Origin of the sequence: Chryseobacterium metallicongregator (assembly GCF_031324065.1) — a bacterium.
GTDB classification, from domain to species: domain Bacteria; phylum Bacteroidota; class Bacteroidia; order Flavobacteriales; family Weeksellaceae; genus Chryseobacterium; species Chryseobacterium metallicongregator.
The window spans coordinates 1-115,343 of sequence record NZ_JAVIXS010000004.1 but is presented as its reverse complement, the minus strand read 5'-3'; the positions used below and the strand labels follow the sequence as shown (position 1 = coordinate 115,343).

General features: G+C 35.9%; 100 protein-coding genes, 3 tRNA genes and 1 pseudogene (1 of these 104 running past the window's edge). 73 read left to right on the top strand and 31 right to left on the bottom strand.

Features of this window, described 5'->3' with window-relative positions; genetic code table 11:
* The 8 genes from REB14_RS07015 to REB14_RS06980 all read left to right on the top strand — a co-directional run.
* Positions 1-180: the final stretch of a cyclic-phosphate processing receiver domain-containing protein gene (locus REB14_RS07015; RefSeq protein WP_079240490.1), read on the top strand. It extends 192 nt beyond the left edge of the window; 180 of the gene's 372 nt are visible here — the last part of the coding sequence; its start codon lies off the left edge, out of view; its stop codon occupies positions 178-180.
* Complete coding sequence (locus tag REB14_RS07010) at positions 180-743, top strand: DinB family protein (RefSeq protein ID WP_079240491.1); 564 nt, start codon at positions 180-182, stop codon at positions 741-743. The genes REB14_RS07015 and REB14_RS07010 overlap by 1 nt, the downstream gene beginning before the upstream one ends.
* A 6-nt stretch (positions 744-749) precedes the next feature.
* Entirely contained in the window at positions 750-1,766 is a 1,017-nt protein-coding gene (locus REB14_RS07005; RefSeq protein ID WP_309521851.1) for an RNA ligase, Rnl2 family, read from the top strand.
* A gap of 199 nt (positions 1,767-1,965) precedes the next feature.
* Complete coding sequence (locus tag REB14_RS07000) at positions 1,966-2,910, top strand: MBL fold metallo-hydrolase (protein ID WP_079243843.1); 945 nt, start codon at positions 1,966-1,968, stop codon at positions 2,908-2,910.
* A 22-nt stretch (positions 2,911-2,932) separates the two neighbouring features.
* Complete coding sequence (locus REB14_RS06995) at positions 2,933-3,496, top strand: metallophosphoesterase family protein (protein WP_309521850.1); 564 nt, start codon at positions 2,933-2,935, stop codon at positions 3,494-3,496.
* Between the two features lie 87 nt (positions 3,497-3,583).
* Positions 3,584-4,126, top strand: a complete 543-nt coding sequence (locus REB14_RS06990) for a 3'-5' exonuclease (RefSeq protein ID WP_079240494.1) — start codon at positions 3,584-3,586, stop codon at positions 4,124-4,126.
* 106 nt (positions 4,127-4,232) lie between these two features.
* Positions 4,233-4,787, top strand: a complete 555-nt coding sequence (locus REB14_RS06985; RefSeq protein WP_309521849.1) for a 3'-5' exonuclease — start codon at positions 4,233-4,235, stop codon at positions 4,785-4,787.
* 43 nt (positions 4,788-4,830) lie between these two features.
* Entirely contained in the window at positions 4,831-5,865 is a 1,035-nt protein-coding gene (locus tag REB14_RS06980) for a hypothetical protein (RefSeq protein WP_309521848.1), read from the top strand.
* Between the two features lie 13 nt (positions 5,866-5,878).
* On the opposite strand, the gene REB14_RS06975 is transcribed toward REB14_RS06980, so the two are convergent.
* Genes REB14_RS06975 through REB14_RS06965 form a run of 3 tightly spaced genes read right to left on the bottom strand, consistent with a single transcriptional unit; the run spans position 5,879 to position 7,555 of the window.
* A complete protein-coding gene (locus REB14_RS06975; protein ID WP_309521847.1) occupies positions 5,879-6,778 on the bottom strand; it encodes an alpha/beta fold hydrolase in 900 nt (299 codons plus the stop codon).
* A gap of 5 nt (positions 6,779-6,783) precedes the next feature.
* Positions 6,784-7,122: a GIY-YIG nuclease family protein gene (locus REB14_RS06970; protein WP_079240496.1), complete on the bottom strand. Its 339-nt coding sequence runs from the start codon at positions 7,120-7,122 to the stop codon at positions 6,784-6,786.
* Between the two features lie 7 nt (positions 7,123-7,129).
* Positions 7,130-7,555 carry a MarR family winged helix-turn-helix transcriptional regulator gene (locus REB14_RS06965; protein ID WP_079240497.1) on the bottom strand — a complete coding sequence of 142 codons (426 nt, stop codon included), beginning with the start codon at positions 7,553-7,555 and terminating at the stop codon, positions 7,130-7,132.
* Positions 7,556-8,358: 803 nt separating this feature from the next.
* Between REB14_RS06965 and REB14_RS06960 the strand changes: the two genes are divergently transcribed.
* Genes REB14_RS06960 through REB14_RS06950 form a run of 3 tightly spaced genes read left to right on the top strand, consistent with a single transcriptional unit; the run spans position 8,359 to position 12,726 of the window.
* Positions 8,359-8,676 (top strand): hypothetical protein, encoded by a 318-nt coding sequence (locus REB14_RS06960; RefSeq protein WP_145953203.1) that lies wholly within the window; start codon positions 8,359-8,361, stop codon positions 8,674-8,676.
* Between the two features lie 6 nt (positions 8,677-8,682).
* A complete protein-coding gene (locus REB14_RS06955; RefSeq protein WP_309521846.1) occupies positions 8,683-11,379 on the top strand; it encodes a DUF6493 family protein in 2,697 nt (898 codons plus the stop codon).
* Positions 11,380-11,382: 3 nt separating this feature from the next.
* On the top strand, positions 11,383-12,726 hold the full coding sequence (locus tag REB14_RS06950) for an SWIM zinc finger family protein (protein ID WP_309521845.1): 1,344 nt from the start codon (positions 11,383-11,385) through the stop codon (positions 12,724-12,726).
* 82 nt (positions 12,727-12,808) lie between these two features.
* On the opposite strand, the gene REB14_RS06945 is transcribed toward REB14_RS06950, so the two are convergent.
* Positions 12,809-13,261, bottom strand: a complete 453-nt coding sequence (locus tag REB14_RS06945; RefSeq protein ID WP_309521844.1) for a VOC family protein — start codon at positions 13,259-13,261, stop codon at positions 12,809-12,811.
* Positions 13,262-13,690: 429 nt separating this feature from the next.
* On the opposite strand from REB14_RS06945, the gene REB14_RS06940 reads away from it, so the two are divergent.
* The 5 genes from REB14_RS06940 to REB14_RS06920 all read left to right on the top strand — a co-directional run bounded on the left by REB14_RS06940 (position 13,691) and on the right by REB14_RS06920 (position 19,232).
* Positions 13,691-15,208 (top strand): TROVE domain-containing protein, encoded by a 1,518-nt coding sequence (locus REB14_RS06940; RefSeq protein WP_309521843.1) that lies wholly within the window; start codon positions 13,691-13,693, stop codon positions 15,206-15,208.
* A 161-nt stretch (positions 15,209-15,369) separates the two neighbouring features.
* On the top strand, positions 15,370-16,032 hold the full coding sequence (locus REB14_RS06935) for a hypothetical protein (protein WP_309521842.1): 663 nt from the start codon (positions 15,370-15,372) through the stop codon (positions 16,030-16,032).
* 252 nt (positions 16,033-16,284) lie between these two features.
* Positions 16,285-16,812, top strand: a complete 528-nt coding sequence (locus tag REB14_RS06930) for a DUF6584 family protein (RefSeq protein WP_309521841.1) — start codon at positions 16,285-16,287, stop codon at positions 16,810-16,812.
* Positions 16,813-17,156: 344 nt separating this feature from the next.
* The gene (locus REB14_RS06925; RefSeq protein WP_079240504.1) at positions 17,157-17,378 is read left to right on the top strand and encodes a phosphate ABC transporter substrate-binding protein; all 222 of its coding nucleotides are present in this window, start codon (positions 17,157-17,159) and stop codon (positions 17,376-17,378) included.
* A gap of 1,014 nt (positions 17,379-18,392) precedes the next feature.
* On the top strand, positions 18,393-19,232 hold the full coding sequence (locus REB14_RS06920; protein ID WP_079240505.1) for a hypothetical protein: 840 nt from the start codon (positions 18,393-18,395) through the stop codon (positions 19,230-19,232).
* Positions 19,233-19,669: 437 nt separating this feature from the next.
* On the opposite strand, the gene REB14_RS06915 is transcribed toward REB14_RS06920, so the two are convergent.
* Both REB14_RS06915 and REB14_RS06910 read right to left on the bottom strand, forming a co-directional pair.
* On the bottom strand, positions 19,670-20,008 hold the full coding sequence (locus tag REB14_RS06915; protein WP_079240507.1) for a hypothetical protein: 339 nt from the start codon (positions 20,006-20,008) through the stop codon (positions 19,670-19,672).
* 10 nt (positions 20,009-20,018) lie between these two features.
* Positions 20,019-20,447 carry a transposase gene (locus tag REB14_RS06910; protein WP_079240508.1) on the bottom strand — a complete coding sequence of 143 codons (429 nt, stop codon included), beginning with the start codon at positions 20,445-20,447 and terminating at the stop codon, positions 20,019-20,021.
* A 619-nt stretch (positions 20,448-21,066) separates the two neighbouring features.
* Here REB14_RS06910 and REB14_RS06905 point away from each other — a divergent pair.
* Complete coding sequence (locus tag REB14_RS06905) at positions 21,067-22,605, top strand: SulP family inorganic anion transporter (RefSeq protein ID WP_309521840.1); 1,539 nt, start codon at positions 21,067-21,069, stop codon at positions 22,603-22,605.
* Between the two features lie 128 nt (positions 22,606-22,733).
* Here the strand turns inward: REB14_RS06905 and fusA are convergent, their stop codons facing one another.
* Positions 22,734-24,800 (bottom strand): elongation factor G, encoded by a 2,067-nt coding sequence (gene fusA, locus REB14_RS06900; RefSeq protein ID WP_309521839.1) that lies wholly within the window; start codon positions 24,798-24,800, stop codon positions 22,734-22,736.
* A 626-nt stretch (positions 24,801-25,426) separates the two neighbouring features.
* Here fusA and REB14_RS06895 point away from each other — a divergent pair.
* The 9 genes from REB14_RS06895 to REB14_RS06855 all read left to right on the top strand — a co-directional run bounded on the left by REB14_RS06895 (position 25,427) and on the right by REB14_RS06855 (position 32,713).
* A complete protein-coding gene (locus REB14_RS06895) occupies positions 25,427-26,095 on the top strand; it encodes an HAD family hydrolase (protein ID WP_309521838.1) in 669 nt (222 codons plus the stop codon).
* A gap of 8 nt (positions 26,096-26,103) precedes the next feature.
* The gene (locus REB14_RS06890; protein ID WP_079240512.1) at positions 26,104-26,928 is read left to right on the top strand and encodes a phosphoribosyltransferase family protein; all 825 of its coding nucleotides are present in this window, start codon (positions 26,104-26,106) and stop codon (positions 26,926-26,928) included.
* Positions 26,918-27,475: a TerD family protein gene (locus tag REB14_RS06885; RefSeq protein ID WP_047377805.1), complete on the top strand. Its 558-nt coding sequence runs from the start codon at positions 26,918-26,920 to the stop codon at positions 27,473-27,475. The genes REB14_RS06890 and REB14_RS06885 overlap by 11 nt, the downstream gene beginning before the upstream one ends.
* Positions 27,476-27,477: 2 nt before the next feature.
* Positions 27,478-28,653 carry a toxic anion resistance protein gene (locus REB14_RS06880; RefSeq protein ID WP_309521837.1) on the top strand — a complete coding sequence of 392 codons (1,176 nt, stop codon included), beginning with the start codon at positions 27,478-27,480 and terminating at the stop codon, positions 28,651-28,653.
* 16 nt (positions 28,654-28,669) lie between these two features.
* Positions 28,670-29,617, top strand: a complete 948-nt coding sequence (locus REB14_RS06875) for a hypothetical protein (RefSeq protein WP_309521836.1) — start codon at positions 28,670-28,672, stop codon at positions 29,615-29,617.
* A gap of 67 nt (positions 29,618-29,684) precedes the next feature.
* Positions 29,685-30,293 (top strand): TerD family protein, encoded by a 609-nt coding sequence (locus REB14_RS06870; protein ID WP_079240514.1) that lies wholly within the window; start codon positions 29,685-29,687, stop codon positions 30,291-30,293.
* Positions 30,294-30,378: 85 nt separating this feature from the next.
* Positions 30,379-31,422: a TerC/Alx family metal homeostasis membrane protein gene (locus tag REB14_RS06865; protein ID WP_079240515.1), complete on the top strand. Its 1,044-nt coding sequence runs from the start codon at positions 30,379-30,381 to the stop codon at positions 31,420-31,422.
* 346 nt (positions 31,423-31,768) lie between these two features.
* Positions 31,769-32,296 carry a TetR/AcrR family transcriptional regulator gene (locus REB14_RS06860; protein ID WP_309521835.1) on the top strand — a complete coding sequence of 176 codons (528 nt, stop codon included), beginning with the start codon at positions 31,769-31,771 and terminating at the stop codon, positions 32,294-32,296.
* A gap of 3 nt (positions 32,297-32,299) precedes the next feature.
* Positions 32,300-32,713 (top strand): DUF1348 family protein, encoded by a 414-nt coding sequence (locus REB14_RS06855; protein ID WP_309521834.1) that lies wholly within the window; start codon positions 32,300-32,302, stop codon positions 32,711-32,713.
* Between the two features lie 208 nt (positions 32,714-32,921).
* Here REB14_RS06855 and REB14_RS06850 read toward each other — a convergent pair whose 3' ends face one another.
* Positions 32,922-33,929 (bottom strand): catalase family protein, encoded by a 1,008-nt coding sequence (locus tag REB14_RS06850; RefSeq protein WP_309521833.1) that lies wholly within the window; start codon positions 33,927-33,929, stop codon positions 32,922-32,924.
* A 296-nt stretch (positions 33,930-34,225) separates the two neighbouring features.
* Here REB14_RS06850 and bamJ point away from each other — a divergent pair, with 296 nt between their 5' ends.
* From bamJ to REB14_RS06825, 5 genes are all read left to right on the top strand, one after another.
* Positions 34,226-34,663 carry a BamJ family beta-barrel-assembly machinery protein gene (gene bamJ, locus REB14_RS06845; RefSeq protein WP_079240519.1) on the top strand — a complete coding sequence of 146 codons (438 nt, stop codon included), beginning with the start codon at positions 34,226-34,228 and terminating at the stop codon, positions 34,661-34,663.
* A gap of 141 nt (positions 34,664-34,804) precedes the next feature.
* A complete protein-coding gene (locus tag REB14_RS06840) occupies positions 34,805-35,755 on the top strand; it encodes a hypothetical protein (protein ID WP_079240520.1) in 951 nt (316 codons plus the stop codon).
* A gap of 65 nt (positions 35,756-35,820) precedes the next feature.
* Positions 35,821-36,231, top strand: a complete 411-nt coding sequence (locus REB14_RS06835; RefSeq protein WP_079240521.1) for an Rrf2 family transcriptional regulator — start codon at positions 35,821-35,823, stop codon at positions 36,229-36,231.
* Positions 36,232-36,289: 58 nt separating this feature from the next.
* On the top strand, positions 36,290-36,943 hold the full coding sequence (locus REB14_RS06830) for an NAD(P)-dependent oxidoreductase (RefSeq protein WP_309521832.1): 654 nt from the start codon (positions 36,290-36,292) through the stop codon (positions 36,941-36,943).
* A 17-nt stretch (positions 36,944-36,960) separates the two neighbouring features.
* On the top strand, positions 36,961-38,133 hold the full coding sequence (locus tag REB14_RS06825; protein ID WP_309521831.1) for a MoaF-related domain-containing protein: 1,173 nt from the start codon (positions 36,961-36,963) through the stop codon (positions 38,131-38,133).
* A gap of 313 nt (positions 38,134-38,446) precedes the next feature.
* Here the strand turns inward: REB14_RS06825 and REB14_RS06820 are convergent, their stop codons facing one another.
* Positions 38,447-39,478 (bottom strand): M23 family metallopeptidase, encoded by a 1,032-nt coding sequence (locus tag REB14_RS06820; RefSeq protein WP_309521830.1) that lies wholly within the window; start codon positions 39,476-39,478, stop codon positions 38,447-38,449.
* Between the two features lie 224 nt (positions 39,479-39,702).
* On the opposite strand from REB14_RS06820, the gene REB14_RS06815 reads away from it, so the two are divergent.
* Positions 39,703-40,743, top strand: a complete 1,041-nt coding sequence (locus REB14_RS06815) for an NAD(P)H-dependent glycerol-3-phosphate dehydrogenase (protein ID WP_079240525.1) — start codon at positions 39,703-39,705, stop codon at positions 40,741-40,743.
* A 76-nt stretch (positions 40,744-40,819) separates the two neighbouring features.
* Here the strand turns inward: REB14_RS06815 and REB14_RS06810 are convergent, their stop codons facing one another.
* Genes REB14_RS06810 through REB14_RS06800 form a run of 3 tightly spaced genes read right to left on the bottom strand, consistent with a single transcriptional unit; the run spans position 40,820 to position 43,541 of the window.
* Positions 40,820-41,563: a hypothetical protein gene (locus tag REB14_RS06810; protein ID WP_079240526.1), complete on the bottom strand. Its 744-nt coding sequence runs from the start codon at positions 41,561-41,563 to the stop codon at positions 40,820-40,822.
* 38 nt (positions 41,564-41,601) lie between these two features.
* Entirely contained in the window at positions 41,602-42,423 is an 822-nt protein-coding gene (locus REB14_RS06805; protein WP_309521829.1) for a hypothetical protein, read from the bottom strand.
* A 14-nt stretch (positions 42,424-42,437) separates the two neighbouring features.
* Positions 42,438-43,541, bottom strand: coding sequence for a hypothetical protein (locus REB14_RS06800; protein WP_309521828.1), 1,104 nt, complete (start codon positions 43,539-43,541; stop codon positions 42,438-42,440).
* A 501-nt stretch (positions 43,542-44,042) separates the two neighbouring features.
* Between REB14_RS06800 and mqo the strand changes: the two genes are divergently transcribed.
* The 3 genes from mqo (at position 44,043) to REB14_RS06785 (ending at position 46,885) form a co-directional block, all read left to right on the top strand.
* Positions 44,043-45,548, top strand: a complete 1,506-nt coding sequence (gene mqo, locus REB14_RS06795) for a malate dehydrogenase (quinone) (RefSeq protein WP_079240529.1) — start codon at positions 44,043-44,045, stop codon at positions 45,546-45,548.
* 67 nt (positions 45,549-45,615) lie between these two features.
* Complete coding sequence (locus tag REB14_RS06790; RefSeq protein WP_034693615.1) at positions 45,616-46,017, top strand: hypothetical protein; 402 nt, start codon at positions 45,616-45,618, stop codon at positions 46,015-46,017.
* Between the two features lies 1 nt (position 46,018).
* Positions 46,019-46,885, top strand: coding sequence for an AadS family aminoglycoside 6-adenylyltransferase (locus tag REB14_RS06785; RefSeq protein WP_309521827.1), 867 nt, complete (start codon positions 46,019-46,021; stop codon positions 46,883-46,885).
* A gap of 2 nt (positions 46,886-46,887) precedes the next feature.
* Here the strand turns inward: REB14_RS06785 and REB14_RS06780 are convergent, their stop codons facing one another.
* The gene (locus REB14_RS06780; protein ID WP_309521826.1) at positions 46,888-48,468 is read right to left on the bottom strand and encodes a GMC family oxidoreductase N-terminal domain-containing protein; all 1,581 of its coding nucleotides are present in this window, start codon (positions 48,466-48,468) and stop codon (positions 46,888-46,890) included.
* Positions 48,469-48,658: 190 nt separating this feature from the next.
* Between REB14_RS06780 and REB14_RS06775 the strand changes: the two genes are divergently transcribed.
* From REB14_RS06775 to REB14_RS06760, 4 genes are all read left to right on the top strand, one after another.
* Positions 48,659-49,216: a DUF1684 domain-containing protein gene (locus tag REB14_RS06775; RefSeq protein ID WP_309521825.1), complete on the top strand. Its 558-nt coding sequence runs from the start codon at positions 48,659-48,661 to the stop codon at positions 49,214-49,216.
* 4 nt (positions 49,217-49,220) lie between these two features.
* A complete protein-coding gene (locus REB14_RS06770; RefSeq protein ID WP_238594354.1) occupies positions 49,221-49,694 on the top strand; it encodes a GNAT family N-acetyltransferase in 474 nt (157 codons plus the stop codon).
* A 73-nt stretch (positions 49,695-49,767) separates the two neighbouring features.
* Entirely contained in the window at positions 49,768-50,577 is an 810-nt protein-coding gene (locus REB14_RS06765) for a glucose 1-dehydrogenase (RefSeq protein ID WP_309521824.1), read from the top strand.
* A 105-nt stretch (positions 50,578-50,682) separates the two neighbouring features.
* Positions 50,683-53,355 carry an MGH1-like glycoside hydrolase domain-containing protein gene (locus REB14_RS06760; RefSeq protein ID WP_309521823.1) on the top strand — a complete coding sequence of 891 codons (2,673 nt, stop codon included), beginning with the start codon at positions 50,683-50,685 and terminating at the stop codon, positions 53,353-53,355.
* A 6-nt stretch (positions 53,356-53,361) separates the two neighbouring features.
* Here REB14_RS06760 and recO read toward each other — a convergent pair whose 3' ends face one another.
* The 4 genes from recO to REB14_RS06740 are packed head-to-tail and all read right to left on the bottom strand — an operon-like array spanning position 53,362 to position 58,022.
* Positions 53,362-54,048 carry a DNA repair protein RecO gene (recO, locus tag REB14_RS06755; RefSeq protein WP_079240535.1) on the bottom strand — a complete coding sequence of 229 codons (687 nt, stop codon included), beginning with the start codon at positions 54,046-54,048 and terminating at the stop codon, positions 53,362-53,364.
* The gene (gene porZ, locus REB14_RS06750) at positions 54,048-56,312 is read right to left on the bottom strand and encodes a type IX secretion system anionic LPS delivery protein PorZ (protein ID WP_309521822.1); all 2,265 of its coding nucleotides are present in this window, start codon (positions 56,310-56,312) and stop codon (positions 54,048-54,050) included. Before porZ ends, recO begins: the two co-directional genes overlap by 1 nt.
* Before the next feature lies 1 nt (position 56,313).
* On the bottom strand, positions 56,314-57,264 hold the full coding sequence (locus REB14_RS06745) for a bifunctional metallophosphatase/5'-nucleotidase (RefSeq protein ID WP_309521821.1): 951 nt from the start codon (positions 57,262-57,264) through the stop codon (positions 56,314-56,316).
* A gap of 2 nt (positions 57,265-57,266) precedes the next feature.
* Positions 57,267-58,022: a 5'-nucleotidase C-terminal domain-containing protein gene (locus REB14_RS06740; protein WP_079240538.1), complete on the bottom strand. Its 756-nt coding sequence runs from the start codon at positions 58,020-58,022 to the stop codon at positions 57,267-57,269.
* A gap of 107 nt (positions 58,023-58,129) precedes the next feature.
* Here REB14_RS06740 and dapA point away from each other — a divergent pair, with 107 nt between their 5' ends.
* From dapA to REB14_RS06720, 4 genes are all read left to right on the top strand, one after another.
* The gene (gene dapA / locus REB14_RS06735; protein ID WP_079240539.1) at positions 58,130-59,002 is read left to right on the top strand and encodes a 4-hydroxy-tetrahydrodipicolinate synthase; all 873 of its coding nucleotides are present in this window, start codon (positions 58,130-58,132) and stop codon (positions 59,000-59,002) included.
* A gap of 124 nt (positions 59,003-59,126) precedes the next feature.
* On the top strand, positions 59,127-59,630 hold the full coding sequence (locus REB14_RS06730) for a GNAT family N-acetyltransferase (RefSeq protein WP_309521820.1): 504 nt from the start codon (positions 59,127-59,129) through the stop codon (positions 59,628-59,630).
* Positions 59,631-59,924: 294 nt separating this feature from the next.
* Positions 59,925-60,506, top strand: a complete 582-nt coding sequence (locus tag REB14_RS06725; protein WP_034693638.1) for a helix-turn-helix domain-containing protein — start codon at positions 59,925-59,927, stop codon at positions 60,504-60,506.
* Complete coding sequence (locus REB14_RS06720; protein ID WP_079240541.1) at positions 60,499-60,948, top strand: response regulator; 450 nt, start codon at positions 60,499-60,501, stop codon at positions 60,946-60,948. The genes REB14_RS06725 and REB14_RS06720 overlap by 8 nt, the downstream gene beginning before the upstream one ends.
* 610 nt (positions 60,949-61,558) lie before the next feature.
* Here REB14_RS06720 and recG read toward each other — a convergent pair.
* From recG to REB14_RS06690, 6 genes are all read right to left on the bottom strand, one after another.
* Entirely contained in the window at positions 61,559-63,646 is a 2,088-nt protein-coding gene (recG, locus tag REB14_RS06715) for an ATP-dependent DNA helicase RecG (RefSeq protein ID WP_309521819.1), read from the bottom strand.
* Between the two features lie 163 nt (positions 63,647-63,809).
* Positions 63,810-64,343 carry a thioredoxin family protein gene (locus REB14_RS06710; protein ID WP_034693649.1) on the bottom strand — a complete coding sequence of 178 codons (534 nt, stop codon included), beginning with the start codon at positions 64,341-64,343 and terminating at the stop codon, positions 63,810-63,812.
* 41 nt (positions 64,344-64,384) lie between these two features.
* A complete protein-coding gene (locus REB14_RS06705; protein WP_079240543.1) occupies positions 64,385-65,896 on the bottom strand; it encodes a peptide MFS transporter in 1,512 nt (503 codons plus the stop codon).
* 23 nt (positions 65,897-65,919) lie between these two features.
* On the bottom strand, positions 65,920-66,912 hold the full coding sequence (locus REB14_RS06700; RefSeq protein WP_079240544.1) for a PDDEXK nuclease domain-containing protein: 993 nt from the start codon (positions 66,910-66,912) through the stop codon (positions 65,920-65,922).
* 58 nt (positions 66,913-66,970) lie between these two features.
* Positions 66,971-68,725, bottom strand: a complete 1,755-nt coding sequence (locus tag REB14_RS06695; RefSeq protein ID WP_079240545.1) for a peptide MFS transporter — start codon at positions 68,723-68,725, stop codon at positions 66,971-66,973.
* Positions 68,726-68,859: 134 nt separating this feature from the next.
* Positions 68,860-70,515: a peptide MFS transporter gene (locus tag REB14_RS06690; protein WP_309521818.1), complete on the bottom strand. Its 1,656-nt coding sequence runs from the start codon at positions 70,513-70,515 to the stop codon at positions 68,860-68,862.
* 264 nt (positions 70,516-70,779) lie between these two features.
* Here REB14_RS06690 and REB14_RS06685 point away from each other — a divergent pair, with 264 nt between their 5' ends.
* Together REB14_RS06685 and REB14_RS06680 are read left to right on the top strand one after the other, a co-directional pair.
* Positions 70,780-70,959, top strand: a complete 180-nt coding sequence (locus REB14_RS06685) for a bacteriocin-like protein (RefSeq protein ID WP_309521817.1) — start codon at positions 70,780-70,782, stop codon at positions 70,957-70,959.
* Positions 70,960-71,060: 101 nt separating this feature from the next.
* On the top strand, positions 71,061-71,867 hold the full coding sequence (locus REB14_RS06680; protein ID WP_309521816.1) for a GLPGLI family protein: 807 nt from the start codon (positions 71,061-71,063) through the stop codon (positions 71,865-71,867).
* Between the two features lie 85 nt (positions 71,868-71,952).
* Here REB14_RS06680 and REB14_RS06675 read toward each other — a convergent pair whose 3' ends face one another.
* Positions 71,953-74,082, bottom strand: a complete 2,130-nt coding sequence (locus REB14_RS06675; RefSeq protein WP_309521815.1) for a S9 family peptidase — start codon at positions 74,080-74,082, stop codon at positions 71,953-71,955.
* Between the two features lie 221 nt (positions 74,083-74,303).
* Here REB14_RS06675 and REB14_RS06670 point away from each other — a divergent pair, with 221 nt between their 5' ends.
* Together REB14_RS06670 and REB14_RS06665 are read left to right on the top strand one after the other, a co-directional pair.
* The gene (locus REB14_RS06670) at positions 74,304-74,777 is read left to right on the top strand and encodes a hypothetical protein (protein ID WP_079240550.1); all 474 of its coding nucleotides are present in this window, start codon (positions 74,304-74,306) and stop codon (positions 74,775-74,777) included.
* A gap of 12 nt (positions 74,778-74,789) precedes the next feature.
* Positions 74,790-74,978: a DUF6496 domain-containing protein gene (locus REB14_RS06665; RefSeq protein ID WP_309521814.1), complete on the top strand. Its 189-nt coding sequence runs from the start codon at positions 74,790-74,792 to the stop codon at positions 74,976-74,978.
* A gap of 100 nt (positions 74,979-75,078) precedes the next feature.
* Here REB14_RS06665 and glgP read toward each other — a convergent pair whose 3' ends face one another.
* The gene (gene glgP, locus REB14_RS06660; protein ID WP_309521813.1) at positions 75,079-76,743 is read right to left on the bottom strand and encodes an alpha-glucan family phosphorylase; all 1,665 of its coding nucleotides are present in this window, start codon (positions 76,741-76,743) and stop codon (positions 75,079-75,081) included.
* A 204-nt stretch (positions 76,744-76,947) separates the two neighbouring features.
* Between glgP and REB14_RS06655 the strand changes: the two genes are divergently transcribed.
* The 5 genes from REB14_RS06655 to REB14_RS06635 all read left to right on the top strand — a co-directional run bounded on the left by REB14_RS06655 (position 76,948) and on the right by REB14_RS06635 (position 83,707).
* Positions 76,948-77,745, top strand: a complete 798-nt coding sequence (locus tag REB14_RS06655) for a hypothetical protein (RefSeq protein WP_079240554.1) — start codon at positions 76,948-76,950, stop codon at positions 77,743-77,745.
* Positions 77,746-77,944: 199 nt separating this feature from the next.
* Positions 77,945-80,047: a T9SS type B sorting domain-containing protein gene (locus REB14_RS06650; protein WP_309521812.1), complete on the top strand. Its 2,103-nt coding sequence runs from the start codon at positions 77,945-77,947 to the stop codon at positions 80,045-80,047.
* A gap of 85 nt (positions 80,048-80,132) precedes the next feature.
* On the top strand, positions 80,133-80,723 hold the full coding sequence (locus REB14_RS06645; RefSeq protein ID WP_079240556.1) for a DUF1572 family protein: 591 nt from the start codon (positions 80,133-80,135) through the stop codon (positions 80,721-80,723).
* Positions 80,724-80,789: 66 nt separating this feature from the next.
* Positions 80,790-82,136 carry a tRNA (N(6)-L-threonylcarbamoyladenosine(37)-C(2))-methylthiotransferase MtaB gene (mtaB, locus tag REB14_RS06640; protein ID WP_309521811.1) on the top strand — a complete coding sequence of 449 codons (1,347 nt, stop codon included), beginning with the start codon at positions 80,790-80,792 and terminating at the stop codon, positions 82,134-82,136.
* 53 nt (positions 82,137-82,189) lie between these two features.
* On the top strand, positions 82,190-83,707 hold the full coding sequence (locus tag REB14_RS06635; protein ID WP_309521810.1) for an FMN-binding glutamate synthase family protein: 1,518 nt from the start codon (positions 82,190-82,192) through the stop codon (positions 83,705-83,707).
* A 65-nt stretch (positions 83,708-83,772) separates the two neighbouring features.
* Here the strand turns inward: REB14_RS06635 and REB14_RS06630 are convergent, their stop codons facing one another.
* Complete coding sequence (locus tag REB14_RS06630) at positions 83,773-84,546, bottom strand: hypothetical protein (protein WP_079240559.1); 774 nt, start codon at positions 84,544-84,546, stop codon at positions 83,773-83,775.
* Between the two features lie 55 nt (positions 84,547-84,601).
* On the opposite strand from REB14_RS06630, the gene REB14_RS06625 reads away from it, so the two are divergent.
* The gene (locus tag REB14_RS06625; protein ID WP_079240560.1) at positions 84,602-85,039 is read left to right on the top strand and encodes an RNA-binding S4 domain-containing protein; all 438 of its coding nucleotides are present in this window, start codon (positions 84,602-84,604) and stop codon (positions 85,037-85,039) included.
* 19 nt (positions 85,040-85,058) lie between these two features.
* Here REB14_RS06625 and REB14_RS06620 read toward each other — a convergent pair whose 3' ends face one another.
* On the bottom strand, positions 85,059-85,574 hold the full coding sequence (locus REB14_RS06620) for a shikimate kinase (protein WP_079243848.1): 516 nt from the start codon (positions 85,572-85,574) through the stop codon (positions 85,059-85,061).
* A 115-nt stretch (positions 85,575-85,689) separates the two neighbouring features.
* Between REB14_RS06620 and REB14_RS06615 the strand changes: the two genes are divergently transcribed.
* The 3 genes from REB14_RS06615 (at position 85,690) to REB14_RS06605 (ending at position 86,008) form a co-directional block, all read left to right on the top strand.
* Positions 85,690-85,762: transfer RNA gene (locus REB14_RS06615), tRNA-Lys, on the top strand.
* A 35-nt stretch (positions 85,763-85,797) separates the two neighbouring features.
* Positions 85,798-85,880: transfer RNA gene (locus tag REB14_RS06610), tRNA-Leu, on the top strand.
* A 55-nt stretch (positions 85,881-85,935) separates the two neighbouring features.
* Positions 85,936-86,008 (top strand) — tRNA-Lys (locus tag REB14_RS06605).
* Positions 86,009-86,195: 187 nt separating this feature from the next.
* On the opposite strand, the gene panC is transcribed toward REB14_RS06605, so the two are convergent.
* Positions 86,196-87,044, bottom strand: coding sequence for a pantoate--beta-alanine ligase (gene panC / locus REB14_RS06600; RefSeq protein ID WP_309521809.1), 849 nt, complete (start codon positions 87,042-87,044; stop codon positions 86,196-86,198).
* Between the two features lie 171 nt (positions 87,045-87,215).
* Here panC and REB14_RS06595 point away from each other — a divergent pair, with 171 nt between their 5' ends.
* The 9 genes from REB14_RS06595 (at position 87,216) to REB14_RS06555 (ending at position 97,809) form a co-directional block, all read left to right on the top strand.
* Positions 87,216-87,986 (top strand): glycogen/starch synthase, encoded by a 771-nt coding sequence (locus tag REB14_RS06595; protein WP_034693703.1) that lies wholly within the window; start codon positions 87,216-87,218, stop codon positions 87,984-87,986.
* A gap of 13 nt (positions 87,987-87,999) precedes the next feature.
* The gene (locus tag REB14_RS06590; RefSeq protein ID WP_079240562.1) at positions 88,000-89,649 is read left to right on the top strand and encodes a DUF4270 family protein; all 1,650 of its coding nucleotides are present in this window, start codon (positions 88,000-88,002) and stop codon (positions 89,647-89,649) included.
* 36 nt (positions 89,650-89,685) lie between these two features.
* The gene (gene glmS, locus REB14_RS06585) at positions 89,686-91,539 is read left to right on the top strand and encodes a glutamine--fructose-6-phosphate transaminase (isomerizing) (protein ID WP_034693705.1); all 1,854 of its coding nucleotides are present in this window, start codon (positions 89,686-89,688) and stop codon (positions 91,537-91,539) included.
* Positions 91,540-91,647: 108 nt separating this feature from the next.
* Positions 91,648-93,069, top strand: a complete 1,422-nt coding sequence (porK, locus tag REB14_RS06580) for a T9SS ring complex lipoprotein PorK/GldK (protein ID WP_079240563.1) — start codon at positions 91,648-91,650, stop codon at positions 93,067-93,069.
* A 59-nt stretch (positions 93,070-93,128) separates the two neighbouring features.
* Positions 93,129-93,821 (top strand): type IX secretion system motor protein PorL/GldL, encoded by a 693-nt coding sequence (gene porL / locus REB14_RS06575; protein ID WP_079240564.1) that lies wholly within the window; start codon positions 93,129-93,131, stop codon positions 93,819-93,821.
* 52 nt (positions 93,822-93,873) lie between these two features.
* A complete protein-coding gene (gene porM / locus REB14_RS06570; protein WP_079240565.1) occupies positions 93,874-95,466 on the top strand; it encodes a type IX secretion system motor protein PorM/GldM in 1,593 nt (530 codons plus the stop codon).
* A 20-nt stretch (positions 95,467-95,486) separates the two neighbouring features.
* The gene (porN, locus tag REB14_RS06565; protein WP_062675469.1) at positions 95,487-96,425 is read left to right on the top strand and encodes a type IX secretion system ring subunit PorN/GldN; all 939 of its coding nucleotides are present in this window, start codon (positions 95,487-95,489) and stop codon (positions 96,423-96,425) included.
* 54 nt (positions 96,426-96,479) lie between these two features.
* Entirely contained in the window at positions 96,480-97,514 is a 1,035-nt protein-coding gene (locus REB14_RS06560) for an NAD(P)/FAD-dependent oxidoreductase (protein WP_309521808.1), read from the top strand.
* A gap of 34 nt (positions 97,515-97,548) precedes the next feature.
* On the top strand, positions 97,549-97,809 hold the full coding sequence (locus REB14_RS06555) for a SemiSWEET transporter (RefSeq protein WP_079240567.1): 261 nt from the start codon (positions 97,549-97,551) through the stop codon (positions 97,807-97,809).
* 69 nt (positions 97,810-97,878) lie between these two features.
* Here the strand turns inward: REB14_RS06555 and REB14_RS06550 are convergent, their stop codons facing one another.
* On the bottom strand, positions 97,879-98,313 hold the full coding sequence (locus tag REB14_RS06550; protein WP_079240568.1) for an META domain-containing protein: 435 nt from the start codon (positions 98,311-98,313) through the stop codon (positions 97,879-97,881).
* A gap of 38 nt (positions 98,314-98,351) precedes the next feature.
* On the bottom strand, positions 98,352-98,744 hold the full coding sequence (locus tag REB14_RS06545) for a multicopper oxidase domain-containing protein (RefSeq protein ID WP_079240569.1): 393 nt from the start codon (positions 98,742-98,744) through the stop codon (positions 98,352-98,354).
* Positions 98,745-99,382: 638 nt separating this feature from the next.
* On the opposite strand from REB14_RS06545, the gene REB14_RS06540 reads away from it, so the two are divergent.
* From REB14_RS06540 to REB14_RS06505, 8 genes are all read left to right on the top strand, one after another.
* Complete coding sequence (locus REB14_RS06540; protein WP_079240570.1) at positions 99,383-99,769, top strand: hypothetical protein; 387 nt, start codon at positions 99,383-99,385, stop codon at positions 99,767-99,769.
* Between the two features lie 148 nt (positions 99,770-99,917).
* A complete protein-coding gene (locus REB14_RS06535; RefSeq protein ID WP_034693811.1) occupies positions 99,918-101,000 on the top strand; it encodes an efflux RND transporter periplasmic adaptor subunit in 1,083 nt (360 codons plus the stop codon).
* A gap of 21 nt (positions 101,001-101,021) precedes the next feature.
* Entirely contained in the window at positions 101,022-104,213 is a 3,192-nt protein-coding gene (locus REB14_RS06530) for an efflux RND transporter permease subunit (protein WP_079240571.1), read from the top strand.
* Entirely contained in the window at positions 104,185-105,642 is a 1,458-nt protein-coding gene (locus REB14_RS06525) for a TolC family protein (protein WP_309521807.1), read from the top strand. The genes REB14_RS06530 and REB14_RS06525 overlap by 29 nt, the downstream gene beginning before the upstream one ends.
* A gap of 273 nt (positions 105,643-105,915) precedes the next feature.
* Positions 105,916-107,559 carry a T9SS type A sorting domain-containing protein gene (locus tag REB14_RS06520; protein ID WP_309521806.1) on the top strand — a complete coding sequence of 548 codons (1,644 nt, stop codon included), beginning with the start codon at positions 105,916-105,918 and terminating at the stop codon, positions 107,557-107,559.
* A gap of 4 nt (positions 107,560-107,563) precedes the next feature.
* Positions 107,564-110,413, top strand: coding sequence for a hypothetical protein (locus REB14_RS06515; protein ID WP_309521805.1), 2,850 nt, complete (start codon positions 107,564-107,566; stop codon positions 110,411-110,413).
* Between the two features lie 10 nt (positions 110,414-110,423).
* Positions 110,424-114,104 (top strand): DUF6443 domain-containing protein, encoded by a 3,681-nt coding sequence (locus REB14_RS06510; RefSeq protein WP_309521804.1) that lies wholly within the window; start codon positions 110,424-110,426, stop codon positions 114,102-114,104.
* Positions 114,105-114,122: 18 nt separating this feature from the next.
* Positions 114,123-114,476: a hypothetical protein gene (locus REB14_RS06505; RefSeq protein WP_002984683.1), complete on the top strand. Its 354-nt coding sequence runs from the start codon at positions 114,123-114,125 to the stop codon at positions 114,474-114,476.
* Between the two features lie 701 nt (positions 114,477-115,177).
* Here REB14_RS06505 and REB14_RS06500 read toward each other — a convergent pair.
* A pseudogene (locus REB14_RS06500) lies at positions 115,178-115,343 on the bottom strand (XRE family transcriptional regulator); the annotation flags it as partial.

Below are 115,343 nucleotides of genomic sequence, written 5' to 3'. Positions count from 1 at the left end.
CACTATTTGAAACAGAATTCTCAGGAATTTGTTGAAAAAACAGGAAACGACTGTGCCAAATGGCTGATAGAATATTGCATGGACAATTATCTGGACCTTCCAGAATTCTATTGTCACTCCATGAATCCGGTAGGAAAGGAAAATATCTTAAACCTGCTGCAAAACTTTAAAAAATTGTAATGAACATTTTTAGATTTATCGAAGATATAAAAAGCCATTTGAAACTCACATTTGACGAAGTGGATGGATGGTTTGAAAAAGATAAAAAAATGTTGAATCATCAGCCTTCTAATGGAGGCTGGACGGTTCAGCAGATTTTAGAGCACATTTATCTTACAAATTTTTACCTGCTGATCCTTATCGAAAAAGGTTTCAAAAAAGCAATGAAGAATTCTTTAGATCTTGATATTGAATCTGAAATAAAAAATTACAGTTTCAACAAAGAAAATTTTGACAAAGTAGGAGAATATGGTGCTTTTAAATGGATAAGACCAGAACATATGGAGCCGAAAGGAGAATTGAGTTTGAATGAAATCCGAAACTTAATTAACCAGCAATATCTTCAATGTTTAAACTATCTTGAAGTAATGAAAAATGGGGAAGGACTCTTGTATAAAACGACAATGACAGTGAATGACCTGGGGAAAATTAATGTATATGAATATATTTATTTTCTGGCACTCCATGCCCAAAGACATAGTACCCAGATGGAAAAAAACGAATCAGAAACGATTAAAAACTAAAACAAAATGATTTTCAAAACATATAACGCTATAGAAAATGCTTACCAGGCCCGCGTGATCGAACAGATCAGGATGCAGGGTTTTGGGGATGAGGTTTTCATTGTACAGGAAAAAGTTCACGGAGCTAATTTCTCTTTCTTTACCGACGGAAAGGAAATTAAAATCGCTAAGAGAACTGCTTTCATCGAAAAAGATGAGAAATTTTTCAATGCCCATCAGATGTTGGAACGCTACAGAAAAAATGTAATAGAAGTGTTTCAAAAAGTAAAAACCATTCATCCGGATGTAGAAACTGTAGTGATCTACGGTGAATTGTTCGGTGGCGGTTACAAACATAAAGAAGTAGAACCCGTAAAAGATGCTGTAAAAGTACAGAAAGGTATTGAATATGCACCTTACAACGAATTTTACGCTTTCGATATTAAACTGAATGGTATTACCTATTTAGATACAGAAGTTGTCAATCAGATTTTTGAAGAAACAGGATTTTTCTATGCAAAAATTTTGTTTCAGGGAAGTCTTGAAGAAGCTTTGAAATTCCCTAATGTTTTCAATTCAAAAATTCCGGCTTGGCTGGGATTACCCGAATTGGAAGACAATAGGTGTGAAGGAACCATCGTAAAAACTTTGAAAACCAGATACTTTGGAAACGGAGCCAGAATTATTCTTAAAAATAAGAATGAAAAATGGGTAGAAAAGTCCAAAATGGTTAAAAAAGAGGGTAAAACTGTTCAGAAACAGATTCACTTCAGCGAAAAAGCTCAGGAAATCTGGGAGGAAATCCAAAAATATGCTACAGCCAACAGATTGAATAATGTGGTGAGCAAAATCGGCGAATTCGAACCTAAAATGATAGGTAAGCTAATTGGTCTTTTTTCACAGGATATTTTAGAGGATTTCCAGAAAGACTTCCCGGCAGCTTTTGCAACTATTGAAAAAGAAGAGCAGAAAAGGATCAACAAAAAGTTGAATTCTTTAGTCATTGATTTTATAAAAAAAGAGTTGATGACTCTTAAAGTATAGTTTCGGTAAATTTTTACCGAAACTTTTTTATGTATAAACTAAACCATAGAGGCAACATAAGTCTTAGAAATTTGATTTTCATTATGCAGTAAGTTTGTCATTCCGTTAGGAATTTCAATTGTTAAAAGTGAAAATATATTTTAAGATTCATTCAAAATGGCAAATGTTATAAAGATTTATGGTTCAAAAAAAGAAAACTATGTTACAAGCAGAAATAAAAAGTCTTTTAAAAGAAGACATCAGTATATTAATCAAAATTCCTAATTCCGGAAAGCATTATTTGTGCGATTGTGGGGAAGCGAGTTTATTGACTGTGAAAGAAGTTCAGTCCATATCCGCAATATTCATCAGTCATACGCATATAGATCACTTTTCAAATTTCGACGGAATTTTCAGACATCAGATCGGAAGTGGTGAAAAAGTAGTGATTTGCGGACCGAAAAATATCCATCTACAAGTTGAAGCAAGATTAAAATCTTACACTTGGAATCTGATTGATGAAAAGGCAATTGCCTACGAAATCCGTGAGATTGTTTCAAAAGATGAAGTTAATGTTTACACCCTTCGTCCGCCACAATGGGATATGGAATTGATCAACACCCAGAATTTCCTGTTTGAAGACGAATATGTCAACGTTGACTTTGCTATTCTGGATCACAAAACAGATTCTATTGCTTATTTGTTTAAAGAAAAAGACACGGTAAGCTTCAGTGAAAATGCTTCAGATTTCAAAAAAGGAAAGTGGATTGGTGAGCTGAAGACTGCATTTGAAAATAATGATACAGAGAAAGAGATTGAAATCGAAGGGAATGTTTACAAAGCAACAGAATTGTTCCACTTATTAACCCTTAATGAAGGTTACAAACTTGGTGTCATCATGGACCATGCAGTAGCCGAAAACAATTATGACAAAATAAAAGCGGTTTTTGCAGGAACGGATTTGGTATATATCGAAACATTCTACAAGGACTCTGATCAGGAATTTGCAAAGATCAACTATCATAGTTTTGCTTCAGCATCAGGAAAAATCATGAATGAATGTCAGGTGAAAGAAGCCATTCCGATTCACTTTTCGAGAAGATATACAGAAAGTGATCAGGAAGAAATTGAAACTGCTTTTTATAAAGCATTTCGTAAAAATTAATTAAAAACAAACAATTAAAAAAATGAAACCCAATATATTTTTTACAGCAGACCATCATTTTGGTCACGAGAATATTATAAAGTTTTCAGAGAGACCTTTTGAATCACTGGGCCATATGAATGAAGAACTCATAACAAGATGGAATGAGAAAGTTGCAACCGGTGATACCGTCTACCATTTAGGAGATATGAGTTTAGGAAAACCTGATTTTACAAAAGAAATTTTAGATCGGTTAAATGGTAATATTCATCTGATCAAAGGCAATCATGAAGGAGCGGCTTTAACCTATCCCAAGCGGTTTGCTTCCATCAGAGATTACCACGAACTGAGAATTGATGAACCGGAGGAAAGTAATGGTAAACAGAAAATCATTCTTTTCCATTACGCCATGCGTATCTGGAATGGCTCACATCGCGGAGTCTGGCAGTTATACGGCCATTCACACGGAACCTTGCCGGATGATGAAATGGCACTCAGCTTTGATGTTGGGGTAGATTGCCACAATTTTTATCCGGTTTCCTATGAGGAAGTCAAAGAAATAATGAAGAGGAAAAAATGGACGCCTCCATTTGCTCCCAGAAATTAACAATTAATGATGAAAATGAAGCTTGAGGATATGAGAAGTATAAGCCTAACTAACTTCTAACCTCTAGCTTCTAATTTCTAAAAAATCATGAAAACAGCCAATGAGATGATAATCATCGATCTGGAAGCTACATGTTGGGAAAACGACAGAATTCCCAATGGACAACAGGTCGATATTATAGAAATAGGAATTTGCAAATTAAACTTAACATCAAAAGCAATTTCCCAAAAACAAAGCATTTATGTAATTCCAGAACGGTCAGAAATCAACAGATTCTGTACACAATTGACCGGAATTACCCCGCAACTGATAGAAGAAAAAGGAATCTATTTCGAAGAAGCCTGTGAAATAATCAGGGAGCAATATCATTCAGAACTGCTTATCTGGGCAGGATATGGAAACTTCGACGGTGAGCAGATCATAGAACAATGTGATTGGCTCGGGATAGCCAATCCTTTTTCAGAAAACTATATGAATGTGATGCATGAATTTAAAAGGCATTTCAGACTGCATAAACAAATAGGACTTAAAAGAGCTCTGAACTATCTGAATATGGATTTTGAAGGTACCCATCACAGCGGAGCAGACGATGCTTATAATACAGCCAGAATTTTAAGTAAGATTCTGTAAATAGTAATCAGGCCGGAAGACTGAAACTAAAGGCGGGAGGTAAAGTAGATACTATGGAAAACTTCCGTATCCGTCTTCTATCCTTTAACAATTAAATTTTTAACAAGTGAAAATAACAGAAAATATATTAATAGTAGACCTTGAAGCAACGTGCTGGGAAAACCGGCCGCCAAGAGGTCAGGAAAGTGAGATCATCGAAATCGGAGTATGCATTATGAATGCAAAAACCGGTAAGATCTCTAAAAATGAAGGGATTTTAATAAAACCCCAACATTCAAAAGTAAGCCCGTTCTGTACGGAACTGACCACGCTTACCCAAAATATGCTGGATCATGAAGGCATTATGCTGGATGATGCTTTCGATATCCTGAGAGCAGAATATGATTCCGAAGAATTGACATGGGCGAGTTACGGAAATTATGATCTGAATATGCTTCAAAACCAGGCAAGAAGATTCTACACAGATTATCCGATGAGTGATGACCACATCAATGTAAAAACATTATTCGGTGAAATTCACCCTACTATCAGGAAAAGTGTCGGAATGAACAGGGCTTTGGGTGAATTGGGGATGGCTTTAGAAGGTACCCACCACAGAGGAGTAGATGACGCCAAAAACATTGCAAAGATTCTGCATTGGTGTCTTCAAAAGTCCTTATAAAATTTTAAAAATTCATATATTTAAATATCTTGATTCTTAATATATGATTGAAGAATATAATGTGCTGGAGCATATCAGAATGCGGCCTGCAATGTATATAGGTTTTCTGAACCACTTAGGCTATAATGAATTAATAAGCTATTTTATTGAAGATTTCATTAAAGCAGAAATCTATGATATCACTTTCATTCTGGAAAAAGATAATAGATTGGTTATGAGATGGGTCAGTCCTGGGAAAACACTTTTTAATACAGAAATCATAAAAAGTATTGATCAGTATAGGCAGGGACAATTTTATTTATCATTAGCTGGTATTATTGCACTGACAGAGTCTTCTACGATTGAGGTTAATAGCTTACGTGTATTGCAATCCGAAAAAGGGAACTTTGAGATTTTGGACAATATACATCATATTAATAATGACGAAACCTGCAGATGGACAATTGATTTCATTCCTGATAAATATATTTTTAATGGGTTGATATTGAGTTACCGGGTTTTGAACAATTTGTTCAGAAGGTTTTCATTTTTGGATTCAAATATGAAAATAAGAAGTATTGATGAATCTGGAGATGAACAGCAGATTAATATTTTTCATTACCCAAATGGTTTAGCTGAGATCATAGATGATGAAGTGCAAAAGAGATTGCCATATGATTCCTATTTTTTTACATTGAATTTTCAGAAAAAAACACAATATTCTTATTCGGTAGCATTTGCTTTTGGGGATCACCAGGTCTTTACACCAAAAATCAAGATGTACGCCAATTATAAAGAAACCATTTTGGGAGGATCATTACTGGATGGAATTTTACAGGGATTCAGTATGTTTTTGAAAGAGGAAGCCGTTAAGAGAAATATAAAATTAAATATAAGAGCAACAAAACTTAAAAAATATCTGTTGCTTTATGGTTCTATACAAGGAGAACTTACATTTTTGGGTTCAACAAGATGGAAGCTTGGAACTCCGAAAGTGCAGAAGGAAATGAAGAACTTTATGTATGAAGAACTGAAACTTTATTTTGCCAATAATGAAGATAAGACAATTCATATTCTACAAATTTTACAGGATGAATAATAAAAGGCTCCCTTTAATATGGGAGCTTTTTGTTGATAGTATTGACAATACTTTCACTGATTGTATCAAATAATTCCTCCGGAATAGAATGTCCCATCCCTTCAATGAGAAGCCATTCGGCATTAGGAATAGAATCCGCAATATCTTTTCCGCAATCAGAATGAAAGATCAGATCGTCTGTTCCATGAATAATCAAAGTCGGAGCTGATATTTTTTCCAATATCTCAGCATTATACTGATAAGAACCCATCGCTAAAAGCTGACGGATAATTCCATTTTTTGTTTTTGAACGGGTAAGTTCTTTTTCAAGCAAAGCCATTTCTTGATTCGAATCAAAAATATATCCCGAACCCGATATTTTCTTTGCAAAACGGATCTTTTCCCTCAAATACTCTTCTTTCTGAAGAACAGGATCAGCAGATACCTGTGTCATCATAGCCATCATTTCAGAATCAGGCTTAGGAAGAGACGGATTCATAGAGGTGGACATGATGATCGTTAATGATAAAACTCTTTCAGGATAATAGGAGCCTAAAAGCTGTGCAATAATTCCTCCCATGGAACGTCCCACAATATGCGCTTTTTCAATCTTTAAATAATCCAGTAAACCAATAACATCATTTGCCATATCCATCAATGAATAAGGTATACCTTCCTTACTCAATGCAGCAAAGATTTCGTCAATCCCTTTACCAGACGGAAGTTCCCTTTGTATATCGAAAACAGAACTGCCTGAATCTCTATTATCAAAACGGATTACTCTGAAACCTTTTTTTACCAAAAGATCACAGAATTCACGATCCCAGCGGATCATCTGACTTCCTAATCCTGAGATCAGGACTATATTTTTGGAATTTCCTTCACCAAAAATTTCGTAACATAAGTCTACATCTTTTATAGAAGTTATTTTCATAGAGTTTAATAGAATTCTGCTTTACTTTCTGATCTTACTTTTTGTTCAGCTTTCTGTATCTCCTGACGATAATTGATATATTCATTATTCTGGTCAGGTACAATTGTAGCAAACTCAAATGTAAAAGATTCACTTCCGAGCTCAGTCCATTCCTTTTGTAATTGATAATTGGTAAACAATCTGCCATTTAAAAGAAATTTCATCTTGTTCACCAATGCTTCCAGATGTAAAGAAGCCTGAACATATTTTTTCCCGTTTAAAGTATTGGTAACAGCAAGTACTCCCATTGTTGTGGTATAGTCTTTTGCCTTTTCTCTTAGCTGTTTCTTTAATGCATTTTTCATATTTTCATTATTGTATATTTCCTCCTAAATCAAATAAAAGCTCATTGACTATGCGTAGAGATTTACCTTTTTTGGATGAAAGAATTTCTTTAGTAATATTTTCGGCGCTTAGCTTAGCTTCTTCAAATATTTTTTTACCGTTAGAAGTGATGACAACATAACTTACGCGGGCATCTCTTTCATTGGTTTCTCTGGATACCAGTCCGATTTTTTCCAATGGATTCAATAAGCGGGTGACTCCTGATGCTGTAAGTCCTATTTTTTCGGCAAGATCTATTCTTCTCATTTTGCTCTCAGAGGAAGAATAGAGCACATAAAGAATAACAAAGTCATTGAGTCCCAGACCATGAACGCTCAGAGAATCAAATTTTCTGGCAATTACAGACTGTAATTTATTAATGTTTATTAAAAATAATAATTCTGTGCTTATCATTGATATGTGTTTGAGTTGTCAAGTATTTTATTTTGCAAATATATAAAATTTAGAGAATTACAATCCTGTTTTTATTATTTTAAAAAAAATTAACGTATTGATAAGCTAACCTGATTTGTTATATGGTATCTCAAATTCTGGAATTAAGACACCAAATGTTGTGTAAATATCATGATATAGTGCTTTTAATCACTTTTTTATTAATATATCTTTAAACAGGGAATTGTTTTTATATGACCAAAGGCTTTGATAGCTATTGTTTTAATTAACTTAATATTTGTTAAAAAAATCACTTTTATGGGATAATTTACTGTCTGTCAGTCATTTTTTTTTATTTTAGCCGATAAGAATGAGTTTATGCTTATTGATAAAGATTTTCAGGTGAAAAATTTAAACTGTTGACGTATTGTAAAACAGGAAACGAGTACAAATAACAGAATTCTGATATGACAAGACGCCTGTTGACATTGTCATATCAGAATTCTTTGATCGTTACATTCCTGATAATACTTCTTTTTTAAATACTTCATTCAATTTTATCAAGGTGTTTATGATAATAATCTGATGAGAATTTTACATATGGTATCCTGTTTTTCAGACTCTGCTTTTACAGGAAAAAAATAGTAAAACTTATTAAGTATTGTATATCAGTGTTTTATTTAAATATATATTATATTTCCGAATGTTTAGATGAAACAGAATTCGCTTCTCGGAAGAGGCTTTGTTTATTCCTGTTTTTGGGGCTGTTTAATACTGTTAATGCTCTGTGGTATGGCTTTTGAAGCCTTATAAACAGGATGTTTTTGAATAATTTTAAAGAAATGAAGTGGGGAACAATAATTGGTAAAAAGTTAAGTTTTGAATGGAATCAGATAAAAGGATTTATCAACAAAATTCCAAAACTTATCAATCTGATTATCAGTTATAATGTTGCTTCTGGAAAACTGCTGATACCCATTCTTTCAACAGTTGAAAAGACAGTTTTGAATGCTGAAAAGTTCTTTGGGCTTTATCATAAACTGTTAAAATCAAATCAGTCTGGGATGAAAAAAATTTTGTCAGACAACCTAAAGAATGGAAAAAAAATGAATAACCTGAAACAAATTTATACATCAAATTAAAGCACCATGAAAGAAAGACTTTATGAGATCCTTAATGAGGAAAAAATACATGAGATTATTCCCTTTCTAAAAGAGCTTAGTATTGAAGAAAGGAAAACACTGGTACCGTCTATAAAGAAAATGGACCGTGAGATCAGTAAAATTGTAATGACTAAAAACTCCTACCATACGGCAGGATCTGTGAATCAGCATTCCATTATAGATATTGCTTCATTTGTCTGCATGGACAAAAAGAATTTCGGTAAAAATTACTGGAGTCTTTTCCGCAATGTAGAACAAACTGATCAGATACTGGAATGGGGCTGCCCCGATTGGTTTTCAGACTTTATCAATGAATCAGTAGAAGCTGAATTTACAGCATTTAATTATAAGGATATTTTAGGATGGACAGAGAAAGGCTATGTACAACCTAAACCGGAATTACTGGGACATCATCTGAGTAATTATCCGGCAGATCTTGACCGCCATCCTGAAACACTCAATACTCATTTTTGGTATTTGTGCGAATTTCCTTCCAAATCTTTACCTTTCCGTAAAGAATGGTTTCCTATTGTTCAAAAGCTTATTACGGATAAAAAAATTGAAAGAAAAAGATTTCTGAAAGAGTGTCTTCTGGCTGCCAACAGGAATTTTAATAAAAATGTCACGGGTTGGTTTATGGATGCGTTTACCTCATTAAAACCCACGGAAGAAGAATTATCTGATTTACAGGATGAACTCCTAGCAGGGCTTGTTTCTTCACAGTCAAAAGCCGTAAATACATTATTATCACACTTGAAAAAAATTGTGGGAACTTCAGAATTTAAGAATGAAGAATTTTCACATTATCTTCCGAATCTACTAAGCTCTGAGGTAAAAACAGTAGTGATTTCCAGTCTGGGACTTACTGAAAAAATATTCCAGAGAAAGAAAATGGATCCGGATATGCTTGGAATGGCTTTAAGTACAGCATTTGTCAGTAAAGATGATGGAATACAATCAAAAGCAGCCAAGATCATCCTTAAATACATTCCGGCTTCAGAAAATATGATAGAGGCACTTTCCCATTATTCAGATAATATACTGACCAATGTGCGCCCTCTTTTGGTAAAATATATTGAAGGAAAACAACCAGAGCTTGAGGCGATAGCTTCGGAAAAAAGAGTATTGACCTCAGACGAAAATGCAGTACAGGTACTTCAGAAATTTGAAGATCTCATGTTCTATCTGCCTTTAGCAATGGACGATCCGTATAGCTATCATTGTGATATTGCTTTGACAGCGTTTATCAAATTTGCCGGAGACGTGGATGCAGAATCTGTAAAACTGGTGGAACCTGTATTTTTGAAGGCTTGTAAAACCATTGCGAAATGGGAAGTTCCTTATCTGAATGTTTTACTGTGCAATGCAATCATCAATTATGGTTTGGCTTTGATGGAACAATATCCTGTTCAGCTAAAGAATCTGGAAAAAATATATCAGAAAACCAAAGAAGAGGAAGCTGCTAGAGAGTCTTACTCCAATTATCAGAAAAAACTAGGTCCGATAGAAGATGTTGGGGCAGATTGCCCAGCAAGACAGGCTTTTAAAGATATTGCTATCTATGCAGTTGAAAAAATAAAATCCGGTGACAAACTTCCTTTGTTGTTTCCTATCACCCATGCACCTTGTTGGATTTCTCCTGTTACTTTGGTTGAAAGGCTTGAGAGCTATCAGAACAGCAATACAGAGCCTCATCATCTGGATATTCAGCTTGCTCTGCAACGTTGTGCTTTAGATGATACTTTAAAAGCTATTGCCGAAGCAGAGAAAAGATTAAAAGGTGAATATAAAGAATTACTGCTTTTCTTCTTTGGAAAAAATGAAAACCCGGAAGGTAATTTTATACATCCTTCATGGTGGATGACAGCGGGAATTACCCGTTCACCGGAAACTGTTTTTGAGGAATTTAAAAATTTCGGATATGATAATATTCCCACAGAATTCTTTTCAGGAGCTTACCAATGGAAAACCATTGACAATAAGAAAAACTCATACTATCCGGTAGAACTGAACATTACGATTCCAAAATATCATCTTGAAAAAAGAAAAGAACCTTTGTTCATGGAATATTTTGTTGCTGAACAGAAAGAGCTTAATGAAATTCCTGCGCTGATGCTTTGTTTCCCCAATACACCTGCAAATGCGTTGGCGAAAGTAATTAAATATTGCCTTTTCTATTCAGGAATTGCAGAAGTTTTTGAAAGAAGTCTTGTTCTGAATACTGCCAATACATTATATCAGATCAAAAAACCTCTCGATGAAATTGGGTATCTGTTTCTGGGGACTATTTTTCTGGACAGTGATAAGGCCATTCGTGGAACAGCTGCTGAAATTTGGCTTGAACATGTTTCTTGCCAGATGATGGATAATGCATGGTTGGGAAGAGTAATTGGTTTACACGAAAAATTGGAGTGGGCACCAGTGAAGAGATTGACCGATCTTATGCAGCACCACATGCTTAATATAAGTAAAAATCATAATGCGGCTCTTGAAGAATTGATTTTCAATATTTTACTTCAAATGGAAGAACCTGTTACCAATCTGAAAAGAATTCTGGAAATTTACCATGAAGTATTGGCATTGAACCATTCCTCAGTACACCAGGAAGTCGTTGAAAAATTAAACAGCTGGAAAGAAAACTCGAGTCTTAAAAAAATATGTAATCTTCTTCTGAAAAAATAAAACATGGAAGATATGCTTATTTATAGCTATTCAGGAGTATCCTCTTTAGCCAGGAGAGGTGCACTTGAAGAGTTATTTCTTGCTAAATACTGTGAGATTGACAAAAATACCAATGTTCCCTGTTTTTTCTGGGGAAATGTAGGACAACCCTTTATTTTAGCCCGATGTCTGATTACACTTTCTAACATTGTAAAATCCAGTTTTAACCTGTCACCTTTTCAGATGGTATTTCTTAAAGATCCCATAGTAACGGCAGGAAATGAAAGACTAAGGTTTGAAGGTTTTTCTCATTGTGCAGGAGTGTATGCAAGAGTAGATGTGCTACCTGAGGGATTGGATGGAGAGTTTCTTGAAAACGGTACAACGAATGTGGATTTCAATCAGCCTATGATAACGGCTTTGGGAAGCATCTGTCCGAATGAAAAAATTATGCTTTCTGTAGGACAAAAAGAAGTTGGGTTATACAAGGAGGGAAGTAAGGTCATAGAAAGAAAAGTACCATTGCCTGCTAAATGGATCAAAGGACTGGGAACTGTTCAGGTGTACTTATCAGAGTCAGAAAAGCGTCATACCTTCAATAAAATCCAGACACAGCAATTGTTTAGAGGAATGCCTAAAGGAGTGGTGAAGTCAGATTATTATTTAATTGTGAGAGGAAATAAACCTATTTTTTCTCCGGTAAAATCTGCAGATTCTGTTTGTATAGGAGGACTTCACAGACTACGTCTATTAGAATCTCTTCTTCCTTATATTGATGGTATGCAGGTTTTCGCACATGCTAATATGCAGTCTACCACATGGCAACTCAATATGGGAAATATCCGGTTTAGTTTTTCTTTATCGAGAGAATGCTGGAGAGGTTTTCCAGGTGAAGGTGCGGTGTTGGATAGTCTGATCTCAGATGTTCCTGATGAATGGATTGATGCGTTGGATAAATATGCCTTTGCCAATCAGACTTTTAATCCTGGCAGATTTGCTTTGGAAGAGAATATCAGTTTTGACAAAGTTGAAAATATTACTGGCAGACTCGCTGCAATGGGATTACTGGGTTACGATCTTAATGACAGAGAATTTTTTTATCGTAGACTTCCCTTTAAATTAAGCCGTATTATCGGACTCAATCCCCGCTTAAAAAATGCAGAAAAACTGATAGAAGACGGAAAAGTTGAGATTTTAAATAATAATAAAGAAAGGACAGAAGCCAGAGTAAAAGGAACTGGTGTGCATCATACAGTAATTATTCAAGAAGAAAAAGAACGTTGTACCTGCGAGTGGTTCAGTAAGTATCAAGGGGAGAGAGGTCCTTGTAAACATGTGTTGGCAGTAAAAAAACTAATCAATGTTTAAATACTGCTGATGCTCATCTTATCATTTTGTTGGCCAGCACAAAACAGCAACATCTTGCGCGACTGTGTTGTATTAACTTTTATTAATTGTCAGTCCACTTCATCCATTCTTCATAGCTAAGTACTCCCAATTCGGGTTTGCCTTCACCCTCCAGAATAGAAATAAATTCAAGCTGGTTTCCATCTGGATCATTAAAATAAATAGCCAATGCAGGCATCCATGCAAATACCATAGGCTCTACAGTTCCGTTTTTCAGAAAATTGTAAGGTTTTAAATCTTTTTTTTCAAGAAACTCCACAGAATAATTCAAAATATCCTCCTTACTGCTGGAAAAAGCAAAATGTCTGGTCTGAAGATTCTCCTTCTGCTCCCACAGCCCCAGCATAAAATCTTTTCCTTCTCCCGCCCATAAAAAAGCAATAGGTCTGGTTTCATCCCTGTGAGCCATTTTCAATCCTAATACTTCTGTATAAAACTGTACTGCATTTTCCAGATTGCTCACCTGAATATGAGTTTCATATATTCCTTTAATCATAGTTTAATTTTAATAACAGCAAAGCTAGAAAACTCTCATCTGAAAATGCTCTATACGCGATTTCTTTAATAAAAATGAATGATAGAAGGATTTTATAATTAGGAATTAGGAATTAGGAATTAGGAATTAGGAATTAGGAATTAGGAATTAGATTGTCATTAAATATCAATATCAGTTTTCAACTTTTATTCAATAAGGGTGGGCTTTAGCCCACTCTTTCAAATATAGCCACTTTCATCCGGCTTTAGCCGAAACCTATCTAATTTAAGCACAAAATATCCAGCATACATTATCATTTAATCACATTTTAAATAAAAAATCTAAGAAAATTTTTATGCGCAAATAGATTGCGCAATACTGTTTTTATTTTGCATCAGAAATCAGAGAGGAGGTATCAACCTTCCCATGTTTAACAAAAAAACAGTAACCATGAAATTTAATTTTTTAAGAAAAGAAAATAAAGTAGTACAGAACTATGAAGGTGCAAAAGCATATGCCATGACACCCGCTGAAGAATTGTATAGTGCTGTTGTTACAACAGGACTGTCAGATGCCAATTATGAAAAAGGAAATGACAGATTGAAGAGAATCCAGTCTCTGATCAAAAAAAATGATCCTGAATTTGTGGCAAAGCTGGCCGTATATGCAAGAAAAGATATGTATCTGAGATCTATCCCATTGGTTTTGACAACTGAATTGGCAAAGCAAACTTCGGGTACAGATCTTGTAAGCAAAACAGTAGATGGAGTCGTTCAGAGAGCAGATGAAATCACAGAATTGCTGGCGTATTACCAGCTTGCCAACAAAAGAACAGATACCAAGAAACTGAACAAACTGTCCAAACAGATTCAGAAAGGTCTGGTAAAATCATTCAATAAATTTGATGAATACCAGTTTGCAAAGTATAACAGAAAAGCAGAAGTAACGCTGAAAGATGCATTATTCCTGGTTCATCCGAAAGCTAAAGATGAAAATCAGCAGGCTGTTTTCAACAAAATTGCCAATAATACACTGGAAACCCCTTACACTTGGGAAGTAGAGCTTTCCGTTTTGGGTCAGAAGAAATTTGCAAACGATGCAGAAAGAAAAATGGCCTTCAAAAACAAATGGGAAGAATTGATTTTCAGTAATAAATTAGGCTATATGGCAACCATGAGAAACCTGAGAAATATCCTGGAAGCCGGAGTATCACCTGATGCAATGAATAAAGTTTGCAGATATCTCTCCGATGAAAAAGCGGTATTCAACTCAAAGCAGCTTCCGTTCCGATTCCTGGCAGCCTATAGAGAATTAAAAACAATAGATTCTCCTTATCTGTCTTCAGTACTGGAAGCATTGGAAAATGCGGTGGTGGTAAGTGCTAAAAACATCAAAGGTTTTGGCTTTGACACCTCTGTAGTAATTGCAGCGGACGTGTCAGGCTCTATGCAGAAAGCCGTTTCGAGTAAAAGTAAAATATTACTGTATGATATCGGTTTGCTGATGTCTATGATCTTGCAGTCACAGTGTAAAAATGTGGTAACGGGTATCTTCGGTGACCGTTGGTTGAGGGTTCCAATGCCGAAAAACGGTATTTTAAGGAACGTAGATGCATTCTACAAACGTGAAGGTGAAGTAGGATATTCCACCAATGGTTACCTGATAATTGAAGATCTCATCAAAAGAAAAGAGCAGGTGGATAAAGTAATGCTTTTCACCGATACTCAAATGTGGGATAGCACAGGAAACAGAAACTCTTTCGAAGACGTGTGGAAAAAGTACAAAGCCATCGCGCCTCATGCAAAGCTGTATATTTTTGACCTTGCGGGTTATGGTACACAGCCACTTGATATCAGAAAGGATGATGTATACCTTATTGCTGGTTGGTCCGACAAAATTTTCGATGTACTGAATGCTCTGGAAGACAAAAAATCTGCCGTAAAAATGATTCAAAAAGTAGTGCTGTAACAGGCACTGCTTTTAAATAAAAATAAATATTCACGAACATCCTCAATATATTTAGGAGCTTAATCCCGCTTTCCACTGTATCTTTTTCGCCAAAGCTTTTTGCAAGCCATTAAGAAAAAGGATGCCGTTGCAATCGGGGCTAGAAAAACAAACGATACGCTATGAAACTCATTAATACCATTGAAATTAGTCCACTGAGATATGCTAAAGAAGAATTCGAACTGCCGGAAAGTTCTGATTATCCGGATCCTGAAGAGTGGTATACAAAATGGGAAGAAGTTGCTTCTCGATTGAATTTTAATTTTAAAACAATTCAAAAAGGATCTTATCTGGTGAATATTGAAGATATTGATGACGATAATCTAGAGATGATTGTAGAGGCCAAAATGGAAGACATGGAATCAGACGAATCTGAAGAAGATATTTGCATCATGGCTTTTGACGGTGGAATTGTATTAAAAATAGAAGATGAAATATTGATACAACCTAGCTGTTGTGGTGATATAAGCAATATTGAAGATTGGAGAAATATTTTTAAGATACCATCTTCAGAATGGAAAAGCCTTTGGATAGGCCATCCATGGGTGTTTTACAAATGGGAAAATGGAAAAGTCTGTTTCTCAGAATATACAGAATCCAATGTTGAAGACGTTGAAAACATAAAAATTGTTGCAGAAGTAGAAGAATCTGAACTCAAAGCTGAGTTAGAAAAAGTAGTCATGCAACAAATCAATTTAAAAAACAGAATAATGTCTGTTCTAAAAACACTGAATTGTAAATATCCAGAGAAAATTTCAAAACAATTGGCGGGAATTAAAGAATGACATAGGAAACGGAGGCGTTAAAAAAATAAACTATGCGAACGTTAAGAAAATTCTATTGTCTGAAGCGCGACAAAGAAATTGAAACGAAGAACTCATATTACATTCGCGCAAGTTTTAGAATTTTTAGTGAGCGTAGATTATTTTTAGCCGGAGTTTCCAAGTCTTGAACTTTTGGTTCTTTTGCTTCAAGGCAAAACGAACAGAATCAAAAACTCTTATACATGGTTACTTGGTTTAATTTAAAATAGTACTATGGGTAATTTAATGTTCAGAATTGAACAGGATCTTAAAGCAGGCAGAAAGAAAAAAGCATGTGACAGGCTAAGAAATATGATCAATCAGTTTCCCAATGATATTTCCCTGAGAAAAAAATTAGGACAGATTTATTTTGAAGCAGGATTTCTTGATGAAGCAGGTAAATTTTGGATTCTATGTACTCCAGAGAATAATGAAATGAAAAATGCTGTGGAGATTTACAGAAAATCATTAAGCAAGTCAGGAAGCGCAATTCTAAAAGATATTGTTTTCAGAGGAGACAAAGATTGTCTTGATGAGTATGCTATAAAAGTAATGGCTGAACTTGAGCAGGATAGTTTCAAAGCCACAAAGCATATTCCTGTTTTTAAAGCTAAAATAAGAGAAAAGGGAAAATATTCAGAAAGTCAAACAGGTTTTCTAAGTACACTTGGAACTTTTTTATTCGTTGGATCAATTATTTTGATCCCTATTCTCGGAATATATAAACTGTTTGAATTGATAAAATCATTTTTCTTTCAATAAAAAAATAAACTACGTAAAAAGATTGCGTACATGTAATATAATTTTGCAGTGTTAATACTATCGGTGCCGTTAAAAAGACATTCTTCGATTCCAAAAACAGACAGAGTCTTTCACATGATTGCCCGCTAGCTAACCAATGCCGTCGATAAGAGTTTCATCGTCAACTTCCAATTGAATATCATTTACTCTTATTATTAATTTGCTTGGTTTTTTAATAAAAAAATAAGTGTGTAAAAAGAATGCGGACTAGCCATATAAATTTGCAAAATATAAAACGAATAATTATGATTCATCATAAACCAAATTTAAAAGGAACACTGTATTGAGGTTAATACTCAATACTTATGAAAAAAATTAAAAAAGTAAGAAAGAAATTCGGATTCAATGAATATGAATTGACTGACTTTCCGAAGAAAATTTCCGGTGTACAGATTTCAAGAATCTTGTACGGGAATGAAATGGGTTGTTCGTACTGTTTTCCACACGGTTATGAAGTGGTGAATGCAAAGTACACCAAATTCCAGAGAAACTGGAAGAAGTATAGAAGAACTCAATGGAAAAATTAAAATCAGGTGTCGTTTTGGAATCATACTTCGGGTTACTCCTTCAGATGCGGGTTCAACTCCGGCCATTCCTGTTGTAAACGGAATGTAGCTCAAATGATATAGCAGAGGGAAAGGAAAAGGTTCCGCCACTTTTACCCTGATCATATAAAAGACTGCCATAGGGAATACTTACTTCGGTATAAGTTGGTTCGACTCCAGAATGTAAATGATCTTGTATCAGTCTTTTTGAACCTAACTTCTTTTATTTAAATCACACACATGAAAAAATAATAATAAATAGGATGAAATATCCGGCGATGACAGCTATGGAAATGTGACATAGGAAACGGAGGCGTTAAAAAAATAAACTCTGCGAACGTTAAGAAAATTCTATTGTTTGAAGCGCGACACAGTAAAGGAAACGAAGAACTAATGGTAAATTCGCGCAAGTTTAGAATTTTTAGAGAGTAGAGATTATTTTTAGCCGGAGTTTCCAAGTCTTGAACTTTTGGTTCTTTTGCTTCAAGGCAAAACAAAATTTAAATAAAAAATAAGTGCGTAAATAGAATGCGCAGTGACAATATAATTTTGTAAAAAGAAAACGAATAACTATGAATAAACATAGAAAGTAAGTGTCGTAAAACAGAGTTACTTCTTTAGGGACGGTAATACAGGTTCGAATCCTGTTCTGCAATCGCAGATAGTAGAAATGGTAACACCCCGTATAAGTCTCTGTTTGATTTAATTACCTTACTAAAATAAAAATCAGGTGTCGTCTTAGAATCATACTTCGAGATTGAATAAACATTGGGTCGCAGGTTCGAATCCTGCCTTTTCCCCAGAAAAGGAGAGGTAGCTCAGCAGGTAGAGCAAATGCACGGAAGATTCTGAAAAAAATTACCTTGATTGATATAAAAGAGTGCCGTAGAAAAGGCCTACTTCGGTTTAATTTGGTTCGACTCCAGAAGGTCATGGAAATGATCTTGTACAAGTCTTTTCGAATCTTGCCTCTTTTTTATTATAAAATTAATAACAATGGATATACCAAGTAATCTGACTGAATTTTTATACTGGATTAAAGAACGCACAGAAAAACTGTGGTCTGTAGATGATGAAAATTGTCCGAAAGGATTTTATGGTGCCAGATGGCAAGGGCTTTCTGAAGAACAGATTGATCAGGTTGAGCGAAAATATGAGGTCAGTTTTACTCCTGAACATAGAGCGTTTCTAAAAATTCTTCATGCGATCGACAAAAAAGAAATTGTTGAATATGAAGATGAAGGAGAATTAATTACTGAAGAACGTGATTTCTTTTATAATTGGCTTGCTGATGAAAAGGAAGTTAAAGAAATAATAAAAGGTTCTTATAATTGGATGAAGTACGATGTGAATGAGAAGAGCCAGGTGTGGCTTAATTCCTGGGGAATAAAACCTGCATCTTTGGAAAAGAGAATAGAAGTTTTTGAAGAATGGTTTTCTCATGTTCCTGCTCTTTTACCATTAACAGGTCTCCGATATGTTATAAGTGATGAGAATCTTAAATGGAAGCCCATTATTTCTATGGGATCTTCCGATATTATTGTCATGGGTTGGGATTTTAGAACTTATTTATTAAATGAAATAGGTAACCATCTTGATATTCATATTGAGGTCTTTGATGAAGAAGATCAAATGTTTTATCCGGAACTTATTGATGAGGTAAAGAATATATTTAGTGAGAACTTTAAGTATGATGAAACCAAAGATATTCCTTATCTGAAAGAAAGGATTCTCTATTGGTCTTCCGGATTGAGTAGTTTTGGTTTAAGCTATCACCCTGAAAATGCCAGAGTTCATCCTATTGTTAAAACATATACAACTGAAGAAGAAAAATAAAAACAAACAAGTGCCGTAGAAAAATGTTACTTCGCTCATCACGACGGGGTCACGGGTTCGAGTCCCGTCTCTTCCACAACAAAAAACACAGTCTATAATAGGAAGAGTAGCTCAGTTGGTTAGAGCACGACTACATTATTCGCGTATTGCCTTGTTTTCATAATATGAGAAGCCGGAAGTGGGACGTTGAAAGATTTCTTTGTATCATAATTTTCTATAAAGTCAGAGAGATTTTCAGGCTTTAACCCCTTTCTTCTGCCCACTTCCAGCTTCTTTATATGACCATTTTGAAGTGTCGTTAGGAAAAAATTCATCGTAACACAATCATGGGAGGAATAGCGAAGCCGGTCACTCCGGCAAGGTTATCCGGTTCGACTCCGGCATACGTTTAGCCCAGTTTTTTTCCTTACTTTTACCTTTAAAAAAATGCCGGTAGATTACTTACTGGCATTTTTCATTGTATTTTCAAGCTCTTCTTCAAACATTCCTTTCCATTTTGAAAGCGTTGTTCGGCTTATTTTATATTTTCGTGACATATAACTCGTAGAATGACCATGCTTTTTTTGATACTGAAGCAGTTTTAGCATAGTCTGTCTGTCATAGGTTTTGAGTTTTTGATTTTCTCTGGACTGTTTGAACAGTTTTTCATTGAACTTAAGAACATCTTCGCTCGTATGAAGCTTTTCAAGAAGGTCTTTAACTTTTGGATCTTTAAGCTTTTCGGGATATTCCATCCTCAGCATATCCTGGTAAATTTTTTTGTAATTAGGGCGCATGTTTATCTGTTTATCCGTTTGCGTTATCACTCTTCTGAAGCCATCTGTGAAGAGTGCTTTTCGGAATAGAATATTCTTTAATAACTTCACTTTGAGTCATTTCACCAGAAAGAATTCTTTTCATAATAAAATCTTTGATTTCCTGTGTATAAATATTTTTCCTGAAATAAGGTGTTTTTTCGGATTTCTGCTGATTTTTATTAATGGCGGAAGGAGGAGCGTATAAAATCAAATGTGAACTGTAAAGTCTGAAAAAATCATATTCCAGCAATTTGCTCCATCTTAAAAGAAGATCCGTATCCATTGATCTGCTGTCATACATCATTTCGACAGCCTCTTCATCTTTACTTAAAAATTTACATATTCTCTCTACTGTAATTTCATTTTCATCAACTCTTTCCTTAATGAATTTCCCAATATGGATTTCTTTATATAACATTTTTACTAAATATTGTTCTTTTGTTTAAACTTATATATAAAAAAACGAGAATAGGTGATATATATTATCTTAGGTGGTAGGAAATAATTCACAGAAATTTGAAATTGATAAAGAATAGAAATTATGATTAAGAATATTAAAATAGCTTTCATAAGACGATTTATCTTATAAAAGTTGATCTTTATTTTGCCAAATATCTTAAAAACAGGTGGGTAGGGATCACCTTAATGTACTTGGATTATATTCTTTATTTTCAATGGTTTCCTCTTCTTCTCTTTCAAACTTCTTTTCCTGCCATTTGTGTGAAATAATATAAACCTATTAAGGTTTTATACAATTCTATGAGTTGAAGCTGCGGATAGGTTGATAAACAGCTTTTTACTCGTTGAATTTTTAATTAGTACCAAATAATTACTTATTCGCTTTCAAATGTAGACAAAAATAAGAAGCAAAAACAATCATAAATATAAAAATTACACCTTATGTGTTTATTTTAATTAAAATTAACATATTATAAGAACTGATGTGTGAATTATTCAAATTAGCAGATTTGTTCATGAGAAAATCATAAAAAGAAAAAATTGTATACCATCGTGACAGTCCATACCTTTGTCAATCAATGAAAAATACTATAAGCTTTTTCGATTTTTCAAAAAAAATCAATTATAAAAATGAGCTGCTGGCTGGCTTTACGGTAGCGATGACGATGATTCCCGAATCTCTTTCATTTGCTATCCTGGCCGGTCTTTCTCCGCTTACAGGTCTTTATGCAGCTTTTATGATGGGACTTGTAACAGCTGTTTTGGGAGGTCGTCCGGGAATGGTTTCTGGTGGAGCAGGAGCAACCATCGTTGTGTTAATTGCTCTTATACAATCTCATGGGATAGAATATCTTTTTGCAACTGTAGTACTTGCCGGAATCCTTCAGATGATGGTAGGTATTTTTAAACTGGGAAAATTTGTAAGACTGATTCCGCAACCCGTTATGTACGGATTCCTGAACGGGTTAGCCATTATTATTTTTATGTCACAAGTAGAACAGTTCAAAGTTACAGACAACAATGGAGCGGTAAGCTGGCTGCAGGGAATGCCTTTATACATCATGGCCGGCTTAACGGGCCTTACAATTGCCATTGTTTATTTTTTTCCAAAAATAACGAAAGTTGTTCCTGCCTCTCTGGTGGCTATTATCATCATATTTGCTGTAGTTCTTGGGTTTAATATTCCAACAAAAACGGTAGCAGATATTGCCCATATCAGTGGGAATCTTCCTAGTTTCCATATCCCACAGATTCCTTTTTCTCTGGAAACTTTACAGATTATTTTTCCCTATGCCTTAATCATGGCTGGAGTAGGTTTAATTGAATCTCTTCTGACATTATCTATGGTGGATGAAATTACCAATACCAAAGGAAGTGCCAATAAAGAATCCGTAGCTCAGGGATTGGCTAATATTACCAATGGTTTCTTTGGCGGTATGGGTGGATGTGCGATGGTAGCACAGACTCTGGTGAATCTTAATGCAGGTTCCAGAGCAAGATTATCCGGGATAATAGCATCATTGTTAATTTTAATCATTATTCTGTGTGGAGCACCTGTCATAGAGAAAATTCCTATGGCTGCTTTAGTAGGAGTGATGATGATGGTAGCCATCAGTACTTTCCAGTGGGTATCCATCAGGATTGTGAATAAAATGCCGAAGTCTGATATTTTTGTAGGAGTTACCGTAGCATTGATTACAGTGATTCTGCACAACCTGGCTTTAGCGGTTTTAGTAGGAGTTATCATTTCAGCATTGGTTTTTGCATGGGATAATGCTAAAAGAATTAGGGCGAGAAAATATGTTGATGAAAACGGAATAAAGTATTACGAAATATACGGACCTTTGTTTTTTGGTTCAGTAACAGCGTTTACAGATAAATTTGATCCGATGAACGATCCTGAGCAGGTAGTTGTTGATTTTAAAGAAAGCCGTATTGTAGATATGAGTGCAATAGACGCTCTGGACAAGTTATCCAAACGCTATAAACAGGAAAATAAAATAGTACATCTGCGACATCTCAGTGAAGACTGCCGGAAGATCCTTAAAAATGCAGAAGCTGTAGTAGAGGTGAACATCCAGGAAGATCCAACCTATAAAGTGATGCCGGAAAAATAAAAAAGGGGTCAATAAGTGAATTTTGCTTCGCAAGTGAATAGTGAGCGTAGCGGATTGACGATTAACAATTCACCAAACATCCATAACCAGACAAGGACTGTAAGAAAAAATCTACAGTCCTTGCTTGTTTAGGTTATTAATGTATTGGCGATAAAATCAGGCACTAAAGCATAGTGCGACAATTTCATGCTGATGGAAGCCCTTCCGCTTGTCAGCGTTCTCAGATCAGAAATATATCCGAAAGTGGAGGCTAACGGAACTTCCGCTGCAAAGATCTTTCTTCCTGATCTTTCATCAATAGAAGTAATTATTCCTCTTCTTCTGTTGATATCTGCAGTGACAGCTCCCGTGTATTCCTCAATACTTTGGATCTCAACCTGCATGATAGGTTCCAAAAATTTAGGACTGCATCCTTTTGCAGCTGCTTTGAACCCTTCTCTTGCTGCAATTTCAAAATCAAAAGCTGCAGAATCCTGAGCGTGGAAAGAACCATCCAGAAGAGTGATCTTCATATTTTCAAGAGGATATCCCTTCAGTGGTCCGTGTTCCATGGCTTCTCTGAATCCTTTTTCAACAGAAGGAATAAATTCAGTGGGGATAACTCCTCCTTTGATCATGTTGATGAATTCCAATCCATATTCATGATCATCCCTTGGTCCTATTTCAAAAGTGATATCAGCAAACTGACCGCTTCCTCCGTTTTGTTTGGAAAGCTTTTCTCTGTGAATTCTGGTTTCTGTTAAGACTTCACGGTAAGAAACTTTAGGTTTTCCCTGATTAATTTCAATACCATGGTTCAGACGGATTTTCTCCAAAGTAACCTCAAGATGAAGTTCTCCCAATCCACTTAATAAAGTTTCTCCGGTCTGTGGGTCTCTTTCAACCACCAAAGAAGGATCTTCTTCCTGAATTTTTGCCAGCACCAAACCGAAAGATTTCTCATCACCATTCGTTTTCGGCTCGATAGCCACTCTGATCACAGGAGTCGGAATTGTAATGGCTTCCAGTAAAATCGGTTGCTCTGTAGAAGATAAAGAATCTCCGGTTTTGGCATCCTTTATTCCTGTTAAGGCAACAATATCTCCAGCTTTAGCTTCATCCAGTGATAACGTTTTATCGGACTGCATCTGTAAAATTCTGGAAATTCTGTAGCTTTCACCTGTTCTTACATTCAGTATTGTATCTCCGGATTGTATACTTCCTGAATATACTCTAAGCATCGCCAACCTTCCCATATGTTTGTCGATCACCACTTTGAAAACAAGTCCTGAAAAAGCAGCTGCTTCATTTCTTTCCAATGTTACCGTTTCATCTGTATGAGGATCTCTTCCCTGCAGGTCAGCAAGCTGATCCGGAGCAGGCAGATAAGTGACCACAGCATCAAGAAGTGACTGGATTCCCTTATTTTTAAAAGCAGAACCACATAAAACAGGAACAGCTGATCCGGATCTGCAGACTCTTTGGACCGCTTCTGAGAGCATTTCAACAGAGATACTCTGTTCATCATCCATAAAGATCTCAAAGAAAGTTTCATCATATTCTGCCAAAGTTTCCAGTAATATTGTTCTGTATTCCTCTGCTTCAGCAATATAATGATCGGGAATTTCTTTTTCCACAATAGTTTCACCATTTTCATCTGTCCAGTATAATGCTTTCATTTTTATAAGATCAATGACCCCTTCAAAATGTACTTCAGCTCCAATCGGAATCTGAAGAGCAAGAGGAACGGCATTCAGTTTAGTTCTTATCTCATGAAGAACGGCGAAGAAATCGGCTCCAATTCTGTCCATTTTATTGATGAAGCAAATTTTGGATGTTCCATGTTTTTCAGCCTGGAACCAAACATTCTCAGTCTGTGGCTGTACTCCTGAAGAAGCACAGAAAACAGCAACAACGCTATCCAGAACTCTTAGAGAACGTTCCACTTCCACCGCAAAATCAATGTGCCCAGGAGTGTCAATAATGTTGATATTATACACATTATTATCTTTTTTCCATTGGGTAGAAATGGCAGCAGAAGAAATCGTAATCCCTCTGTTTCTTTCCTGGATGTCCTTATCCATGGTGGTATTTCCATCATCTACATTGCCGATTTTATGAATGAGTCCTGTGTAATAAAGAATTCGTTCCGATAAAGTTGTTTTTCCTGCATCTACGTGTGCTATAATCCCTATATTTCGTGTGTTGTATTTCATTTTGTTTGATTTAAATTGTTGATTTTTAGATCTGTGTTGCGAAAAGATTCTGAAAAAAATGCGCACAAAATACACTCCGGACTTATGAAGCCGGCAAAACATTTTTTGTATTTCGTATCAAAGGAAAATTTTCAGAGATCTTAACAAACAACAGAAGTTTTTGGATTTGTTAAAGTCTGAAAATAGGGCAGCAAAAAAGACCTATCCGAATAGACAGGTCTTCAATATATTTTTGGGTATAAAAGATCTATAGAACTATTCAGATAAATATTCAGTGCTGCCAAAGAACACAGCTCTGACAGGATTGCTTAACGTTATAATATTTATCATTTTTGTTGACATTGTTGATTTTTAATCGGTTGCGAAATTATAATTTTTTTTTGATTTCCAAAGAATTTTTCAAATTATTTTTTGTAAACGGATATTAAACACTTCGTAATCCATCTACTTTGAGCCTCTCAAATTCATAGGATTTCATAAAAATATCTTAAAACAGATAACGAACGTAATGCTTTTATGATAAATATTTTATCTTTGGGAAGAATAGTATTGTAAACACTTTTTGATGATTAAAAAATTTTAAATCTTTTTCAAGAAGCTAATAAAAACTTTTAACTTAAAACCTATTGAAAACAGATATCGACATCCATAACCACTGTCACTTTTCCTTTGACCTGTGGCTCACTTTAATCAAATCTCATCCTGAATTTAAGGCAAAAAGAGTTGAGCTGTTCTCCTCATTTTTCAACGTAGAAAAACCGATAGAGGAGGTTGCGAAAACCGTAAAATATTATGATGATCTTTGTAATACCATTAATGAAGTCACTGGAGGGAATATAGATACTTTTGAAATCTATCTGATGATTCTTGGTGCTTTGGATGTAGATGTAAAACAATTGAATAAGGAAAAGCTCAATGCGTTTTACAGTAAAAGTGAAGATTTATTTCTCGAGTATAAGCCCGTTGTAATTTTTGAAAATATCCACGATTTTTTTGAGGATATCAAAAATCAGGGAAAGACAATTAATATTCTGAGTAATACAGGCTTTATCAAAGGAAAAACAATGAGGAAATTTCTGATCCATGAAAATCTGGATCAGTACATAGATTTTCATATCTATTCTGATGAGATTAACTGTTCCAAACCGAACCCGCTTATTTTCCAGGAAGTGAAGAACAAGGTTAAAGATCAGGATTTGCCGCTGCATCAGATCCTGCATATCGGAGACAATCCGGTGGCAGATTATCAGGGAGCAAAAGACTTCGGTTTCAGTGCACATTTACTTAAACACTAAAAATAAACATGAATAAAAGATACAGCTTACACCACATTCATTCGGCGGATGAGTTCACTTTCTCACCTGCGGAATACAGCTATTTCAAGTATGGCGATAAGTCGTATGCTGAAAAATTTGCCAAAGAATTATTCGATGGATTTATTTCTGAAAATGAGGAGCTTTTAAATACCGATAAAGAGATTGTTGTGCTGCCAAGCCCTTATATGGCGATTCCTACGGCATCCAACTTTTTATGCTTTTACTTTAAAAAACACCTGGATTTTTACCTGTTTCAGAAAGGAAAGAAGTCAAGTATTTTATCAAAGATCAATCGTAATCATACATATATCACAGATTACGGGAATCTTAATTTTGAAGATCGTAAAAATCTGATCGCAAATGATACTTATTATATTGATAAAGATTTTTTGAGAGGAAAACTTTGTATTTTTATAGACGATATAAAAATCACTGGAAGTCATGAATATACGGTCAACAGAATTTTGAATGAATATGATGTGGAGGCGGACTTTATGTTCATGTATTATGCTGAACTGATGAATTTTGACCTTGACCCTAAAATTGAAAACTTTTTCAATTACTATGCAGTAAAAAATGTAAAACATGTTGCAGAAGTGATGAATAAAGAAAGTTTTCAGTTCAATACAAGGATTGTAAAATATATTTTAGGACTGGATTCAAGTAATTTTGATTATCTTACGTCTAAAGTAAAAAGAGAACAGATGGACCTGCTTTTGGAGCTGGCTATCAGTAACAATTATCATTTAATAAAAGAATACGAAAATAACATCAATACTTTAACACAAACGGAATTATATTATGGCTATTAACTTACAAAAAGGACAAAGAGAAAATATTAACGCACCTAAATTCACTGTAGGTTTAGGATGGGATATCAATAATACTTCTACAGGAACAGGGTTTGACCTTGATGCCTCTTTATTTTTGCTTGGGGACGACAAGAAATTAGTTTCAGATAATCACTTTATTTTCTATAACAACCTTGAGTCTCCGGACAAATCTGTAATCCACACAGGAGATAACCTTACAGGAGAAGGAGCAGGTGACGATGAGCAGATCAAAATTGACCTTACAAAAATTGATGATGCCATCAAAGAAATTACAGTAGTAGTAACTATCCACGAAGCAGATTCAAGAAAACAAAACTTTGGACAGGTAAGAAATTCTTTCATCAGAATTTTCAATACAGATACGAATGAAGAGATCTTAAAATATGAATTAGATGAAGATTTCTCAATCGAAACGGCTGTAGAATTCGGAAGAATCTACAACAGAAACGGAGAATGGAAATTTGAGGCTGTAGGTGCAGGACAGAGAGACGGCCTTGAGAAGTTTGTATCAATTTATCAGAAGTAATCATGGACAATCAGGAAAATCAACCCATAGATCCGCTAGGATCAATAGAACCTCTTAAAACCTTTGAACCTACTCCAATGGTTCCGCCAACACCGGCTCAGCCTGTTCAAAATGCAGCGCCGGCAGTGCTTGTGGATAGAGAAGGGAATGTAAATCTGACTCAGCTGCAGTCGGAAGAACGTGAGAAATATGAAGTTCTTGCAAACTCTATTGACGAAGCCAATCCAGGTTCTATCGTGAATTTCGGGGCAGAGCTTCAGAAAACATTAACCAACCAGAGTGACAGCTTCTTAGGAAATGTAAGAAGATCCAACTCAGGAGAAGTAGGAGGGCTTATCAATGATCTTTTGGTAGAGCTTAACTATGTAGATGTAGAAGAACTTAACGGAAATAAAGTGAAAAGTTTCCTGAGCAAATTACCCTTCATGAAAAAGGTAATGACTCAGGTAGAAAATCTGTTTGCTAAATACGATAAGATCATCAACAATATCGAGCAGATCTCTTATAAAGTAAATGCAGGAATCATTACTTCTACAAAGGATAATGCTGTCCTTCAGACCATCTTTGAAAGCAATGTGAATTCTATCAAACAGATTGAAGGTCTTGTGATTGCAGGAAATATAAGAATGGAAAGAGCTGCTGCAGAATTGGCTCAGATGGAAACGAGTCCTCAGAATTTTCAGGATTATCAGATTGCTGATAAGAGAGATTTCATTGCAAGATTAGACAGAAGAATGGCTGATCTTAAAGTGGTGCGTGTGATCATGATGCAGTCGCTTCCACAGATCAGACTGGTACAGAATAACAACGTTTCTATCGCTGAAAAAGCACAGACTATTCTTACTACTACACTTCCTGTTTGGAAAAACCAGCTTTCACTGGCTGTAGCAATGTACAGACAACAGCAGAATATTGAGATCCAGCAGAAAGTATCTTCTACTACAGAAGAAATCTTAAGAAAGAATGCAGAGCGTCTTGGTCAGAATTCAGTGAATGTTGCCAGAGCAAACGAACAAACTATTGTATCTGTAGAAACATTGAAAGAAACAACGTCAATGCTTATCAATACACTGAATGAAGTGAAACAAATCCAGAAACAGGGAGCAGATAACAGAAGAAAACTGGATCAGGATCTTCAGACATTGGAGCATGAACTTAAAGCTAATGTCAGAGGTTAATTTATAGAGTACTAAGGTGGGGGATGATGCAGCAACCATATTGTCGCAAAGCAAAAGAAGATTAACAAAGCTTAAGCTTCTCGCTAATTTTTTTGAACATATTGATATCATATCAATTTATATCAAAACAGATATTATCCACAATCTGTTCCAGGAAAATACGGCTTTGGATTACAATAAACTGGAACTTTTCCACCTGCAGTATACGGACAGCCTCATAGAACTTCTGACTAAAATTAAAAAGCAGAAAGAAAATGATATGCTGGCGGTCATTAATGAAATTAACATCAACAGTAAATATATTTCAGGTTTTGAAGAAAGACAGATAGACAGTTTTCAGACCGACAGGAAAATGTACAGCGGTGTATTTTCCCAACATCTGAAAACATTGTATAAAGATCTTACAGAAGATAGTTTTACAGCCAATTGGGATAATGTATTATACTTTCATAAAAAATATGCTCAGGAATTTTACAGAGCGGAAGCAGATGAAACGCTGTTGAAATCCGATTCATTTCCCGCATATCAGTATAAAGATTACTCTATTGAAAGAAAACTGCTGGGAAGGCTTAATATACAGGGGTTTAAAGTCCGTTTTGTATGTGGTTACCTCATTGGAATCCACGATTATGAACTTTTCAAAATCTTTCAGTCTGATGATCATTTTATTTTCAGTGTTGACGAAAAGAAATTGTATCTTTTTGACAAAGAACTGGATAAGCTGGATATTTCTGAAAATCAATCTAATCAGAGTTCCATTATTGATCAGCTGAAAAGTAAAAATGAACTGCTGGAACACAGTATGAACGAAAGAAAACGTACGTTGCCGGCAGAAGTGGAAGGGGTTTTGAAAGACTATATCAAAAACCTGGAAAATATGGACATTATGAGCAAAATATTTGACTTCGATGAAGAAAAAAATATTCTGCGGGCAATGCTTAATTTGAATTTGAATAATAACTAGAACGAAATTTGAAAAGCAAAGAAGATTACTTTTTTGCAAAATGTAAATAACAACTAAACATAAAAAGATGGCTATCAACTTACAAAAAGGTCAGAGAATTAACCTTAAAAAAGAAAATGGTGCTGAACTTTCCCAGGCATGTGTAGGAATCAACTGGGGAGCAATTGAAAAGAAAGGATTTTTTGGAACTAAAAAAGAAGCAGTAGACTTAGACGGAAGCTGTATTTTATATGATTCAAATAAAAACGTTACTGAAGTAATTTATTTCGGAAATCTTAAATCCAGAAACGGATCTGTAAGACACAGTGGAGATGACCTTACAGGTGACGTAGATGGAGATGATGGATTGGATAACGAAGTAATCACAGTAGATTTCAGTCAGCTGGAGCCCAATGTAGAACATGTGGCAATGGTTTTGAACAGCTACAGAGGCCAGGATTTCGGAACAATTCCTTTTGCTTCTATCCGTATTTATGAAGGATCACCTACCAATGTAAGAGAGGTTTTTGCAAAATATGATATTGCCAATGATGCCTCTTTCAGCGGACATGTTGCCATGATAATGGGTGTTTTCTACAAGAGAAACGGAGAATGGAAATTCAACGCTATCGGAGATCCTACAGCAGATAAAAAACTGGAGCAGACGATCCAAACGGTTCAGATGAATTATCTATAATCAATTGACAATCAAAAGATAAATAAAATAGCAATATTTGTACTCTGTGCATCTATTGCTTTTATCATATAATAACATAACTCAAGTGGAACATCAAAGTATTTTAGAACTGCACCCAGGTCTGGTGTGGGGATTTGCAGTAACAGTCGTTATCATGCTGCTCCTAGACTTAGGAGTATTTAATAAAAAAAGTCACGAAGTATCTTCCAAAGAAGCTACCATATGGTCTATCGTGTGGATTTCGCTTTCTATGGTCTTTTCAGGAGTGGTGTATTGGGTATTCAATACCGATGGTACTCCGGCAAGCCATGCTTTGGCAATAGAAAAATTCACACAATATCAGGCTGCCTATTGGATTGAAAAAGCCTTGTCTGTGGATAATTTATTTGTATTTATCCTCGTTTTCGGATTCTTTAAAGTTCCGAAATACCTTCATCATAAAGTCCTTTTCTGGGGGATTATCGGGGCCTTGATCTTCAGAGCAATCTTCATTTTTGCAGGAGTAGGATTAATAAATCTGACTTATCTTCCTGAGATGAACATCTTCGGAGAAGCAGTGAAAATCAACGTTGTAATGACATTATTCGGGTTGTTCCTTGTTTATGCAGGGATTAAATCCTGGGGTGATGGTGGTGATGACGATGATGAAGATTACAGCAATACAGCAGGTGCAAGACTGATCAAAAGTTTCTGGAAAGTTTCTGACAACTATGATGGAGATAAATTCTTCACGATCCAGAACGGTATCAAAATGGCAACTCCTCTTTTAGTAGTGGTAGGAGTTATCGAATTTACTGACGTTCTTTTCGCAGTAGACTCTATTCCGGCTATTTTTGCGATTTCAAATGATCCATTCATCCTTTATACATCAAATATCTTTGCGATTTTAGGATTAAGATCATTATACTTCCTGTTAGCAAACTTTATCCACATGTTCAGCAAACTTCCCTACGGATTGGCCATTATCCTTTCCTTCATTGGAGTTAAAATGCTTATTGCACCATGGATTCACATTCCGTCTCCGGTTTCTTTAGGAATTGTAGGAGGAGTATTGGTGATCTCTGTTCTTTTATCTATCATCTTCCCTGAAAAAGAAGAAGAGAAGAAGGAAGAATTGGATGAAAAATAATCACATTTAAAATAAAATGAAGGCCTCCGGATTTAGTTCTGGAGGCTTTTTTTTGATTTTTTTTTTTTGGAGAACGTAAAGGCGCAAAGAAGATAAAAGTTATGCTGCTTTTTAAGACGCAAAAAAAATCAAAGATTTTCAGCAAGATCATTTCTTAATTTTTCAGTCCTATTTGCGGTATTCAATTTTATCGAAGATAAAATCCTTGCGCCTTAATACATTATTATAAAAACTTTGGCACCTTTGCGTTTCCAACAAAGCAAAAAAATATTTTAAAAATAAAAACAGACAGACTGGTCTGTATGTTGTTTTTTTTCCTACATTTGTTGCATAAAAGAAAAGCAATATGAAATCTCCAAGAGAAAGAATTATAGAAACCACATTTCAATTGTTCGCAAGACAAGGCTATAATTCTACAGGAATCAATCAGATTATTTCAGAAGCAGAAGTGGCCAGAGCAAGTTTCTATCAGTATTTTAAATCCAAAGAAGACCTATGCGTGGAATTTCTGAAAGTGAGACACGAATATTGGTTCAATGAACTCAATAATTTTTTAGCAAAAGAAAAAGATTCAAAATCTAAAGTCACCAAATCTTTCGATTTCTTAGTCTATATGAACGGGAAAGAAAACTTCAGAGGATGCAGTTTTTTGAATATTCTCTCTGAGATACCCATGGATGATACTAAAATTCTGAGTGTCATTCAATCTCACAAAGCCGATCTCAGAAACTTCTTTTCAGAATGGGTGAATGATGAGGAACTTTCCGATCATATCTACATGCTTTTTGAAAGCAGCATCATAGAAAGCCAGCTTTTTAAATCCAATGAATTAATTGAAAAATCAAAAAAAATAGTCACCAATTTAATACAATAAGTTATGGAACAAAAACATCCGCTTCCGCCTTTCACTCTTGAAACGGCACTTGAAAAAATCCAACTGGCAGAAGATGCCTGGAACAATCAGAATCCTGAAAAGGTGTCCAAAGCATATACTACCGATAGCGAATGGAGAAACAGAGATACCTTTGTGAATGGGAGAGAAGAGATTGTAGCATTTCTCCAGAAAAAATGGGAAAGAGAGTTTAATTATAAACTTAAGAAAGAATATTGGGCTCACACAGACAATCGTATTGCTGTTCGTTTTGAGTATGAATATCAGACCAAAGAGGGAAACTGGTTCAGGGCATACGGAAACGAGAACTGGGAGTTTGATGAGAACGGACTGATGGCGAAAAGATATGCCAGCATCAATGACCTTGCCATCAAAGAAGAAGACCGAAAGTTCAGATGAAATAATAAGAAATTATCTCAAAACTCAAATTATTTGGTTTTTGTCATTCTGACGAAGGAAGAATCTTAATGATAAACAATGATATGAGATTCTTCACTACATTTCATTTCGTTCAGAATGACACTTCCAAGAAATGCTCTTTTTTAGATAAAACCTTTAGATCTGCATGCAAAAATTCATCACTCATCATTTATAATTCATCATTATTTTAACTGTTTTTCCCATGCAGCAGTTTATTAATCTTTCTCCTCGTCTGTACAGACACTTTATAAGCTTCATCACGCAGCTTTTGTATTTTTCCTACAGGCTGAAAAAATATTTTACTTTCAAAAGGATTGAATGAAAGAAGTTCTGTCGTACAATTATGTGAATCCAGCAATGAATTTTTATTGATTCTGACTTCGCCGATTTTAATAAAAGGAGCATTTTTCCATTCAACATTAAGTTTGTTGATGGGTTGGTCTTTCAAATCATGGCAAATCTGTATCAAAACATCTGCTGCAAAATCATTCGTTTGCAGATAATTTTTTAAAGAATCCTTGACCTTCTGTTTTCTTCCAAAATTTTTATCCACAGATTGAGGAGACAGTTTTATTTTAATGACCTGATCGCCCAGACGGTAAGCTCCTACAGAATGATAATCAAATGACAGAATAAAATCATTTCTCTTTCCGATAAGTTTTATCATATTGCGGAGCATATCCCCAGTGAATAAAGAAGGAATTATTTTAACCATCTGAATACACAAAGGGAATACTTTTCTCCATTGCTTCATATAAAGCTGGTTAATGGCTGTAAACAACTTCAAAAACATAGAAACAGAATTAATAGGAAACAAAGGAAAATTGACCAACGGATAATTGGCAAGCAATACTCCGTTTTCATCCTTGATCTGCACAGCAAAGCCATAAGCCGGAATATCTTTCTTTGAGTTTTTGATTTTCAGCTGAGCATTAGAGAAACGTATGGTAAGGTCAAACTTTTCCTTATCGAAAAAAGATTGCAGCGATTCCGGAATATCGGGTTCTATCCAGAATATACCCTTTGCTACCGCATAGGTTTTAGCATGGGCATTTCTGGTCGCATAATTGACGTCACTGATGGAAGAGGATTGTTCAACAAAATCTGCAATTGTTTTTTTATTGATTTCCAGAAGTTTTTTTTCCTCCTCATTCAGTTCATCAAACTTCTTATTATATTTTAATGGATTTGGCATTTAGTTTTTAAAATTCAATTATAACGCCAAGTTTTGAAATCTGTGTTAAGCAAGTATTACAATTGTTTGAATTTTGTGGAAAAGAAGGTTAGTAATAAAGAATTATAAGTCAATATGATTGTATAATTTTAACTGATAATTTATTTAAGTTATTGATTAATAATGTTTAATTGTTTTTAATAAGAATGAATTAATTAGATCTTGTTGAATGTTGAAAGACTTGATTTTTGAACTTCCATCCTCGAGCTTCCATCTTCCAAGCTTAAAAAAGCCTTATCTTTGTAAAAAATTATAATATGGGAGTAGCAGATATGTTATTTAAACGTAAAAAAGAATTAGCAGAAAAGAACCTGAAAGATGGTAAAGAATATATGGAAGAGTATGGTAAAAGAGAAAGCGTTGTGCAGTTACCAAGCGGCTTGCAATATGAAATCATTACAGAAGGTGACGGTGCAAAACCAGGCCCTAAATCTACTGTAAAGTGCCACTATCACGGAACTACCATTTCCGGGAAAGTATTTGACAGCTCTGTAAAAAGAGGCACACCAGCATCTTTCCCTTTGAACAGAGTGATTTCAGGATGGACGGAAGCTCTTCAGTTGATGCCTGTCGGAAGCAAGTGGAGATTGATTATTCCTCCACACTTAGCGTATGGAGATCAGGAAATCAGCAAAGAAATCGGACCCAACAGTACTCTTGTTTTCGAAGTTGAATTGCTGGACATTAAAAAATAATCCTTCTTAAAAATAGATTAAAAATTTACCTGATTTCAGGTAAATTTTTTTATTTGTGCTATATTCGTATTGATAATTGTAAAGAAGAAGAGGAAAATGAATGAAATACAATATATCAATCCTGCACAAAAAAATGACTGAATGAAAAAACTTTTTTACCTTTTGATTGTTTTCGGGCTTCTTACTTCCTGTGTTTCCAGGAAGAATCAGGCTATTCAGCAGAATATTCTCACGCTGAAAGACAGTTATTGTAAAGCTCCGTTCAAATATAACTACAGCAATAAACTTCCGTCGTATAATTCTGACTCTATCTTAGCAGCCAATAAAGAATTAAAAGAAGTCTTTTCTGACCAAAGTATCCTCATCTTAAACGCACTGGATAATTTAGATGAGGTTCATGAGATTATAGATCTTAAAAAAGATTCATCCCTTGCTTCTCAGGTTAAAGTTTTACAGCTGAAGACAAAAATAAACAGTAAAATAACGATTGCTCTTACAGAATTAGATGCTGTCGCTGCAGAATTTGACTGTGAAGGAGAAAGAGTAGCCCAGATTGGAAATTATGTAGATAATCTCAACTCATCAAGAAATAACAAGCTTATTTTATATTCCATAATTGCAGGAGCGGCAGCTTCCATCGCAGGAGGAATTGTACATGATGAAGGCTGGAGTAACGCCATCGATATAGGCGGAGGGGTTCTGGGAGCAGGTTTTGGATTGGCAACTCTTAATCCAAAAGGAAAAAAGGTTGAGTTTATTCATCAGAGAAACCTTTTGAGGGATATCTGGAGAGAAAAACTGGAATCACCCAATTTTCCTCCTTTTATCTGGTATATGTACACAGAGAAAAAGTTTTCCAATAGAGAAGAACATTCCATTATCGGAAACATGAAACTAAGATGGCTTCACTATCAGTTTGATGACAATAAAGAAGTAGCAGATAAGTCTGTGATTTTCAGTGATGGCGGGCTTTACAGAGCCGATGATCTTCACAACCGTGCAGCCATGCTGAATCAAATGCAGTCGGCTACCCGTACCATCAATCAAAACATCAATTATTTGTTGCTTGATCTGGATAAATTAATCCTTTAAGAAAAATTTAACTGTAATAAATTTTGTTACAGTTGAAAAATGTATATCTTTGCAACGTAATTACAATGAACAATACAAGATTTGCTACGGCAGTACATATTATGACATTATTGGCGAAAAGCCCTCAGGAGTGGCTTACTTCTGACTGGATGGCTGGTAGTATCAATGTGAATCCGGTGATTATCCGAAAGGAGATCAGCGTATTGAGAGAAGCAGGTCTGATTATCAGCAGACAAGGAAAAGAAGGAGGGAGCCAGCTTGCAAAAAATGCTGAAATGATCACTATTTCTGAGATCTATAAAGCAGTAAAAAATACAGAAGTATTAGGCAAAAAAAATCAGAATCCCAATCCCGCATGCAGTGTTGGTAAGGAGATTAACAATCATTTAAATACTTTATTTGAAGAAACAGATCGTTTGGTGGTAAACTTTTTAGGAAACAAGTCATTACAAGAATTCACTGACCAGTTTGAATAAAATTTTTTATCCTTAAATGTAACAAAATTTATTACAATTTAATTAAAAATAAAACATTATGAAAAAAGTAGCAGTAATCGGTGCAACAGGATTTGTAGGAGCACACGTAGTATCAGAATTAGCAGACAGAGGATACGCAGTAGAAGCATTGGTAAGAGATGCATCAAAAGTAAAAACACAGGAGAATGTGACAGCAAAAAGTGTTGATGTAAACAATGTAAATGAACTGGCTGAAGCATTGAAAGGAAGTGATGCTGTAATCAGTACATTCAATGCAGGATGGACGAATCCTAATCTTTACAACGATTTTTTAAACGGTTCCGAGAACATTGAAAAAGCGGTAGAACAGTCAGGAGTAAAAAGACTGATTGTAGTAGGTGGGGCAGGAAGTCTTTACACACCTGATCATGTACAAATCGTAGATACTCCTGATTTCCCGGAAGCTTACAAACCTGGTGCAACAGCAGCAAGAGATTATTTAAACAAAATTAAAGAAAATAATACGTTGGATTGGACATTCTTCAGCCCAGCTGTAGAAATGAATCAGGCGAACGTAGGGGAAAGAACAGGAAAATACAGAACCTCATTAGAAACTCCAGTGTTTGATGAAAACGGAAGAAGCCGTCTTTCTGTAGAAGATGTAGCCGTAGTTTTAGTAGACGAATTAGAGCAGAATAATCACATTCGTGAACGTTTCACAGCAGCTTACTAATCGATAAAAGAACAGAAATGATACAAAAAAAATTATGGTCGTTATTAGCACTGTTGGGATTCATCAGCATATTTGCGGGGAATCTCAAAGTGAAAGTTTATAATCCGGGAACCAAGGCTATTTTTCCTATTACGTCAACTATTATCTATGGAGATAAAGATGCTATATTGGTGGATGCTCAGTTTCAGAAACAATATGCAGAACAGCTGGTTAAAGAAATAAAAGCAACAGGAAAAAACCTGAAAACGGTTTTTATTTCTCATAGTGATCCTGACTTCTATTTTGGATTGGATGTGATTAAAAAAGCTTTTCCTAATGCTAAAATTATTTCAACGGCACAGACTGCTTACCTTATATCAGCATCAAAAGATGATAAAATGGGAGTGTGGAAACCACAATTGAAAGCAGATGCACCAATAGAAATTATAATTCCTGAAGCTGTTACGTCAATTCCTGATCTTGAAGGAAACAAAATTGAAATAAGACAAAATCCGGAAGATCCTGCACATAGCTTTCTTTGGATTCCTTCCATCAAAACTATTGTAGGCGGTATTTCAGTTTCCGTTGGTTCACATCTCTGGATGGCAGATACTCAGAATGTAAAAGCAATTGATCAATGGATAGAACAGATTGATGCTATGAAAGCACTGAAACCACAGCAAGTAGTTCCTTCTCATTTTGCAGAACTTTCCACATCACCACAATCTCTTGATTTTGTGAAAAGCTATCTGGAAAATTATAAACAGGCAGTTACCGAAAACAAAACTACATCTGCTATTGTAGATTTCATGGTAAAAAAATACCCTAATCTGCCAGGAAAAGAAGAACTTGAAATGGGAGTAAAAGTTTATCTTAAAGAAATGGATTGGGATCTTAAGTCACCATATCCGGCAATCGGACAGAAAGTGGAAGTGGACTTTGGAGAGGTAAAATTCCTTCTTGATTTTAAAGATAATAAAACCATGACGTTCACAGGAACAGCCGGAAGTTCAAAAAACAGTACAGATACGGTAGAATATACTGCTGTAGAAGTGGCAAAGAATGTTTTTATGGTTTACTGGCATGAGCCCCATCTTGGTTTCAATGTAACCCATATTCAGGATTATAATAAAAATATCATTTATTCAAATATTGCTGGTCCGGACGGTACATTTACCCATCCAAAAGGAACGCTTAAAGTCTTAAAATAAAAAACAGCTGCATGGGCAGCTGTTTTTTTATATCATAAGAATTAACAATCAAAATATCCTTAAAGCTTCGTTAAATCAGCTTGCTGATTCCAACCTTACCTCCTTAAAAGCAAAGAAGGGAAATTAAAAACTTTGTGTTAAAATAATCTCTCGCAGATTTTACAGATTCTGCAGATCTATGATCATGAGCATTATATTCGTGATTCGTGACATTCGTGAAACTATTCGTGTTCTTCGTGTTTAAAAAAGGCCTTTAAATGAATACTCTATTTTTTAAAACCAAAAAACTGCCTCATAAGAGACAGTTTTCTTTTTATAGATTCATAAACAATTTCGGGTTAATCGGAGTATTGTTTTTGTGTACTTCATAATGAAGATGAGGACCTGTAGAGCGTCCGGAATTTCCGGATTTTGCAATTACCTGACCTACTTTTACTTTATCATTTACTTTTGCAACAAGCTGAGATAAATGGCCATATAAAGTAGCCAGTCCGTTTCCATGCGAAACAATTACACAGTTTCCATAGCCTCCTTTTTGTCCGGAAAAAATGATTGTTCCGGTGGCAGCAGCTCTTACATCAGAACCATAGGCAACAGCAATATCCAGTCCTTTGTGGAATTGCATCTGATCAGCTTCAGCAGGTGGATTGTTTTTTTCAGCAACAGCAGTTTTAGTTGCAGGCGTTCCGGAAGCAGCTTTGGTTGTCGTTGCAGGAGCAGAAGTTGCAGCTACAGGAGCCGCTTTTGGGGTAACCATTACTTTTACTTCTCTCTTATTTCCATAGCTGTCTGTAAGTTCTATAATTTTCTCCACAGGTTCAGCTTTTACTTCAGGCTTAGCTGCTGCCACTACTGTTGGTTTTGCCTCTGTTGCTGCACTTGATCTTACCGAAGCAAAAACAGTTTTGAAAGGAATAGGATTTTTTCTTATCCCGAAATTAGAGGAAATATAACCATCAGTAGGCATTCCTAATGGAACCTGCATCAGTTTTTTCTGAAGATCCATTAAATACTGGCTGTATCGGTTGGCCTGTTTGGAAAGATAAATAGAGTTTGAAATACTGTCCTGGTTGAGCATCATTAGTTTTTCATTGGTGATGTCTTTGGACTTCAGGAAGGAGTTGAGCTGAGCAACGGTTTGATCTACAAGAGTAAGATCAGTTTTCATTTTTAGATAATCTACACTGTCTTTTTCAGTGTTTATTTTTACAAGGTTTACTTCGTAGGTTTTGTCATCTCTTTCAGAAAAGAGCTTCGCAATGAATACACCTTGTGCAAAAACTACTAGTAAAAGTCCTCCCAAGAGAATGTTTACGTTCTTCTTGCTGTTTAGAAATTTTTTCATATTTCTTCTCTTAGTAAGTTAAAACGGTTTTGAAGCTGCAAATTTAATTAAAAATAAGCTTTGTGAGTTATTTTTAATTAAAATTCAGTTTTTTCTGTATTTAACGGCTAATTAGCTATTTAATTGTGTTGTAGTGTTAATTTTTTCAGAAAATGGCTTTTATCATAGTTTCAAAGCCCGCGTTACGTCTTTGTTTTAATATCTTTGCAGTTCACATTCCAATTATGGCTAAAAAGAAAATTATTTCAGAATCTTCGAATCCAAAAAAGAATAAAAAGGATATTTCTGTAGGAGTTGTAGGAAGCGGAAGTTTTGCAACCGCTATCGTAAAAATGCTTGTTGAAAACTGCAAAGTAGTACACTGGTGTGTAAGAAGTGAATTTGTAAAAGGAGCTATTGAGCTTCGTGGACACAACCCAACTTATCTTACGGCTGCCCATTTTAATCTTAAAAGTTTAAAACTGACAACAGATATCAACGAACTGGTTACTGCCTGTGATGTTATTGTTCTGGCAACACCGTCTATCTATCTGTCTGATACGTTGGATAAAATGACCTGTGAATATTCAGATAAGATCTTTATTTCAGCAATTAAAGGAATTATTCCTAAAGTAAATGATGTGGTAGCGCATTATCTGCGTGATGAATTTAAAATTGGTTTCAGAAACCAGGCCGTTATTGCAGGGCCATGTCATGCCGAAGAGGTGGCTATGGAAAGACTTTCTTATCTTACTATTGCGACCGTAGAAGATGAGACTGCTGAAAAACTTGAAGGAATCTTCAGTTCAGATTTTATTAAAGTTCATACAAGCAAAGATATTTTAGGAAATGAATATAGTGCAATCCTTAAAAACATTTTTGCCATAGGAGCAGGAATAGCAAGTGGATTGGGCTATGGTGATAACTTTACAGCTGTTTTTGTTTCCAATGCGATCCGTGAAATGGAAACATTCCTGGAAGCGATTTATGAAGCACCAAGAGATGTAAATGAAAGTGCCTACCTGGGTGACCTTTTGGTAACGGCATATTCACTTTTCTCAAGAAACAGAAACCTTGGAAACCTGATTGGGAAAGGATATACCGTGAAATCTGCCATTCAGTCTATGAACATGGTAGCAGAAGGATATTACGCTGCAGATTCCATTTATAAAACGGCAAAACAGAAAAATCTTAAACTTCCGATTATTGATACCGTATATGCTATTTTGTATGAAGGGAAAAATGCTGAAAAGCAGTTTAAAAAATTGACCGCAAAATTGAATTAAAAAACAGGACTTTAAAAATTAAAGTCCTGTTAAACATAAATAATGAAACTTAAGCATTTTTCATGCTTAAGTTTTTTTATAGACTCATCTTGGTAATGACAAGTGATAATGATGATCTGACATTAAGATTACTGGCGGTGAAACCATTTCCTGTATCAAATTCGAACTTCTGACGGATCGTTGTTGGAGCTGCCAATGTTAAAAAATAACTTCCCTGAAAGAATGTAAAAGAGCTTGATAGCTGGCACATTCTGTTGGTTTCCGTAATCGTTGCTGTAGTAGCGGAGTTAATCAGGTAAGAACGGGTACAGGTGAAATTCTGGGAAAGATACTGAGTGTTGGCTGTTCCGTTGTTATTATTCGCATTGCTGGAATCCACAGAATACCGTACAATATAAGTTCCGGCAGGCAGGGTAATCGTGGAATTATCTGCCCCTAGTGAAGCTCCTGTAATTTTATTCGAAGTAACGGCAAAGTTTCCTAACGTATTATTCGTACTTCCAGTAGGGATAAGTACTCCCGAACTGATGAGGAGAGACATAATCTGAGGTTCAGAACCGGAAACGACAATACGCTGCCATTGATTTCTTACCCAAACATAATATCCTTTCGGAAAAGTAGATGCTCCTCCGTTATTGTAAATAATAAGTCCGTCCGTAGGATTAGCAATGGGAGTGGAGGTACTATTCAGAACAAGCAGGTCATATTGAGGAAAAAGAACTCCTTTATTGGAAGAACTAATGTCCAGAACACTGCTCGAATTGGGTGTGTTTGTATTAATACCAACTTGTGCATTTGAGAAAATGCTTAACAGTATCATACAGATTATGTAAATAGATGTTTTCATTGTGCAATTGATTATTGATTAAGGGCTGATCTTTGAATATCAACTTTAGCATTTGTGATGATGATTTCTCCGTTATTAGGAGTTGTTCCTCCGGATCCATTTTGGTAAGTTCCTCCGGCATCATGAGCAATGGCAGGAACTAAAAGAATAGGAGCTGCTGAAGTAGTTACAAAAGAGAAACTCATATTCAGGGTATGGGTCTTATTACTAGCAATCGATTGGGCGTTGATACTAATTGTTTTACCATATTGATTTCCGCTGGACGGATCAATAAGTTTTACAAGATACTGATGCAAATGAACAGAAGTTCCTCCGATTCCGGCAGTAGTGCTTTCAAGAGCTGTTCTGATATTCAGACATACATTCACCAGATAACCACTGTTTCCGGGAAGTGTGATAATTCCTGTAGAAGTATTGTATAAAGCTCCGATATCATTAGATACAACAGTAAATGCAGCATCGTTGAAATTTTTGTATGTACCGTTGGCAAGACCTCCAAGTATTGAATAATCAGAGGTGCGTTGGAGCATCATATAACTTACAAGGTTATACGTATCAGAAAGCTGAGTCCACATATTGTTTTTCCAGATATAAAGACCGGGACTAATGGAGTTCCCTTTATTATAAACAACCAGCCCTTCTGCCGGATTATTTACCGGAGAGGTATTACTCAAAACATCTACAATATCTACTCTTGGAAGAAGTACTCCTTTATTGGTAGTCTGCGAAACATCCAGAACAGCTGAGCTGTTGACTGAAGTTTTTCCAATAGCAACCTGTGCATATATGGTCTGGGCTATAATCAATAATAGCAGAATATAACTTTTTTTCATATGTTGATTGTTTTTTATAACTGAGATATTTTAATATAAGAACCGGTAGGAATTACATTCACGAGATCGTAGAATGTACTGTTTTGCATTCTTCCAAGATTTAATCTTAAGCCTCCTATAATGTTGGCATTCGCATTAGCAGGAACGGTGTAATAATAGGACCAGGTTGCAAGATGGTTGGTGCTGACTTTAGAAACAATAGGAACTTCTTTCCTTGTAGCACCTCCTCCGGTAAAAGTATTCGTTGTATTATTATAGGTATCGTTGATGAAATCTATAAAATATCCCATTAGGTAATAAGTACTCCCGGAAAGTGGAGCAGTTCCTCCCTGTCCCGATGGGCTTTCCTGAGGTGAATTTAAATTCAGGTTAACCTCTACCAGATAATTTCCCTGTGGAAGAATCAAAGAATATCCTCCGGAAGTGTTCGGAAGAACTTTAAATCCACTGATATTTGATACCCCTGAAACCGCAGGATTATTTACCATAAGCTGAGTGCTGGCACCCGCGATGGCATTGTCAAGAGCAGATAGTGATCCAGTAAAATCAAGATAGGCAACTTTGGGAGTGTTTTGTGCATCAATTGTGCTTTGCCATGAATTGGTAGTACTATTAAAAAAATGAAGAGCTTTGTTGTTACTGTTAGTTCCTCCATTGAATCCAATGAGTCCATTGGCAGGAGAAGTGACAGGGCTCGTTGTACTGGTCAGGTTAGCAATATTAAGGTTGGGGAATAATACTCCTTTATTACCTCCGGAAACGGTTACCGTGGGAGCTGTGGTATAGCCACTACCTCCGTTGTTAATCGTTATACCTGTAAGCTGACCATTGGAAATAACTGCTGTAGCACGGGCTTTTGAACCTCCGTTCACGACAGATCCTCCTCCATAAAAATTAATTGTTGGTGCGGAAGTATAACCACTACCTCCGTTGTTGATGGTAATTCCGGTAACAGCACCTCCCGAAATGGTGGCGGTAGCTGTGGCAGGTGTTCCACTGAAATTCTCAATGTGCAGAATAGCACTGGGGTCCGGTGTGGACGTGTTGATTCCTACACTTCCGCTCTGGGCAAATCCCATTGTCGCGAACAATGTACTCACGAAGTTAATAATTCTCATCTTTAGTATGTTTATGAAATAATTTTAATTAAATACTTGTTGGAATAGGTATTAAATCAATTGAAAGGTACGTAAAAAAAACAGTTGTTCAATGTGGTATGTGTAGAATTGCGTCTGTAAAATTATTTATTTATCAATAAAAAGTGATATTTAATATTTTTAGTGTAATTATTTATCACTTATTGTTGATAAAATAAAATGACGTAAATGGTTATGGTTGCAGTATTTAATATGATGAACTTAAATAAACTTAAATTTTTATAAAATTTTATCCTTCAATAGTTCATCAATTAGTTACCATTCAGTGAAATAAAAAAATAAAAAATTAATATTTTTATAAGGAGATATTTTACATTATCAATCATTTCAATGGTACTTTATTGAAATTTTCCATGGTTTTTTGTTGTGTACTCAATAAGTGTTTTGAACTAAAAAATAACGTGTTAAAATCGTTCCGGTTTTTAAAACTTTTCCCGAAATTTGAAGTAAAATTTTAAAATTATGTCACAATCGCTTACAAGCAGAACACCGAAACCTAAATACGACGTTGTACTGATAGGCGGCGGAATCATGAGCGCCACTTTAGCAACGCTGCTTCATGAATTTGATCCAAATCTTGAAATCGCGATCTTCGAAAGACTAGGAAGATTTGCCAAAGAAAGTACAGCTGCATGGAACAATGCCGGAACAGGACATTCCGCTTTTTGTGAGCTAAATTATACCCCTGAAAAGCCAGACGGATCTATTGATATTTCCAAGGCAGAAAGCATTGCAGAGCAGTTTGAAATTTCAAAACAATTCTGGTCTTATCTGATTACCAAAGGATATATTCATGAGCCCAAAGAATTTATCAATTCATGTGCACATATGAGTCTGGTATTCGGAGAAAAAGATGCTGAATATCTTAGAAAACGTCATGATAAGATGGCGGAATCTGTTCTTTTTTCAGGAATGGAATTTTCTACAGATCATGAAAAGCTGAAAGAATGGATTCCTTTGGTGATGAGCAAAAGAAATCAGTCTGAAGTAATGGCTGCAACGAAGATGGATATGGGAACGGATGTGAACTTCGGAACACTGACAAGAAAAATGGGAAGACATCTTCTGGAAGATTCCAATGTTGAGGTTTTCTTATACCACGAAGTGAAAGATATCAGTCCGAGAGAAAGTGGTAAATGGGAAATGAAAGTGAAGGACAGAATTCATAGCCACAAACAGGAAGTGGTAGCAGATTTTGTATTCATTGGGGCAGGAGGCTATGCACTTCCACTACTGGATAGTTCAGATATTAAAGAAAGTGAAGGATACGGAGGTTTTCCGGTTTCTGGTCAGTGGTTGGTCAGCCATAATCAGGAGTTGGTAGAAAAGCACCATGCTAAAGTATATACTCAGGCTACGGTAGATGCTCCGCCAATGTCCGTTCCGCACCTTGATCTTAGAATCATTGATGGGAAAAAAGCACTTCTTTTCGGACCTTTTGCAGGATTTTCAACCAAATTTTTAAGAGAAGGAAGCTATCTTGATCTTCCTGAAAGTGTTAATACGAAAAACTTAAAATCACTTTTCGGAGCATGGTGGCACAATATTCCACTAACGAAATATCTTATTCAACAGGTTGCCATGACGAAATCTCAGAGAATGCAGCATTTGAGAGAGTTTATCAAGGATGCTAAAGAAGAAGACTGGGAACTGAAAGTAGCAGGACAGAGAGTTCAGATCATCAAAAAAGATGAAAAAGAAGGAGGTAAGCTGGAATTCGGAACTGAAGTAGTGGTGAACAAGTCTGGAACTATTGCTTCTTTATTGGGAGCTTCACCGGGTGCTTCCACTGCAGTCTATGCCATGCTGAACGTGCTGGAAAAATGTTTCCCTGAAAAACTACATGGAGAATGGAAAGGGAAGCTGCTCGAAATGGTTCCTTCTTACGGACAAAAACTTGCTGAAAACCCTGAGCTGACCCATGAAGTAAGAAATTACACCAAAGAAAAATTAGAACTAGAATATTAACATCAATAATGAGCAATGAGTAATAGCCTTTATTACTCATCGCTCATTACTTATTACTCATAAAAAGGTGGAGGAAGTAATTGTAAAACCAGTCATTGCAAAGGAAATCCTGGAATCTCTTCAGGCAAAAACAGAAGAGGAGAGGCAGGTGATTGTACATTGTTGTTTTCCGGCGTCACCGTTTCTGGGAAACCTGATCAGGATCTGGCATTCGACCTATCTTTTTGACAACCAGTCTGAGCATAGAAGCAAAATGATTCATGCAGAAAATATTTCAATTTCGCCCTATTGGACGCCGGTTCCTTTTATGAAAGACTTTTGGTTTACCTTGATATTTTCCGGGCTTCCGAAAGATTGTAAAAGTTTTGATCTGAAAGAAGTGATTCCTGAGGAAGGAGGCTTTTTTGTAGAATCAATCAAGAGAAATTCTTCTGACGTATATCGTGTGAAAATATCAGAATCTTATTAATATGAAAGTAAGGGAAGAAAAGCTGGAACAGATTATTCAATGGGCTGAAAACAATCCTGATATCCGTGCTGTTCTCCTGACCAGTTCATTGGTAAATCCTTATGCTCCGGTAGATGATTTTAGTGATCTTGATGTAGAACTTGTTTTTGAAAACAGGACATCTTATGAATCCGGAAATGAATGGATCAGACTCTTTGGTGAGCCTATTTCCATGATTGAAGAAGATGACGGCGTTTTTGACGGAAAACATGCCATGAAAATGGTGTTGTACAAAGACCATGTGAAGGTTGACTTTAAACTGTATCAGGCAGCAGAGTTTATTGAAGAAATTAAAGAAGAAAACCTTCCTGAAGACTGGGACGTAGGATACAAAGTTTTAATAGATAAAGATAAGCTGACTAAGAATTTGAAACCACCAACGTATCAGTCTATCATGATTCAGAAGCCAACGGAAAAAGAATTTCAGCAACTGATGAATGATTTCTGGTGGGATACAACCTATGTGGCAAAGTGCTTGAAGCGTGGAGATATTTTTTACGCCAAGTTTATGTCTGAAAATATTCTCCGTACAGATTATTTTGTCCCTTTGATTGAATGGCATATTGCCGGAAATCATGACTGGCAAAATACCACAACCAATAAACACGGAAGACTTTTCAAAAAATATTTATCACAGGATCTATGGAATAAAGTAGAAAAAACATTCTCTGGAAGCAATATTGAAGAAAACTGGAATGCATTGTTTGCTTTTGCAGATCTTGTTCATGAGTTGGGAACTTCACTGGCAGAAAAGCTTCATTTTATCTATCCGGCAAAGCTGGAGGATGATATTCGGAACTATCTTAAGGAAGTACAGACAATGCCTTAATTTCAGGCAAATTCATTCTGTATAATAAGGTTTTCAATACAATATTCTGCAATGGCTGTAATGGTTACAAACGGGTTTACACCAATGGTTCCCGGAATTAAAGATCCATCAAGAACATATAAATTTTCATGATCCTTTAGCTTTCCATATTCGTTGGTAACTTCTCCTAAAACGCACCCGCCAAGCGGATGATAACAAATATCTGCCCCAAAACCATTATCGAAAAGAAGATGACTTCTGGTACCGCCATTGGCTTTATTCATTTTCCGGATAAAATATTGGGCATTTTCTTTCATTTTGGCTGTATTGCTCTCATCCCAATTCAAAGTAAGAGATTGGCTTGTTTTATTATAAGCAACTTTTCCTTTCTTATCAACCCTGTTGATGAGCAGGTACAAAGCGGTAGCAACATCCATTCCCATAGGTAAAGGAGCTATTTCTGTGAAAAACGGATGTTCAGGATCATTCCAGTTGTCAATTCCTCCTACCGGAATAGTGGATTGCTTAGCTCCGGTGCCGCCAGACAAAGGCTTCACCCAGTTTCTTCCCGTCATAAAATTTCCGTTATTTCCCCAGTTTTTACCAACCTTTTCATGGATGGGAAATCCGTTTTCTGCATGAGATTGTAGCAGAAGCTGTAAAGTGCCCATTGTTCCTGCAGAAAGAATCAGTTTTTTACAGTGGAAAACTTTGTCGGCAATCAAAGCTCCGGAAGTATCAATCTGCTGGACATTCAATGTATAACTTTTGTCATCATTCAATTGAATGGTCTGGACACGGTGGAGATCAAGAATTTCTAAATTTCCTGTTTCCAACGCTTTCTTGAGATAAGTTTTATCTAAACTGTTTTTCCCGTGATTGTTTCCATAGATTACTTCAGTATTAAGAGCCGAGCGGGGAACTTCATTCCGGAATTCTTTTTCCATGTATTTAAAATCATACACATTGGGAACTCTCATCGTTTTAAAGCCAGCCTTGTGAGCCTCTTCTTCACCTACCCGCGTGAATTTATAATAAGGACAGTCTTTCAGAAACTGTTCGTCAATCACATTTACTTTAAGTTCTTCCCGTACCAATGGAAAGTAATGGTTGTAAAATTTTTCTGCATCAAGATTTGGAAAAACTTCTTTAAAATAGCTTTCTTTAGGAGTAACAGCCATTCCGCCATTCACCAGAGAACCTCCGCCAACTCCTCTTCCTACCCAGATTTTAATATGATCAAAATCCATACGGTCCAATGTTCCGGTAAAAGGAGTTAACGAAAAAATATTCATAAAAGGAGCAATGCTTTTGTTTTTCAACCATGCAGAACTTTTCCCGGGTTTCAAAAGATTGGAATAGGGAATTCCTGCTTTTTCCCAGTTAAGCCCCATCTCCAGTAGTACTACTTTTTTTCCGGCTTCACACAGACGAAGGGCAGATACAGCACCTCCATATCCACTGCCAATAATAACAATCGGAACATCGTGATATTCCTTTATCTGATTGTTTCTTCTTTCTGCAGCATAAAATAACTCAGATTGAAGAAAATAAAATCCTGATATTGCCAAGACACCGGTCTTAATGAAACTTTTTCTGTCCATGAGCTTTGTTTTTCAAAAAGTATGCTAGATTATCAGTGGTTAATTTTATTTAAAACAGATTATATTTTTTATTACAATTTTAACTTTTATTGTTTCGGAAATTCATAGTTTTACTTATAATTTTAAATTCATGAAAAAATATATCATACTCTTTCTATTGCTTCCACTATGGGTTTTTTCTCAAAAAAAGATGTCAAAGGAAGAGAAAGAAGTACAGAAATTTCAGAAAGAACTTAATGCCGAATACCTCAATCCAAAAGAAACTCCATTAAGAGGTGATAATTTTAAAAATTTTAAAAAACATCCTTTCTTTCCTTTTGATGCTAAATACAGAGTTACTGCAGAATTTGTAAAATCAGAAGATACAAAACCCTTTGATCTTCCTACGTCTTCAGGAAAAACAAAATCTTATCAGGAATACGGAAAAGCAACATTTACACTGGATGGGAAACCTTATACCGTTACTTTATACCAGAGTCTGGATTTGATCAAACAGGAAAAATATAAAGATTATCTCTTCCTTCCGTTCCGTGATGCTACCAATGAAAAGGAAACCTACGGAGGAGGGAAATATATGGATCTTAAAATCCCGAAAGGAAATACCATTGTGCTTGATTTTAATCAATCCTATCATCCTTTCTGTGCTTACAATGCTTATGATTACAATTGCCCTATTGTTCCTGAGGAAAATAAACTTCCCGTGGAAATACGTGCTGGGGTAATGTATGAAGATATTTACCATCACTAATACTATGATACACTTAGAATTCTTTAAACCAGAAGATCTTTCCGGAGTCAGTTATGCTTTGGATGAAAATCAGATGAGATTTACAGCAACTGCTCAGCAGGCCTTACAAAGCATCAGCGAACGGGATGATGATGACGCATTTCCCGTGACAATCTTTGAAAGTGATCTGCCTGTAGGTTTTTTTGTCCTTGATTTTGGAAAAGATAAATTAGATCTTACGGATAATGAGAATTCGGTTTTACTGCGTTCCCTTTCTGTGAATCCCCAAATGCAGGGCAAAGGAATTGGAAAAGCGGCGATGCTTGAAGTGGGTACTTTTGTTAGAAACCGTTTCAATAGCTGTGATGAAATTGTACTTGCTGTCAACCAGAAAAATGAATCTGCTTACCATATTTATCTTCAGGCAGGATACATTTATGATGGTAAAACCAGAATAGGAAGAAGCGGACCTCAATACCTGATGTACAAAAAACTTTAATAAAATTTTAAAATCATAATTTTTTATCTGCTGATATCTTTCCCTAACTTTGAGTAACATCAAATTATAAAACATGGAAATATCACTTCAGAATCAGGTGGCTGTAGTCACAGGAGCTTCCAGTGGAATCGGTTCAGGAATTGCAAAATCATTGGCAGCAGCAGGAGCAACAGTCATTGTTAATCATTCTTCAGAAAGATCTGCAGAAGAAGCTAAAGCTGTTTTAAAAGAAATAACGGATGCGGGAGGTAAAGGAATAACCTACCAGTGTGATGTTTCCAAAGAAGATCAGGTAGTGAAGATGTTTCAGGATGTTGTTTCTGAATTACAAACGGTAGATATTCTGATCAATAATGCAGGTATTCAAAAGGATGCGAAATTCACTGAAATGACTATGGATCAATGGAATGCTGTGATAGGAGTCAACCTGACCGGACAGTTTCTTTGTGCCAGAGAAGCTATTAAAGAATTTCTAAGAAGAGGAATTGATCCTTCAAGGTCTGTTGCCTGTGGAAAAATCATTCATATCAGTTCAGTACATGAGATTATTCCATGGGCAGGACATGCTAATTATGCTTCCAGTAAAGGTGCAGTCAGAATGCTGATGCAGACATTGGCTCAGGAATATGGTGCAGATAAAATCCGTGTCAATTCCATTTGTCCGGGAGCTATTCAGACACCGATTAACCAGAATGCATGGGGCACTCCGGAAGCCCTCAATTCTCTTCTTACTCTTATTCCCTATAACCGAATCGGACAACCGCAGGATATTGGCAATTTAGCTGCATTTCTTGCAAGTGACCTTGCAGATTATATCACAGGAACCAGCATATTTGTAGATGGGGGGATGACTACGTTTGAAAGTTTTTCTACGGGAGGATAGGGGAATTCAACGTTTAAAGTTTAAAGTTTTGAGGTTGTTCTTAGGGCTTGAAACGAAATTAAATATTACTCATTGCTTATTACTCATTATTCATAATTATCACTTATGTCAGAAAAACAGAGAATTTCAGATGTTTCATGGAAAAAATGGGGACCTTATGTCAGTAATCGTGAATGGGGACTTGTTCGTGAGGACTACAGTGAAAACGGAGATGCATGGAACTATACCAATCATGATACTGCTGAAGCCAAAACCTACCGTTGGGGTGAAGAAGGAATATGTGGAATCTGTGATGATCTCCAGAAGCTTGTATTTTCTGTAGGATTTTGGAATAAAAAAGATAAAATGGTTAAAGAGCGGTTCTTTGGACTCACCAATGGCCAGGGAAACCACGGTGAAGATGTTAAAGAATATTTTTACTATCTGGATTCCACCCCTACGCATTCTTACATGAAGATGCTGTATAAGTATCCTCAAAATGCTTTTCCTTATGAAGATCTCATAAAAACAAATGCTGCAAGAGGAAAAGAGGAAGCTGAATATGAATTGCTTGATACAGGGATTTTTGATCACAATGAATACTTTGACATCTTTATTGAATATGCAAAAGAAAGTCAGAATGATATCCTTGTAAGACTAACAGTAGTCAATAAATCCGAAAAAGAAGCACCTTTGGTAATTCTTCCGACTGTCTGGTTCAGGAATACATGGAATTGGGGATATGATGATTATAGACCACAATTGTCTGCTGAAGATGCAGATCATATTAAAATCAATCATCAGGATATCGAGGTTAAAAATGTCTATGCAAAACAATCTTTAAAGACATTGTTTTGTAACAACGAGACCAATAATGAAAGGCTTTACCAATCTTCCAATGAGTCAAAATACTGTAAAGACGGGATTAATAATTTTGTGATGACGGGAAATTCTCAGTCTGTGAATCCCCAAAATACTGGAACCAAAGCTTCTTTCTTTATTGATGAGGATTTTAAAGGCGGAGAATCAAAAACATTTGAATTCAGGCTTTCAGATAAAGATATAAGAGGACCTTTTAAAGATTTTGAGATTCTTTTTGAACAAAGACAGAAAGAAGCAAATGAGTTTTATGCAGAAATTCAGAAAGGAATTGCTTCAGAAGATGAAAAACTGGTACAAAGACAGGCTTTTGCCGGAATGCTTTGGAACAAAATGTTTTACCATTACAATGTGGAAAAATGGCTGAAAGGTGATCCTGCCGAAATACCTCCGCCAAAGTCCAGAGAAAAAATAAGAAACTACGACTGGAAGCATCTTAATAATGAACATATTATTTCCATGCCTGATAAATGGGAATATCCATGGTATGCAACATGGGATCTGGCATTTCATACCATCAGTTTTTCGTTGATAGATCCGGATTTTGCAAAACATCAGCTCAAACTTTTCCTGTTTGAATGGTATATGCATCCCAACGGACAGCTGCCTGCTTACGAGTGGAATTTCAGTGATGTAAATCCTCCGGTACATGCATGGGCAGTTTTCAGGGTATTCAAAATTGATGAATATTTAAAAGATAAACCCGATCTGGAATTTCTGGAAAGTGCTTTCCAAAAGTTATTGATGAATTTTACATGGTGGGTTAATAAGAAAGACCTTAACGGAAATAATATCTTTGAAGGCGGATTCCTGGGGCTTGATAATATTGGGGTTTTTGACCGGAATTCTGTTTTACCCAACGGAGAACAGCTGGAGCAGTCGGACGGAACGAGCTGGATGGCGATGTTTGCCCTGAATATGATGAGAATTGCCTTGGAACTGGCTCTTTACAATAAGGTGTATGAAGAGATGGCGATGAAATTCTTTGAACATTTTCTGTCTATTGCGCATTCACTCGATAATATGGGTGATGAGAATTTCAGTCTTTGGGATGAGCAGGATGAATTTTTCTATGATGCCATAGCTTCCAGCGACGGAACTCATATGTATTTGAAATTGAGAACCATTGTCGGACTAATTCCGATGTTTGCCGTTGAGGTCATCGATGATGAAATGATTGAAAATCTTCCCAATTTCAAGAAAAGAATGAAATGGGTGCTGGATAATAAACCTGAACTGGCTTCTCTGGTTTCAAGATGGGAAGTGAAAGGACAGGATTCCAAACACCTTTTGTCTCTGCTTCGGGGTCATCGTTTGAAAAGACTGTTAAACCGAATGTTGAATCCGGATGAATTCCTGAGTGATTACGGAGTAAGAGCTTTATCCAAAGAATATGAAACCAATCCTTACACTTTAACATTAAATGATACGAATTACAGCGTGAAATATACACCTGCTGAAAGTGATAGCGGACTTTTTGGTGGAAATAGCAACTGGCGCGGTCCGGTGTGGTTTCCTATCAATTTCCTTATTATTGACAGCCTTCAGCGTTTTTTCTTTTATTACAGCCCGGATTTTTTAGTGGAATATCCTACAGGAAGCGGTAATTATTCTAGCCTGGATCAGATTGCAGATGCCTTAAACAAGAGATTAGCCAAGATATTTTTAAAGGATGAAAATGGTAAACGCCCGGTTCATGGACAGTATGAAAGATTTCAGACCGATCCTGATTTTAAAGATTATATTTTGTTCTATGAATATTTTCACGGAGACAACGGCCGTGGAGTAGGAGCTTCTCATCAGACGGGCTGGACAGGACTTATTGCTAAGATTCTTCAACCTAGATTTTCCAAAAAAGAAATGGCAGAATCCGAAACAGAAATGCCGGAAGATATTGGAAAAGCAACAGGGAAGGAATAATATTATCTATTCAAATATCTGCTGTATAATTTCCAAGGAGGCAGGAGTTTTGAAATCCGTGATATGGTAATGATAGTATACTAAAAGACTGTCAAGGAAATCTTTTCTTAAGGAGGAATGGATTTTTGTGGCGTAAAAATCTTCTGCACAAAGTGCTTCTTTCCACAGCATGGAAATTTCTTCATTGAAAAGCTGGTGGCTTATTCCCAGTGAAAAAGTTCCTGTTTCCGGATCTAAAAACCTGCCTTCGCTCAATAAGGGTGCAACACCCTGAATTTTTAAAAAAGCAAGCAAAAACAGAAGATGTGCCTGATAATTTTTATTGGTCAGCTCACTGATAAGATGATCAATACAAGAATAGATCGGAATATTTTTATTCTCATGTTTAAGAATATGACTCAGAAAATCTGAGATAAAGAAAATGACGGTATTAACCTTGATATCTGTATAAATGTCGTTGTTTTTTACCAGTTCAAACTTTGAAACAGACGGAATACCGTTGCCTCGTGATGGATTTACAGAAAAATTGAGCTGGCTCAACGGTTGAAGCAAGGCTTTCTTTTTATTCTTTTTGGAATAAATTCCCTTCAGAAAATAGCTCTGGAAACCTTCTTCTTCTGTAAAACAATGCAATACAGCATCATTTTCCCCATATTTGATAAATGAAAGTAAAAAACCGTTTTGTGAATTCATTAATTAACCACTCCTATTTTGGCGGTAGCTTTATCAGATCCGTCTTCATTCGTCATCAGGACAAAATAAATTCCTGAGGCTACTCTTGTTCCTTTCTGATTATTCAGATCCCATTCATAATATCCTCCTCTTGCTACAGCTGAGTGAACTACATTTCCTGCAGCATCTACAATTCTTATATTGGTCTTTTCTGCAAGGCCTTTTATCGTTACTTTTCCTTTGAAATTAGAATAAACAACAGGATTAGGATATACTACCACATCACCAAAATTAGATGTCACATCTGCAACATCTCCCTGATACGTTACAATACCATTATACGTCACAAAATATACCTTACCTGTTTTCTTATCAACTTTTATATCAGTAACACTATTCGTAGGGAGTGGTGAATTTTCTTTTGTAAAATGTTTTATGGTTCTCTGACCGTCTGAAGACAGGTAATAAACACCACCACCATCAACAGATACCCATTTATAATCACCTGCATCCACAGCGACCTGAAGAATTGCGGATTCTCGGAAAAGTTCTTCACCTAAACCATTCTGCTCTATAACTATAGGCTCCACTTTTGGCTGGGCGCTTTTTATTTCTGTTGCTGCATTAGGCATAATCCTTAAGCCTCCGTCCGTACCGATCCATGCATCTCCGGACTTATCAAATGCTACCGATAAAATTCCTCCCGAACTGTTAAATCCATTAGATGTTCCCAGGATATAATCATTATCATCAGAAAGATTAGTGGCATTTTTATAGTCATATACCCAGAAATTATTAGATCTTGGCAGAGGAGTCCATAGCATGTTTTCATGGTAAATAGTCTTTTGTATTCCATCACTGGCAAGAACTATTTTCTTGATAAGAAAATCATCAGCTGCTTTATCGTAGATTCCTATAGAAGGGTTTCCATCATTGAACCCAAAAGAAACAAACAGATTATTTTGCGGGTCTACAGCAAAACCTACCGGACGTCTGAGGTAAGGCTGTGCTCCCAGATTATAATATTTTACCAGTTCAAAATCTTTGCTTGTAGCATTATATTTCATTTTATATACCCCGTTATCCAACATTGTATAATTGGTAAAGAGTACTTCATTACTGTTATAAGGACTTATAATAGCATCCAATACGTTGATAAAGATGGGACGATTGGGATTACTTTTATTGAAAAATGAAGGATAAATCCACTCTGTACCATTGAAATAATAAAATCCTGGTTCTTGTGGCTGAATAAACGGATGGTTGTAGTTATTGGCTCTGGCACCAGAGGAAACCAGAAGCTGATTATTATCAAAAAGATTGATATTATAAGCAAAATTGAAGTAAGGTCCGGAAGGTTTAAAAGTATTGTTCCCTTCATCCTTAATTCCCGATAATACTGTTCCGCCTAAAATCTTTCCACCAGCTGTTAAAGCAGTATTACATTCTTCACCAAGGCTTACCGCATTTTGCGATACTCCGTTGATTCCATAAGTGTATACTCTGTTATCTGTAACCACAATACTATTTGAAGTCATAACAACATCCCTGATTTTTTCAAAAGTAGTCGGAAGCTGTGTTGGAGTACCGTTGTTATAAATATAAGCTGCTGTAGCCGTTGAATAAACCAATTCTGATTCTGAATCTATGTGTTTGAAAGCTCCCGGAGCTTCCGTTGTCCAGGTAGAATATACAGGAAATGTAGTATTCATTTGATGACTTTTCAATCCTGTATCTGTTACAGAATATACTTTATTCCCGAATATCGTAGCTTCATTACTTGCCTGATAAACACCACCGGACAGGAAAAATGCAGAATCACCAAACTCTTTATTCTGAAGGTTAAATATGGAAACTCCATATCCAACAGAAATGACAGCCTGATTTCCGGTGATAGAAATGTGGTTAATCTTTTTATCTCCATTATATCCTGTAGCAATAGGAATATCAACAATATATTTGATCTCCTGCGGGGTAATCACATCCATAGATCCGTTTTCATAACCAATAAGCCCTGTTTTAGTCTGAGGATTATAATCGAAAGCGGTAATTCCGATGTTGTGCAGACCATTGGCTTTGGATAACTTCGTAATTTCTCCTGTTGATATTGTATAATAGAATATTCCGTTTTGAGTGGCTGCAATGATTTTTCCATTGTCTTCTTTCATTGCTAAGACATTATTGTAGGAAAAAAGATCTGCCCACTTTTTGGATGAAATAACCTGCGCTTTTGTCAATTGCAGGGATGCTAAAATACCAAGAGAAATTATAGAGAGTTTTTTCATATTATGCGGTTATGCTGCTATCTATCACCTGATTGTTCCAGGAAATATGCTTTACGTTTTTGTTTGTATCAAAATAAAAATCTATTCTACCTAAAAGAAGACCTGCCCATCCCACCTGGTTAACAAGGACATTTTTGCCCTGTCTGTTGGTAAAGGTCTGAGGTTCCGGTAAGAATGTATGAGTATGGCCTCCTAAGATAATATCAATATTTTCTGTATTGACCGCTAAAATTTTATCACTTATTTTATTAGGTTCGTCCCTGTAGTCGTAACCGATGTGTGAAAGACAAATCACAAGATCACATTTCTTTTCTTTCTTCAGGAAGTTTGAATAATGCTGTGCTACATCAATCGGGTTGGAATAAACGGTTTCTCCGTACTGCTTTTTACCTACAAGGCCATCCAGCTGGATTCCTACTCCAAAAATTCCTACTTTGATTCCATTCTTATTGAATATCTGGTAGGGAAAAGTTTTCCCGTCAAGAACAGTGTTTTTAAAATCATAATTGGAACAGATAAAAGGAAACTTCGCATTAGGAAGCACTTTTAAAAATCCATCAAGTCCATTGTCGAAATCATGATTTCCCATGGTAGAGGCGTCATATTTCATCATAGACATTAATTTGAACTCCAGTTCTCCTCCGAAGAAATTAAAATAAGGAGTTCCCTGGAAAATATCTCCGGAATCAAGAAGAAGAACATTGCTTTCCTGACTTCTGATCTGTTGGATTAAGTTTGCCCTTCTTGCAAAACCTCCCTGATTAGGATTTTTGGTATAGCTTGCATCAAAAGGCTCTATTCTGCTATGTTGGTCATTGGTATGTAGAATAGTCAGTTTATTTGCAGATTTTAAATTAAGAATTTTTAATTCCTCTGCCATCATCATATTGGGAGCTAAAGCCATTGCTAAAGATCCGCCGCCTATTGCTTTTAAAAAACTTTTTCTATCCATTATTACTTCCCAATAAAATTTAAACGAACATCCGAATTAGCCACCACTTCAGGTGATTTTTTAAAATAATCGATAAATAAATCTCTCATTTTAATTCCTGTTGCAATGGATTCTCCTTTGGCAAAGAATTTCATATTGTCTCCTCCCAGTGCAAGATAGTCTGAAGTAGCAATATAATAATCTTTAGAAGGATCTACTGTATTACCATTGATTAAGGATTTGATTACCTGTCCGTTTTTTGTTTCAATATATAAATGAGAAACAGGATTGTTGACCTGCGTTTTTGCATAATACTCAAAAAGCCCCTGTAAATCTGCTCCTTTCATTTTTACAATAACCACTTCATTTTCGAAAGGCATTACTTCAAATACATTTTTAAGTAAAATATCTCCTTTTCCAATAGTGGTTCGAATTCCTCCGATATTGATCAGTGCAGCGTCTACGTTTTGCTTAAGATGAGTTTTAATCCATTCATTACCTCCTTCAAACGTATAGTCAGCTAAAAGATTACCCAGATTGCTGTTATCGCCCTGCTTGGTAAGATCCACATTGGTATGCGAGATCTTCTGGTTCATTTCTTTGTCCAGTTTCAGCTTATAAGGTTCGATAAATTTTACAAACTCCTCATCATTCTTTAGCTCATTATTAATAGAAATATTTTTCTGGGTCTTTACACTCACAAGCTGCGGCACAGAAGCCGTTTTGCATGCAGTAAGCGACACCAGAGCAATTCCTAGTAATAAGAATTTATTTTTCATAATCTCTTTTAGTATATGCAAATATAACTATATGTATAATAAAACATTATTATTTATTATAAATTCTTACTGTAAATTATTAAATTTGACAAAAATAATTCTAACAGATGAGCATTTTAAAAGGAGTAGGAGTTGCATTGGTAACGCCCTTTAATGAAGATTTATCCGTTGACTTCGACAGTTTAACAAAACTGGTGGAGTACAATATCGAAAACGGAACCAATTATTTAGTTGTATTGGGAACAACGGCAGAAGCCGCAACGCTTTCTGCAGAGGAGAAGAAACAGGTAATTGAGCATATCATTAAGGTGAATAATAAACGTCTTCCTTTAGTTTTGGGAATTGGCGGTAACGATACTCTTGACGTCAAGAAACAGATTGAAGAAGCAGATCTTTCTGCATTTGAAGCCGTACTTTCAGTATCTCCATACTATAATAAACCTAACCAGGAAGGTCTTTATCAACATTATAAAGCTTTAGCTTCCACAGGGAAAAATATTATTATTTATAATGTTCCGTCAAGAACGGGGCAAAATGTAGAAGCAGATACTACGCTTCGTCTTGCAAAGGAATTTCCGAACTTATTCCTGATTAAGGAAGCTTCTCCTAACATTCTTCAGTATTTTGATATTCTGAGAAAGAAGCCTGAAGGATTTTCTTTAGTTTCCGGTGATGATGAATATACGTTACCTGTAACATTAGCAGGTGGAGATGGAGTAATTTCCGTAATCGGGCAGGCATATCCTAAAGAATTTTCTACGATGGTACAGCTGGCTTTCGAAGGTAAAGTAAAGGAAGCTTATGAAATTCATAACAAACTGGTAGATATTACCCGTCTGATTTTTGCTGAAGGTAACCCTTGTGGTATTAAAGTAATACTAACAGAAAAAGGAATCATCAAAAATTATCTGAGACTTCCTTTGGTAAAAGCTTCAGAAGGACTTCATGCAAAAATTAAAGCTGAAATGGCTAAGATTTAATTTAATAATGAACCGACAAAATGGTTTTTAATAATGTTAAAAACTCATCAGTCATCATTGAACAATATAAAGGGTGAAAAGTTTAGGCTTTTCACTTTTTTTAATCATCATAATATAACCAATCATGAAATTACAACAGGCAACAGCAGCAGATATTCCTTTGATTCAGGATCTTGCAAGACGATCATGGGAAAATGCTTATGCAGACATTCTTTCGAAAGAACAAATGGAGTTTATGCTCGCAGAAATGTATTCTGAAAAGGAAATTTTACATCATTTCCAAAATCCAAATTATCATTATTATCTTATTCAGGATGAAAATAATGATACCAGTGAAGGCTTTATCGGATATGAGTATAACTATGAAGAGAAAACCACCAAATTACACAGGATTTATCTGGTTCCTGAGAGTAAAGGAAAAGGATTTGGGAAAGGAGCACTTCAGTTTCTGAATGAGAAAGTTTCTGAAAACGGAAATAACAGAATTATCCTGAATGTCAACAAATACAATGCTGCCAGAAACTTCTACGAATCCCAGGGATACAAAGTGTATGACGAGGGTGTTTTTGATATTGGTAACGGTTTTGTGATGGATGATTTTCTTATGGAATATCTAATTCACAGATAAATGACTTAAAATTTTGTAACTTTATCCTGTAATTCTATAACAAGTGATTTCTTTTTTTAATTCATCTTTGCTTCAGAACCAAATCACTTATACAATACATTCATATGCTTGGTTTTGAGCTGAAAAGCTTTTTATCAGTATATTTTTTTCATCCTTAGTGTTTAAATTCCTGTATTCTAAAATACAGGAGTTTTTTCGTATATATAGTAAAATATTAAAAATATACATCTATTTCACATTTACTTGAAATAAATTATTATATTTACTAAATAATATTGGCTTATATATACTAGGATGAAAATGTATGTTAAATTTGATTTCAATGCCCTTTGTAAAAAGGTATTGGACGAGAAACTTAAAGAACACGGGCTGAAGTACAGATTACTGAACTTCGGTGAAGTGGAATTCTATGAGCCCCTTACACAAGAACAGCACAATCTTTTTAAGAAAAATCTTGAAGATTATGGGATCGAGATCATAGAAAGCCAAAAAAGTGCGCTGGTACAGAAAATAAAAGATGCTATTGTAGAGCTTGTCTTTTCTGATGAAATTATACCGGTGAAAGCGTCCATCTATATTTCTGAAAAGCTGAATCACAGCTATGGATATCTTTCCAATCTTTTTTCAGAAGTTGCTTATACCTCTATTGAGAATTTTATTATTCTGCAAAAAATTGAGCATGCAAAGGCTCTGATCATAAGAAATAAACAAAGTCTTACAGAAATTGCCCATAAGCTGAACTATTCCAGCGTGGCGCATTTAAGTACCCAGTTCAAAAATACAACAGGAATTACACCATCCCAGTTTCAAAAAATTATTGGCAAACGAAGAAGAGCACAAAGCACTGTAATAAACCATAAAATGCAGTATGAATAAAGAATTTCTGAACGTAATTGTAGCAGATAACGATGAAAACACTTTGATTTTTTTTAAAAATATTCTGAAAGAGTTGAAAATCTCTATAAAAGTTCAATGTTTCAGTAACGGAAACAATCTGATGGAATACCTGAATAATGATGATGCAGTAGTTCCGGAACTTGTTTTTATCAATTATATGATTCCCGGAAAAGAAAGCATGGAATGCCTGGAAGATATCGGTTCGAATTCAAAATTCAACAATATGGTAACGGCTATTTTTTCTGACCCCATTCCGGAAAATGAAATAGAAGACATTTTTGTAAAAGGAGCTCATATTTTTATGAAAAAACCTGAGTGTTTTGAGAAGCTTAAAAAGGTACTTACGGAAGTGATTACCATCAATTGGCAGTATCATACTTCTGGATTGAATAAAGATAATTTCATCTTGAAAATAGGATGAATAAAGGATTTGTTAATTAAATATTAATAATTTTTAAATCATATTTATAGCATACTATTCACAAATAGGTGAAAATTTTATAACTAATGATTAAAATAATATAAAAGGCAACTGAATTAATATACAGACATTTGTAAAAGTAAACTAAGACACAAATTTCATAATATAGTAGAAGATACAGATGAATGAAAGTAATTGTTTCTAAAGAACAAAATTATATAAATCACGATGTTAGTTAAACAAAATGGATTATACTAATTTTCCAATTATAAAGCACAGAAGATCTTTAAACAAAACGGTACAATCATGAAAACTCAATAAGTAGTTGGAGATATTTTTATTCGTTTCATTCCCTCATCTCCACCGAAACACAGTTAGTTTTTATAATAAGCAAGTTGGAAAAAAATAATTCATTTTGTTTTTTATAATTTATTTTAATAGTTATGGTTTTAGCTCATTATTATATTGTTATATAAATATTTTCACACCACATCACAAAATATTAAGCCTGAACTATTAAAATAAATTTTTTTTGGACATACCAAAAAGTAATTTCTTCTAAATAACAGTTTTATAAGGGGGCCGCAGGAAGTTTTTTCTGCGGTTTTTTTTATGATATTTTACTCCACTTATTTTTTCCTTTGTAGTATCTGATATAATAATTTTTGATGATCAGATTGTCAGGTCTTGAAAGCATAGGATCTGCTTCAAGTATTCTTTCTACCGTATTTTTTGTTGTTTTGATGATCACCGAATCATTAATAAGATCCAGTCTTTTAAAATCTACCACACCACTTTGCTGAGTACCCAATATATCTCCGGGGCCGCGAAGTTGCATATCCACCTCGGAAATTTTAAAACCGTCATTGGTTTCTGTCATTGTTTTAATACGTGTTCTGCTTTCTTTTGACAACTTATCGGAAGTCATCAGGATACAGTAACTCTGTTCAGCTCCTCTTCCCACACGGCCTCTGAGCTGGTGAAGCTGTGATAGTCCGAACCTTTCTGAGCTTTCAATCACCATTACCGAAGCATTCGGAACGTTTACCCCAACTTCAATTACCGTTGTTGCAACCATTATTTCAGCTTTTCCTGAAGCAAAATAAGCCATGGCAGCATCTTTTTCATCTGGTTTCATTTTTCCGTGAAGCATGGTCACATTGTATTCTGAGAAATAATCCATTACATGCTCCAAACCTTCCATCAGATTTTTATAATCCAGCGTTTCTGATTCTTCAATGAGAGGATATACGAAATAAATCTGCCTGCCTTTTTTGATTTCATCTTTACAGAAATTATACACATACAATCTGTCTTTTTCCCTGCGGTGGGCTGTAATAATAGGCTTTCTTCCTACAGGCATCTCATCTATCACGGAAACATCCAGATCGGAATAAAAACTCATGGCCAGAGTTCTTGGGATAGGAGTGGCGGTCATCACCAGAATATGGGGCGGGATTTTATTTTTAGCCCACAATTTAGCCCTTTGAGCAACTCCGAATCTATGCTGTTCATCAATAATGGCTAATCCCAGGTTTTTAAATTTAACCTTGTCTTCTAAAACGGCATGAGTTCCTACCAAAATAGAAAGTGTACCATTTTCCAGTTCTTCATGAATAATTCTTCTTTCTGCTGCTTTGGTAGAACCTGTGAGAAGTCGGATATTAATTCCTGTTTTTTCCAACAGCTCTTTGATACCATTGTAATGCTGTTGGGCAAGAATTTCCGTGGGAGCCATCAGACAGCTTTGAAAGCCGTTGTCCATTGCGATAAGCATGGTAAGAAGGGCAACCATCGTTTTCCCGGAACCTACATCACCCTGCAAAAGCCTGTTCATCTGAATCGGCCTTTTCATGTCCATTCTTATTTCTTTCAAAACCCTTTTCTGTGCGTTAGTAAGCTCAAAAGGAAGATGGGTCTCATAAAAATCATTGAAGTGATCTCCAATAATCGGGAAAGGATTACCGTGAGACTGTGTTTTATGATGGAGTTTCTTTAAGCCATATCCTAACTGAAAGAAAAATGATTCTTCAAATTTCAGTCTGTAATCTGCTTTATCAAAATGTTCCTGATCTTTTGGAAAGTGAACATTCAGAAAAGCATGTTGTCTTGACATGAACTTGAATGTCTTCATCAGATATTCCGGAAAATTTTCTTCAATAAGACTCGGTATCTCTTTGCAGATATTTCTTAAAGCATTTTGGAAAAATCTTTGATTTAATCCTCTTTTGGTCAGTTTTTCAGAACTCGGATAAATCGGTTTAAGACGGGTGTCGCCTTCCTTTTTTTCTTCTGCTTCAATCTCAGGATGCGGCATAGAAAACTGGCGGTTGAAAACATTAATCTTCCCAAAAATATAAACCTCTTTATTGATTGGAAGCTGTTCTTTCAACCACTTGGAGTATTGAAACCAAACCAGATCTATACTACCTGTTTCATCATTGAACTTTGCAGATAATCGCTTGGTTTTACCAGTCTGAATTTCCTGTACCTGAGTAATTCTTCCCTTCAATTGTATTTCCTGACTGGTTTCTTCTTTGAGCTGAGAAACGGTATAGATTTTACTTTTGTCCAGATAACGGATAGGGTAGAAATTCAACATGTCTTCTACAGTAGATAACCCCAACACACTTTTGATGAGTTTGGCTCTTTCCGGACCTATTCCTTTTACATATTCTATTGAGGTTTCGAGATTCATTTTCAGGTTTCAGGATACTAATTTTCGAATTTTTTGATCCTTATTTCGGATAATAGAAATAAAGGTTCGAATTTCGGTAAAATAAAAAAGACTTCCAAAAAATTGGAAGCCTCTATAGTGAATTTTTAGAATTGAAACAGAAAATCCGTTTCAGAGTTCTCAATTAATCTTTTATTTTAGATTTGAATTTTTTCTGGTAATCCTCCCATTGTTCTCTGGTCTTAATCTTTTTAAATAAATCTTTTGAGATAAGTTCCAGATAAGGTTCCAGTTCTTTGGCAGACAATTCTCCCTGAAGAATGGTAATGGGATCGCCATGTTCATCCAGAAATACGGTACTTGGAACAGCTCCTACATTCATATACTGTGTAAACTCATGCAGAGAATTCTTTCCCTTTTTATGTTCAGAATTAGGATTTGAAAATGTTCTTCCAAAGATTTCAATGCTCTTTTTTTCTTCTGCATTGAACTTTACAGGATAATAATTCTCATTTAAAATCTGAGCAATTACAGGGTGACCATAGGTTTTTTTATCCATGATTTTGCATGGACCACACCAGTCTGCGTAGAAATCAATTAATATTTTTTTGGGACTTTCCTTTTGGGCTTTTAAAGCTTCTTCAATGGTCATCCACTTTACCTGGGCAAAACTAAAATTTAATAAAAATAAGAGTAGTATGCTTAAAATTTTCTTCATATTGTGATATTTGGATAAAAATAAGCATAATTACTTATTTTTTATTTTACATCTTGCATTAATTTTTTCACGTACGGAGATATCAAAATTAATACCACTCCGGCAATTACCGCATATAAACCCAATTGTTTATATCCATCAGTATAAGTGATCAATTCATCATAGTTGGTAGAACCTTCTTTGGCTGTGGCAAGACTTGCACCAATAATTCCGGCAACATACTGTCCATAAGCAGAAGCAAGGAACCACATTCCCATCATCATTCCCTGAAGATTCTTGGTAGAAAGCTTGGTCATGATGGATAATCCGATAGGAGAAAGGCATAATTCTCCAAGTGTAATGATTAGCAGTGCCAGCGTGAAGAAGTTCAGTGAAGTGATGCCCTGAAGATCAGCAAACAGACGGGTTGCAAACAAAACATAATATCCTAGTCCTAAGAAAATGAATCCTAATCCGAATTTGATAATCGTGTTGGGTTCAATTTTTCTTTTGTTCAGCCAGATCCAAAGAAGACCGATTAATGGAGCAAGGAAAATAATGAAGAATGCTCCTCCAGAGTTGTTTACACCATTTGGGTCTAATCCCAGAAGGTCTTTATTCAGGTTTTTAGCTGCGAAAATACTTAAAGAACCTCCACTTTGCTCATAGATTCCCCAGAATATGATGGAAAATATAATGAATACTAAAGCTGCCCAAAGTTTTTTGCGTTCAGAAGCGGTTACTTTAGACATTTCATAAAATAAATAGATTAAGGTTAATGGCCCGATTGTCCACATGAAATAATCTGTATATTCTGTCTTGGCTACCATGGTCATGATGATAGGAACGAAAATTAAAGACAAAACATATACTCCATACTCTTTCCATTTTGGTATTGGAGCGTTTTTTTCTTCTGCTAAAGGGTGTCCCGGTTGTAAACCAATAGTACCCAATGTTCTTTGTGTGAATACAAAATTAATTAAGCTCACCACCATTACTATTGAAGCAAGTCCGAAAGCAATATGCCATCTCATCTCTTCTGCAATGACATTGCCCAGGAATTCTCCTTTACCAATAGCGATACACAAATAACCTCCCAATAATGCACCAAGGTTAATTCCGGCATAGAAAAGTGAGAATCCTGCATCTGCTCTTGAATCATTAGGTTTATAAAGCTGTCCCACCATAGATGAAATATTAGGTTTAAAGAAACCTGTCCCTACTACGGTGAATGCTATTCCTAAGAAAAAGAATTTGTGGGGATCGGTTGCAAGAATTAAACTTCCTACAATCATCAGAAGGCCGCCCCAGAACAAGGATTTTCGGAATCCTAAAATTTTATCAGCAAAAAGACCTCCTACAAAAGTAAAGGCATAAACGAAAGCCTGGGTGGCTCCATATTGAAGGTTGGCTTCTTTTTCATGGAAATTTAGCTGGGAGATCATAAAGAAAACCAGCATTCCGCGCATTCCGTAGAAACAGAAACGTTCCCACATTTCAGAGAAAAACAGGCTCCAGATTTGTCTGGGATACTTTCCTTTGAAATTTTGTATTTCATCTAAAGTTAAGCTCATAATGGTATATGATTAAGTTCTAATTAAGGGTTTTTATCTTTCTGATCCAGTTCAAAACGGATTCTGTCCTGGTCAATAATTTGTTTTAGTTCTTCTTCTTTTGGGAGGTACAGCAGGTATTTGCTGGCAAATAAATTGTTTTTATCATTCAAAACGGAATATTTTACGATAGTCTCATCCTTTTCTGAACATAATAAAATTCCGATGGTTGGGTTATCTCCTTCACCGCGTTTCAGATCATCATACATTCTTACATACATATCAATCTGTCCGATATCCTGATGGGAAAGTTCTCCGGTTTTTAGATCGATGATGACAAAACACTTCAAAATGTAATTATAGAAAACAAGATCAATGTAGAAGTCCGATGTATCCGTAGAAATATGTTGTTGTCTGGCTACGAAGGCAAAACCTTTCCCGAATTCCAGTAAAAACTTTTGAATATGGTCAATAATGGCTGTTTCAATTTCTTTTTCTGAAAATTGTTCATCAGCTTTAAGACCGAGAAACTCAAAAATATAAGGATCTTTTAAAACACTGTGAATAGTTTCCGGAGAAGATTTTTTATGTTCTAAAACTCTTTCGTAAGCAAGCGAATTGATTTGTCTTTTAAGATCCCTGTAATTCCAGTTATTTTGAACGGATTCATTGACATAGTAATTTATTTTATCAGCATTATCCAGCCTTATCAGTAATCTGTAATGGGTCCAGCTCAATTCGTGACGCAATGCGTCAACAATTGGAAATGCGGTGTAAAATTTCCGCATATTGGATAGATTGGTATAATCAAACCCTTTTCCAAATTCCAAAGTGAGTTTTTCAGAAAGTTTTTTCAGCGTATATTTTCCGTATTCTGCACGTTCTTTTCCCTGTTGTTCATCTTCAACAATTAATTTTCCAATCTGCCAGTATGTAAGCAGTAGTGTAGAATTCGCGATCCGAAAAACTTTTTCGCGCGACTGTCTAATGATTTCCTGTACGGATTGGAATAAAGAATCTTCGGAAATTTCCATCATACGAAAATAAAAAAAACCTCTGACTTTGCAGAGGTTTTATTATATTTTGTTGACACAATTAGTTTACACCATGCATCATTTTCTTTAAGATAGGTGAAATTAAACCTAAAATTACAGAAGCAATACCGCAAAGTACTACGAATACCATGAAGAATTCGAATAGATTGTGAATTTCAAATCCTACAAACGTAGGGTTGTGTAATGGAAGCTGAGCCTTATCAAAAGCTGCTACCTGATCAGCTGTCAGTGTTACTTTTTTATCCAAAACATCCTGTAGATTAACTCCCATTTCTTGAGCTTTTTTGAATTTATCACCTGTTGCAGGGATAAGTGCTCCTAATGAACCTGCTAATGCATAACCAGCAGCGTTAGAAATGAAGAAAACACCATATAATAATGAAGCAAATCTTTTCGGAGCTAGTTTACCAACCAATGATAAACCAATTGGAGAAAGACAAAGCTCACCACAAGTTTGGATGAAATATAGTAACATTAACCATTTGATAGCTAGCAGACCTGAGTTTCCAAGATCTTTTACATTGTGTGCAATGATGAAATAAGAAAGTGCGATCAATGCTAATCCCATCGCTTGTTTGAACGGAGATACCGGCTCTTTTCCTTTAGCCCTTAACTTGTCCCAGCATAAACTGAAAGGAACAGCTAAAAGAACTACGAAAATACCGTTGAAGATCTGTACCATTGAAGGAGGCATATTCCATCCGAAAATGTTTCTGTCAGTCTGGTTGTCTGCAATAAATGTTAATGAAGATCCTGCCTGTTCAAATGCTGCCCAGAAGAAAATAATAAAGAATGATACGATATAAATTACCCAGATTCTCTGTCTTTCAACTTTATTTTCTGCAGAAGACATAATTAAGAATGCAAGAGCAATACCAGCCGAATAGATGAATGGATAAATGATCCCTTTAATCAACTGTCCCATTTCTACGGAGTTGAATCCAAACTCACCTACAAGAAGGTATCTGAAAACGAAGAATAAAACAACAAATATTCCTCCGGTGATTCCTAAAGCCTGACCTGAGAATTTAGCAGTTTGAGTTTCTCCTTCCTCGAAGTCAGCACTTGTATTATTTTTTGGTAACCCTCCGATAGGTCTTCCTTCAGGAGTTACTACGTATTTGTTTTTAAGGATAAAGAATGTAATTGTTCCGATTACCATGGCAATAGAAGCAGCTAAGAATCCCCATTTGAAAGCGAAGATATCTCTTACTCCAGTTGCAGCATCTTTTACATCACCTACATATGGACAGATAAACTGACCTAAGAACGCCCCAATATTGATCCCCATATAGAAAATGGTGAAAGCAGAATCCAGTTTGGATTTTTCCTGCTTTGGATAAAGGCTTCCTACCATTGAGGAAATATTCGGTTTGAAGAATCCATTACCGAAAATAATAACGAATAACGCCAGCCACATGATAAGTTTAGCACTTCCAATATCCGCTGAGAAAGTAGAGGCACTGATGAATAATAAGAACTGGCCGATAGCCATTAACGATCCTCCGATGATGATCGCATATCTGTTTCCGATATATTTATCAGCAATAAATCCTCCTAAAAGAGGGGTTAAATAACATAAAGCTAGAAATCCACCATAGATGATCGCAGCATCAGCTTCTTTTATCAATAAGGAATTTACCATGAAGAGCGTTAAAAGAGCTCTCATTCCATAAAAGTTGAAACGCTCCCACATTTCTGTTCCGAAAAGAACCCATAATCCTTTAGGATGCCTGGAATTCTTATTCTCTACAAATTCATCCGGTTTCGGACTCAATGCTTCAATATTATCCATTTCTATTGTTAATTTTTGTTAAGACTGACAAATATAGTTTATTTTGGGTTTTTGGCAAGGTTTTAATTTTATTTTTAAATAAAAAAGCTGCGGGACTCTTCCGCAGCTTAGTTATCTTTATAATATTAAGGATTTTAGTGCCCTTTTTCTGTCATAATTTTATTCAGTCTTTTTAACATAGAAAGGCCTAAAAGTGTAGCAAATATTAACAAAGCGAAGTTCACAAGGAAATAATTCGTTTTGTTTTCGTAATTGTACCATGTACTTGCCAGGATTCCGGAAAGTTTATTTCCCACAGAGTTAGCCAGGAAAAATCCTCCCATCATCAATGCTGTAATTCTTGCAGGAGAAAGTTTGGATACAAAAGAAAGCCCCATTGGAGACAGACATAGTTCCCCGATCGTAATTACTCCGTAGCTGGCAACCAGCCATAGAGGAGAGACTTTTACAGATCCATTGTCCCCGGCCATTACTGCTAAAACCATTACCAGACAAGAAAGTCCTGAAATGAATAATCCTAAAACAATCTTGGTAGGCGTTAAAGGTTCTTTACCCTTTCTTCTTAACAGTGCCCAGAAGCCCACAATAACAGGAGTGAGCGCAATAACCCAGAATGGATTGATAGACTGGAATAATTCTGTATTGTATAAATATACTTTGTTTTCAGGATTTTTTTCAAGGGCAGTACGTTGCTCAGGAGAGATGTTTTTAAAATATACATCTTTACCCATTTCCTTTTTAGTCTCACCATTATCATCTTTCTGAGAACGGAACTGATTGTCATAAACAGGAGTTTCTTTGTCTTCATAACTTTTTCCTTCCACCATATAAATTCCTTCCAATGGTTTTTCAAGAGAAGCAGGAACACTTCTGTCCGTATAATAATTGGCCCATCTTGTTAAAGCCGTACCATTCTGTTTGAAAACAGCCCAGAAGAACATACTGATCAGGAATACAGAAAGTAATGCTCCGATAGAGGCTTTTTCATCAGGTTTAGCTTTAAAATAAAGAGAAGCATAGAAATAAATAACGGGTATACAAGCGAAAATAAAGGCATCCGTACTGTCACTTCCGAAAATATTTCCAGGAATAAACCAACCTATTGCTCCGGCAACGATAGCAGGAACGAATACTTTGATCAGAATTTCAGAAAGCTTCGTATCTCCTTCCTGTACAGGTTTCATCTGAGCAGCGTGGATATAATGTTTTCTTCCGATAGTAAAAATAACCATTCCGATAAGCATTCCCACACCAGCAGTGATGAACGCTTCACCCCAGCCGAATTTATTACGCATGAAAGCGGCAATAATATTACAGATAAACGCTCCAATATTGATTCCCATGTAGAAAATATTATATCCGGAGTCTTTATTCGCTTTATAAGGCTCTTCTGAATAAAGATTTCCTAAGAGTGTTGAAATAGTAGGTTTAAAGAAACCATTTCCAATGATAATTAATGCCAGAGAAGCATAAAACAAAGGCAAATCTTTAAAAACACCCATTCCTATATATCCTGCGGCCATTAAAAAACCTCCAAGATAAATAGATTTAATATACCCTAAAACCCTGTCAGCCAGGAATCCTCCAATGAATGGAGTCAGATAAGTTAAGGCAATATAAGTTCCGAAAATGTCATCAGCAGTTTTATCCGGAAGTCCAAGTCCGCCTTTCATACCCGTAGGCTCAATAACATATAGGACAAAGATTCCAAGAATCAGGTAGTACCCGAAACGCTCCCACATTTCCGTAAAAAAGAGAAAGGGTAGCCCTTTAGGATGTTTAGTCTTCATATAATCAATTTTCAAATTTCCCAAAAATAAGTTTTTAATTTCAATTGATAAAATAAATAATACATGCTTAAATGATTAATGAAATAAATATAAAATTTTAAGTGTAAAGAGTGATTTGAGTTGTTGAAATTAATTTGTACAAGGAATGTAAATAGTGCAAATAGGGGCTTGTACACAGAATATGCAACTTGATTTCTCTTAAAAATGATATTTGTTTTCTAGCTTCGAGATGTCAATATTGACATAATTAAAAAAACATTTATTATGAAAAAATTAAAAAAGATTTCGAGAGAAAAGTTAAAAAGTGTCCAAGGAGGTGTAAAAGATTTTTGTCAGCCGGGAGTTGGTGATGTATGTGCACAATGGGGTCTGGAATGTGGTTTTCATTATACGGTCCAAAACGGACAAGTAGTGGAATCACTAACGCATAACGCTTGTATGTAAACTTAAAAAGTATTTTATATGAGATGTAGTAATGCATCTCATATTATTCCAGTGTTTTAATATTTTCATTGAGTTTGTTGAACAAGATCTTAATATTTACTATGAAAAAACTATTTTTTATTTTACTTTTTCTTTCAAATATTTTATCAGCGCAACTTGTTACGTTTGTTTATGAAATTAAGCATAAGCCCAATCCAGATAAAGAAATTTTTGAAACAGGTAATTATTATCTTGATGTAATTGGGGGGCAGTCTGCTTTCCGGTCAGAAAAAGAAAGATATGCAGATTCATTAATGTTGAAAAATGGATATTGGGAAGGAGGACCAAAAACTTCACTTAATCAGCTTTATATTATCAAGAATCTAATAAATAAGAGTATCACCAAAAGCATAACAACTCTATCAATGCATGATTTGTATAACATTCCCATAAATGATAAGCTGAATTGGGAGATTCTGCCCGAAAGAATGAAAATTGGAGATATGGAATGTCAGAAAGCCACAGTAAAGTATGGTGAAAGAAATTGGATAGCATGGTTTAGTCAAAGCATACCCTTACTGGAAGGACCTTATATATTTCATGGATTACCAGGATTAATCATAAAGATTTCTGATGATAAAAATGATTATGATTTTAGTTTGATAAAGACTATAAATGTTGATAAAAATAAAACATTTTATTTGAGAAAGGGAAAAGAAATAAGTTGGGAAACCTATGAAAAGATACAACATGATTATTATTCAGATCCGTTTGCAGAAATCAAGGCGAGAAATATAAAGTATAAAGTAACTGATGAAAAAGGAAATCCGGTAGAAATGAATTTAAAACAGATGACAGAAAGTATCCAAAAACAAATAAAAGAAAGCAATAATCCCATAGAACTCAATCATAAAGTTAATTATAATTAAAAAGGTTTTTAAATGTTTTAAAAACTACTTAAAAATAGAAAATGCACTCAATTGAGTGCATTTTCTATTTCATTACTTGATTTTATTATAAATTATTAAGGATGAAATCCGTCATTTTCTGATACAACTGAGGTCTCGTCTGTCCACCATAGATTCCGTGGTTTTTATCCGGATAAGCCATGAAGTCAAACTGTTTTTTGTTCTGAATTAAAGCTTCAGAGAATTCCATAGAGTTCTGGAAGTGAACGTTATCATCAGCAGTTCCATGAATCAACAGGAATTTACCTTTCAACAGATTCGAATATTCTGTAGGAGAATTTTTATCGTATCCATCAGGGTTTTCCTGAGGTGTTCTCATAAATCTTTCTGTGTACACAGAATCATAATATCTCCAGTTGGTTACCGGCGCTACAGCAATTCCTACTTTGAAAACATCGGCACCTTTAGTCATTGCTAAGCTGGTCATATAACCCCCAAAGCTCCATCCAAACATTCCGATTCTGCTTTTATCAATATAAGATTGATTCCCAAGCCACTTGGCTGCAGTGATCTGATCTTCGATCTCATATTTTCCTAAATTCATATAGGTTACTTTCTTATATTTTGCTCCTTTATAACCAGTCCCACGTCCGTCCACACAAGCAACAATATATCCTTTTTGTACAAGGTGATTGAACCACATGGCGTTTCCGTTGTCCCATGAGTTGGCAACCTGTTGAGATCCAGGGCCAGAATATTGGAACATGAATAGAGGATATTTCTTATTCGGATCAAAGTTTTTAGGCTTCATGATCCAGGCATTCATCTGATCGCCTACAGCATTGGGAATCGTAATAAATTCTTTTTCAACAAAATTATCACTCTTCAACTTCTGAAGCTGATCGTTGTTGTTCTGAAGTTCTTTTACTGCTTTTCCGTTACCGTCTTTTAAAACGTATGTATAAGGTTTTGCTGCGGTAGAGGATGTCTCAATGAAATAATTATAGTTTTTGCTGAAATTAGCAGAATTATTTCCTTCTGCATTAGAGATCAGCTGAGTTTTTCCGTTTTCAATATTTACTTTGGAAATCACTTTATTAATGCTTCCTTTTTCAGTAGTCTGAACGTAAATTTCTTTAGATTTTGGATTAAAACCATAATAATCCGTTACTTCCCAATTTCCTTTTGTGATTTGTTTTTTCAACTTACCGTCTTTATCATACCAGTAAAGGTGACGGTTCCCGTCTCTCTCAGAAGCCCAAAGGAAGGAATCATCTTCAAGGAATTCAAGAGTAGGGCTGTCTGTATCGATCCATTTGTCATCCGTTTCAGTAAATAATTTCTGAACTGCTCCTGTTTTGGTATTTACTTTTAAAATATCCGAAGCATTCTGGATTCTCTCAGAAGTAATTAAAACAATTTCGTCCGGTTTTGCGGTCTGGAATACATTCGGAATATAATAGTTTTTGAAAGAACCTAAATTTAACTGCATTGTTTTCCCGTTATCAAGACGGTATAATTGTGCTGAAACTACAGAGTTCTTTTCACCTGCTTTTGGATATTTATAACGCATCTCAGCAGGATAAAGGTTTTTCCCGTAAATCGGAATATAGATTTCCGGAACCTGGCTTTCGTCAGACTTCACAAATACGATGGCATCAGAATTTTTTGTCCATTCATATTGTCTTGCATGCCCGAATTCTTCTTCATATACCCAATCTGCCAAACCATTCAGAATAGAGTTCTTTTTACCATCCGTAGTAATTTGTGTGATTTTTCCTGAGCTAAGATCCTGATAGAAAAGATTATTGTCAGATATAAACGCTACTTTTGTAGCATCTGGTGAAAATGTAGGCTCCTGAACCGGTTTTCCTTCATTCAGGCTTATTACTTTCCCGGATTTTAAATCTTTTACATCAAATTTTCCCAGAAAAGAATGTCTGTAAATAGGCTGGCTTCCTGTTTGTAAAAGGATTTTAGATTCATCATCAGAAAAAATATAGCTTTCAAATCTTCCATCCACAAGATTCCCTTCCTTCTGTGAAGTTTTGTAAGAATATTTTGCAATTCCTGAAGGTTCAATGACAAGATAGTTCTCTCCGTTTTTCATAGATGAGATTCCTGCAATCCCTTTTCCACGGTAATATCCTGAATATATTTTATCTAAAGTAATTTCCTGTGCTGAGACATTTTGAAATACGGCAGCAACAGTAAGAGTTAAAAGGAGTTTTTTCATTTTCAATTTTAATGATTCCAAATTTAATAATTCTTACTTACATAACCATATAAAATAAAAATCAGAACCGGATGTCATTTTTTCTTATTCTTTCAGGAAAATGTTTTTTAGTTTTCGAATCTGGAGTAATTGAAAATATTCATTAATGAAATTTCTTTAAAAAGGCAATTTGGCAAAAAAATTGAATATATAATAAGTATAAATCAAATCAAATAATAATTATGGAAACGAATGCATACAACCAGAAACTGAACCGTTATGTATTAAACGACCAGATTGTTTATACAGGTTTTTCCAGCTTTAGTGATGCGGAAGAATGTGCTCATAAAAAAGGAGGAACATTGGTAGAAGTGGTGTTTAGAGACGGAAATGATAATCCCGAAATTACAGATGAAGCGGGTTTGATAGAGAAAAAAATTCATTACTATGTGTATGCAGGCGATGAGTATAAATTTATCCATTCTTCAGATCCGGGATTCAGAAAATATGCGGATGAGCTGCAGAAAATAAAAGCACGAAATGATAAAACCAGTCCGGACGAACGATACTTTGCCAATTTTGAAATTGAAAATATAGAAGACCCGATTATTGTGATCAAGAATGATCATTTTGAATCGGTAACATCGAGAGAGCGTTCAAAATATTTGAAACATGCCTGCGTCTATGAATTAGGGGTATCCCTGCCAAAATCTTAAAAAAATCTGATCATGAGCAAGACTAAATATTCGGAAAAAGCTCAGGACAAAGTAGGAAAAGTGATGCATGAATTCAAGGAAGGAAAACTGAAATCTTCTTCCGGAAAGAAAGTGACAAGCAGAAAACAGGCCGTAGCCATTGGTATTTCTGAAGCACGAGAAAAAGGTATGAAAGTACCTCCAAAGAAAAAAAGCAAATAAATTTCAATAAAAATGCCCGGGAAATTTCCCGGGCATTTTTATTGAAAACTAAAAGGTAAAATATCAAATTTATTGATCAAACTTTTTAGAAGTTATCTTTTTATTTCGTTTCATTATAAAGGATTCGGTAATATTCATCCGCCATCCTGTCACTGTTGAAATGATCTTTTACATCATTCATGGCATTATGTTGAATTTTTCTCCATTCATCAGGGCGATCATAATAGGTGGGAAGAATTTCGTTTTCAAGGATTTCATATAATGTATTTAAATCATAATTATCCTGTTCATAAATGCTCATATTCTGATAATCTGCTTTAGGAACAACGAAAGAGTTTTCTCCGTGCTTGGCAAATTCCGGAATCCAGCCGTCATCCGTTGATAAATTCACAGAACCGTTCATGGCAGCCGTCATACCGGAAGTTCCGGAAGCTTCCCTTGGAACTCTCGGATTATTAAGCCATACATCAGAACCCTGCTTTAAAGACTTGCTTAAAGAAAGCTCATAGCCTGTAAGAACAGCAATGTTTTTATGATTTTTACTTTCTTCCACCAGGGTGTTGAATGTAGAAATTGCTGAGTAGTCCATTGGGTAAGGTTTTCCTGCCCAGATGATCTGTACCGGATATTTTGGATGATTCAGAAGTCTGTAGAATCTTTCCTTGTCGTGCAAAAGAAGTTCTGCTCTTTTGTAACCTGCAAATCTTCTTGCCCATACAATCGTGAAGACATTAGGATTAAATAAATTACCCGTTTGATCAGCAACAATATTGAACAGTTTTTTCTTTAAATATTTTTTACGGAAATCAAAAACAGTGGCATCATTTTCATCTTTTGCATTGTATAAAGGTTTATCAGACCAATATTTAAATTCCTGAGCATTGGTAATAGAGGTGATTTCACAGATTCCCGGGTATTTATTCCACATAGCTCTGGAAACTACCCCATGAAGCTGGGAAACACCATTAGCCATTCTTGCCATTCTTAAGGCACAGAGAGAGTGATTGAAACGGTCATCATCAGATCCTTCAATCTTTTTTACTTCTTCCATGCTGTATCCCGAAAAATAGGACATATCATAACATAATCTGAAACTATGCTTTTCATTACCTGCTTCTTCCGGAGTATGAGTGGTGAAAACGAGTTTTTCTTTAACTTTATTAAGGTCGCCGTTATATTTTCTCAGAAGATGAAAGGCTGCCGGAAGTCCATGGGCCTCATTAAGATGGTAAACCTCTCTCTCAATATTCATTTCATCCAGTAACTTGGCGCCTCCTTTTCCCAGTAAAATATATTGTGCAAGTTTTGTGGATTCATTGGCATCATACAATTTGTGACAGATCGTTTTTGAAACGTGATCATTTTCCGGAACATCTGTGGAAAGGAAAAACATAGGTGCCGTATTGAAAATTTCAGGATCAAGATACCAAACCTTTACCCAAACCGGAGCACTATGGATTTCGATTTGGAATTTTATTCCGGTGTCTTTAAGAAAACTGTACATTTTTCTGGTCCATACAGGCTGTAAAGTCTGATCGTGATTTCTTGCCTGGTCATAATAACCGAACTTCCATAAGATACCAATTCCGATAAGATCCTGCTTAAGGTTATAAGCGCTTCTCATGTGGGATCCTGCCAAAAAGCCAAGTCCTCCTGAATATATTTTCAGTACCTGCTCAAGAGCAAATTCCATTGAGAAATAGACGGTCTTTTTTGAATATTGAGGATTGATAGTGTAGGGTATTCTGAAATTCCTAAAATCCATAAATGTGGGTTTGTGTTTAAAAAGACAAAGGTATTAATTATGAAAATAAACTTTACATTAATTAATCGATAAATTAATTAAAAAACTAAGTATTGAATTGTTTTTTTACTTACCTTTAAGAGTGTAAATTTTTGATTATCAAAAACTTTTAATAATGAAAGCCATTGGCTGCATGTGTTCTTTAATTAAATAAAAAAATCACACATGAAAAAGACGTTTTCTGAAGAAGATCTGATCAAGAATCTGAGTTTATATTACCTGAACCGGCATTTGAAAAAAAAGCCCATAGAGAAGTATCACCGTACCATAGACGAATCTCCGCTGCATGACCGTGAAAAGTACAGAAAGAAATCCGAGATTCTGCTTCTCAATTCTTTTATGCATCACTTCCCCGAAGTGAAATTTGAAAACCTTACCTGCGAGAGTCCAGACTTTATTGCCAAATTAAACGACAAAAAAATCGGAATAGAACTGACTGAAGTAATCAATCATCTGGAAATGAAAAAAGTAGAAAGTACTTTGAATAAAATGTTCCGTCAGGCAGAAATATTATTAGAACAGGAAGACACTACGAAATATCGTGGTGTTTATTTTTTAGAATTCTACCCGGAAACTAAATTTGATAATCTGGAAGTACAACAGGAAAACATCATTAGCATTTATAAGAGCATCAAAAAAAATAAAGGAGTGGGCTGTGTAAAAAGTGTAAGAAAATCTTTCCATCGTAGAAATGTATTTATAACCCATGAGTACAGCATGAATCTGTTTGATGAACTATGCTCCGAAAAGATTCTGGAACTCATTGAAAAGAAGAATGAAAAATTTCCTTATTATGACACCTCTGTTGACGAATGCTGGCTGGTCATTGTTTCCGATATGAATTCTATTGCTTCACGATATACTTTCATTCAGGATAAAGAACATCTGAAGGAAGTGAAAAGTCCTTTCCATAAAATATTTCACCTTGAAAATCTCTGTGGAAATATTACAAGTATAAAATAAATCTAATGTTTTATTGTATTTGGTTATTTCGTTCTTTAATTTGATATAATGTGAATAATTGAAGGTTATTTAGTGTTTTAATTTGTAATAGTTTAAAATTATTTAGATTTTATTGTTTTTAATTAAAATAAGATTATATTTGATGTGCATTGAAAATCAATACAATGTATAACTAATGTAACCATAAAAACATTAATCTATGAGAAAATTTTTACTTTTTATACTTCTCAGCCTCTCTCATACTTTCTATGCTCAGGCCGACTGTGCTACCGCACTGTCTGTTTGTGGAAACTCAAATATTACGTATAGCCCTACAGGATATGGCAATATAAAAGAATTGGTCAACTCAGGAAGCTGTATAGACTTTACAGGAGAGCACAACTCAATCTGGTATAAAATTACAATTGCTACCGGAGGAACTCTTACTTTTGATCTGGTTCCTAATAATCCGGATGCTGATTATGACTGGGCGATTTTTGGTCCCAATGTAAACTGTGGAAGTTTAGGCTCACCAATACGCTGTAATGCTGCAACAGTTATTGGGCCTGGTCCTGCAACAGGATTAAATATGACAAGTACGCTTTTAAGTGCTGCAGGAGGTTCTTTAACTCCTTATTGCAGATATCTTGATGTTTTGCCAGGACAGACTTATTATTTGTTTATCGACAACTGGGTGAGCAGTACCAGTTCTACAACAGCTCCGTTTTCTTTGACATGGGGAGGAACTGCAACACTGGCTTCACCTTTTACAGATCCAAATATCCAGACTCAGCCTTTTATTCCTCCCGGAATTCCGGCTGCAAATCCTGCAGACCCAAGAGAAGTGGTGATATGTTCTACAACAGCATTATTTGATTTTTCTACCTTATCCTCAGGAATTCTTAATGGAAATCAAAACTTTGGGGTAAGCTATCATCTGAGCCAAAATGATGCTTTAACAGGGAATAACCCTATTACAGTTCCTATCACTGTAAATACAACAACTGTCTATTATTACAGCATCAATTATACCGACCCAGCCAATGCATCTAATCCGCTGAATAAATGTAAACAGGTTGGAACCTTTAAATTTAAAGATGGTTCTATTACAGCAAAAAATGCAACTTTGACCCAATGTAACAATAATAATGCAGGTACAGCTTTATTTGATCTCACAACTGCAGATGTTATCGCCAATCCGAATGTTACTAAAAAATATTATCATACAATGGCAGATCTCAATGCCGGAACCAATGAGATTACCACCCCAATGGCGTTTGTATCTGCAGAAGGAATTATTTATGTGAAAATAATATCTGAGTTTGGTTGTACTGCAGTCGCACAGATTACTTTGAAGTTTTATCCGGTAGTGGTAGTGAATGAAACAACCCTGAGATCATGTTTCATTGAAGCCAGTCCATCTACTGCCTCTTTTAATCTTGTGAATGCTTCGGTGACCGGACAAACCAATCCAACAAAAAAATATTATCCTTCATTAACGGATGCTCTTAATCAGACCAATGAAATTCTGAATCCTAATAATTACATTGCACCTAATGGTTTTGTGTATATTAGAGTTTCTAATGCTCAGGGTTGTTATAATGTGGCTAAAGTTACTTTGATCGTTATTCCACCTGTCTATTCTGATAAACTTAAAGATGTGATTATTTGTGCAGAAGACCAGACAACGCTGGATGCAGGCCCCGGATTCAAAAGTTATGAATGGAGCACAGGAGCTACTACACAAACCATCAAAGCCGGAATAGGTGTATATTGGGTAAAACTTAAAACAGGAGAATGTGTTACCACACAAACGGTAAAAGTACTTCCTTCCGAACAGCCTGTTGTTTCCGGCATCGATATCTCAAATAATACAATCACAGTATCTGTCATAGGAGGAACTCCGGCTTATAAATATTCAATAGATAATATTATCTGGCAGGATTCCAATGTTTTCAATAATCTTTCAAGAGGAGATCATAAAGTATACGTAAAAGATGCTTATGACTGTGATCCGATAGAAATAGGAATTGTTGTCCCTAATCTGGTGAATGTGATTACCCCTAATGCAGACGGAATAAATGATGTGATTGATTATTCAGCACTGGCAAACAAACAAAACCTGATCATGAATGTCTTTGACCGCTATGGAAATAAAATTTTCCAGGCAGACAGATCCAATGGCTATAAATGGGATGGTACCCAAGGGGGAAGAAGAGTCCCTACAGGAACATACTGGTATTCTATCACATGGAATGAAAATGATAAAAAGAATACAGCCATTAAATTCACAGGTTGGGTATTGGTGAAAAACAGAGAATAGTATATAAAACAGATAGAAAAAACCACTTCAATAGAAGTGGTTTTTATTTTTAAAAGTTTTTAAATTAGATATCAAAATAGAAAGAATGAAAGACCTGTTTGTAAAACGTTTTGAATACTATAAATCTCTTGGTGATAAAACCTTTGAACAGTTAACAGATGAGCAGATGTTCTGGCAGTATAATGAAGAAAGTAATTCTATTGCCATTATTGTAAAACATCTTGCAGGAAATATGCTTTCAAGATGGACTAATTTCCTGACTGAAGATGGTGAGAAATCCTGGCGTAACCGTGACGGAGAATTTGTCAATACTTTTAGCACTAAACAACAGGTTCTGGATTTTTGGGAACAGGGTTGGAAATGTTTCTTTGATGCTCTTGATAAAATAAACGAGGAGAATCTCTACTCAACAACATATATCAGAGGAGAAGCCCATCCGGTGATTGATGCCGTTCTTCGTCAATTGGCTCATTATCCTTACCACATCGGGCAAATTGTTTATATCGCCAAAATGATAAAGAACGAAGACTGGAACACACTTTCCATTGCCAGAAACCGATCTCAACAGTTTAATACAGAAATGAAAACCAAATTTTCAAATCAGGATCCGGAGACCAATTCATCACCTGTCTGCTTTCAAAACAGCCCCGAAGTAAGAGACGAATATAAACAATAGATTGAATCAATCTTGGATTCTTATTAAAATTACTATCTTTGCACCCATAAAATTCAGGAGTAACAAATGTCTACTTTTCATAGAACTGCCGCGTTTCATACACTTGGCTGCAAATTAAACTTTGCAGAAACATCTACTATTGCCCGTCAGTTAACAGATGCAGGTTATGATAAGGTAAGCTTTGATGAAAAGGCGAATGTGTATGTTATCAATACATGTTCTGTGACAGAAAATGCTGACCGTGAATGTAAACTTCACGTCAAAAGAGCAATGAAAGCCAATCCGGAAGGACTGGTTGTAATTGTTGGATGCTATGCACAGCTAAAACCTGAAGAAATTTCACAGATTGAAGGTGTTGACCTGGTTTTAGGAGCAAAAGAAAAATTCAATATTCTGAGCTACCTGGATGATTTGGAGAAATCTGAGAGTGAAGGCGTAGTGCATTCATGTGAAATTGAAGAAACCGATTTCTTTATCGGAAGTTATTCTATTGGGGACAGAACCAGAGCTTTCCTGAAAGTACAGGATGGTTGTGATTATAAATGTACCTACTGTACGATTCCATTAGCTAGAGGAATTTCACGTTCTGATACCATTGAAAATGTTCTCAAAAATGCCACGGAGATCGCTGCAAAAGACATCAAAGAAATTGTTCTTACAGGGGTGAATATCGGTGATTATGGTAAAGGAGAATTTGGAAATAAAAGACACGAACATACTTTCCTTGATCTTATTTCAGAACTGGATAAAGTAGAAGGAATAGAAAGAATTCGTATCTCTTCTATTGAACCCAATCTTTTAAAAGATGAAAGTATTGAACTGGTTTCTAAAAGCAAAAGCTTTGTTCCGCATTTTCATATCCCGTTACAGTCCGGAAGCGATGATCTCTTGAAAAAGATGAAACGTCGTTATCTCACCAAGCTTTATAATGACAGAGTGAACAAGATCCGCGAGGTTATGCCTCATGCGGCTATCGGTGTGGATGTTATTGTAGGATTCCCGGGAGAAACAGAAGAACTATTTATGGAAACTTATAATTTCCTTAATGAACTTCCTATCACTTACCTTCACGTATTTACCTATTCTGAAAGAGAAAATACGGAAGCCGCAGCAATGGAAGGTGTAGTTCCTGTTGCGGAAAGAAAAAAACGTAATAAAATGTTGAGAATTCTTTCTGAAAAGAAGAAAATGGCATTTTATCAGACACAACTTGGAAAAACGCTTCCTGTTCTTTGGGAGCATGAAAATAAAGATGGGAAAATGTTCGGCTTCACAGAAAACTATGTGAGAGTCCAGAAAGACTTTGATCCTGCATCCATCAATCAAATTGAATTTCTAAATTTAGAAAAAATCCTGTCAGATGGCACGGTTTCTGTGCAATCTTCTTACCAAAATTTTTTAGCAAAAGCATAGGCTCTTTGCAAAAATTCTACTAAATTTATTTTTAAACTTTAAATACTACATTCATGAGAGATAAGTTTTTATCTTGGGGAATTGTATTAGTAGTTGCTACATGGATTGTAGCAATACTGATCAGAACGCATTATTGGATACCAACGCTGTTATCCGCCATTTATGCATTGGGTGTTTACAATGCTTACCAATCGAAACACGCTATTTTGAGGAACTTTCCTGTATTGGGATACTTCAGGTATTTTTTCGAAAGTATTTCACCCGAAATGCAGCAATACTTCATTGAAAGGGAGACAGACGGGAAGCCGTTTCCAAGAAACCAGCGTTCTGCAGTATACAGACGTGCAAAAAATTTAAGTGATACCGTCGCTTTTGGTACGCAGTTGGAAGTGAATCACAGAAAATACGAAGGGATCAAGCATTCTATTTATGCAAAATCACCATCAGAAGAACTTCCGAGAGTATGGGTAGGCGGAGAACAATGTACACAGCCTTACCATGCTTCTTTATTCAATATCTCTGCAATGAGTTTCGGAGCTTTGAGTGACAGAGCACAGATCTCACTAAACAGAGGAGCTAAAAAAGGAAACTTTTACCACAATACAGGAGAAGGAGGAATTTCGTCTTATCATATGGAAGGAGGAGATTTATGCTGGCAGATTGGGACAGGGTATTTTGGATGCCGAGACGCTGAAGGAAAATTCAATCCTGAATTATTTACAAAATATTCCACCCTCCCGAATGTGAAAATGGTTGAAATAAAATTATCACAGGGAGCAAAACCGGGACACGGAGGAGTTCTTCCAGGAGTAAAAAACACACCGGAAATTGCAGCAATTCGTCACGTAACACCGGGAATGACCGTTATTTCACCACCATCCCATAGCGCTTTTTCTGATGCTGCCGGATTGCTGAGGTTTGTACAGCAATTAAGAGACCTTTCCGGAGGAAAACCGGTTGGTTTTAAACTTTGTATTGGTGATACCAAAGAATTTGAAGATATCTGTGTACAGATGAATGTTCTGAAGATTTATCCTGATTTTATCACTATAGACGGAGCAGAAGGAGGAACAGGAGCTGCACCACCAGAATTTTCCGATGGAGTAGGGATGCCTTTAGAACCTGCGTTGATCTTTGTGAACAGAACGCTTAATAACTATAATCTGAGAAGTAAATTAAGAGTGATCGCCAGTGGTAAAGTTCTTACCAGCCTTGATATCCTGAGAGCAGTCGCAATGGGTGCAGATATGTGTAACAATGCCAGAGGATTTATGTTTTCTTTAGGGTGTATTCAGGCGTTGAGATGTAACTCAAACAACTGTCCTACGGGAGTAGCAACACAGGATAAAATGCTTATTAAAGGGTTGGATGTGACGGATAAAGCTGAAAGAGTATATCACTTTCACAAAAATACACTTCATACCTGCAATGAACTGATTGCAGCGGCAGGAAGAAGCTCTTATGAAGAAGTAGATGCAACCATGTTTATGAGAGGAGATGAGTTTGACCACCTTGCAGATCTTTACTTCCCTGATATTTTAGGAAATGTAAAACAGAAAGCAAGATCGTAATAACATTCTATAAAATAAAAAACACCATCATTGAGACGGTGTTTTTTATTTTATAGAATTATCTTTTATTGCTGTTGTTCCTGTGTTTGTTTGTCATCACTTGGTCTATCTTCTCTTCCATAAATTTGAAAGTTGAACACAAAAGATTTATTTCTGTACGAAGTATTTAAATAAGGGTAATGAGGATTTCTTGCAAAAGCAGCTCTGGAAGGAATGATAATTACTCCTTGTAAGTTATATGGAGTTTCACCGGTAAGATTATCAAATGCTTTAAACTTCTGTAAAGCTTCTCTAAATCCTGGAATTTGATAATATTTTGCTTTTTTTGCAGCATCAGGGGTAGTAACAGTGTTCAATATTGACTTCTTTACATAATAATACATTGGGTCAATAACAGGCACACCTGTTCCGTCAATGGTATTTAAAAAGGCAGCTTTCGCTTGGAATGTAGTGTTTCCATCAGCATTAACGGCCAGATACGAGTATCCTCTTCCCATAATTTTGATAATATCATCATCCTTGATGGTTTGATTAGCTGCAGGATTAACAGGCTGAGCACCGCTTCTCATTATATAAATTGTTCCTGAAGGAAGCGTTACAGGCGAAAGCTCAGATAATTTCTTTTCGTTATCATCTGACGTGTCCGTAGAGCTGAAAGCTTTTATATTACCTTGCGCATCGAGATAATTCTCATCCATGAATTTCTTAATGGCTTGATCATCATAGGTGTTTTGTGTAGTAATGTCTTCCGGTTCTACATAGGCTGATGTATCATCATCTTTCTTACAAGCAGAAAAACACAAAGATCCTGCAAGGATATATAAAAATATTTTTTTCATTTCAAAAAACTTTAATTACTTTACAAATAATATAACGGCAAAAGTATAAAAAATTATGAGAATAGATAAATTTTTATGGAGCATTCGTTTTTATAAGACGAGAAGTATTGCAGCAGAGGAGATTAAAAAGAATAGAGTTTCTATAGGAACGTCTGCCGTAAAGTCATCTAAAGAGGTAAAAGAAGGAGATACTATTAAAATCCGTAAGAATCAAATTGATTATAAAATAAAGGTAATTCAGATTCCTAAAAGCAGAATTGGAGCCAAGTTGGTGCCTCTTCATATTCAGGATGTGACAGATAAAGAGCAGTACGAACTGTTGAAACTCCGTAAAATGTCACAAGATTATTACAGGAATAAAGGAGAGGGAAGGCCTACCAAAAAAGACAGAAGAGAGATGGATGACTATGTAGGAAACGATATCGACTCCGATTTTACAGACTGGGATGACTTCTTTGGAGAAACAGGTAGTGAATCTGATGATGAGGATTAATAGTAAAATAAAAAAAGCTCTAGAGATAGAGCTTTTCTATTATTTCGTTGACAATGTCTTCCGGCTCTCTGGAATCTGTCCCTACAGTGAATTGTGCTTTGCTGTAAAATTGATTCCTTTCAAATAAATGTTTGGCAATGAATTCCGGCAGGTCTTCGTCAGATATATTGGCAATTAATGGCCTTTTTTCTTTCTGTTTTGAAAGTCTTTCTACCAATGTTCCAACTCCTGTTCTTAAAAAAATACTCTTGGAGTTATGATTAATGATCTCCATATTATTATAATATACAGGAGTTCCTCCACCAAGGCTTAAAACCACATTTTCTTCAGAAGCTAATATCTCTTCAAGTGTCTCTCTTTCCAGTTTTCTAAAGTAAATTTCTCCCTTTTTCTCGAAAATTTCAGGGATGGTTAATTTATTTCTTCTGGAAATCTCTTTATCGAGATCAATTAATTTAAAATCTATTTTTTCGCTTAATATTTTGGAAATGTGAGATTTGCCACTTCCCATGTATCCTATCAGTGAAATTACCATGAATTTTTTTTTAACAAATTTGCGAAAAAGTTTTGAGATAAAGAAAAAAGTCATATCTTTGCACCACTTAAAACAAGGGACATTACTTAAATGAAAACTTGTTATACAAGTGGCCGACTCGGTAGCTCAGCTGGTAGAGCAATACACTTTTAATGTATGGGTCCTGGGTTCGAATCCCAGCCGGGTCACTAGCAATAATAATTACTTAATTTGTAATTTTATTGCCTGCGTGGTGAAATTGGTAGACACGCCATCTTGAGGGGGTGGTTTCCTAAGGATGTGCTGGTTCGAGTCCAGTCGCAGGCACTGCAAAGAAAATTTTATAATTAATATTGAAATTTATTTCATTTTAATTGTGGCCGACTCGGTAGCTCAGCTGGTAGAGCAATACACTTTTAATGTATGGGTCCTGGGTTCGAATCCCAGCCGGGTCACAAGTTTACTGAAAAGTAAATTTTTTTCATATTAATATTTTGTGATTTGGTGTTTCAAAGGCTTCCTTCAGGAGGCCTTTGATTTTTGTATGAATTCAAGTCTAAACCTAGTCTCGTTTTGTTTGTGTATTCAAAAAAAAATCCCCAGCTGAAATAGCTAGGGATAGTATATTTTAATAGATAAAGTTTAATCCAGGTGCATGTTGTCAATTAATCTTACTCCATCTACTACAACTACGATGAAGGCTCTGAAATTTCTGTCTTTATAGAAAAAATCAGTCTCCTGTAATGTGTTTTCATCAGCAATCAGAAAGTATTCAAGCTTCATGCCCTGCTGGTCATCAAAAACATCAGCTACTCTTTCTTTTATTTCCGGAATACTAACAGTTCTGAACCAGTCGTTTACTTTTTTTAAAGTCTCATAAATTATTTTAGAAGTTTCTTTTCGGTCTTCATGAAGTCTTTGGTTTCTTGAGCTTAGTGCCAGTCCGTTTTCTGCCCTGTAAATAGGAACTCCAGTTATTTTAACGGGAAGATGTTTTTTTTCCACCATTTTTTTAATAATAGCAAGCTGCTGAAAATCTTTTTCACCAAAATAGGCATTATCAGGCTGTACCTGTCTGAAAAGCTCTTCTACAACAGTTCCGACTCCGTTGAAATGTCCCGGCCTGGATTTACCTTCCATTTCATTTTCCAATCCGTCAAAATTATACGATTGGCTTTCAGCTTTTTCAGGGTAAATATCTGCTACCTCTGGGATGTAGACAGCATCTACAAGGCCTGAATTCTGAAGAATAAGTATATCTCTGTTAACATCTCTTGGGTATTTTTCAAGATCTTCAGGGTTATTGAACTGAGTTGGATTTACAAAAATTGAAGAGATAACAAGGTCATTTTCTTTTCTTGCCTCTTCATACAGAGAAAGATGGCCATTGTGCAGGGCGCCCATAGTAGGGGCAAAGCCAATTCTTTTTCCCATTTCTTTCTGTCTTTCAATGAAATCCTGAAGGACTTTTCTGTTTTTTAGAACTTCCATAGTTTATTTTAATACTATTTCAAAAATACTAAAAATATCGCATAATAATATGTACTTTTAATAATTTGGAAAAGGGAATTTTCGTAAAAAAATGTTAATTAAAATAATGTTGGATGTTTTTTTGTAATTTTGCACATTAAAGCATTTTTACAAAAATTAGATAGAAAGTTTATGCCGAATCAAAAAATACTGTACATTACTACAGAGATGTATCCATATCAGGAAGATACAAATATGGCTGCAGTGGTAAACAAAATGGCACTTAAGATGCACCAAGAAGGCAATGATGTAAGAGTTTTTATGCCAAGATTTGGACAAATAAGTGAGAGAAAGTTCCAGCTTCATGAAGTAATCCGTCTTTCAGGGATGAATATTATTATCAATGACCTGGACCAGCCTCTAATCATTAAAGTAGCGTCTCTTCCGGGGGAAAGACTTCAGGTTTACTTTATTGACAATGAAGAATACTTCAAAAGAAAACAATATTATTTTGATGATGAAGGAAACCCTTTCGAAGACAACGACGAAAGAGCTATTTTCTTTGCCAGAGGAGTTATTGAAACCATTAAGAAACTAAACTGGGTGCCGGACGTTATCCATTTAAATGGATGGATGTCTTCTTTTGTTCCAATTTATCTTAAAACTTACTACGAATCAGATACTTATTTCAAGGACGCGAAAATTGTACTTTCTCTTTACAATGAGAAAGATGCCGACCTGGACAAAAAGATCGATGAAAAGCTGCAGTTTGATAATATTTCAGGATTAAAAGCGTTAGATAACCCAACTATTAAAAGTTTTGTTATCGAGAGTATGAACTATGTAGATGCCGTTGTAAAAGGTGACGAGTTTCTGGATGAAGACCTGGATAAGGCTTTCAACGAAACAGCAACCCAGAAATCGGAATATCTGGACGTAGATTCTATAAATCAACTTTATTAAAAACACATTTTTAATGACTCATAATCTTAAAAAGACCTTCGCCATGCTTTTATTGGCGATTTTTGGAAGTGCATTGCTTTATAACTGTGAACCAGATCCGGATTCTCTTGGGGAGCAGCTGTTTAATGGTGATGCAGCACAAGGCAATGAAACTGCATATCCTGTTATAGCATACAATTATGACAATAATGATTCCATCAGAAGTGATGCTTCAAGATTGATCAGTGGGTTGAGTGAATCAGGGGTTACCACAAATGTTGCTGTTCTTGGAGCCTTTACTGAATCCCAGTTTGGAATGCAGAGAGCATCTTATGTTACCCAGTTGAGAATGCCAACAGATAATTTCGACTTCAACGGTGCGAATCCAAAAGTAGATTCCGTAGTCCTTGTAGTAAGACCCCCTGCGAATACAACTTCGAATACTTACTTCTTTGAAGGCGATTCATTAAGAACAAATACATTAGAAAAAAGTGATTTTCCTGTAGATGGAGTTGCTACAGCGGTTTCCATTGAGAAGAAAACTTATCCTGTTCGTAAATACGGTAAAATAGGAGGTGCTTCAAAATCAATGAAAATCAACGTACATGAAGTGACTACGTTCTTAGATGCAAATAATGATGCGCTAAAACGTTCCAATGCATCAATAAGTACTGGTGAGCTATTAGGTTCAGGAGTATTTGATGGTAACATGAGTTCTTTGTCTATTACAAAAAAATCGGATAATTCAATTGTATTCTCAGGAAACCTAGGATTCAGAATGAAATTGAGTAATACAGATTTTTTCCAGACTCATATTCTTGATAAAAAAGGAAAACCTGAACTTCAGGATGCTGCGAACTTTATCAGATATTTTAAAGGAATAAAAATTTCTGTGGACGAAACGGACAGATATCTGTATCAGTTCTCTCCTAATGACCTGCAGGTTATTATGTATTATAAATATGATAAGACAGACAACGGAACAACCACAAGACCACAAACAACACTCAATTTTAACCTAGGAAGTGCTAATGCGCATATCGGGCTGTTTGAATATAACAGATTGGGAACACCTGTTAAAGAAGCATTGTCAGGAAGTAATCCTAGTGAAGGAGATGAAAGACTTTTTGTTCAGGGAATGGGAGGTCCTTCCGTGGTAGTAAAAATTAAGGATGAGACAATTGTAAAGCTTAAGGAGATTTATGCTGAAAAGAAAGCAGGTATTTTAAGTGCTAAGATCAGAATCTATCTGGACCCTGCAACATGGAAAAATACTGGTTCTACTGAAGATCGTAAGTTTACACTTTTAAATAATACATTAAATGCCGGTAAAATTGATTACTCAAAATTAGCATTCACTTCAGATCTGACAAACGGACTTGGATTGTACTATTTTAAGGATAAACCTGAGCCAGGTTATTATGATTTTGTAGTCACAAAAACAGTCAAGGATATTGTTGAAGGAAAAACAGAAACAGTTGGAGATGCTACACAGCCGATTGTTAATAAACCATTAATCATCAGTGCAGGAGCATTTGCAGCAAGTACTACAGGAACCCTTTTAGGTGTTCGTAATACGACAAGAGCATTTGATATGAACAGAATTATTCTGACAGGTATAGATAAAGCCAATACGAATCCAAAAAGAATCCAGCTAATGGTGACTTATGGTACGAAAAAATAGAACACGATAAACAAACAACACTAGACAAAATAAAATATGTGCGGAATAGTAGGATATACAGGTTTTCAAGACGCTTATGAAATTGTAATTAATGGTCTTAGAAGATTGGAATATAGAGGGTATGACAGTGCCGGAATTGTTTTAGAAGGACCAGAGAATAAACTGGAAGTAGAAAAAACAAAGGGTAAAGTTGAGGATTTGGTGAATATTTCAAAAGGACTAAAAGGAACGTCTAAAATTGGAATGGGACATACCCGTTGGGCAACCCACGGAGTTCCAAGTGACAGAAATTCCCACCCGCACTTGTCAAACAACGGAAAAATTGCAATTGTACATAATGGTATTATTGAAAACTATGATACCATTAAAACAATGCTTACTGAGAAAGGCTTTACTTTTAAATCAGAAACAGATACTGAAGTACTGGTAAACCTTATCCAGTATTTTATGGATCTTAATCCGGATATAGACTTCCCAACTGCAGTGAGATATGCATTGAATGAAGTATATGGTGCCTATGCAATCACTGTACTTCATGAAGATTATCCTGGAGTATTGGTTGTAGGAAGATTAGGATCTCCTTTAGCAATCGGAATCGGAGATAAAGAATATTTTATTGCCTCTGATGCATCTCCTTTCGTAGAATTTACAAAAGAAGCTATATATCTTGAAGAAGGACATATGGCAACAATTTCTCTGGAAAATGGAGTAGATATCAGAACCATCAATGAAAACTCTAAGATTGAGCCTGAAATCCAAGAACTTAAGTTGAGTCTTGAGCAAATCGAGAAAGGCGGATATGAGCACTTTATGCTTAAAGAAATCTTTGAACAGCCTAAATCTGTACACGATACCATGAGAGGTAGGCTTCTTGTAGACGAAGGAGTAATCAAAATGGCTGGAATCTGGGATCATGTTGAGCGATTCAAAAATGCTAACAGAATTATCATCATTGCTTGTGGTACTTCATGGCATGCAGGTCTTATCGGAGAATATCTGATCGAAGAATATGCAAGAATCCCTGTGGAAGTAGAATATGCATCAGAATTCAGATACAGAAACCCGATCATTACAGATAAAGATGTGGTGATTGCCATTTCTCAATCTGGAGAAACAGCTGATACCATGGCTGCTTTAAAACTAGCAAAAGAAAAAGGTGCATTTATATATGGTATATGTAATGTTGTGGATTCTTCCATTGCAAGAATTACAGACGCTGGTTCATATACCCATGCCGGTCCTGAAATAGGGGTTGCTTCTACCAAAGCATTTACGGCACAGCTTACCATTCTTACTTTAATTGCATTTAAATTAGGAAAACACAACGGAAACTTAGGAAACGCTGAATTTATGAGCTTAATTGCTGAGCTTGATGCTATTCCTAAGAAAATCGAAGAAGTGTTGAATACCACGCATGAACTTACGCAGAATATTGCAAAAGATTTTGTGAAAGCTACCAATTTCCTTTACTTAGGAAGAGGATACAATTATCCTGCAGCCTTAGAAGGAGCCTTAAAATTAAAAGAAATTTCTTATATCCATGCAGAAGGATACCCGGCTGCAGAAATGAAGCACGGTCCGATTGCCCTGATCGACGAAAATATGCCAATTGTAATTATAGCACCTAGAAAAGGTCACTATGATAAAATTGTAAGTAACGTTCAGGAAATTAAAGCGAGAAAAGGAAAAATTATCGCTGTAGTTAATAAAGGAGACCGTCAGGTGAGCGAAATGGCAGATTATGTTATCGAAATCCCTGAAACTTCAGAATGTTTCTCTCCAATCGTTGCTTCCGTACCTCTGCAACTGCTTGCTTATTATATAGCAGTATATAGAGGAGCCAACGTAGATCAACCGAGAAACCTTGCAAAATCTGTTACCGTGGAATAAAAAGTTGTTGTAAATAAAATAAATTTAGATTTCTTCCGTTATTTCAAAAAAAATCTTAAAAGTTTCTTAAAAAAATTATATATTTACGGCTTAATTATAAAAATTAACATGAAAAGGATATTTCTTTTATTATTGTCTGCGTCGGTAGCATCGGTATCTTGTTCAGGTGGTGGCAGCTCTTCTGTAGGGAAGCCAGGAACAAAAGGAGAATTGATACCAAGAGAAAAAACTAAATCATTTGTTGCGGAAAGACCATACGGAATGGTTGCAATTCCTGCAGGTTCATTTGTTGCTGGTTTAGCAGACCAGGATCCAACAAATACTCCTGAAAAAGCAGCATTGAAGACAGTTACTGTTTCTTCTTTCTTCATGGATGAAGCAGAAACTACCAACTCGGAGTACAGAGTATTTATCAATTATGTAAGAGACTCTATCGCGAGAACTTTACTTGCCGAAGCTGCCGGAGAAGGTGGTGATGAAGGCGGACGTAAAGGAGCTGCAATAGGAGATTATGCATATCTTGCTAAAAAAGAAGAAAATTTAACACCTTATCAAGAATATATGGAAGGCCAGGGTGGCCGGGAAGACGGAAGCTATGATGCCAGCAAAAGATTAGATTGGAAAATCCCTTTACACTGGAGCACATCAAAATATCCGGATGTAGAATACGCAGAAGTTTTAGAATCTCTGTATCTACCTTCTTCTTCAAGAATCGGAAACGAAAGAATTTTAGATGTAAGTAAGCTGAAATATACTTACCGTTGGGGAGATATGGACGCTGCAGTTGCAGATAACGAAAGAGGAGCTAATTATCTGAAAAGCGAAAGTATCGCGATCTATCCTGATACTACAGTTTGGGTAAAAGATTTCCACTTTGCTTACAATGAGCCATTGTTTGAACAGTATTTCTGGCACAAAGCTTACAAAGACTATCCTGTTGTTGGGGTTACCTGGGATCAGGCAAGGGCTTATTGTAACTTCAGATCTAAATTGAAAACAGATTACAACGAAAGTTTAAAAAGAAAAAAACAAAGACCATTAGAGTTCCGTCTTCCAACAGAAACTGAATGGGAATATGCTGCAAGAGGAGGTATGCAAAATGCTACTTACCCTTGGGGTGGTCCATATTTAATGGACGACAGAGGTTGCTATTTGGCTAACTTTAAGCCGAAAAGAGGTAACTATATGGAAGACGAGAAAAAAGGTACTTATACATATACAGCTCCAGTTAAGAAATTTAAGAAAAATGGGTTTGGGTTATTTGATATGGCTGGAAACGTTTCTGAATGGACACTATCTTCATTTAACAATTCTTCTTCAGGATTCTCTTCTACATTAAATCCTTCTACTAAGGATAAGTTGGATACGAAGAAATCTGTAAGAGGTGGATCTTGGAAAGATATAGGATATGCACTAATGACAGGTGCTAGAGATTGGGAAAGAAAAGATTCCGCAAGAAGCTATATCGGATTCAGAACTGTACAGGACATTCCTGAAGCAGCCGTTAAACCAAGAAGAGTTAACAGATAACTAATCAGACAATTATTTTCAATAACAATTTTATTTAACATTAAAAAAACTAACTCAATATGTTTAAGACTAAAGATGCTTGGATGAATTTCTTTTATTCATTCGGTGCTGCAATTGTAATTCTTGGAGCTTGGCTTAAAATTACTCACATTACCTTGGGACCTATTAACGGTAACATCGCTCTTACCGTAGGACTTATCACTGAGGCGATTATCTTTATCATCTTTGCATTTGACCCTCCAAAAACTGAAGAGTCTTATGCTTGGGAAAATGTTTATCCTGAGTTATTAGATAAACATGCTAACCCAAATCCTTTACACTCTAATGTAACAACTAAAAATACAAGCGCTCAATTTGCTGAATTAGAAAACTCTCTTTCTAACAAATTGGATAAAATGCTTGAAGATGCTAGATTAGACGTTCAATTATTTGAAAGATTAAGAACAGGAATTGATAAATTCTCAAACTCTGTTGATCAGATCAATCAAACTGTAGACGTATCTGCTTCTACTCATAAATATAACGACCAATTAAATAAAGCAGCTCAGCACATGGAAAGCATGAATGCTCTTTATGCAATGCAACTTGAAAGCGGTAAGAGACAATCTGAATTTGCTAACAAGTATGTTGCAGATATGCAGAAATCTGCAGAGCAATCTGAGAAATTCAACCAAGAGCTACAAGGTTTAACATCTAATCTTAATAACTTAAATAGAGTTTATGGTGGTATGCTAACTGCTATGAAGTCTTAATTCCTAACCATTTCTAAATTTAACTACTTAATCAAAAAACAAAGAAAAGAGAATGGCACAAGGAAAACAGACCCCTCGTCAGAAGATGATCAACCTGATGTATTTGGTGTTCATCGCGATGATGGCCCTAAATATTGATGCAGAAATCATCAGATCATACTATGACTCTACCAGAGCATTGAATGAAACAAGAACTTTAACTGAAAAAAAGAACGAGAAGATTTTTGAAAGAACGTTGGAAGCTAAGGCTCAGCAAGTTCCGGATACTTATGCACAGCCGTGGTCACAGTACAAAGTATTGAAAACCAAAATTGATGCATTGGTGAAGTCTGCTCAGGATATTAAAGATTTGTTGAAAAAACAATCTGAGTTTCACGACAAAGATCCTCAAACAGGAAAAGATATTGATGTAAGTGAAAACTTTGCTGCATTGAACAATAATGAAGCAACTACTGAATATTTCTTCAAAGAAGGAGATGAAAATACTCCATCTAAGAATGCATTAGACCTGAAAGCTAAAATTGATGATGTAAGAAACTACATCAATGCAACTTTCGGAAACAATGCTCAATTACAGGATTTAGTAGCAAGAGCTAACAAGTCTCTGATTGCGGAGTATCCTAAAGGAACATCTCCAAATGAAAAGACCTGGTTTCAAAATAAATTTTATCATCAGCCGCTAATTGCTGCAATATCTAACTTGGAGATTATCCAAAATGATGCCAGAAACGTGCAGTCTGATGCATTGGCATTATTACTTCAGGAAAAAGTAGATGCGAGTATTAAATTCTCAAGCTACGAGCCTATCGTTTCAGGTCCGGTGGATATCCAGGCAGGAAAACAGGCTGAAGTAAAAGTAATGTTAGGTACTTATTCTAATAGTAATAAGATCAGCATTTCTGGAGTAAGTAAAGTAGAAAACGGTAAAGGTTCTATCGCAATTTCAGGTTCTGGAATTGGTGAACATAAATTGGGTGGAACTATTACATTAACGGATGCTTCAGGTAAGCCACAAAGCTTCCCTTGGACTCATACTTATAATGTAATTGCAGGACCAAGAGAAGTAAAACTTGAAAAAGGATTATTACTTGCTGCAGACAAAATGAATGTAATGTACAGAGGACTTGAGAACCCTGTTTCAGGATCAATCTTAGGTGCTGACAATTCTAAACTTTCATTATCTGCTCCGGGTGCATCTGTAAGAAGTACAGGTCCAGGTAAATGGAGTGTGAAACCAAGTTCAGGTAATGTTGTTAAATTAACATTATCAGGAATTGATCCTTACGGAAAATCAGTATCTCAGGTATTTGAATACAGAATTAAGAACGTTCCGCCTCCAAGAGGAGAAATGAGAGGACAGAATGTATTGTCTATGCCGGCAACTTCTATTCCTAACCAGTCTGTTCAGGCAGCAATCCCTGACTTTGACTTCCCTGTTTCATTTACTGTAACTCAGTTTATGGTAAGAGTACCAGGTAGAGCAGCTCTTCTTGTTCATGGTAACTCTCTGGATGAAGCAGCAGGTTTAGTGAAGAATTTGAGAACAGGTGATGTAGTTTCAATCTTTGATATTAAAGCAACAGCTCAAGGTCTTGATGGTCAGATTATTAAAAACATTACTCCTATAATCATTAATGTTCAATAGGACTAAAATTGTAATTTATTATGAAAAAATATATTAGCACCCTTTTAGTATTAGTTTCGGGATTTGCTTTTTCCCAGACTATTCTGAACGCATCTTCTCCGGAAGAGTTCAGACAGATGAGAGCAGAAAACAAACAGAAAGTTGGTGATACTATTGTAGATAAAACAGTAAAGCCTCTTGAATATGGTTTTGTAGAAGACAAAGATATCCTTAAGAGTATGTTTGTATGGGAGATCATTGATATGAATGATAAGATCAACCAGCCATTCTATTACGATAATCCGGATGGCCTTCTTGCTACACCTACAAGATCTCTATACCAATTATTATTGGATGCTGCTTTGAGCGGTAAGATTGAGCAGGTATATGATGATGAAAACTTTACTGTAAAACTTTCGCCGGAAGGAATTCAGAAGAGATTGGAAAAAGTAATCATCAATGATGCTGCTATTGATATCTTAAACTCTGGAAGACAGCTTACAGAAGCAGAAAAGAAACAATATACTGACGTATTTAAGACAACTACTGATAAAGTAAAAGTTCTTAAAATCATGGGTATGTGGTTTATTGATAAGAGAGACGGACAAATGAAATACAGACCTCTTGGTATTGCTGCAATGGGACCAGATCCTGCAGTACAGGGAGTTATTGGTCCGGATGGTAAGCCTATTGCAAGTAATGATGAGCTTATTGACCTATTCTGGATCTATTACCCAAGTGCTCGTGATATCTTAGCAAACAATTTTGTTTTCAATAGAAAAAATTCATCTGCTGACTTATCTTTCGATGATGTTATCAATGCAAGAAGATTCTCTTCTATCATTTATAAGTCTTCAGCTGGTTTAGGAGACGGTACTATTAAGGATTATATTCCTAAAAATGCCGATGAACAACTTGAAGAAAGCGATAGAATCAAAGCGCAGATTCTTGAAATGGAAAATGATATGTGGAATTACTAGATTTCACTTGATATTTATAGAAAACCTGAGTATTTTTACTCAGGTTTTTTTATTATGAGAAATGTAGATTATATTATTGTAGGAGACGGATATGCAGGGCTTTTCTTAGCTCATCAGCTGATTAAAAATAAAAAGTCTTTTGTGATCTTTACGGAAGGAAGAAAAAGCGCTTCTCAGGTTTCAGCAGGAATTATCAATCCTGTTGTTCTAAAGAAGTTTACCACATTCTGGAAAGCACAGGAGCAAATAGATTTTCTTAAAAAAAGTCTTAAAGAAATAGAATCATATACCGGAGAAAATTATTTGATCAATGCTCCCATTCACAGAATTTTCCATGATGAAAATGAACAGAATTTATGGTTGAAAAAATCGGCAAATGAAGAATTATCAAATTTTCTTGATCAAAATTTTGATCGTTTAAATATAGTAAAAAACGACTTTCTTACCGGAAAGGTGAATCAATCTGCAAGACTTAATGTTAATGGATTTTTCAGTGGTTTATTCAATTATTTTGAAAAAAATGATCATCTGGTAAAAGAAAAATTCGATTATTCAAAATTGAATCCATCTGAATCGGCATATAAAGATTTTACATTCAAAAATATAATCTTTTGTGAAGGAATGGGTGTGAAGGATAATCCGTATTTTTCAGAGATTACAGTAAACCCGAACAAAGGGCACCACATAAAAGTGAAGCTTTCTCAACCGATTCCGGAAAATATAACCATTAAAAAGAAACACTTTTTATTTCCAACCGGAAACGGATTATATTTTTATGGAGGAACTTATGACAGAGAGCAGCTTCACCATCATATTGATGAATCAGCAGTTGCCCAGCTGGTGAAAGGACTTTCAGAATTTTATCCTTATGATTTTGAAGTAGAAGAAGTACATTTTGGATTTCGTCCAACCGTAAAAGACAGAAGACCTATCATCGGAAGGCACAATAAGTTCAGTAATCTTTATGTCTTTAATGGGCTTGGAGCCCGTGGGATTCTTAATGGGTGTTATTTTTCAAGAGATCTGTTCCGTTTTATGGAAGAAGATATTCCATTGCATGAAGAAGTTTCATGGAAGAGATTTCAATAGTGTATCTTAGTATTGATATTCAAGGTGAACATTTATGAATGAAAATATATTAGGTATAGTGGCCGGAGTTCTTACTTCCGTTTCAATGATTCCACAACTTATAAAGGTAATCAGAGAAAAGAATGTAGAAGATATTTCTTTACTCATGCTCCTGGTTCTGATTTCAGGGCTCTCTTTATGGGTATGGTATGGTTTTGAAAAAGACGAACTCCCTATTATTATATCAAATGCATTTGCTGTTCTGGTGAATATCAGCCTCCTGATCTGTTATATAAAGTACAACAACAAAAAATAGAAATATCAATATAAAAAATACGCCTCATCATGATGAGGCGTATTCTATTTTTATTTAAGTGAGATTCAATTACTGAAGAACAAATTTAGCTAAAGGAGCCATTCTTGCTTTGTTTAAAGTAAGTGTATTTCCGTTTACTGAGTAATTGTCTGCTGCAAGAATTGCTTTGGTAAATTGATTTTCAATATCAAGATCCTCGCAAGCCATCATGGTAGACATTCCCTGATTGAATTTAATTCTCATCATTTCAGGTTTGATCTCAAAAGTTCCTCCCAAACCATTACATCCTGCATGTCCCTGATATCTCATACCATCCATTTCAAGTTTAAAATAAGGATTGTTTTTAGGATTTTTCAGTTCAATCGGCTTTCCGTTAAGCTCTGTAAGTTTCCATGTTTTTCCTGTAATATCAGTAGTTGCTTTTTGAGCATTTTGTGTTTTACATGAAACAACTAAAAATGTTGCGAGAACAAGTGCCGATAAATAATAATATAAACTTTTCATAATGTTTATTTTTTTAATTTGAATTGCTAATCCCTATGCTAATACGATGCCATTTTTGCAGGACCAGATTCTTTTTTTGCCTGTTTAAGATGGAACAGAACCATATCTACATTCTTTTTCAGGAAGGTGATATTTCCTTTAATATCAGAATATTGATACTCTTCATTGGAGGCAGTATATTCAGGTAAAGCATCACTTTTTTTAAGGTCAAAAGTTTTGCCGTTTAAATGTATTGTTGCTGTATTTTTGGTGTTGTTGATTGTGACTTCTATTTTTTCTCCATAGCTGTCAACATACACATTTTTTGAAATGTCATCTGTATTTTCTGGAGCAACAGCAGTAATGGTTTCAGCTTCTTTTCCGGGATGTTTACACGCTGTTAGGGAAATAATGGTCAATCCGAAAAGGACTGGTAATAATAATTTTTTCATAGTGATAAGTGATTTTAAAGTGTTTCATGAATTATGCTGTTAATGCTATATAAATTTACAAATATTTTTGATAAATATATGTTAATTTTTCATAAACTAACAGAAAGTTAAAGTTTTAGATAATTTAACTCACTGTTTTTAGAAAAAAAATTCACAAAACAGAAAGTAATAATTATTGTGGAAGATTAAAGATAACCGTTGTTAATTCAGGGTTTTTAACGAACTTGTTTTCAGTAGTATAATGTTGTTTTTTTTCATTTTTCATTTGTTGTGTTAATTTTTGGCAAAAATAATTCAAAATGAAGAGAGTAACAATAAGTAAATGTTAATAATTATAATTTATGATAAAGTTTAGGTTGGAATGGGGAAATTTTTCAAAACAGACAACCAGGCCACTTAAAATGTTCAAAAAAGCAACAACTTTAAAATTAAAATTTCCTTAAATCAAAAAAAATGGCTTGATATTTGAAAATTGAAACTTGCACAGATGAGATGTCAGGGTTGCTCGAATTATGCTTGAATAAACGAAATATTTAATATTTATCATTTTTTAATATTCAGGTATTTTAAAGAAGAGTTAAATTTTGTTAATCCATGATGGTAATATCATAATCTGGGTGTACATTTGCAACTTCAAAATGAGAAACTTCGTAGTATATTTTTTAACCGGTCTTTTTCTGCTCTTTGTAGTAGAAAGCAGACTTGATGTTAAAACGCTCCGAAACGATTATAACGGTCATGTTTCTCATCATATGCCGAAAAGAGCCAACCGCCTGAATCAGACTTTTGAAAAACTCTCTGTTCAGCAGATGGCCGATAATGTAGACAATTCCACTTTAGAACTTACCGAAGATGATTTCCAGCTTTCTGATGTATGGCAGGCTGTTATTGTTTTTGCCGGAGTCTTCTCTTTAGTCTATATTTTTGGATTAAAAAGCTATAAACGATCCAAACCGGATATTCATGGCTTTGTTCTTGGTTTAGCAACCAAAAGATTTATTCTTATCCGCTCTATTAGAATTTAAAAATTTTCCGTTCTATTTATTTTCTGCCTGATTCCGGGTGGAAAGTACTTGCGTTGTGTATGCCGGTAATCATCACATCGTACTCCTTTTATTACCATTTTTTATTTCTATCAAAACATTAACGATTTATATAAACTCTAGAATTATGATAAAAAGAGTTGCTTCGGGAATTGCGCTGAGTGCCCTTTTGTTGGCGGTTGGCTGCAATAAGAAAAAAGAAGAAAAAGAAGAAGTTACCGTCTATCCGGTGACGTCCCCTGTGGTAATGGATACCGTAATCAACAAAGAATACGTAGCCCAGATTCAATCTGTAAAAAACATTGAAGTGAGAGCTCAGGAAAAGGGTTTCCTTGAAAAAATCTTTGTAGATGAAGGACAATACGTACAGGCAGGACAAACATTGTTCCGTATTATGCCTAAACTGTATCAGGCAGAATTATTAAAAGCAAAAGCAGAAGTAGAACAGGCTTCTATTGAACTGAAAAATGCAAGTACACTGGCAGGAAACAACATCGTTTCTAAAAATGAAAGAGCGATGGCAAAAGCAAAACTGGATGCTGCTAATGCAGAAATGAAACTGGCTCAGATCCACCTTTCATTTACTGATATCAAAGCACCGTTTTCAGGGATTATTAACAGAATTCCCCTGAAATTAGGGAGTCTGGTAGATGAAGGCGATTTGTTGACTTCGTTATCAGATAATACAAGTATCTACACCTATTTCAATGTTTCAGAACCTGAATATTTGAGCTATCAGACTCATGCAGCAGACAGAGGAAGCAATCAGGTTTCTCTGATCACAGCAAACGGAGAAACATATACACAAAAAGGAGAAATTCAGACGATTGAAGGTGAATTTGATAACGAAACCGGAAATATTGCTTTCCGTGCGAAATTCCCTAATCCTGACAAACTTCTGAGAAACGGAGAAACCGGAAAAGTGCAGATGTCTATGCCTGTTCATAATGCATTGATCATTCCACAGAAAGCAACCTATGAAATTCAGGATCAGAAATATGTATTTGTAATTGATAAAAATGGAGTGGCAAAATCCAGAAATATCAAAGTAGCCTATGAACTGCAGGACTTGTATGTGGTAGGATCAGGAATTTCAAAAGGAGATCAGATCCTTCTTGAAGGAGTTCAGAAAGTAAAGGATGATCAAAAAGTGAAAACAAAATTCCAGGATCCTAAGAAAGTTCTTCAATCATTGAAACTAAAAGCAGAGTAGTGGTCTCTAAAGTGAAACAGTATGTTTAAGAAATTCATTCGCAGACCAGTTCTGTCTATAGTAATCTCATTGATTATTGTATTTATGGGAATACTGTCATTGGTAAAACTTCCGGTGACCCAGTTCCCATCCATTTCTCCGCCTAAAGTAAATATCACCGCAGAATATCCCGGAGCTAACAACGAATTGTTGATTAAATCCGTAGTAATTCCTTTGGAAAGAGGATTAAATGGAGTTCCAGGTATGAAATATATGACTTCGGATGCCGGAAATGACGGGGAAGCTTCCATTCAGATTGTATTTGATCTGGGAACAGATCCCAATGTAGCTGCAGTAAACGTGCAGAACCGTGTATCTTCAGTGGTAAATAAACTTCCGCCTTTGGTAGTGCGTGAAGGGGTAAAGATCACGCGTGAAGAACCCAACATGTTGATGTATATTAACCTGTACAGCGATGATCCTAAAGCTGACCAGAAATTCCTTTTCAACTATGCAGATATCAACGTAATGTCTGAATTGAGAAGGGTAAGCGGTGTTGGTTTTGCCGATATCCTGGGAACCCGTGAATATGCCATGCGTATCTGGCTTAAGCCTGATAGATTAACAGCTTATAATATTTCAGCAGATGAAGTAATGGAATCTCTGAATGAGCAGAGTTTGGAAGCTTCCCCGGGTAAAACGGGTGAGAGTTCCGGGAAACGTTCTCAGTCTTTCGAGTATGTATTAAAATATCCAGGTCGTTTCAATAATGAAAAAGATTACGGAAACATTATTTTAAAAGCAAAACCGAACGGAGAATCTGTAAGGCTGAAAGATGTTGCCGATATAGAGTTTGGAAGTTCCATGTATGATATTTATTCCACATTGAACGGAAAACCTTCAGCAGCCATCACGGTAAAACAATCCTATGGATCCAATGCAAGTGACGTTATCAAAAATGTGAAAGCATTGATGAAAGATCTTGAAAAAAATAACTTCCCTAAGGGAATGCATTACGATATCAGTTATGACGTTTCAAGATTCCTGGATGCATCTATGGAAAAAGTAATCCATACTTTGTTTGAAGCCTTTATTCTGGTTGCTATCGTGGTATTCCTATTCCTTGGTGACTGGCGCTCAACATTGATTCCGGCATTAGCCGTTCCGGTTTCATTGGTAGGAACATTTGCGGTAATGTCTGCTTTCGGAATTACCCTGAATATGATTTCCCTCTTTGCCTTGGTAATGGCGATCGGGGTTGTGGTAGATGACGCGATTGTAGTTATTGAAGCCGTTCACGCCAAAATGGAAGAAAAACATCTTTCCCCATTGAAGGCCACCGAAGAAGCTATGCATGAGATCAGTGGAGCAATTATCGCAATTACATTGGTAATGGCATCGGTATTCATTCCGATTGCATTTATGTCCGGGCCGGTTGGGGTATTCTATCGTCAGTTCTCTATTACAATGGCTTCATCCATTATTTTATCAGGGGTAGTGGCGCTTACTTTGACGCCGGCTTTATGTGCTTTGATCTTAAGAAATAATCATGGAAAGGCGAAGAAGAAAACTCCGATTACTATTTTCCTTGATAAATTCAACAATCTGTTTACGAAAGGAGCTGGTAGATATGAGAAGATGCTGAATAAAACAGTGACGAAAAAGACAATAACATTGCCGTTGTTGTTAGCGTTTTGTGCCTGTACATTCTTTCTGAGTAACTCTTTACCTTCAGGATTTATCCCGGCTGAAGATCAGGGAATGATCTATGCCATTATTCAGACGCCTCCTGGATCTACATTAGAAAGAACAAACCAGATTGCCAGAGAGCTTTTGAGGGAATCTGAGGATATTGATGGGGTACAGTCTGTTTCTTCTCTTGCCGGTTATGAGATTTTGACGGAAGGTACCGGGTCAAACTCCGGAACCTGTCTGATCAACCTTAAAAGTTGGGAAGAACGTAAAGAATCCGCTGCGGAAATCATTGAAAAACTGGAAGAAAAAGCCAAAAATATTCCGGGAGCTAATATAGAATTCTTCCAGCCACCTTCCGTTCCGGGATATGGAGCAGCAGGAGGTTTTGAACTTCGTTTACTGGATAAAGCAGGAAGTGGAGATTATCATAAAATGGAGCAGGTAAGTAATGATTTTGTGAAGGAGCTTAAGAAGCGTCCGGAATTGGGATCAGCATTTACATTCTATTCTGCGAGTTTCCCACAATATATGCTGAAGATTGATAATGATCTTGCAGAACAAAAAGGAGTCACGATTGAAAAAGCGATGGATAACCTTTCAACATTGATCGGTTCCAACTATGAAACGAGTTTCATCCGCTTTGACAGACCCTATAAGGTAATTGTTCAGGCCGGTCCTCAATACCGTGCCCTGCCAACAGATCTGTTGAAACTCTATGTTAAAAACGATAAAGATCAGATGGTTCCTTACTCGGATTTCATGAGATTGGAAAAAGTATACGGATTATCAGAGATCACAAGACACAATATGTATAACTCAGCAGAGGTGAGTGGAACTCCTGCACCTGGATATAGTAGTGGACAGGCCATCAAGGCCATTCAGGAAGTTGCGGATAAGACACTTCCAAGAGGTTTTGGTATCGACTGGGCGGGGATCTCTAAAGATGAAGTAAGCCGTGGTAATGAAGCCGTATTTATCTTCCTGGTATGTTTAGGATTTGTTTATCTGATCCTTTCCGCACAGTATGAAAGTTTCATCCTTCCGCTACCGGTTATTTTATCCCTTCCGGTAGGTATTTTCGGAGCATTTTTATGTTTAAAATTATTAGGATTGGAAAACAATATCTATGCACAGGTGGCGATGGTCATGCTTATTGGACTTCTGGGTAAAAATGCCGTGTTGATTGTAGAATTTGCCGTTCAGAAAAAGGCAGAAGAAGGAATCCCTGTGGCAAAGGCTGCTATTGAAGGAGCTGCAATCCGTTTCCGTCCGATCTTGATGACATCGTTTGCATTTATTGCCGGATTGATTCCATTGGTGATTGCAACAGGACCGGGTGCAGTTGGGAACAGAACCATTGGTACTGCAGCAGCAGGAGGAATGTTAATCGGGACTATTTTCGGATTGATGATTATCCCCGGACTGTATTATATCTTCGGAACAATTGCTGATAAGTCACGATTGGCCAGATATGAAGAAGAAAATCCTTTAACAGAACAAACTGAACCTTATGAACATGATGGAAAATTCGAAGACTAAAAATATAATTACAGCCATTGCCTTATCGCTTGTCCTTGCAAGCTGTAAGGCGCCGATGGCGACTGTTATAAAAGACGAGGTAAAAGAAAATATTCCTCAGAACTTTAATCAGGAAGAGCAGCAGGATGCTAACAACAATAGCGGAACAACACCGTGGAGACAGTTCTTTACTGATCCCAACCTTGTAACGCTTATTGAAACTGCTTTAAAAAATAATCAGGAGCTTCTGATCACTCTTCAGGAGATTGAAATTGCTAAAAGTGGTGTTTTAGCTAAAAAAGGGAGATTGACTCCAACGGTTTCTGCAGGAATAGGAGCGGGATTGAAAAAATCCGGCCGCTATACCAGTGAAGGAGCTGGTGATGCTACCACAGAAATAGAACCCGGAAAAGAAATGCCGGATCCTCTTGGGAATTTTGAAGCAGGATTAAATGCAAGCTGGGAAATTGATATCTGGAAAAAACTGAGAACTGAGAAAGAATCTGCAGTGGCCCATTATCTTTCTACAGTGGAAGGGAAGAACTTTGTTTTATCTAATCTTATTGAAGAAGTTGCAGATAATTATTATGAGTTATTGGCGCTTGATAATCAATTGGATATTATACAGCAGTATATCAAGCTTCAGCAGAGAGCATTGGAAATTTCCAAAATTCAGAAAGAAGCGGCTGCGGCAACGGAACTCGCTGTGAAAAAATTTGAAGCAGAACTTGCGAAATCCAAAGCAGCAGAATATACAATCCGCCAGCAGATCACGGAGAAGGAAAATGAAATTAATGCTTTACTGGGAAGATATCCACAGCCAATTGTGAGAACAAAGGAAAACTTTATGTCTACCATTCCTCCCACAGTGTATACCGGAATCCCATCTCAGTTATTAGCCAACCGTCCTGATATCAAACAGGCAGAGTTGGAATTGAAGGCCTCAAAACTGGATGTGGAAGCAGCAAGAAAAGAATTCTATCCTTCTTTGGAAATTTCTGCAACATTAGGATTGGAAGCGTTCAAGCCTTCATACCTTGTTAAATTACCTGAATCGATTGCTTATAATCTTGTGGGCGAGCTGGCTGGACCACTTATTAACAAAAGTGCGATAAAAGCCAATTTTCAGTCAGCAGATGCAAAACAGGTTCAGGCATTATACGAATATGACAAAACCATTTTGAATGCTTATCTGGACGTTGCCAATTTAATGTCAAAGGTGAAAAATATAGATCAGTATTATCAGTTGAAATCACAGGAAACCAAAGCCCTGGATCAGTCTATTGATATTGCCAATCAGTTGTTCCGTAATTCAAGAGCAGATTATCTTGAAGTGCTTTTGAACCAGAGAGATGCTTTAGATGCTAAAATGGAGCTTATCGAAGCAAAACAAAAACAGCTCAGCACTGTAGTCGACATCTATAAAAGTTTAGGTGGAGGCTGGAAATAAAACATCATAATTCTATCAATAAACAGTTAATGTTTTTTGGAAGGGTCAATTCTTTTGAGTTGGCCCTTTTTATTTTTAACACGACATGTTCTGTCGCTGCGGATAGATATTTTTGCATTATAATAAGATAAATTGTAATACAACATAAAGTAAATTTGATTATTAATAGTATGATTTATAGCAGGTTGAAGTATTTCGATTTTCGTATCTTAAAAAGTGTTAAATTCGCTTCGTTTTAATAAACTAATTACTAACTCAAAAAACAACACGGGAATGAAAAAATTCTATCTCGGTGCATTTACCTTATGCACGGTTCTGGGCGCATCTGCTCAGGAAGTGGTGTGGCAAAAAGACATCCAATCCTCTACCCAGGATTTTCTGAGCCAGGTCACCACAACCATTGATCAGCAGTATCTGATCACAGGTAGTTCTATTCAAAGCAATAAACAACAGGCTTCAGGCAGTAAGCAAAACAACGGTTACGATTTTCATCTGGTAAAACTTAACCAGCAGGGACAGGAAGTCTGGGAGAAATATTTTTCAGGACAAAACCATGATTATTTATCTGCTACGGTCACAACACAGGATGGCGGATTTCTTTTAGCTGGAACTTCCTATTCAGGAAAAGGCTTAGACAAAAAAGACGATTCCAAAGGCGGTTCAGATATCTGGCTGATCAGAATCAATGAATTCGGGGATGAATTGTGGCAGAAAACTCTGGGAAGTTCTTCTGATGAAGAAGCAAGATCTGTTATTCAAACTACTGATTTAGGATTCTTTGTGGCCGGAAATATACAGAACTCACCCAAAGGATACGGGTCAAAAGATGTTTCAATTACCCGATTAGACAAAGACGGAAAAGAACTTTCTCAATTAATTTTAGGCGGAAAAGGCTTGGATGAAGTGGAAAAGATGATTCCAACGAGAGATGGAGGTGCGTTACTTGGGATTTATTCGAGGAGTTCCGAGGTTCGTGATTCGGGTTCTGAAAAAGATTCCGGGATGCGAGATGCGGGGTCTGCATCAAACGTTCAAAACCCGAACCCCGTATCCCGAAGCTCGAAACAAACTGAAAACTTTGGTGAAGGCGACTACTGGATTGTGAAATTAGACAAAAACGGAAAGGTAGAATGGGAAAAGAATTTTGGAGGAAAAGGAGATGATCATGTCAGAACTTTGGCTTTAACTTCAACAGGTTTCATCATTGGCGGAGAATCAAGATCAGAAAGATCAGGAAACAAAACCGTAGGCATTGAAGAAGGAACAGACCTTTGGCTGATTGCTCTCAATGAAAGAGGAGACGAGCAGTGGCAAAAATCTTACAATTTCAAAAACAGAGATATTCTAATGGGAATGAGTGTGATTCAGAGCCAAGATACAAGAACCAAGAATCAAGACTTTACAAAAGGAATATTGTTGGGAGGTTATACTCAGGCTGAAGGAAGAATACAAACGGATGATGAAACCTTCTGGATGCTCTATCTGGACCAGAATGGAAATGAGCAGTGGAGAAAACACGTAAAGGGAGAATCCAGACAAAAAGAAGAAAGGCTTTCAGATTTAAAACTCAACAGAGACGGTTCGATTATTCTGGCAGGAACCAGTGCAGAAGAACTCGGAAAAGAGAACTGGAAAATTGTGAAACTGGGCGATAAACAGGTAGATCAGCTGATTGAAAAATACGACATTAAGATCTATCCAAATCCAGTATCTGACTATGCTTACGTAGAAATCGGCTTTGATTTTAAAGATGCTGATATTCTTTTGTATGACATGAGCGGAAGGCAGCTTCAAAGTATAAAAACCAAAAACAGAGTCACAAAGATCAATACCCAGGCTTTGGTACAGGGAGCTTATCTGGTGACGATAAAAACTGATACCAACAAAACGGCGAATGCCAAATTAATTAAGAAATAAACAGATGAGAAGAAAAGTGATACTAGTATCCTTATTGTCCATGATGGCACAAAAGGGATATTCTCAGCAAAGTGTCGGAGATGTTGTAACAACTCCTGTTGCGTCACCGTCCATGGCAGCCATGTCCCGTTATTCCGATGTACCCATGTCATTATCCTCAGGGCTTCCTGAAATCGGCCTTCCTCTTCTGAATGCACCGCTTTCAGATGATACGGCATGGCCAATGGGATTAGGTTATAATACAGAAAGTATTTATCAGTCCGGTACAGCGAGTGATGTGGGAGCAGGCTGGTCATTCTTTGGAGCTGCCGTCATCTATAAAAAGATTATTAACGGACTGGATGAATGCTATGATAATGCAAGTTCTGCCAATTATCTGAAAAATGAATTTGATGATATCTACTACTATAATCTTCCGGGATTATCCGGAAAGTTCACTATAAAAAGGGATATCGTAAATAATACGTTTACCCTGATTAATCTTACCCCTAACCATGTCAAAATTGATTATGTAAGGAACAGTAATACAGCAACTTTTAAAGCAGATAGTTTTACCATTACCGCAGATAACGGATACCAATATATTTTTACAGATTTTGATGCGGCCAGATATAGCTGTGGAGAGTTTTTTATGGGAAATGAATACAAAACAGCATATTACCTTACCCGTATTCTGAATCCTATCGGAGTAGAAACAGCGGCGGTAACCTATGATAAAAAAACAAAATACAAAGGAACCAATAATCAATACTTAATCTTCCAGCAGAATAAAATCAAAAGCATTACCAGCCGCAAAGGGCAGGTAGCATTTGACTATGTATATGATGAAACGCTGGAAAACAAAGATGCCAATGCAGAGGCTACTAGTGATCCCTATAGTTTACAGAAAATATACATGAAAAACCCTGCCGGAGAAACATTGTATTCTTATGCATTTAATTATACCATGCTTTCTGTAGGAACTGCTGCTGCACAGAAGAAAAGGATACTGAATTCTGTTATTAAAAATGATAAAAATGGCACTCCTATAGAAAAAAATACTTTTGTGTACACCTATCCTTCAGGGGATGGAGCATTAAAAAAAATGATATCTCCTACGGGAGGTGTAGCTGAATACAACTATGAACCCGGAGAACTGTATTTTAATTTTAATGATCCTGCATTTCTTGCCGGTCTTGTAGGAACCAGTGAGATATCTTATCCCAATATTCAGTATTTTTCTGCTATTAACAGTGGTACGATTAATACCACACAATCTCTGGTTTATAACTTCAATATCCCGGGAAATCAACAGGTAAAGAAAAACTTCCGATTTGTCCTCAATATTACAGATTATGAACGTCCCGATCCTCCACCACCACCATTCCCACCTAAAGAACATAATCTAAAGATTACCTTAAAAAGAGGAACTGAAGTTATTATTCCCACTTTTACCGTTACTTATGATCTATATAACCAAATATATAATCTGAATGCTTATCCGGGAGATTATACTCTGGAAATCGTGCGTACTGGAGAAGCAAAAGCCAATGGAACTTTCAGCAGTTCGGAAGTAAAGGTATACCCGGGACCTTTCAGAAATGCAAAACCAGTAGGACATTCGAGGATTAAAAATATTAAGTATTATAAAGATATCAATGACACAGCTCCACAGAGAACTGTAAATTATACCTATGATTCTTTTGATCTGCCTGACAGTGCAAGCGGATATTTATTTGAAAATGAGAAAGACAGTGAAGAAGATATGGGGACTACGTATACCCTATATAAAAATGTAAAAGTTTCAGAAGCAGGTAAGGGGTCTGTACGTTATTCATTCAAAAATCCGGATGATTATCCGAAGCAGCAAACCGTAGGAGGATCATCTCCTGAATATTTCTGGCCTTATTACAATATCACCAAAGGAGGACTGCTTTCCAAAAAAGAAAATTATGATGATCAGAATACCCTTCTGACCACAGAATTGTACGATTATGAACTGGATAATTTCTCCGATAACGAATATAGCTTCGTGGCAGGTTCCAAAATGACTTCAAAACCCGCCTACATAAAGAAAAGCATCAACACCAATAAGGCGTTCTATCCTGGAGGGAAATTTTTGGAAAGTAAGTCTGAAACTACAGTCAGCAGTTCTAACTTAAAACCCGTCTATACAAAGATGACTACAGATGGTGACATTGCTGAAAAGACTTATACGTATCCGATAGGGCTGTCTGCTTACCAGAAGTTGGAAAATGCCTACATGACAGGGGTTCCTGTGATTACAGAAGAAAAGAAAAATGGAAAAGTATTGTCCAGAGGAGAAACATTATACAGTAATCCTTCCCTTCTGATGCCTACCTCTGTATTGGCCACCAATATTGCAGACGGTTCTAAGAAGGAAACCGGAACATTTGATTTGTATGATGATAAAGGAAATCTTCAGCAGATAACATCCGCAGTGGGAATTTCCACGACCTTCATTTATGGATATAATAAAACACAACTCATTGCCAAAATAGACAGAGCCAAGTTATCAGACATCCCGCAGTCTGCTATCACGGCTATTGTAAATGCTTCCAATGACGATTATATACAGCCTCAGGGAATGACTGCACAACAGTCAGAACAAAATCTCATTAATGCCCTTGATACGTTCAGGCAAAATCCGGCATTGGCAAATTATGTTGTCACCACCTATACCTATGATCCTTTAGTAGGGATGACGAGTACAACTCCACCATCAGGTTTCAGGGAAATATATGAATACGATGATGCAGGAAGACTGAAGAAGGCAAAAAAAATGGAAAAAGATGCAGGAGGAAATATCTCGTATAAAACTGTAAAAGAATATCAGTATCACAACAAACAATAAGCACCATACCATGAAAAATTTTTTAAATATACTCAGTCTGTTGTTTGTGACATTCAGCTTTGCGCAGACCAATTTAACGGCTTCTGAAAATTATATTTACAGCAAAACATGTCTGAATAACGATTGTACCAAAACTTCAGAAAACGTACAGTATTTTGACAGTTGGGGAAGGCCGGTACAGGGCGTAGCCATTAAAGCCTCTCCTTTGGGAAATGATGTGGTAAGCCATATAGAATATGATACCTATGGAAGACAGGTAAAAGATTATCTTCCGGTACCACAGGCGGGAACACAAAACGGAGCGTTTTACCCCTCTCCGCTTGCCAATGCCTCCTCTTTATACGGTAATGAAAAGATCTATTCTGAGAAACTCGTGGAAAACTCTCCGTTGCAAAGAATACAACAGCAGACTCCTTTAGGAAATGCCTGGAGTAATAATCCTATCATGTTTTCTTATGATGCTAACAAAGATGGTGAGGTCACAAAATATACTGTGACTACCACATGGGTAGAAGGAAGAACAAACAGTATTCTTTCCAATAATGGAAACTACACTGTTAATACTTTAGCCAAAAACATGGTAACCGATGAAGACGGTAATGTTACCATAGAGTTTACCAACAAGCAGGGACAAATGATTCTTGCCAGGAAAATGCTGAGTGCTACCGAAAAGGCGGATACTTATTATGTGTATAATGAATTTAATCAACTCGCATACACCCTTCCTCCGTTGGCTTCTGTTTCGGGTGCGGTTTCTGCTTCCACGCTGGATAATCTTTGTTACCAATACCGCTATGACGGATGGAACAGACTGGTAGAAAAGAAACTACCTGGGAAAGGCTGGGAATATTTAGTGTATAACAAAGCTGATCAAATTATTCTGACTCAGGATGCGGCACTTAAAGGAAAAGGACAATGGTTCTTTACCAAATATGACCAGTTTGGAAGAATTGTTTATACCGGAATTACAAATAATACAGCAAGCAGGGTAACGATACAAAACAGTGCTAATATCAATACTGTTTTATATGAAACCAGGGCTGCAACAGCAGGACTGACCTTAAATGGCATGGCTGTTTATTATACTAAACTTGCCACACCTACCACTGTCAGTCAGGTGCTAAGTGTTAATTATTATGATACTTATCCTGCTGGAACTCCTGCAGCACCCACTCAGGTAATGGGGCAGGATATTCTTTCTCAGGATGCCCAAAACAGTGTGATCAGCACGAAAACCTTGCCTACAGCTACTTATGTAAGGAATATTGAAGATAATGGCTGGACAAAGAACTATATCTGGTATGATACCAAAGGAAGGGCAGTAGGATCACATACCATCAATCATTTGGGAGGATATACCAAAACTGAGTCTGAAATCGATTTTGCAGGACTTATTAAACAAACCAAAGCTTACCATAAGAGGCTGACGGGTGATCCTGAAAAGACCATTACCCAAAATTATGAGTACGACAGCCAGGGCAGACTGCTGGTACACAAACACCAGATTGATAATAATACCGTAGAGATCCTTTCGCAAAACACCTATAACGAGTTTTCCCAGCTTTTAAATAAAAAAGTGGGTGGAACCCAGATATCCCAGCCTCTTCAGACGATTGACTACCAGTATAATATCCGAGGGTGGATGACTCAGATCAATGATCCTGCTAATCTTGGGAATGATCTTTTCGGATATAAGATGAACTATAACCAGGTAGAAGGGCTGGAAACTCCCAATCCTGATTATCCTAATTTGAAGGTGAAGCCAAGGTTTAACGGAAACATTGCCGAAGTATCCTGGAAGACTCTGACGGAAGAAAATGAACCTCTGAAAAGATACAGCTATTCTTACGATGCCCTAAACAGACTTTCTGCAGGCTTTTATCAAAAGGCAGGAAAAGAAACGGCGAAAGAGTATTTTGAAAGTATGGAATACGATCTGAACGGAAATATCACGAGACTGAAAAGATCCGGAGAACTGGCCATTGGAAATACAACAGCTCTGGCCATAGATAATCTGAAGTACGATTACACAGGAAATAAACTGATCAGGGTTACCGATGAGCAACAGAACCCATCAGGCTATCCTTATATGGCTAACCCCGGAACCATAAGATATGATAATGACAGCTCAGATGGAAACGGAAATATGATCAGTCACCCGGATCAAGGTATTTCTGCCATTCAATATAATTATCTAAATTTACCGCAACAAATTACCCAAAACGCTAAAGTAACCCAATATACCTACAGAGCGGATGGTGTAAAGCTAAAGAAGCTCTTTGGAAATATAGAAACAGATTACCTGGACGGGTTTCAGTACAAATCTACCTTCCAAATAGAATCATGGAATGGAGAGGGCGTCTTCCAGTCTGACCCGAATGAGATCCCGGTTTTGAAACTAAGGATCATTCCCACAGCAGAAGGATATTATGATGTACTGAATGAACGCTATGTTTATAACTATACAGATCATCTCGGAAATGTGAGACTTAGTTATACAGACACCAATAAGGATGGGATCATCCAGCCAAGAAGATACAATGCTTCTATGTGTAGTGGTAAATTTTGTATTGATGACTGGAAACCGGGGGAAATTGTAGAAGTGAATAATTATTATCCTTTCGGGATGATGCATAATTATACCGCTACGACGCAGAATGCTTATCAATACAAGTACAACGGAAAGGAGCTTCAGGAAAGTGGAATGTATGATTACGGGGCAAGGATGTATATGCCGGACCTTGGAAGGTGGGGTGTAATAGATCCGCTGGCAGAAACATCCAGAAGATGGAGTACCTATGCTTATGCTTATGACAACCCTGTAATGTTTATAGACCCGGATGGAATGCAGAATGTGTCTGCCTCACAGAGAGAGCATGATTCTGCCTTATTCTGGAATTTTGATCAGAATACGACGTTATATGGAAGCAGCTGGTTTGGCAGTTCTTATGAAAGTGCAGGATTTGGTGGTAATTTAAAAACAATGTCGAATAGTGGAGATGGTGGAGGCTCTGGAGCTATACAAGGACCAAAACCTAATATTTTTAAAAGTATAGGTAAATTCTTTAAAAGAATACTAGGTAAAAGTAAACGTGCTACTATAGGTGTTCTAACTGTTGGAGCTGCTACATTTGAAGGTTTTGCTCCTCCGGTAGAACTTGGTCCAATTGTAACAAGATTGGCGGGTTATGCAAGATTAAGTTTATGGAGTTTACCTTTAATGCTTAATGGAGATAGTGGCTTTTCTGCAAATTCTAAACCGATTACGGGTGCTACTGATATTCCTGTTACAACAACGGCTGATGAATCAGAGCCAGGTGAAATGATTACCTTATATCGAGGAGTTTCGTCGAAAGCTAAAGGCTCTATGTATTTTGAAGCATCACAAGGTATTGCTATACCAAATGGTTACAGACAAGTTGCTGCAACTTGGGGACCTCACAATGACATGGAAGCACATGCCGGAGGAGATAATTTAAGTATCTGGACAAGTTGGAGTACAAGTAAAGAATCTGCTAGAGATTTTGCTACAGGCGTAGCAATGTATGAAAATGGAATTCCAGGAATTATCATTTCTAAACAATTTAAAGTTGGTACAGTACTCCCTAATCCGTATAATCCACAAGAAGCGGAATGGTTAGTTACAGGAGTAGTATATGGAGCGAAAGTTGAGTATGTTTTACCCAGATAAAAATAAAACATCAAAAATATGTTAACTGAAGAAAAAATTTTTAACTTAATTAAAGAGAAAAGAAAATTTTTAGAAACTTTTGAAAACTATAAAGTTAAGATTAGTAATAGTAATAATTTTGAAAGAGAAAATCTGATTGGAGTATATAAAATTAGACAGTATACTGCTACTCGAACAGGAAATAATAAGTTGTCTGATGAAATGGGCACTCTGATCTTAAACCTGGAAAATTATACTGGAAATAAATTAAGATTAGTGAGCTTATTAGGAAAAACATATTATGGAATATATTATTTGAGTGAAAATTTTGATAAAGTTATTGGATATTTAGATAGAGAAATTGATGATAACGAATTTAATTTAATGAAATAATAATCGTTACTCCAAGCTGATTTTTGTACAGCTTATCTCCAAATTAATTAAAACCACTGTTTTTGCAGTGGCTTTTATTCTCTATTCTAAAGAAACCGTTATATTTACCAGTACAGAAATCACCTTGGCAATGCCAGAGTAAGCTTTGCCAAAAACAGCGATGGAGCTATTGAAATGCCCCACTGTCGGAAGAATACTTATTGTGGAAATACTATCAATTCAATATCTATCATGTGTGATGTTGATATATTAATTCAGAATAATAAAAGAGCTTCTGTTAAAAATATAAGATCATAAAAAAATAGGAATTCAATCTGATATTTTGATCTTTGGTTTTTAAATCACACGAAAGGATTCGTACAGCCGCCAGGGATACATTAATGTAAGTAGCCCAAGTAATTCAAATGTAAATATTAAAGCAATTAAACCTTAATATATGAGATTATTAATATATTCTATTATTACATTCGTGGTAATTTATCTTCTGATGTTTTTTTTTATCAATGTCGTATTTAATCTAAATAACACGAATCTAGTTTCACTTGTTTCTATAATATTATTTATAGTAATTTATATTTATTATAGATTTTTTTTAAAAAGAAAATATTAAAAGGAATCCGCGCTCGTGTCCACAAATAAACAAAACCACTGCACAGCAGTGGTTTTTCGTTTTATTAAAAGTGTATTTTTTATAAGCTCTCTTACTTATCAAGCAGCTTTTCCAGTCTGCTCATCATTTCATCCTTTTCCTTCAGCATACGCTCATACAAAGCGATTTTTTCTTCGTGAAGTTTAAGGATAGTTTCTACTGGATTGAATATAGGATTAGTATTATGGGCATTGAATATTGAACCATTATCTMAAGAA

Coding starts and splice junctions, on each gene's coding strand:
- REB14_RS07010 (WP_079240491.1), top strand. CDS start 180: ATGAACATTTTTAGATTTATCGAAGATATAAAAAGCCATTTGAAACTC.
- REB14_RS07005 (WP_309521851.1), top strand. CDS start 750: ATGATTTTCAAAACATATAACGCTATAGAAAATGCTTACCAGGCCCGC.
- REB14_RS07000 (WP_079243843.1), top strand. CDS start 1,966: ATGTTACAAGCAGAAATAAAAAGTCTTTTAAAAGAAGACATCAGTATA.
- REB14_RS06995 (WP_309521850.1), top strand. CDS start 2,933: ATGAAACCCAATATATTTTTTACAGCAGACCATCATTTTGGTCACGAG.
- REB14_RS06990 (WP_079240494.1), top strand. CDS start 3,584: ATGAAAACAGCCAATGAGATGATAATCATCGATCTGGAAGCTACATGT.
- REB14_RS06980 (WP_309521848.1), top strand. CDS start 4,831: ATGATTGAAGAATATAATGTGCTGGAGCATATCAGAATGCGGCCTGCA.
- REB14_RS06975 (WP_309521847.1), bottom strand. CDS start 6,778: ATGAAAATAACTTCTATAAAAGATGTAGACTTATGTTACGAAATTTTT.
- REB14_RS06970 (WP_079240496.1), bottom strand. CDS start 7,122: ATGAAAAATGCATTAAAGAAACAGCTAAGAGAAAAGGCAAAAGACTAT.
- REB14_RS06965 (WP_079240497.1), bottom strand. CDS start 7,555: ATGATAAGCACAGAATTATTATTTTTAATAAACATTAATAAATTACAG.
- REB14_RS06955 (WP_309521846.1), top strand. CDS start 8,683: ATGAAAGAAAGACTTTATGAGATCCTTAATGAGGAAAAAATACATGAG.
- REB14_RS06950 (WP_309521845.1), top strand. CDS start 11,383: ATGGAAGATATGCTTATTTATAGCTATTCAGGAGTATCCTCTTTAGCC.
- REB14_RS06945 (WP_309521844.1), bottom strand. CDS start 13,261: ATGATTAAAGGAATATATGAAACTCATATTCAGGTGAGCAATCTGGAA.
- REB14_RS06940 (WP_309521843.1), top strand. CDS start 13,691: ATGAAATTTAATTTTTTAAGAAAAGAAAATAAAGTAGTACAGAACTAT.
- REB14_RS06935 (WP_309521842.1), top strand. CDS start 15,370: ATGAAACTCATTAATACCATTGAAATTAGTCCACTGAGATATGCTAAA.
- REB14_RS06930 (WP_309521841.1), top strand. CDS start 16,285: ATGGGTAATTTAATGTTCAGAATTGAACAGGATCTTAAAGCAGGCAGA.
- REB14_RS06925 (WP_079240504.1), top strand. CDS start 17,157: ATGAAAAAAATTAAAAAAGTAAGAAAGAAATTCGGATTCAATGAATAT.
- REB14_RS06920 (WP_079240505.1), top strand. CDS start 18,393: ATGGATATACCAAGTAATCTGACTGAATTTTTATACTGGATTAAAGAA.
- REB14_RS06915 (WP_079240507.1), bottom strand. CDS start 20,008: ATGCGCCCTAATTACAAAAAAATTTACCAGGATATGCTGAGGATGGAA.
- REB14_RS06910 (WP_079240508.1), bottom strand. CDS start 20,447: ATGTTATATAAAGAAATCCATATTGGGAAATTCATTAAGGAAAGAGTT.
- REB14_RS06905 (WP_309521840.1), top strand. CDS start 21,067: ATGAAAAATACTATAAGCTTTTTCGATTTTTCAAAAAAAATCAATTAT.
- fusA (WP_309521839.1), bottom strand. CDS start 24,800: ATGAAATACAACACACGAAATATAGGGATTATAGCACACGTAGATGCA.
- REB14_RS06890 (WP_079240512.1), top strand. CDS start 26,104: ATGAATAAAAGATACAGCTTACACCACATTCATTCGGCGGATGAGTTC.
- REB14_RS06885 (WP_047377805.1), top strand. CDS start 26,918: ATGGCTATTAACTTACAAAAAGGACAAAGAGAAAATATTAACGCACCT.
- REB14_RS06880 (WP_309521837.1), top strand. CDS start 27,478: ATGGACAATCAGGAAAATCAACCCATAGATCCGCTAGGATCAATAGAA.
- REB14_RS06870 (WP_079240514.1), top strand. CDS start 29,685: ATGGCTATCAACTTACAAAAAGGTCAGAGAATTAACCTTAAAAAAGAA.
- REB14_RS06860 (WP_309521835.1), top strand. CDS start 31,769: ATGAAATCTCCAAGAGAAAGAATTATAGAAACCACATTTCAATTGTTC.
- REB14_RS06855 (WP_309521834.1), top strand. CDS start 32,300: ATGGAACAAAAACATCCGCTTCCGCCTTTCACTCTTGAAACGGCACTT.
- REB14_RS06850 (WP_309521833.1), bottom strand. CDS start 33,929: ATGCCAAATCCATTAAAATATAATAAGAAGTTTGATGAACTGAATGAG.
- bamJ (WP_079240519.1), top strand. CDS start 34,226: ATGGGAGTAGCAGATATGTTATTTAAACGTAAAAAAGAATTAGCAGAA.
- REB14_RS06840 (WP_079240520.1), top strand. CDS start 34,805: ATGAAAAAACTTTTTTACCTTTTGATTGTTTTCGGGCTTCTTACTTCC.
- REB14_RS06835 (WP_079240521.1), top strand. CDS start 35,821: ATGAACAATACAAGATTTGCTACGGCAGTACATATTATGACATTATTG.
- REB14_RS06830 (WP_309521832.1), top strand. CDS start 36,290: ATGAAAAAAGTAGCAGTAATCGGTGCAACAGGATTTGTAGGAGCACAC.
- REB14_RS06825 (WP_309521831.1), top strand. CDS start 36,961: ATGATACAAAAAAAATTATGGTCGTTATTAGCACTGTTGGGATTCATC.
- REB14_RS06820 (WP_309521830.1), bottom strand. CDS start 39,478: ATGAAAAAATTTCTAAACAGCAAGAAGAACGTAAACATTCTCTTGGGA.
- REB14_RS06815 (WP_079240525.1), top strand. CDS start 39,703: ATGGCTAAAAAGAAAATTATTTCAGAATCTTCGAATCCAAAAAAGAAT.
- REB14_RS06810 (WP_079240526.1), bottom strand. CDS start 41,563: ATGATACTGTTAAGCATTTTCTCAAATGCACAAGTTGGTATTAATACA.
- REB14_RS06805 (WP_309521829.1), bottom strand. CDS start 42,423: ATGAAAAAAAGTTATATTCTGCTATTATTGATTATAGCCCAGACCATA.
- REB14_RS06800 (WP_309521828.1), bottom strand. CDS start 43,541: ATGAGAATTATTAACTTCGTGAGTACATTGTTCGCGACAATGGGATTT.
- mqo (WP_079240529.1), top strand. CDS start 44,043: ATGTCACAATCGCTTACAAGCAGAACACCGAAACCTAAATACGACGTT.
- REB14_RS06785 (WP_309521827.1), top strand. CDS start 46,019: ATGAAAGTAAGGGAAGAAAAGCTGGAACAGATTATTCAATGGGCTGAA.
- REB14_RS06780 (WP_309521826.1), bottom strand. CDS start 48,468: ATGGACAGAAAAAGTTTCATTAAGACCGGTGTCTTGGCAATATCAGGA.
- REB14_RS06775 (WP_309521825.1), top strand. CDS start 48,659: ATGTCAAAGGAAGAGAAAGAAGTACAGAAATTTCAGAAAGAACTTAAT.
- REB14_RS06770 (WP_238594354.1), top strand. CDS start 49,221: ATGATACACTTAGAATTCTTTAAACCAGAAGATCTTTCCGGAGTCAGT.
- REB14_RS06765 (WP_309521824.1), top strand. CDS start 49,768: ATGGAAATATCACTTCAGAATCAGGTGGCTGTAGTCACAGGAGCTTCC.
- REB14_RS06760 (WP_309521823.1), top strand. CDS start 50,683: ATGTCAGAAAAACAGAGAATTTCAGATGTTTCATGGAAAAAATGGGGA.
- recO (WP_079240535.1), bottom strand. CDS start 54,048: ATGAATTCACAAAACGGTTTTTTACTTTCATTTATCAAATATGGGGAA.
- porZ (WP_309521822.1), bottom strand. CDS start 56,312: ATGAAAAAACTCTCTATAATTTCTCTTGGTATTTTAGCATCCCTGCAA.
- REB14_RS06745 (WP_309521821.1), bottom strand. CDS start 57,264: ATGGATAGAAAAAGTTTTTTAAAAGCAATAGGCGGCGGATCTTTAGCA.
- REB14_RS06740 (WP_079240538.1), bottom strand. CDS start 58,022: ATGAAAAATAAATTCTTATTACTAGGAATTGCTCTGGTGTCGCTTACT.
- dapA (WP_079240539.1), top strand. CDS start 58,130: ATGAGCATTTTAAAAGGAGTAGGAGTTGCATTGGTAACGCCCTTTAAT.
- REB14_RS06730 (WP_309521820.1), top strand. CDS start 59,127: ATGAAATTACAACAGGCAACAGCAGCAGATATTCCTTTGATTCAGGAT.
- REB14_RS06725 (WP_034693638.1), top strand. CDS start 59,925: ATGAAAATGTATGTTAAATTTGATTTCAATGCCCTTTGTAAAAAGGTA.
- REB14_RS06720 (WP_079240541.1), top strand. CDS start 60,499: ATGAATAAAGAATTTCTGAACGTAATTGTAGCAGATAACGATGAAAAC.
- recG (WP_309521819.1), bottom strand. CDS start 63,646: ATGAATCTCGAAACCTCAATAGAATATGTAAAAGGAATAGGTCCGGAA.
- REB14_RS06710 (WP_034693649.1), bottom strand. CDS start 64,343: ATGAAGAAAATTTTAAGCATACTACTCTTATTTTTATTAAATTTTAGT.
- REB14_RS06705 (WP_079240543.1), bottom strand. CDS start 65,896: ATGAGCTTAACTTTAGATGAAATACAAAATTTCAAAGGAAAGTATCCC.
- REB14_RS06700 (WP_079240544.1), bottom strand. CDS start 66,912: ATGATGGAAATTTCCGAAGATTCTTTATTCCAATCCGTACAGGAAATC.
- REB14_RS06695 (WP_079240545.1), bottom strand. CDS start 68,725: ATGGATAATATTGAAGCATTGAGTCCGAAACCGGATGAATTTGTAGAG.
- REB14_RS06690 (WP_309521818.1), bottom strand. CDS start 70,515: ATGAAGACTAAACATCCTAAAGGGCTACCCTTTCTCTTTTTTACGGAA.
- REB14_RS06685 (WP_309521817.1), top strand. CDS start 70,780: ATGAAAAAATTAAAAAAGATTTCGAGAGAAAAGTTAAAAAGTGTCCAA.
- REB14_RS06680 (WP_309521816.1), top strand. CDS start 71,061: ATGAAAAAACTATTTTTTATTTTACTTTTTCTTTCAAATATTTTATCA.
- REB14_RS06675 (WP_309521815.1), bottom strand. CDS start 74,082: ATGAAAAAACTCCTTTTAACTCTTACTGTTGCTGCCGTATTTCAAAAT.
- REB14_RS06670 (WP_079240550.1), top strand. CDS start 74,304: ATGGAAACGAATGCATACAACCAGAAACTGAACCGTTATGTATTAAAC.
- REB14_RS06665 (WP_309521814.1), top strand. CDS start 74,790: ATGAGCAAGACTAAATATTCGGAAAAAGCTCAGGACAAAGTAGGAAAA.
- glgP (WP_309521813.1), bottom strand. CDS start 76,743: ATGGATTTTAGGAATTTCAGAATACCCTACACTATCAATCCTCAATAT.
- REB14_RS06655 (WP_079240554.1), top strand. CDS start 76,948: ATGAAAAAGACGTTTTCTGAAGAAGATCTGATCAAGAATCTGAGTTTA.
- REB14_RS06650 (WP_309521812.1), top strand. CDS start 77,945: ATGAGAAAATTTTTACTTTTTATACTTCTCAGCCTCTCTCATACTTTC.
- REB14_RS06645 (WP_079240556.1), top strand. CDS start 80,133: ATGAAAGACCTGTTTGTAAAACGTTTTGAATACTATAAATCTCTTGGT.
- mtaB (WP_309521811.1), top strand. CDS start 80,790: ATGTCTACTTTTCATAGAACTGCCGCGTTTCATACACTTGGCTGCAAA.
- REB14_RS06635 (WP_309521810.1), top strand. CDS start 82,190: ATGAGAGATAAGTTTTTATCTTGGGGAATTGTATTAGTAGTTGCTACA.
- REB14_RS06630 (WP_079240559.1), bottom strand. CDS start 84,546: ATGAAAAAAATATTTTTATATATCCTTGCAGGATCTTTGTGTTTTTCT.
- REB14_RS06625 (WP_079240560.1), top strand. CDS start 84,602: ATGAGAATAGATAAATTTTTATGGAGCATTCGTTTTTATAAGACGAGA.
- REB14_RS06620 (WP_079243848.1), bottom strand. CDS start 85,574: ATGGTAATTTCACTGATAGGATACATGGGAAGTGGCAAATCTCACATT.
- panC (WP_309521809.1), bottom strand. CDS start 87,044: ATGGAAGTTCTAAAAAACAGAAAAGTCCTTCAGGATTTCATTGAAAGA.
- REB14_RS06595 (WP_034693703.1), top strand. CDS start 87,216: ATGCCGAATCAAAAAATACTGTACATTACTACAGAGATGTATCCATAT.
- REB14_RS06590 (WP_079240562.1), top strand. CDS start 88,000: ATGACTCATAATCTTAAAAAGACCTTCGCCATGCTTTTATTGGCGATT.
- glmS (WP_034693705.1), top strand. CDS start 89,686: ATGTGCGGAATAGTAGGATATACAGGTTTTCAAGACGCTTATGAAATT.
- porK (WP_079240563.1), top strand. CDS start 91,648: ATGAAAAGGATATTTCTTTTATTATTGTCTGCGTCGGTAGCATCGGTA.
- porL (WP_079240564.1), top strand. CDS start 93,129: ATGTTTAAGACTAAAGATGCTTGGATGAATTTCTTTTATTCATTCGGT.
- porM (WP_079240565.1), top strand. CDS start 93,874: ATGGCACAAGGAAAACAGACCCCTCGTCAGAAGATGATCAACCTGATG.
- porN (WP_062675469.1), top strand. CDS start 95,487: ATGAAAAAATATATTAGCACCCTTTTAGTATTAGTTTCGGGATTTGCT.
- REB14_RS06560 (WP_309521808.1), top strand. CDS start 96,480: ATGAGAAATGTAGATTATATTATTGTAGGAGACGGATATGCAGGGCTT.
- REB14_RS06555 (WP_079240567.1), top strand. CDS start 97,549: ATGAATGAAAATATATTAGGTATAGTGGCCGGAGTTCTTACTTCCGTT.
- REB14_RS06550 (WP_079240568.1), bottom strand. CDS start 98,313: ATGAAAAGTTTATATTATTATTTATCGGCACTTGTTCTCGCAACATTT.
- REB14_RS06545 (WP_079240569.1), bottom strand. CDS start 98,744: ATGAAAAAATTATTATTACCAGTCCTTTTCGGATTGACCATTATTTCC.
- REB14_RS06540 (WP_079240570.1), top strand. CDS start 99,383: ATGAGAAACTTCGTAGTATATTTTTTAACCGGTCTTTTTCTGCTCTTT.
- REB14_RS06530 (WP_079240571.1), top strand. CDS start 101,022: ATGTTTAAGAAATTCATTCGCAGACCAGTTCTGTCTATAGTAATCTCA.
- REB14_RS06525 (WP_309521807.1), top strand. CDS start 104,185: ATGAACATGATGGAAAATTCGAAGACTAAAAATATAATTACAGCCATT.
- REB14_RS06520 (WP_309521806.1), top strand. CDS start 105,916: ATGAAAAAATTCTATCTCGGTGCATTTACCTTATGCACGGTTCTGGGC.
- REB14_RS06515 (WP_309521805.1), top strand. CDS start 107,564: ATGAGAAGAAAAGTGATACTAGTATCCTTATTGTCCATGATGGCACAA.
- REB14_RS06510 (WP_309521804.1), top strand. CDS start 110,424: ATGAAAAATTTTTTAAATATACTCAGTCTGTTGTTTGTGACATTCAGC.
- REB14_RS06505 (WP_002984683.1), top strand. CDS start 114,123: ATGTTAACTGAAGAAAAAATTTTTAACTTAATTAAAGAGAAAAGAAAA.